Origin of the sequence: Sphingomonas olei, assembly GCF_045369765.1 — a bacterium.
In the GTDB taxonomy this organism is placed as follows: domain Bacteria; phylum Pseudomonadota; class Alphaproteobacteria; order Sphingomonadales; family Sphingomonadaceae; genus Sphingomonas; species Sphingomonas panaciterrae.
The window spans coordinates 1-115,343 of record NZ_JBIQEU010000007.1 but is presented as its reverse complement, the minus strand read 5'-3'; the positions used below and the strand labels follow the sequence as shown (position 1 = coordinate 115,343).

Below are 115,343 nucleotides of genomic sequence, written 5' to 3'. Positions count from 1 at the left end.
CTTTGCCCCCGACGTCTATGTATCGGTGATGGCGGTGCGCGGCCGGGTGGAAAGCGGGTTCTGGACGTGGATCAACCGGATCGCGCGCACACTGGGGTTGTCGAGCAAGCCGGACGAGGCGCAGGCTCCCACCGCGCTCGTTGATCTCGCCAAGCCGGCCTATCGCATGGGCATGGCCAGGGTGAAGGTCGGCTGGGAAGCGCACGAACTGCGCATCGCGGTGAAGGCGGACCGGGACCGTTATGCCCCGCGTGATACCGCGCAAGTGGCGGTTGAGGTCCGCCGCCCCGACGGGAAGCCGGCACGGTCGGCCGACCTTGCCTTTGTCGCCGTCGATCAGGCGCTGTTGCAACTGGCGCCGAACGAAAGCTGGAACCTGCTCCCCGCCATGATGGGGGAACGGCCGCTGTCGGTGCTGACCTCCACCGCGCAGATGCAGGTGGTGGGCAAGCGCCATTACGGGCGCAAGGCGGTGGAGGCTGGCGGTGGCGGCGGTGATGCCTCCGCGCTCAACCGTGAGAATTTCGAGCCCGTGCTGCTGTGGCGCGATCGGGTGGCGCTCGACGAACAGGGCCGCGCCCGCATCGCCGTGCCGTTGTCGGATGCGCTGTCGTCGTTCAAGCTGGTGGGGATCGCCACCGACGGCGCGCAATTGTTCGGCACCGGCAGCACCGATATTCGCACGGCGCAGGATCTGTCGATCTTCGCCGGGCTGCCGCCGCTGGTGCGCACAGGCGACTATTTTTCGGCCGCCTTCACGCTGCGCAATGGCTCTGCCCGACCGATGACGGTGACCGCCAATGTCGACGTCTTCCCGCGTATTGCCGCTGGGCGCCCGCTGACGGTGACGATCCCGGCGGGCGGCGCCAAGGCGGTGGCGTGGAACCTGACCGCACCCCAGGGACATGACAGGCTGCGCTGGCAGGTCAGCGCACGTGCCACCGATGGCCGCGCAAGCGACAGGATCACCGTCACGCAGGATGTGATTCCCGCGGTCCCGGTCAAGGTTTGGGCGGCGACGCTCGCCCGCGTCGGCGCCGACACGCAGATCCCGATCGCACCGCCGGCCGGCGCGCTTCCCGGCCGCGGCACGCTCGACATCCGGCTCGACGACAGCCTCGCGCCGCCGCTGCAGGGCGTGCGCGCCTATATGGCCGCCTATCCCTATCAGTGTTTCGAGCAAAGATTGTCGCGCATCGTGGTGCTGGGCGATGGTGCGGGGTGGAGCCAACTCGCCGGTGAACTGCCCACCTATCAGGCGCCTGACGGCCTGTTGCGTTACTTCCCGGGCGATCAGCTCAACGGATCGGAAGTGCTGACCGCTTATGTCCTGTCCATGGCGGGGGAGGCGGGGCTCGCCCTTCCGGAGACTGTCGAGGCCAGGATGATCGAGGCGCTGAAGGCCGTGCTCGACGGCCGCTTGCGGCGCGACGACTTTGGCGACGTCAGGCTGCAGCGGGTCGCGGCGCTGGCGGCGCTGGCACGCGCGGGGGCGGCGACGCCGGCGATGCTGGGCCAGATCGGCATGCCGATGGGCGACATGCCGACCGGCACGCTCGCCGATTATCTCGCCGCGATCGAGCGGATCCCGGGGCTGGCCAATGCCCCGGCGCTCCGCGCAGAGGGGGAGCGCGTGCTGCGCACCCGGCTGGTCTATGAAGGAACGCGGCTCGACCTCACCGATCAGGCAGCCGCGCCGTGGTGGCTGATGTCCTCGGGTGACGAGACCGCGATAAAGGCGACGCTCGTCACGTTGGGGCGGCCCGGGTGGCAGGACGATGCGCCGCGGATGATGGTCGGCACCGCGCTGCGACAGAATCGCGGGCATTGGGACACAACCACCGCTAATGCCTGGGGCGTAGTTGCCGCGCGCAAGTTCGCGTCGCTTTATCCTCCCGAGGCGATCGGCGGCACGACGATGCTGCGCTATGCCGGGCGGCAGATCGCGAAGGGTTGGCCGCTCGCAGCGTCAGCACGCGACGCGGCGTTCCCGCTCGCCGCTGCGCCCGCCCCATTGCGGCTCGCGCAAACGGGCGGGGGGGGGCCATGGGCCAGTGTCTCCGTCTCGGCTGCGGTGCCGCTGACCAAGCCGCTCGCCGCCGGCTATCGCATGACGCGCGAGGTCAGCGTGGTGCAGGCGCGCAACGCCGGGCGGCTGACCCGCGGCGATGTGGTGAAGGTGACGATCACCGTCGACGCCTCGGCCGAGCGCAATTGGGTGGTGGTGAGCGATCCCGTCCCCGCTGGCGCGACGATCGTCGGCGACCTCGGCGGGCAATCGGCGATGCTGCAGGCTGGGAATGACGGCGAAGGCGTCTCGCCTGCCTATGTCGAGCGCGGGCGGGAGGCGTGGCGCGCCTATTTCGCCTGGGTGCCGCGCGGCCGGTTCCAGGTGTCGTACAGCCTCAGGCTGAACGGCGCCGGCCGGTTCAACCTGCCGCCCAGCTGGGTGGAGGCGCTGTATTCGCCCGCGATCCGCGCTGCCGTCCCCAATGCGCCCGTCGTCGTTGCCGCCCAATAACGTGCCGGGGCACGAGTGTCGCGACGGCGCGGGTGAGACGCGGCCGCGGGTCGGCGCGCGGGGTGTCGCGGTCGTCACGATTGCGGTCGCGGCGCTTGGCCTTGGTGTCGCGGATTATGCGACCTATCCCGCACCCCTGCCGGACTATGCCGCCGCCCGCGCCGCCTATCGCCCCTCCGAAGCGTGGTTGTACGACCGCAACGGCGTGCTGGTGGACAGTTCGCGAGTCAATTTCGCTGCCCGTCGACTGGCATGGACGCCGCTGGACCAGATTGCTCCGGCAGTGCCGCAGACGATCGTCGCAGCCGAGGATCGCCGCTTCGCGCAGCATGGCGGTGTCGACTGGCTGGCGCTCGCGGGATCGGCGTGGGGGCGGGTGAAGGGGCAGCGCGCGCGCGGCGCGAGTACGCTGTCGATGCAAGTCGCGGCGTTCCTGTCGCCCGACCTCGCAGCGCCGGGCGCGCGCGGGTGGCGCGACAAATGGCGCCAGGCGCGCACCGCGTGGGCGCTGGAGGCGCGCTGGACCAAGCCGCAGATCCTCGAGGCGTATCTGAACCTCGCCCCCTTCCGCGGCGAGGCGCAGGGCATCGGGGCGGCGGCGCTGGGGCTGTTCGGCAAGACGCCGGCGGCCTTGTCGCGCGAGGATGCGGTGCTGCTCGCCGCGCTGCTGCCCGATCCGCAGGGCAGCGCCGAACGGCTGGCGGCGCGCGCGTGCCGGCTGGCGCGGGCGCGCGACTGCACCGGCTATCAGGCGGCGGCGGCATCGATGCTGGGCCCGGCACGTAGCCTCGCGCTCGATCCCGGACTGGCGCCGCACCTGTCCGACCGGCTGCTAACCAGCGCCGGCGCGCGCGTTCACACGACGCTCGACATCCGAATCCAGCGCGTGGCGGCGGCGGCGCTGCGCCGGCAATTGCAGGGGCTCGGCGGCAGCCGCGCGCGCGACGGCGCGGTGCTGGTGGTCGACAATGAAAGCGGCGACGTGCTGGCCTATGTTGGTGGGATTGGCGGCGCATCGACGGCGCCGGCGGTGGACGGCGCGAGCAGCTATCGCCAGGCGGGATCGACGCTGAAGCCGTTCCTGTACGCGCAGGCGATCGAGCGCGGCTATCTGACCGCGGCGTCGATCCTCGACGACTCACCGGTTCAGCTGGACACTGCGTCGGGCCTCTACGTGCCGCAGAATTACGATCGAGGGTTCAAAGGGCCGGTATCGGCGCGCGCCGCCTTGGCAGGCTCGCTCAACGTGCCCGCGGTGCGCACCCTGCTGCTGGTCGGGGTGGATCCATTCCGCGACCGGCTATGGGACATGGGGTATCGCGGGCTGACCGAGGCCGGGCAATATTACGGCTTCTCGCTGGCGCTGGGATCGGCGGAGGTGACGCTGCTGGAACAGGCGGCGGCCTATCGCAGCCTGGCGCTCGGCGGCGCATGGTCGCCGCTGCGAGTGATCAAGGGCCAGCCGCGCACGGCGCCGCGACAGGTGACCACCGGCCCGGCCGCGTGGATCGTCGGCGACATGATGGCCGATCCCAATGCCCGGGCGGCGACCTTCGGCCTCGATTCCGCGCTTCGTCTGCCGTTCTGGGCCGCAGTGAAGACCGGCACGTCAAAGGCGATGCGCGACAATTGGTGCATCGGCTATTCGGATCGCTTCACCGTCGCTGTTTGGGTCGGCAATGTGGAGGGCGATCCGATGCGCGCGGTGTCCGGCACCAGCGGCGCGGCGCCGGTGTGGCGCGACGTGATGATGGCGCTGCATGCGCGCGTGCCGGGGCGAGCGCCGGTGCGGCCCGCGGGCGTCGAGGCGCGGCAGATCGTGTTCGAGCGGCAGATCGAGCAACCACGGCGGGAATATTTCCTGGCCGGGACCGGGCAGACGCACATCGACGCCGCGCCGCGCGAGGCCCGGCGGCCGCGCATCGTCAGCCCGGTGGCGGGCACCGTCTATGCGATTGATCCCGATATTCCGCCCGATCGCCAGCGGTTTGCGGTGGCGGTGGCCGGCGACGTGATGGCGCAGCGGCTGATGCTCGACGGACGCGACCTGGGGCCGGCGAGCGCGCAGCCGATGATCGCCGCCGCAACGGGCCAGCACCGTCTGGGGCTGGTCGATGCGGGCGGCGCGATCGTCGACGAGGTGCGCTTTACCGTTCGGTGAGCGGACGGCGGCAGGCTGCGATCAGAGCAGGTCGCCGCCGCAGGCCGAGGCGGTGGTGCCGGTACGCTCATACGCCTTGATGACGTTGCGGCCGACCGTCCAGCGGTGGACCTCGTCCGGGCCGTCGACCAGCCGCTGCGAACGGATGTGGGTGTACCAGGCGGCGAGCGGGGTATCGAGGCTGAAGCCAAGCGCGCCGTGCAGCTGGATCGCGGTGTCGACCACCTGATGGACCATGTTGGCGAGGAAGATCTTGGCGATCGAATTTTCCTGCCGGATGTCGTCACCGCGCTCCGCCTTGTAGGCGATGTGGAGCAGCATCAGCCGCGCCTTGTAGATTTCCGCCGCGCAATCGGCGAGCATCCACTGAACGCCCTGCCGCTCCTTCAAAAGCTTGCCGAACGTCTCGCGCTGGATGACGTGCGCGGTGGCGAGGTCGAGCGCGCGCTGCGCCATCGACACATTGTGCATGCCATGGCGCAGGCGGCCGTAGGCGAGGCGATGCTGGCCCATGTTGAAGCCATTGCCCTCGCCGCCGAGCAGATCCTCCGCCGGCACGACGAGATCCTTGATCTCGACCTCCGAATGGCCGCCGCCGAGGGTTTCGGTCAGCGGGCCGTGCACTGCCATGGTCTCGATATCGCGGACGATCTTATAGCCGGGGTTGGGCAGTTCGACGATGAAGGTCGAATAGCGCTGATGGCGCGGCGCGTCGGGATCGGTCATCGCCATGACGAGCGCGATGTCGGCGACGCTGGCGGCGGAGGAGAACCACTTCTCGCCGTTCAGCACGTAATTCTCGTTGCCGTCCTTCACCGCGCGGGTCTGCATGCCGGTGGCGTCGGCGCCCGCCGCTTTCTCGGTCATCGAATAGCAGATGCGCTTCTCGCCGTTGAGCAGCGGCTTGAGATACTTCTCCTTCTGATGCTCGGTGCCGTGCGCCAGCAGCGTCATCATCGTCGCGTCATCGGGGCCTTGCGTGTTCATCGACAGCGCGCCGAGATGGCTTTCGCCAAGCTCCATCTGGACGAGAGCGTTGGCGAGCGGCCCAAGCCCCATGCCGCCATATTCCTTGGGGATGAACGGACACCACAGGCCCTGCGCACGCGCCTTGGCGCGCAGTTCATTGAGGACCGTCTTGTAATCCTCGCCCGCGACCAGCCGCTTTTCAGCGGGCTTGCATTCGTCATGCACCCATTGGCGCACCCGCTCGCGGATCGCCTTGGCCTCGGCCGGGATTTCGAAATCGATCGACATGTGATCACTCTCCTGATGAGGTGCCCGGGCTTGTCGCCGGTGCTTATTCCTTCATCGCCGCAGCGGCCTTGTTGAGGTCGGGCGCGTTGGGCGATCGCATCGCCACCCCGCCCTGCTGCCCCGCCTTGAGCGCGGCGGCGGCGCCTTCGTGCGACATGATCTTGGACAGGACGGCCTGACCGGCGCGCTCGAAGGCGTCGCGGTGGTCGACGACATATTGGCGCGAGGTGCGATAGCCTTCGAGCAGGCCGTGAATCTCGGGGATGACGTAGCGTGCGACGAGATCCCAGCTTTTCGCGGTATTCTCGCGGTTCGCCCAGTCGTGGACGAAGCCGAGCACGGTGCCGAAGCCTCCGGCTGAGGCGTGAAGCTTGCGGATCGCGGCGACGAGATCGTCGGGCGTGCCGATCACCGCGGCAGCGCCGTCGACGAAGGCCGTCAGGTCCACCGCCTCGTCGGGCGAGGCGAAGGGCTTGGCGCCCGGGCGCATCAGCGTGCCGACGGTATATTCATTGTGCCATTTCATCAGGCCGGCGCCGGCCTGGGCGCGGGCCTCCTCGCGCGTTTCGGCGATGTGCCAGCTCATCAGCACGCGCCAGTCGTCGCGGCTGACCGTCTTGCCGGACTTGGCGGCGGCCTGTTCGGCAAAGCCCCATTGCGTCGGCAGCGCGGCGAGCCCCGCGTCGGAATTGGAGCCGATCGAGAGCGCGCCGATGCCGTACTTCCCCGCCAGCGTCATGCCCGACGGGCTGATCGAAGAAGCGACGACGAAGGGCATGTCCTCCTGCAGCGGGAACAGCTGAAGCCGCGCGTCCTTGAGCGTGAACCAGTCGCTTTCATGGGTGACGCGCTCGCCCGCGAACAGCCGGCGGATGACGCCGATCGCCTCGTCCTGCCGATCGCGCTGAGTCATCGGATCGATGCCGAGCATGTATGCGTCGGACGGGAGCGCGCCGGGGCCGGTGCCGAAGATCACGCGCCCGCGCGTCATGTGATCGAGCTGGACGATGCGCTGCGCGACGTTGAACGGGTGGTGATAGGGCAGCGAGACGACGCCCGTGCCGAGGCGAATGCGCTGGGTATGTTCGCCGACCGCGGCCAGGAACAGCTCGGGCGAGGCGATCACTTCCCAGCCGGTCGAGTGATGCTCGCCGACCCAGAATTCATCATAGCCGAGTTCATCGAGATGCTTGGCGAGGCGAATGTCCTCGCGCATCTGCAGCATCGGATGCTCGCCGATAGAATGATGAGGTGCGAGAAATGCGCCGAACTTCAACCGAGCCATGACCAGCCTTTCGAACCGAACGGCGACCCGACGGTCCGGCATGGGCACTAAAATCCCAGGCGAACGATCCTGCCACCCTCTCCCGGACGCGCCGCATCGGCCCGCCCGCCAATTAAGTCTTATCGCTTAATTGCGGACGTGATCCGTGTTGCGCGGCCCCGTGTCAAGAACGGGGGCGTCGTTTTCGGGGAATGGGTGAGGCCAGCTTTGCGCGTCAGGCGCGCGGCGCGCACCGGTCTCCAGCAGGTGCGCCAGCACGCAGCAGCGCCTCCGCCGCCTCCGCCGGCACCGCCTCGCTGTACAAATAGCCTTGCGCATAATTGCAGCCGCGCCGGGCGAGATATTCCGCCTGCTCGTCCTGCTCGACGCCCTCAGCAACGACCGCCATGTCGAGCCGCTTGGCGAGCGTGATGATCGCATCCACGATCGCGGCATCGTGCGACTCCGCGCGCAGGTTCGACACGAACGTCTTGTCGATCTTGATCACGTCGACCGGGAAGGTCTTGAGATGGGTCAGCGACGCATAGCCGGTACCGAAATCGTCGAGCGCGATGCGAAAGCCATGATCGTGGAAGGTGGCGAGCGTTGCCGCGAGCCGGTCGGTGTCGCGGCCCAGCAGCACGGTCTCGGTAATCTCAAGCTCGATCCGCTCGAACGGCACACCGCGCTGGCGGAAGGGGCGGGTGATGCGATCGACCAGCCCGTCGTGGCGGAACTCGGCGGGTGACAGATTGACGGCGACGGGCACAGGCGGCACCCCGCGGTCGATCCAGCGGCGCATGTCGTCCGCGATGCATCCCAGCATCCGGTCGCTCATCGCGATCGCCAGCCCCAGATCCTCGAATGCGGCGGCGATGGTGTCGGGCCCCTGCACGCCCAGCAGGTCGTCGCGCCAGCGCAGCAGCGCCTCCAGACCCACGATCCGACCGGTCGAGAGGCAGATCTTGGGCTGGTAATAAGGGACGACCAGCGCATCGCGCACCGCGACGCGCGCCACGTTCAGCATTGAGGTGCGGCGCTGTGCATCGGCGCGCATGGCCGGCTCGAACAAGGATATCTCACCACGGCGCTGCGCCTTGCCGACGTAGAGCGCGATATCGGCCGCTTTCAGCAATTCGTCGGCGGTGGTGCCGTGCGCGGGGAACAGCGCAGCGCCCGCGGTCGCCTGCGTGTCGCAGGTGTAGCCGTCGAACTCGAACGGCTGGCGCAGCCTCAGCAATGCGCGCGAGACATGCGCCTGGACGCGCTCGCCCGGCACGCCGCTCAGCAGCACGGCAAATTCATCGCCACCCAGCCGGCCGATCGCCGCGCGCGGCCCGAACGCCTGCTGCAGCCGCCGCGCGAAGGTCCGCAGCAGCATGTCGCCCGCGTCATGGCCGATCGTGTCGTTCATCTCCTTCAGATGATCGAGGTCGAGCAGGACCAGCGCCAATTGGCTGCCGGGCGGCGTTCCCGCCAGTGCCGCCTCAAGTTCTCCGGTGAAATGGCTGCGGTTGGGAATACCGGTCAGTGCGTCGTGCGTGGCGGTCCAGCGGATCCGTTCCTTGGCGGTACGCTCCTCGGTCACGTCGCGGATGGTGACGAGGATACGCTCCAGCCGCCCGGTCGACGCGCGGATGCGCCAGCCGCTGGTCTGCATCCACCGTTCCTCGAGGTCGCTGGGGCGGCGGATGCGCAAGGTCACGTCGAACTGCGCGCTGCTGTCCCCCGACCAGGCCGCCGTCGCCAGCGCCTGCAACAGATGACGGTCCTCGGGCACCACCACCGACATGGCGGTATCGAGCGAGGGCACGGTATGCGGCGACAGGCCCAGCATCTCCTTGAACTCGGCGGACCATTCGCGGCGCTGGTTCACCGCGTCATAATCCCAGATACCCAGCCCGGCCGCTTGCGCGGCGAGGCGGAACCGCTCCTCGCTGTCACGCAGGGCCTGTTCGGTGATCCGCTGTTCGTGAATGTCCTCCAGCGTACCGTACCAGCGCATCACCTCCCCGGCGGCATCGGTGCGCGGCGCGGCGCGGGCCCGGAACCAGCGCGGCGATCCCTGGCACAACAGGCGATAGGTCAGGTCGATCGGCTCGCCTGTGTCGACCGCCCGCCGCCACGCGCGCTGCGTGCGCTCGACATCATCGGGATGGATCGCGTCGAGCCAGGAATCGCGTGTTGCATCATAGGGATCGACGCCGGTGATCTCCGACCAGCGCGGGCTGATCTCGACCACCGCTCCGTGGGCATCGGCCGACCAGGCGATCTGCGGGGCGAGTTCCACCGTGTGGCGATAATGTTCCTCGCTCTCGCGCAGGCCCTGCTGCGCCTCGTAACGGGCGCCGATGTCGGATGCGACGGTGATGGTCGATTGCGGGCGACCCGCGGCATCCAGCACGAACGACACGTGGACGGCACACCAGGTCGCCGACCCGTCGGGGCGGATGTAGCGCTTCTCAATCTCGAACGGCTCTGCCCTGGCGAGCTGCTCCAAATACAGACGGCTCGACCTTTCCCGGTCGTCGGGGTGGGTGAACGCCTCGAACGGAAGCCCGGCCAGCTCGTCCCAAGAGCGGCCCACGATCGCGCAGAAGGCATCATTGACCAGCAGCACGCGCCGTTCGAGATCGCGATGGAGGATGCCGACGCGCGCCCGGCTGAGAACGATTTCCAGCCCGGCGCGGCTCGCCCCCGGCACGCTGCCCGGCCGGGCGCTCTCCGTAGCGGTCTCGGCAGGCGGATGCGCGCCCGGCCCGGTCAGCGGCGCTGAACCAGCACGCATCACCTGAGCCGACACATGTTGCACCCTCGAATGCTCCCCCCGATCGATTCGCCCAGCAACGGAATCGACGACCCTGATCTGCGACAAAGGAATCAAGCTACGGTAAAACCGCCAAATAACCTATGATGTGTTGAACAAACGGTCAGCAACCTTATCGATCATTCAACTGCTGCGTTTGTCCGTCCCTGCCGGAATAGCCGGTCGCGGCAAATGTTCATGTGCACGCGTTCTTTTCGCTATCGGACGTGCGGTGGCGGTCACGCAGCGATAAAGCACGGCGACAAAGGAGAGACGCGATGGAATATGTAAGGCTTGGCACGACGGGTCTTGAAATATCCCGGCTGTGCCTGGGATGCATGACCTATGGCGATCCGGCGCGCGGCAACCATGAATGGACGCTCGACGAGCATCGCAGCCGGCCTTTGCTGCGCCAGGCATTCGAGGCGGGGATTACCTTCTTTGACACCGCCAACGTCTATTCCGAGGGCAGTTCGGAGGAGATCGTTGGCCGCGCCGTGCGCGAGTTCAGCCGGCGCGAGGATGTGGTGATCGCTACCAAGGTCCACGGTCGGATGCGGCCAGGCCCAAACGGCGCCGGCCTCAGCCGCAAGGCGATCATGCATGAAATCGACGCCAGCCTGACGCGGCTCGGTACCGATTATGTCGACCTCTACCAGATTCACCGGTTCGACCATGACACGCCGATTGAGGAAACGCTGGAGGCGCTGCACGACGTGGTGAAGGCCGGAAAGGCGCGCTACATCGGTGCCTCGTCCATGTATGCGTGGCAGTTCGCGACGATGCTCCACGTCGCCGAGGCGAATGGCTGGACGCGTTTCGTCAGCATGCAGAATTACTTGAACCTGCTCTATCGCGAGGAAGAGCGCGAGATGCTGCCGCTGTGCGCGGCGGAAGGCATCGGCGTCATCCCGTGGAGCCCGCTGGCGCGCGGGCGGCTGACGCGCGACTGGGATGAAAGCACGCCGCGGTCGGAGACCGACAAGTTCGGACAGACATTGTACCGCCGCACCGCCGAGGCTGATCGCAAAGTGGTGGAGGCGGTGGCCAGGGTCGCCGCCGGGCGCGGCGTGCCGCGCGCGCAGATCGCGCTGGCCTGGGTGCTAGCGAAGCCCGAGGTGTCGGCGCCGATCGTCGGCGCGTCAAAGGCGGCACATCTGGAGGATGCGATCGCCGCGCTCGATATCGTGCTGAGCGATGCGGAAATCGCCGAGCTCGAGGCGGCCTATGTGCCGCATGCTGTGGTCGGTTTCGCCTGAGGGACCGTTGCGGGCAAGGGCGGTGAACGCACCCCCGCCCGCGACACGTTCAGACGGCGGCGGTGCGCGGCCGCGTCGCGCTGTGCCCGCCGGCGCGGGAAAGGATGTCGGCGACGGTTGCCGGATCGATCCGAGCCGCGTTGGTGTCGACCGAGACGAACACGCCGCCCTGGTGGATGCGGTCGCCATAATAAGCGGCGTCCTCGCGGCTGACGCCATGGTCGGTCATCACCTTTTCCAGGCCGCCCGCCGCACCGCCCAGCGCCGCGCCGGTGATCGCTGCACCGGGCACGGCCGATGCCGCGATCGCCCCGGCGCCGACCAGCGGGCCAACGCCCGGGATGGCGAGCGCCGCAATACCCAGCAGCGTGCCGATGCCGGCGCCAGCGGCCACCTTGCCGACGAATTCCTGCGTGCTGCCATCGGGGCCGGTCTCGTGGCCGTCCTCGTCATGCCGCGCGAGGAGCGAGATCGCGTCGTCGCTGACACCGCTGTGGCGCAGGTCGGACACGGCGCGCTCCGCCTCGTGGCGGCTGTCGAAGATCGCGGATACAATGGTCGTGCTCATCATCCCTCCATGTGCGTCAGCTGATGCAATGATGGGAAAGCCCGCCGGATCGCTGATCGTTCCGCGCGAATGAGGGTAAACAGGGACTTAACCAGATCTCACGGTCCATCCATGAAGCGAAGGATCGCCGACTGGCTGCCGCTGGCGATCATCGTTCCGTCCTGGGCGAACATGTGGATCGCGCCATGGCCGAAGCCGCGCGCCGCCGCGCTGATCCGCACGTCGCAAAGCACCCAGTCGGTCGGGACCAGCGTGGCCACGCGCATCGTGTTGTCGAGGCTGTTGCCACCGCCGCGGCGGCCGAAGGCGACGGCGAGGCCGGAGGGGACGAAATCGGCAAAGATGGCGAGCAGGCTGGCGTCGATCGGTGATCCGTCGCGCGGGCGCATCCACAGCACCATGCGCCCGTCGGGTGAGGGCGTGCCATCGCGCGGCACCGCGCCATAGCGGCCGGGCGCGACGCGCACGTCGAGCCGGCTCATCAACGCCGCGTCCTGCGCCGGCCACATCTGTTGCGGCGAACATTCGTCGGGCGGGGGCATATCGGGGGCCGCGGTCCATTGATGCGCGGGCATGTTCTCGCGATCGCCCAGCGCCGCATTGACGCTGATGATCGGCTTCCCCGCATCGGTGCCGGTGACGCGCACCTGGCTGATGTTGCGCCCGGCGGACAGCATCTCGACCCGCAGATCCAGCGTGTCGCCGATCCGCGCGTAGGAGATGAATTGCGCGCTGGACCAGATCACCCGCCGGCCGGTCGCACGCTCCGCCGCGACCGTTGCGGCGCCCAGCCCGACGCCGCCGAACATGAAGACGTTGCCGGGCGGCCCGACGCAGATCTGGTCGGTGATCGCGAGGCGGTAGCTGAGCGGATCGGGGGTATTTTCCACCTGAAGAAAGGAGGCTGGCGTGGCGCTGGCCGGGTGCGCGCTGGCGGCGTCCCCTTGATGACCTTCGGAATGCAACGTCACGATCCTCCCCCGCACAGATGATGGTGCGACACCCGTAACTTCTGTTATGGGAGGCGCAAACAGAATCAGGAGAGAGACGCGATGAACTTCGACAGTGACTATCGCATGCTGATCGGCGGCGAGCTGGTGACCGGCTCCGCAACGCTCGACGTGGTCAATCCCGCCAATGAGGAAGTGATCGCCAGCGTGCCCGACGCCACGCGCGAGGATCTCGACAAGGCGATCGACGCGGCGCGCAAGGCATACCCCGGCTGGGCCGCGACGCCGATCGCCGAGCGCAAGGCGAAGCTCGCGGCGCTGGGCCAGGCGATCATGGCCAATGCCGATCCGCTGATGCGCCTCCTCACCAAGGAGCAGGGCAAGCCGCACGCGGAATCGCAGGGCGAGGTGATGGGCGCAGGATACTGGCTGATGGCCGCCTCGCAACTCGACCTGCCCGTCACCGTCAACGAGGATTCGGACGAACGCTACAGCGAGACGCGCCATGTGCCGCTGGGCGTGGTGGGCGCGATCGCGCCGTGGAATTTCCCGATGATCCTGGCGATGTTCAAGGTCGGCCCGGCGCTGCTGGCGGGCAATACGATGGTGCTGAAGCCATCGCCCTTCACCCCGCTGTCGACGCTGAAATTCGGTGAGCTGGCGGCGCAGCTGCTGCCGCCGGGCGTGCTCAACATCGTGACCGGCGGCGACGATCTGGGGCCGTGGATGACGAGCCATCCCGGCTTCGACAAGATCAGCTTCACCGGATCGACCGCGACCGGCAAGCGGGTGATGCAGTCCGCCGCGCCGACGCTGAAGCGCGTGACGCTGGAACTGGGCGGCAATGACGCGGCGATCGTGATGCCGGATGTGGACGTGGAAAAGGTCGCCGAGGAGCTGTTCTGGGCCGCGTTCCGCAACAACGGCCAGATCTGCATCGCGACCAAGCGGATGTACGTCCACAAGGACATCTACGATCAGCTGCGCGACGCACTGGTCGCTTATGCCAGGACGGTGAAGGTCGGCGATGGGTCCGAACAGGGGACGCAGATCGGGCCGATCAACAACAAGCAGCAATATGCCCGCGTGTTGGAGCTGATCCAGGACGCCAAGGACAAGGGCTACACTTTCCTGGTCGGCGGCGAGAAGGCCGATGTGCCGGGTTATTTCGTGCCGGTGACGATCCTCGACAATCCGCCGGAGGACGCGCGGATCGTGCAGGAGGAGCAGTTCGGCCCGGTGCTGCCGCTGCTGAAGTTCGACGATGTGGACGATGTCGTCGCGCGCGCTAATGCGACCGATTATGGCCTCGGCGGCTCCGTCTGGGGCAATGACGAGGACAAGGCGTTCGAGATCGCACAGCGAATCGCCAGCGGCACGGTGTGGGTCAACGAGACGCAGCATCTGTCGCCGATGGCGGCGTTCGGCGGCATGAAGCAGTCGGGCGTTGGCGTCGAAGGCGGCGTCGAGGGCCTGCTGGAATATACCAACACGCAGACGATCGTGCGCAAGAAGCGCAAGGAAGCCGTCGCGGCCTGACGCTGTCGCTATCGCGCGGGCGGCGGCCGATCACTGGCGGCTGCCCGCGCCTGCTCTCGAATGCACAAGGACCTCATGATCGATCTTCTCGGCACCTGGACGTTGCTGTCCTGCGTCAGCCAGCGCGGCAGCGAGGAGCGCCGGACGTTCGGCGATCCGCCGGCTGGCCAATTGCAATACACCGCCGACGGCCGCATGTCGGCATTCCTGATGGACCCCGCCTGGGCAGCGGCGGGCGACCCGAAGGCCGACAGCTTCACCCAGTTCTTCTCCTATGCCGGCACCTGGCGGCGCGATGGCGACCGGGTCACGCACGACATATTGTTCGCCTCTCAGCCGACGCGGGTTGGTACCAGCTTCGTGCGGCTGATCGTGCCGCTGGGCGAGGACCGGATCGAGCTGGTGACCGAGCCGGAAGTCTCGAAATCCGGCCAGACCTATGTCACCCGGCTGACCTGGCAGCGGGTGGGGGCGGCAGGCTGATCAGGCGGCGGCGAGCGCGTTCAGCGTGTCGGTGACTCGCTGGCGCAATTCGGCGTCGCGGGTGATTTCCAGGATCGTGCCAAGGCTCGCGCGCGCCTTGGCGATGTCGCCGTCGACCAGCTCCAGCCGCGCGCGCTGCCACCAGGCATGGGCATATTCGGGCGCGACCAACGTCATCCGTTCATAGAGGGTCAGCGCGCGGCGGCCCTGGCCGGCCTGTTCGGCGCGGCTCGCCTGATTTTGCAGCAGGCGGATCAGGATCGCGCGATTGGGCATGGCGCTGACATGAGTCACCGGGCCATTGTCGCTGGCGAAGGCGGTGGCCAATGCCGCCAGCCGCTCGGCATCGACGCGCGCCCCGCCGATGAACGGATCGATGATGACCGGCGCCACATCGGCCCCGACCAGCACCAGTACGTGGCCCGGAAAATCGAGGATCTCCGCACGCCAGCCCAGTCGGCGCGCTGCCGCGACATAGAGGATAGACAGGCTGATCGGCAGGCCGCGGCGGCGATCGATCACCCGGATCAGATCGGCATTGGCCGGATCGTCATAGGTCTGGTCGTCTCCGATGAAGCCAAACTCGTCGCCCAGCACCGTTTGCAACGCCGCGGCCTGTTCGGCGGCGTCCTCGCGATCCTCGCCGATCCGCTCCAGCCCCGCGGTGATGGCGTCGAGGACGCGGTCATAGGCGTCGAGATCAACCTCCGGCTGGTCCAGTCGGGCGAGCGCGAGCGCGGCTTCGTCCAGCACGATGTCCTCATCATCGATCAGGCCCAGGCGGTTCACGTCGTCGTCCATGATGGCAACATGGGGATGCAAGGCCCCCGCTGCAAAGCCGACGGGGCGGCGGCGGGTGAACGCTCGGCCGCGCGCACAACGATGTGCGGGTCCACGCGCACGGCTTGTCCCATCTTCATGCATCGTATCGCAGGATTGGGCGATCGGCGGATTCCCGTGCGGAGCAATTTAGGTTAGGTCGCGTTAAATCTTTCGAACGCCGACCGTATTTATCCCCGGCATGCAGGATCTTGCTCTGACGATGTTGGATTTTTCGCCGCAGGGTCTCCGCCACGGCAATGGACATGCCAGGGTTGTGGAGAGGTCGTGCGCCGATCTGGTTGCCGCAAATGACTGGTCGCAAACCCCGCTCGGCCCACTCGACGGCTGGCCGCACAGCCTGCGCAGCGCCACCGCCCTCCTGCTGCGCTCCCCCGTGCCGATCGTGATGCTGTGGGGCGAAGAGGGCGTCATGCTCTACAATGACGCTTATTCGGTGTTCGCCGGTGGCAGGCACCCCGACCTGCTCGGCTCCAACGTGCGCGAGGGCTGGCCCGAGGTCGCCGATTTCAACGACAATGTCATGCGGGTGTGCTTGGCCGGGCGCACCCTCCATTATCGCGACCAGGAACTGACGCTCAATCGCAATGGCCGGCCCGAAAAGGTCTGGATGGACCTCGATTACTCGCCGGTGCCCGATGAAAGCGGCCGGCCTGCCGGGGTGATCTGCATCCTCGCCGAGACGACCGAGCGGGTGGCGGCGGAGCGGCGCAGCCAGTTCCTCCTGTCCGTGTCGGACGAATTGCGCACGCTTCGCACGCCGGCGGAGATCACCCGCGCAGCCTCGGTGCGACTGGGTGAATGGCTGGGGGCGAGCCGCGTATTCTATGCCGAGATCGACCACGGCATGATGACCGTGACCGATGATTATCATCATGGCGTAGCGACGATCGTCGGGCGTCATTCGCTCGTGTCGTTTGGCGACGACCTCCTCAACGCCTATCAGATCGGCACCCCCGTGGTGGTGCGTGACGTGCCCGACGACGATCGGCTCAGCGATGGCGCTCGTGCCGGGCTGACCGATCGGCAGGTGGGTGCCTTCATCGACGTGGTGCTGTTCGAGGGCGAGCAATGGGTCGGCCTGCTGGCGGTACAGAGCGCGACGCCGCGCGCCTGGACCCCGGCGGAGGAAAGCCTGGTGCAGGAGGTGGGCGAGCGCGTCAAAAGCGCCATTGAGCGGGCCCGCGCCGAACTCGCCCTGCGCGAGCTGAACGAGACGCTCGAGGCGCAGGTTGCGCTGCGCTCCGCCGAGAGTAACCGGCTGTGGAACCTGTCGCAGGACATGCTGGCTCGGGCTGACTATCAGGGGATGATGTCCGCGGTCAGCCCTGCCTGGACTCAGGTGCTGGGCTGGAGCGAGGATGAGCTGCTGTCGCGCGGCTATGCGACCTTCATGCATGACGAGGATACCGGCCCGACCCTCGCGGCGATCGCCCACATGGCCAAGACGCGCAGTGCGGCGCGGTTCCAGAACCGCATCGCTACGCGCGACGGCGGCTGGAGGCATATCGAGTGGACCGTCGCGCCTGAACCCGACGGGGTCAATTTCATCGCCGTCGGCCGCGACCTCAGCGAGACCAAGGCCCGCGAGGCGGAGCTGGAGATTGCGCAGGAGGCATTGCGCCAGAGCCAGAAGATGGAGGCAATGGGCAGCCTGACCGGCGGTGTCGCGCATGATTTCAACAACCTGCTCACCCCGATCATCGGCTCGCTCGACATGCTCGTCCGCCATGGCGTCGGCAGCGATCGCGAGCGGCGGCTGATCAACGGCGCGCTGCAATCGGCCGAGCGCGCCAAGACCCTGGTGCAGCGCCTGCTCGCGTTCGCCCGGCGCCAGCCCTTGAAGGTGACCGCGGTCGATGTCGGCCGGGTGGTCGAGGGAATGATGGGGCTGATGCGCTCCACCTTGGGGCCCACGGTGGAGCTGCGCACCGATCTCGCGGCCGAGCTTCCCCCCGCGATGGCGGACGCAAACCAGCTCGAGATGGCGCTCCTCAACCTGGCGGTGAATGCCCGCGACGCCATGCCGGACGGCGGCCAGCTGACGATCGCGGCGCATCCCGACAAGGTTCGCGCTGATCGCCCCGGCGGACTGCCGACGGGGCGCTATGTTCGGCTGAGCGTGATCGACACCGGCACCGGCATGGATGCGGAGACGGTGAAGCGCGCGATCGAGCCCTTCTTCTCGACGAAGGGGGTGGGCAAGGGGACCGGGCTGGGCCTCTCGATGGTGCACGGCCTTGCCGCGCAGCTGGGCGGCGAACTGACGATCGACAGCACGCCGGGCCAGGGCACTACGATCACCCTGTGGTTGCCCATGAGCGCCAGCGAGGCGGATCTCAGCGCCCCAACGCTTCACCTACCGACCCAAGGCACCGCGCTCGGCACCGTGCTGGTCGTGGACGATGAGGATCTGGTGCGGATGAGCACCGCCGACATGCTGGTCGACCTTGGCTACAAGGTGGTGGAGGCGCGCTCCGCCGAAGGGGCGCTGACCTTGGTCAACGGCGGGCTCGAACCCGATGTGGTCGTCACCGATCACTTGATGCCGGGGATGAGCGGCGCGCAGCTGGCCCATGCCTTGACGACGCTTCGTCCCGGGCTGCCGGTGCTGATCGTGTCGGGCTATGCCGAGGAGGAGGGGATCGACGCCAGCCTGCCGCGCCTGACCAAGCCGTTCCGCGCGGCGGAGCTTGCCGCCAGCCTGATGGCGCTGTCGCCGACCGGGCTGAGCCACGCGGTGCATTGAGCGCCGCGCAACCGGCCGCGCCTCTGCCGTTCAATCGCGGCGCGCTACCCGGGTGCGCGTCGCCAGCGCCATCAGCCGCAGCAGCGCGGGCGCGCGTGACACCGCCGCCACCATCGGCGTCGCCAGCGCAGGGCGCTCTGCCACGCCCCTGATGATCGCGGCGAGGCCGATCGGCCGGCGCAACGCCGTGCGGAAGCTCGCCTGCCAGTTCGGCGCCGCCGCCGCACCCCCGCGCACATAGGCCCGTGCGGCGTCGCTGCCGCTGGTGATCGCGATGGCCAGCCCTTCGCCGGCAAGTGACGGGATCACGCCGGCCTGATCGCCCAGTCGGAACAGCCCCGCCGGCCCCGCTGGCGTCCGCCAGCCATAAGGAACGTTGGCCACCGCATCGATGATGGGGCTGTCGAGGTGCCCCAGCCGGTCGCCGAGCGCAGGAAGCTCGTCGCCGATCGCGCGAAGCAGCGCGGCCGGATCGCCCGCCATGCGCAGCCGCGACCGCCGGACTGCGAGGCACAGGTTCACGCTGCCGTCCTCCTGCCGCACCGCGCCGGCATAGCCGCGATCGAAGAGGTGCAGCTCGACCGCGTCGCCGACCAGCCGGTCGAGCGCGGGTGAGGCGACAAGGCGCAGGCGCAGCCCCAGCGCGGGATCGTCGCCGCGTGCAGCCGCCGGGCGCGGCAGGCCGCGAACGTCATGCTTGCCGCTGGCCAGGAACAGCGCGTCATGCCCGATCGTCGCGCCATCGTCGGTGCGGACGCCGCCTGCGATGCTGCGTACCGCCACGCCGCGCTCCACCGCTGCGCCCAGCGCGCGCGCGCGGTCCAGCATCACCGTGTCGAGCCGATAACGCGAGACGCCAAGGGCGGGACGCGGCAGGCGCGCCTCCGCCACGCGGGTCGCGGTCAGCACCCGCACGCGGGTCACTCGCGCCGGGCCCAGCGCCGCCTCATCCACACCCAGTCGTTGCAGCTCGGCCAGCGTTCGCCAGCTGAGAAACCCGCCGCACAAGGCGTCGCCCGTCTCGCGGCTGCGCTCCACCAGGAGGTGCGGCGCACCGGCCCGCGCCAGCACGATCGCGGCGGCGGCGCCTGCGGGCCCACCGCCGACGATCAGCGCTGGCGTTCGACGCACAGCCGGAACGGGAAATGGCGCGCGACCCGCGCCTGGGTGACGCCCGCCTCGGCCAGGATCGGCGCCCATTCCCCCGGACGATAGCTGCGCGCGATCGACAGGCGGCCGTCGTGCCGGACGATCGGATGCCAGCCGAACGCACGCGCCAGCAATGGATAGCCGAGGTGCGACAGCCGGTGGCGATGCAGGTCGTTGACGATCCAGCCGACGCGCGCCTCGCTTTCCATGAAGCCAAGGAAGGCGACGAGCTGATCGTGTGTCATGTGATGCGCGACGAGGCTGGAAATGACGAAATCCCACTTTTGCCCCGCCAGATCGGCATAGTCGCCCGTGATCCAGGTGATCGGCAGCTCGGCCGGCGTATGGGCCCGCGCCGCCGCCTCGCTGCGCGGGTTGAGATCGACGCCGGTGAGATCAAGGGCAATGCCGCGTCGTGCGCCCCAGCGGGCGATGTACCGCAGCATGTCGCCATCGCCGAACCCCACGTCGAGAACGCGATAGCGTCGTCCCGGCCGGGCCGTGCGCGCGAGGAAGCGCAGCGTCGGCCGCGCGGCGAGCGTCACGACGTTCACCCTCGCCAGGTCGCGCACCACGGCGGCGTAGATGGCGGGATCGAGATCCTCGGCATCCATCAGCTCCTCCGCCTCGGCGCGCTGCGCCAGCGATCCGCCAAGCCAGGCACGACCCGGCGCGGGCGGGCTCCCCAGGAGCGTGCGAGCGTCGGTCATGCCGCGCTTCGGAAGTGGAAGCCCTCGGCGGCAAGGCCAGGCCCGAACGCCATGGCGACGCCGTGATCGACCGGCTCGCCCTGCAACAGCCGCGCGAGCACGAACATCAGTGTCGCCGATGACATGTTGCCCGCCTCCGCAAGCACGCTGCGTGATGGCGCCAGCGCGTCCTCGGCCAGCCCCAGCGAATGTTCCACCGCGTCGAGGATCGAGCGGCCGCCGGCGTGAACCGCCCAGCGATCGACCGGCCGCGCGCCAGTGATCGTCGCGCGCAGCGCCGGCTCCGCCAATGCCGTGGCAATGCGGCCGGGCACCTCGCCCGACAGATGCATGGCAAAGCCCTGGTCGGTGATGTTCCAGCGGATCAGCTCCGCCGCGCCGGGCAGCGTGGTGGCGAAGGGTGCCTCGATCGTGAACCCGCCGGGCTCGGCCGAGACGAGCGCCGCGGCAGCGCCGTCGCCGAACTGGAGCATCGCCAGCAGCGGCTCCAGCGCCTGCGACGCCTGGAGGTGGAGAGTCGACAATTCCACCGTCACGACCAGCACGCGCGCGTCAGGATCGGATCGCACGATGTGCCGCGCGGACCGCAGCGCCACCACCGCGGCATAACAACCCATGAAGCCGACCAGCAGCCGCTCGACCGATGGCGACAGACCCAGCCGCGCGGCGATGATCTGGTCGATCCCCGGCGCGACGAAGCCGGTGCAGCTGGCGACCACCAGATGAGTGATTCCGTCCCGCGGCTGCTGCTGCGCGAGCTGCTCGATCGCCCGCAAGGCCAGCGCAGGCGCCGCCTCGGCATATAGCGTCATGCGCGCGGCCGTGCCGGGGTGCGGCTCGGCCGCGTAGAAACCGCCTTCGGCCACCGGGGAGCCGGGGGCGAGCGGCAGCACCGACCAGCGATGCGCAATGCCGGAGCGCGACGACATGCGATCGAACAGTCGCGCCTCCCGCTCGGGCAGCCGCTGGCGCGCCCAGTCGACAAAGGCGGCGTGAATATCCTGATCGGGCACGGCGGTCCCGATCGCCTGGATGGTCGCATGCACGAAAACCCGGTCCTCTTCGCGCCGTCAACGCGCGGCATGGACAATCGGCACCAACACTGATCGCCCGTCAATCGATGGCTGGCCAACGGGTTGTTCGCTCCGCCAGCGCCATTACCTTGTGCGCAACCGGTCGCGCGGCGCGGGCGCTCTCTGCTCGCGTCGCCTGGCCGTCACGATCACCTTTCAAGGAGACCTTTGTGCCTGTCGAAACGCTGCTTCAACCAATGACTCTGACGCGCGGACCGGCGTGGAAGAACCGCTTCATGCTCGCACCGCTGACCAACCAGCAGAGCCACGCGGACGGCCGGCTGTCCGAGGAGGAAGCGCGCTGGCTGACGATGCGTGCCACCGGCGGCTTCGCGCTGACCATGACCGCCGCCGCGCATGTGGCAAAGGGCGGGCAGGGCTTCGAAGGGCAGCTCGGCGTCTTCAGCGACGATCATTTGGAGGGGCTGACCCGGTTGGCCGACGCGATCCGGGCCGAAGGATCGGTATCGTCGGTCCAGCTTCACCATGCCGGCAATCGCTCGCCCAAGGAACTGGTCGGTACGCCGGTCTGCCCGTCGGACGATCCCGAGACCGGCGCGCGCGGGCTGACCACCGCCGAGACCGAGCAGGTGCGCGATGACTTCATCGCCGCCGCGAAGCGTGCCGAGCGGGCGGGCTTCGACGGGGTCGAGGTGCATGGCGCGCACGGTTATATCCTCGCGCAATATCTCTCGCCGGAGATCAACCGCCGCGACGATCGCTACGGCGGCAGCCTGGAAAACCGGGCGCGGCTGATCTTCGAGATCATCGACGGCATCCGCGCGGCCTGCCGGCCGGACTTCCAGCTGGGCCTGCGCCTGTCGCCGGAGCGATTCGGCCTGAAGATGGCCGAGGTGCGCGACGTCGCTGCCGAGGTGCTGAAGCGTGGCGACGTGGATTATCTCGACATGTCGCTGTGGGACGTGAGCAAGGAGCCGGTCGAGGCCGAGCATCAGGGCCGGTCGCTCCTGAGCTATTTCACCGATCTGCCGCGCGGCGACGTGCGGCTCGGTGCGGCGGGCAAGGTGATGACCGCGCGCGACGCCGCCGGGGTGATCGATGCCGGTTGCGATTTCGCGGTGATTGGCCGCGGCGCGATCCTGCGGCACGATTTCCCCAATCGCGTGGCGCAGGACGCCGATTATCGCTCGCCGCCGATCCCGGTCAGCACCCAGCATCTGCTGGACGAGGGGCTGAGCCCGCAGTTCGTCAGCTACATGCGCAACTGGCCCGGCTTCGTGGAGACCGAAGCCGCGGAATGACGTGACGGGGAGGCGACGCCGACTCGCCTCCCCGTCCCTTTCTCAGCGGTGGAAAGGCGTATGGGCGCCTTAAGTGCCCCGACTCCGCCAATCGGAAGCCCTCCGTCTCGTTTGCCGTACCGCGCGCCGCGATGTTCGCAGTGCGACCATCTGAACGTAGAAGAGGCTCGATGCCGTGGCATCCGTGGTCGCGGCTATCGCAAATGGCGGGGCAGCAGCACTGGATCTGTCCCGATCTACTGGTCTACGAAGAGTGCTGACCGGCTGTTCGGCGGGGCTGGCAAAAGTGCACGGCCATCATCTAAGGCCATGTAAACAATAGAGTTGGCGCATCTTACTATGCTGCACTGGGCAGCGTTTCCTTCGGCCCGCCGCGGCAAGCCGCTCCGCACAACAAGTTGCAGCTGAAACCACCCCGACGTGACAGCCGCACGCCGGATCATCCATGCCAGCAAAGTATAACCTGTAGTTCTGCTAGGTAAACTTTAGTTCGCTATGCGAATAAAAGTTGACAAGCCGAATGGCTATGGCAATCCCGTGTTGCGACGCAGCGGGAGTGCGTCGCGGCATTTTGGGGGGTTGGACATGCGAGGGAAATTCGCGGTCGGCGCTGCGATGGCAGCGCTGGCAACGGCACCGTGTGCGCTTCAGGCAGAGGATTTTCGCGTCGAGCTTTCCGCGCCGGCCGCCAAGGAGGCGCCCTATGAGGGCCGCGTCATCCTGGTGCTCGCCGCCGACGACAAGAGCGAGCCGCGCTTCCAGGTCGACGCCAGCCATGACGCCGCGCAGGTGTTCGGCATCGCGGTCGAGGGGTTCCGCAACGGCCAGGCCCGCGTCGTCGGCAAGGACGTGCTCGGCTATCCGGGTCGCAGCCTCGCCGATGTGCCGGCCGGCACCTACACGGTGCAGGCGGTCCTCCATAAATACGACACGTTCAAGCTGGGCAACGGCAAGGTGGTGAAGCTGCCAGCCGCACGCGGTGCGGGGCAGAACTGGCGCAAGGAGCCGGGCAACATCATCAGCAAGCCGATGAAGGTGAACTTCGATCCCAAGCGCCCCGGTGAGATCAAGGTCGCGCTGACCGAGGTGATCGGCCCGGTAGAAGAGCCCAAGGACACCGAATTCGTCCGGCACTTCAAATTCAAGTCCGAGCGCCTGTCAAAATTCTGGGGTCGCGACGTCTATATGCGCGGCCACGTGCTGGTCCCGAAGGATTTCGACAAGCACCCCGAGGCGAAATATCCGCTCGCGATCTTCCACGGGCATTTCCCCGAGGATTTCGGCGGTTTCCGCACCACGCCGCCTGATGCGGACATCAAGTGCGAGCCCAGCAAGCGCTTCAAGAACGAAACCTGCTACGCCCGGACGGAGCAGCAGGAAGCGTATGACTTCTACCAGAAGTGGATCTCGCCCGATTTCCCGCGGATGCTGATCGTCGAGATTGACCATTCGAACCCCTATTACGATGACAGCTATGCGGTGAACTCCGCCAACATCGGCCCCTATGGCGATGCCATCACCTATGACTTCATCCCCGCGCTGGAGAAGAAGTTCCGCGGGATCGGCCAGGGCTGGGCGCGCTTCCTGTACGGCGGATCGACCGGCGGCTGGGAAGCGCTGGCGGCGCAGGTCTTCTATCCGGACGAATATAACGGCGCCTTTGCCGCCTGCCCGGATCCGATCGATTTCCGTCAGACGATGGTGACGGACATCTACAAGGACAAGAACGCCTATTTCTGGACCGGCCCGTTCGGGAAGGTCGCGAAGCCGGGCAAGCGCGATTACCTCGGCCATCTGTCGCACACGATCGAGGACGAGAACCGGCTGGAGCTGGTGCTGGGCGACAAGACGCGTTCGGGCGGTCAGTGGGACGTGTGGGAAGCGGTCTATTCGCCGATGGGCGAGGACGGCTATCCCAAGCGGATCTGGAACAAGGCCACCGGCGAGATCGACCCCAGCGTCGCCGCATACTGGCGCGAAAATTACGACATGCGCCACATCCTGGAGCGTGACTGGCAGAAGCTGGCGCCAAAGCTGCAGGGCAAGATCCACATCTATGTCGGCGACATGGACAATTTCTACCTGAACAACGCCGTTTATCTGATGGAGGATTTCCTGAAGAAAGCGCAGCCCGCTTATGGTGGCGAGATCCTTTATGGTGATCGCGACGAGCATTGCTGGAACGGCGATCCGACGCAGCCCAATTCCATCGGACGGCTGCGCTATAACTGGATGTACGTGCCCAAGATCCTGAAGCGGATCGAGGCGGCGGCACCCAAGGGCGCTGACCTGACGAGCTGGCGCTACAAGTAAGGCACTGGCCGCGTCGCTGGCGGGGGCGGGCGACGCGCGCCCATCTTCAACGAAAATCGATAAAAATCAGGGAGTCAGATGATGACGAATAGGTCACACTTGCGTCAATTTCTGCTGTGCTCGGCGGTCATGCTGGGCGGCGTCGCCACGCCCGCGATGGCGCAGGACAGCATTGCCGAGGCCGCCGGCCCGATGGACGATGGCGAAATCGTCATCACCGGCTCGCGCATCCGCTCGCCCAATCTGGAAAGCGTCAGCCCGGTGACCACTGTGTCGTCGGAGGAATTCGCGGTGCGCGGTACGGTGCGTACCGAGGATCTCGTCAACCAGCTGCCGCAGGTGTTCGCGGCGCAGGGCGCGGCCAATTCAAACGAGGCGACCGGCACCGCGCAGGTCGACCTTCGCGGCCTCAGCCCGTCGCGCACGTTGGTGCTGATCAACGGCCGCCGCCTGCCTTATGGTTCGCCCAAGAACATCCCGTCCGACTTGAACCAGGTGCCCACCCCGCTGATCCAGTCGGTCGAGGTGCTGACCGGCGGCGCATCGGCAGTCTATGGCTCGGACGCGATCGCCGGCGTCGTCAATTTCAAGCTGCTCGAGAATTTCAGCGGCATCCGCTTCTCCGGCAGCATCGCGGGTTTCCAGCACAACAATAATGACGAGGGGCTGCGCGACCTGCTCGACCGCAATAACCAGGCGGTGCCGGGCGCGTATCTGAAGCCGGACAAGAGCGTCTGGAACGGCTTCACCACCGAATTGTCGGCCGTCGTCGGCGGCAACATCGATGATGATCGCGGCAACGTCACCGCCTATGCGACCTACCGCAAGGTCAATCCGATCCTGCAGAAGGATTATGATTACAGCGCCTGCGCCCTGGGCGCGACGGGCCCGGGCGGCAATGCCTTCTCGTGCAGCGGCTCGGCGACCAACGATCCGGCGAACTTCACCAACGCCGGCCGTATCCCCGGCCTGCCGACCTCGTTCCGCGCCACCCGCGATGGTCAGTTCGTGCCGGGCACGCAGACCTACAATTTCGCGCCGTACAATTACTACCAGCGCCCGGACGAGCGTTACTCCTTCGGCGCCAACGCGCATTATGAAGTGAACGACAATTTCGTCCCCTATCTCGAACTGTCGTTCATGGAGGATCGCTCGGTCGCGCAGATCGCGCCGGGCACCAACAGTGCGGGCATCACCGTGGGCGCGGGCAGCATCAGCGGCATCAACTGCGACAACCCGTTCCTCAGCGCGCAGCAGGCGAACTTCCTGTGCACCAGCCGCGGCCTGTCGACCGGCAGCATCTATGACGCGGCGGGCAATTATGTCGGGCCGCAGTCGGTGGCGAACGGCGTGCTGGTCGCGCGCCGCAACGTCGAGGGCGGCAACCGCCAGGACGACATCACGCACCAGAGCTACCGCATCGTGCTGGGCGCGCGCGGCGACATCGCCGGGCCGTTCAAATATGATGTCTACGGCATCTATTCGAAGGTGAATTACCGCAGCCGCTTCTCGGGCGACGCTAACCGCCAGCGGACCGCCAATGCGTTCAACGCGGTGCGCAATTCGGCCGGGCAGATCGTCTGCGCGATCAACGCCGATGCCAACCCGAACAACAATGACGCGCGCTGCTCGCCGCTCAACTATTTCAGTGGTGCGGCCAGCCAGGATGCGGTGGATTATGTCGCCGAGGTGAAGTCGATCACCGGCGACACCAACCTCGTCAACATCGTCGCAGCGGTGGACGGCGACCTTGGCGAATGGGGCTTCACCTCGCCCTTCGCCAACAGTGGCGTCGCGGTCGCGTTCGGCTATGAATATCGCAAGAACTCGGTCGATTACCAGCCGGACGAAATCTACCAGGCGGCCGCCAGCCCCGAACTGCCGATCAACGGCTCGGTCGCGGTGAAGGAATTCTTCGGCGAATTGATCGTGCCGCTGGTCGAACAGAAGCCGTTCTTCCACAGCCTGTCGTTCGAAGGCGCCTATCGCTATTCGGATTATGACAGCGGCTTCAAGACCGACACGTACAAGCTGGGGCTGAACTGGTCGCCGGTGCGCGATTTCCGCTTCCGCGGGTCGTACCAGCGCGCGGTGCGTGCGCCCAACGTGATCGAGCTGTTCTCCAGCCAGCAATTGTTCGAGGTCGAACTGACCGAGAATGCCAATGGCTCGTTCGATCCGTGCTCGGGCGCGGTGCCGATTGCGACCTTCGCGCAATGCGCCCGTACCGGCGTGACGGCGGGCCAATATGGCAACATCGTCGACAATCCGGCCGGCCAGTTCAACTCGCTGATCGGTGGCAATCCGGCGCTCGATCCGGAAACCGCCAAGACGCTGTCGCTGGGCGCGGTGTTCGAACCGCGCTTCGTGCCCGGTCTCGTCATCTCGGTCGATTATTTCGACATCAAGGTCGAGAACCTCGTCGGCAGCGTCAATCCGAACCTGTCGATCGCCAACTGCCTGGCGAATGGCGACCCGTATTTCTGCAGCCTGATCCAGCGCAGCCCCGACAGCGGATCGCTGTGGCAGGGCGAGAACGGCTATTTCCGCCGCTTCAACGTCAACACCGGATCGCTGCAGACGAAGGGCGTCGACGTGGTCGTCGATTACCGCCTGAACCTGAACGATCTGGGCATCAACGCCGGTCGCCTCAGCTTCAACCTGGTCGGCACCTATCTCGACTCCTACAAGACGGTGCCGCTGCCCAATTCGCCGCAGGCCGACGTGTATGAATGCGCCGGTCTCTATGCCGGCCTGTGCGGTCGTCCGCGGCCGGAATGGCGCCACAAGTTCATGACCACCTGGGCACCGGCCGACCGGTTCAGCCTGACGGGGACGTGGCGTTATGTGTCGTCGGTGAAGATCGCGCAGACCAGCAGCCAGCCGGCGCTGACCGGCAGCTTCTCCGAAGTGAACCGCGAACTGGGTTCGCGCAGCTACTTCGATCTCGCCGCCGCATTCCAGGTGCGCAAGGACCTGACCTTCCGCGCCGGTGTGAACAATCTGTTCGACAAGGATCCGCCGCTCACCACCACCGCGGCGATCGAGGACGGCGGCAACGGCAATACCTACCCGCAGTTCTACGATGCGACCGGGCGTTATTTCTTCCTCAGCGCGTCGGTTGGCTTCTAAGGAACATTGCCAATGGCCGGAGGCGCGCTGTAGCGCCTCCGGCATCTTTCGTGGGTGGGGAATTGTTATGAAATTGCGTTGGTGTGCCGGTGCCGCGATGGCGCTTGTCCTCTCGTCTGCCGCCGTGACGGCGTCGGCCGCGCCCGTGACGGACGCCGACCGGGCGATGGCACGCCAGATGCTGGAGGAGGCGATCGCCATCCCGACCGCCAAGGGTCGCGGGCAGGTGCCGACGCTGATCGAGAATTATTCCAGGCGGCTGCGTGAGGCCGGCTTCACCGCCGACGAGATCATGACCGTGCCGGTCGAGATCGACGGCGAAAAGACCGCCGGGCTGGTCGTCCGCTACGCCGGGCGCAACGCCAAGGCGAAGCCGATCGCGTTCCTCGGCCATATGGACGTGGTCGACGCGCTGAAGGAAAACTGGTCGACCGACCCCTATGTGCCGACCGAGAAGGACGGATATATCTACGGACGCGGATCGACCGACAACAAGGCCGGCGTGACCGCGCTGGTCGCCAGCTTCATCCGCCTGAAGAAGTCCGGCTTCGTGCCGGAGCGTGACTTGCTGCTCGCCTTCTCGGGCGACGAGGAAAGCGGCATGATGACGACGCGCGCGCTGACCAAGCACCCGCTCGTCTCGCGTGCCGAGTTCGCGCTCAATTCCGACGCCGGTTCGGGCGCGATGGGGGAGGACGGCAAGTACCGCTTCAACATCCAGGCGGCGGAAAAGACCTACGCCAATTTCGCGATCGCGGCGAAGAATCCGGGCGGGCACAGTTCCGCGCCGCGCGCCGACAATGCGATCTATGATCTCGCGCGCGCGCTGACCAAGCTGGAGGCGCTTCGCTTCCCGGTCGAATTCAACGAGATCACCCGCATCATGGTCGCCGACATGGCGAAGGAGAAGGGCGGCGAGCTCGGCACCGCGCTGACCACGCTGATGGCGAACCCGAACGATGCCGCGGCGCGCGCCGTGGCGGAGAAATATCCGCACCAGTCGAACCTGCTGTGGACGACCTGCGTCTCCACCATGTTGCAGGCAGGCAATGCGCCCAATGCGCTGCCGCAGAATGCCACCGCCACGGTGAACTGCCGTATCTTCCCGGGCACGTCGGTGGAGGATGTGCAGAAGACGATTGCGCAGGCGGTCGGCAATGACAAGCTGACCGTCTCGCTGGTCGGCGAAGGCGTCGCGAGCCCGGTGTCGCCGGTCAATCCGGCGCTGTTCGCGCGGCTGCAAAAGGCGATGGACGCGACCTATCCGGGCGTGGCGCTGAAGCCGAGCATGTCGTCGGGCGGCACTGACGGGCGCGAGTTCCGCAGCGCCGGGATTCCTACCTATGGCGCCGGCGCGCTGGCGCTGGGCGCGGACGACAGCCGCGCGCACGGCACGGACGAACGCGTGCCGATCGCGGCCTATCTGAAGCAGCTTGATTATTGGGACTTCCTCTTGCGCGACCTCGGGGGGCGCAAGTGATCGGCCGGCTCGCGCGCCGCGACGTGCTGCGCGGGGCGGCGGCGGGCGGTGCGCTCGCCGCGCTGCCCGGCGCGGTGCTCGCCGGGCAGGGCGCTGCCCCCACGCCATCCTTCCCGCCGATCGCACCGATCAGCCGTGCCGAGCGTGAGGCCAGGCTTGCCCGGATGCAGGCCGAATTGCGCCGCCGGAATATCGGCGCGCTGCTGGTCGAGGCCGGATCGAGCCTGGTGTATTTCACCGGAATCGACTGGTGGCGCAGCGAGCGTACCACCGCGGCGGTAATCCCGGCCGACGGCCCGGTGCTGATCGTGACTCCCTTCTTCGAGGAACCCTCGATCCGCGAAATGCTCGACGTGCCGGGCGACGTGCGCGTGTGGCAGGAGGATGAAAGCCCCTTTGCGCTGATCGCCGGCTGGCTGAAGGAAAAGAAGCTCGGCGCCGGCACGCTCGCGGTAGAGGAGACGGTGCGCTTCTTCATCGTCGATGGGGTGCGCCGCCTGCTGCCGGGGCTGAAAACCGTGTCGGGCGCCGGTGTCGTCAACGCGCTGCGCATGATCAAGAGCCCGACCGAAATCGCGCTGCTACAGCGCGCCAACGACATCATGATCGCCGCCTATCGCGCCACGCACGGCCAGGTGCAGGCAGGCATGACCGGCAATGACATCAACGCCATCATGGAGCGCGAACTGAAGCGTTTCGGCGGCCAGCGCGCGTCGAGCAGCGCGCAGGTCGGCCCGGGCAGCGCGCTGCCGCACGGGTCGAAGGAGCGGCTGAAGCTGACCGAGGGCACCGTGGTGCTGATGGACTGCACCTGCAGCACGCACGGCTATGTCTCTGACATCTCGCGCACCTTCGTCTTCGGTGAGCCGACGGCGGAGCAGCGCCGCGTGTTCGGCCATATGCGTCAGGGCATGAATGTCGCGATGGACGCCGCCAAGGTCGGCGCGCCGGCCGGCAGCGTCGATGATGCGGTGCGGGCCTATTATGAAAAGCTGGGCTACGGCCCGCGCTACGCGCTGCCGGGCCTGTCGCATCGTACCGGGCACGGCATCGGGCTTGATGTGCACGAGCCGGTGAACCTGGTGCATGGCGAAACGACGCCGCTGGCGCCGGGCATGTGCTTCTCGAACGAGCCGGGCCTCTATCTGCCGGGCAAGTTCGGCATCCGCATCGAGGATTGCTTCTTCATGACCGAGCAGGGGCCGCGTTTCTTCACGCAGCCGCCCTCGTCGCTCGACAAGCCGTTCGGATAATAAGGGAGGGGGCTGAAATGCCACGTTTGAAGAGCCTGTTGGGCGGCGCTGCGGCGTTCGCCATGGTGGCGCTCGCGCCCGCGGCGATGGCGCAGGAAGAACAGTCGATGTCGCCGGCGCTGCCGAAGATCATGAGCCTGCGCGATCAGGCGCAGCTGCGTGACGCGTGGCTGGAGCGTCGCTTCGAAACCGTGCTGCCGCAGCTGATGCGTGAAAACGGCATCGACATGTGGGTGCTGATCGCGCGCGAATATCTCGAAGACCCGGTGGTCTCGACGATGCTGAACGCGACGAACCTGCGCGCGCGCCGGCGGACGATCATCATTTTCTTCGATCCGGGCGCGGGCAAGCCGATCGAGCGGCTGGTCGTCAGCAAGCACGGCATGGGCGATCTTTACACGCCCGTCTGGGACATGGAGAAGCAGCCCGACCAGTTCGCCCGCGTGCGCGAGCTGATCGCCGAACGTAACCCGAAGAAGATCGCGCTCAACATCTCCTCGCTGACCGCATTCGGCGATGGCCTGACCCACAGCCAGTATACCGATCTGATGAAGGCGCTGACGCCCGAGCAGCAGGGCCGCATCGTCTCGGGCTATCCGCTGGCGATCGGCTGGCTGGAAACGCGCACGCCGGAGGAGATGAAGGTCTATCCCGAGATCGTGCGCGTCGCCCATGCGATCATCGGTGAGGGCTTCTCGCCGGCGGTGGTGAAGCCGGGGGTGACGACAAACGAGGATCTCGTTTGGTGGTATCGCCAGCGCGTCGCGGACCTTGGCCTTGCATCCTGGTTCCACCCCTCGGTGGAGGTCACCCGCAAGGGCGTGCCGGGCGTGCTGCGCGAAAAGGCGAGCGTCATCCAGAAGGGCGACATGCTGCGCGTCGACTTCGGCATCCATTACCTCAATTTCAGCACCGATACGCAGCACGTCGCCTATGTGCTGCGCGACGGCGAGACGGATGCGCCCGCCGGGCTGAAGGCGGGGCTGCGCGACAACAATCTGGTGCAGGACGCGGTGACCAGTGAGTTCCGCGTCGGGGCGACCGGCAACGAGGTGCTCAACCGCGCGCGCGCCAAGGCGATCGCGGCGGGGCTGAAGCCGACGATCTATTCGCACCCGATAGGCTATCACGGCCATGGCGCGGGCAGCTCGATCGGCCTGTCGGAAGAGCAGAAGTTCGTGCCGACCGGCGAATACAAGCTGCGGCCGAACATCGCCTGGTCGATCGAATTGATGGCGACCAAGGCGGTGCCCGAATGGGGCGGCCAGATGGTCGATTTCAAGAGCGAGGAAGACGCCTTCTTCGACGGCAAGACCGTTCGCTACATCGACGGCCGGCAGACCAAGTTTCACCTGATCGGGGCACGCTAGATTCCCTTTGCGGCCGGCGCTTGTCGCGCCGGCCGGTCTGCGTTGTCCCATGACTGGGCTCATCCCGATTTTACGGGATGAGCCCGATTTTCTACTGGCGCGGGATCAGCAGGAATTCCTCCTGCCCGCCATCGAGGAAGCGGAAGGTACCATCCGCGGCGAGGAAGCCGTTCTCCTCGTGCATGAAACGCACCTTCTGCCCGCCCCATTCGGGCACATTGGCCTGTGCGTTCAGTTCGATCGACCAGGCGGTGTTCGGGTCGATGCGATAATCGCCGCGGCCGGGCGCCGGCTTCTGGCTTTCCCACGCGCCGATCCACGTCCCTGCGCCATGGCCGTGATGGCCGATCGGGTGTGAGTAGATCGTGCCGTCGATCTTCTCCGCCTCCACCTGCCGGCGCGCCGCGGCGAGCACTTCGTTGCCGGTGCGGCCCGGCTTCAGCGCCGCGATCGTTGCGGCGCGCACGCGGTTCATCGCCGCCATGCCGTCGCGCAGCCCCTTGGGCTCCTGCGTCTCGCCGGGCTTCAGCACATAGGCGAGCCGCTGGATGTCGGTATTAAGGCCAAGGTAGGTGATGCCGAAATCGACGTGCAGCATGTCGCCCGGCATGATGATCGTGTCACCGCGATGGCCCATCTCCTGCACGCTGAACTTGCCGCCATCGGCGCGCTGGATGGCGACGCTTGGCTGGAACCACGTGTCGAGGCCAAGCGCGTTGATGCGGTTGCGGAAGAACCAGACGACGTCATCGGAGGTGGTGACCCCCGGCGTGATGACGCGATCGGAAAAGCCCTCCTCGATGATCGCATGCGAGATGCGCGAGATCGTCGGATAGGCGGCCATTTCCTCCGGGATGCGCGTCTCGAGCCAGCCTAGCGCGAGCCGTTCGTGCGAAACGAGGCGCTTCGACATGTCCGGCCCCAGCGCACGGACGATCGCCTCATAATGGGTGGAGCTGAGCCCATCGGCGAGCGGGAAGCCCTCCGAACGATTGAGCGCGATCGTCGCGGGATTGCGCTGGCCGATGATCTTCGCGAGTTCGGCCCATTGGTCGGGCTGTTCGTCGGGGTTCCAGGAGGGCTGGAAATCGCCGACCGGATAGCGCGCGAGCGCGAGCTTCTCGATCGGCTTGCCGTCGCCGGGATCGAAGAAGACGAGGATCGTACGACGGCGGGCATGAAGCCAGGTGGCGGGCAGCATCGTCGCCATCACCGGATCTTCGTTATATTCGCCCGCGACCAGCACCCACATCTGCACCTTGTCGCGGCGCATCAGCGTCGGCAGCAGCGTGTCGAGCCGCTGCTTCAACCAGCGATCCTCCGTTTCCGCACGCCGCTCCAGCGGCAGGATCGCGGGCATCGCCCGGTCCGCGGGGCTTTGCGCGATGGCAGGTGACGTGGCGCCGATCGCCAGCGCCATGGCCAAGGTAATCATGATACTCCCCCTTTTGTTGTTCACATAGCGAACGGTTGTTTGGGAGAGTGGCTAGCGTGCCGGTTGACGGTTGGAAAGGGGCAGTCACTACCCGGAAAAACGCGCCAGGATTTTGACCGGGGCACGTTGCCGCCACCGGGGCGACGCGGCATAAGCCCGCTGACCTCTGCCACTTGCCGGAAACCCGATGCTTCAACCCTTTCGCACGCCGCAGCTGGCATGGACGCGGCGTCGCATCTTTGGGGTGGCCCTGCTGCTGATCATCACCGCGATCGCGGTCGTGATGATGAGCCTCAGAAGCTCGTCCGCGGTGGTCGTGCAGGCGACGCAGGAGATCAAGCCGGCGGTGCCCGATCTCCTCTCGACCAAGGGCGTGACCGAACCGGGCCGTGTCGATTATCGCCGGCTGGATTCGCGCATCGCGCTGTTGATGCAGGAAAAGGATTTTGTCGGCCTCGCCGTCGCTGCGGTCGAACGCGGCAAGGTGCGCTTCCTGCGCGGCTATGGTGAGACACTCGCCGGTTCGGGCGACCCGGTGACCCCCGATACGGTATTCCGCTGGGCCTCGGTATCGAAGGGCGTGGCCTCCGCCCTGGTGACCAAGCTCGCCAAGGAAGGCCGCGTCTCGCTGGAGGCACCGGTCGAGGGGCTGAACACCAGCCTGAAGCTATCGCCCGCGGGCCGCAACGTGACCGTCGCCGACGTGCTTTCGCACCGCGTCGGCATTGTGCGCAACGCATGGGACGACCGGCTCGAACAGGGCGCCGATCCCCGCGCGCTGCGCGCACAATTGGGCACGCTGCCGCTGCTCTGCCCGCCGGCCAGCTGCTACGCCTATCAGAACATCGCCTATGATACTGCGGCGGAGATCGTCGAACATGCCGCCGGCCAGCCTTATGGTGATGTCGCCCACGCCCGGCTCTTCGCGCCGCTCGGCATGACCAGCGCCAGCGTCGGGCGGCTCGGCCTGCAATCCGCACCCAGCTGGGCCCGGCCGCATCGCGGACGCACGCCGGTAACGGTCAAGGACGCCTATTACCGCGTGCCCGCCGCGGGCGGCGTCAATTCCTCCGTCAGTGATCTTGCCCGCTGGATGCTGGCGCAGATGGGGAAGGCGCCAGACGTCCTCTCGGCCGAGATGCTGCAGACGATGCACATGCCACGGGTTTCCACCCCGCCGGCCGGACGCCGGTCGGGCATGGAGCGCGCCCTGACCCAGGCCTCCTACGGCCTTGGCTGGCGCAGCTTCAATTATGCCGGCCATGCGCTGGTCGGCCATCGCGGCGCAGTGGAGGGTTATGGCGCGCTGGTGCTGTTCGATCCGGCGGAGCAGAGCGGGATCGTGATGCTGTGGAACAGCGGCTCGTACAACGCCGCGCGGCTGCAGCTGGAATTCTTCGACATGCTGTACGGCCTGCCGCCCACCGACTGGCTGGATCTGCCCGCGTCGAGGGGTCAGCAGAGGACGGCGCGCGCGGGGGCCGGCCGGGCCGGCTGAGCCCGGCAGCGGCAAAAGATCGATGATCCGCCCGCGGGACGGATCATGCGGGCGGCTTCTGCATTCCACCAGGGATGCGTTTCGCCGCCGACTCCCCCTTCAGCCTTCCATTGTTTCGCGCGGTATGGATCGCCAGCCTGTCGTCAAACTTCGGCGGGCTGATCCAGGCGGTCGGCGCCTCGTGGATGATGACCAGCCTGGGCGCCTCGGCGCAGATGATCGCGCTGGTCCAGGCCTCGACGACGCTGCCGATCATGCTGCTGTCGCTATGGGCCGGCGCAGTGGCCGACAATCTCGACCGGCGCCGTATCCTGCTCACCGCGCAAAGCTTCATGCTGATCGTGTCGGCGCTGCTCGCGATCGGCACGTGGCTGGGCTGGATCACGCCCTGGCTGCTCCTGATCTTCACCTTCCTGATCGGCTGCGGCACCGCGATCAACGGGCCCGCCTGGCAGGCGTCGGTTGGCGACATGGTACCGCGTCCGATGCTGTCGAGCGCGGTCGCGTACAATAGCATGGGGTTCAACATCGCGCGCAGCGCCGGCCCCGCGATCGGTGGCGCGATCATCGCGGCGGCGGGCACCGCGACCGCCTTTCTCATCAACGCCCTGAGCTACGTTGGGTTGATCGTCGTCATTGCACGCTGGCGCCCGAACCTGCCGCCGCGCAAGCTGCCGCGCGAGCGGCTCGGCCTCGCGATGGCGGCGGGGTTGCGCTACGTGCGCATGTCACCGTCGATCCGCATGGTGCTGGGCCGCGCGGCGCTGTTCGGCGTCGCGGCCAGCGCGATCCCCGCGCTGATGCCGATCGTCGCGCGCGACCTGATCGGCGGTGGGCCGCTGGTCTATGGCCTGTTGTACGGCGCGTTCGGCGTCGGCGCGGTCGGCGGCGCCTTGGCGTCGCGGCGCTTGCGGATGCGCATGGCGACCGAGGGGATCGTGCAGATCGCCGCGCTGGCGCTCGCCGTCGGTGCCGCAGTGACCGCTGCGGGCATCTTCCTGCTCGCCTTGCCCGCCCTCGCGCTGGCGGGCGCTGGCTGGGTGCTGGCGCTGTCGACCTTCAACGTCAGCGTCCAGCTCGCCTCGCCGCGCTGGGTCGTCGCCCGCGCGGTCGCCTTGTACCAGATGGCGGCGTTCGGCGGCATGGCGGCGGGCAGCTGGCTGTTCGGATCAGTGGCCGGCACGCACGGCGTCGCCATCGCGCTGCTGAGTGCGGCGGGGATCCAGTTGCTCAGCGTCCTCGCCGGCGCGATCCGCCGCCTGCCGGAGATCAGCCAGCTCAACCTGGATCCGGCGAACACCTGGCGCGAACCCGACACCGCCGTACCGGTGGAACCGCGCACCGGGCCCGTCGTCATCACGGTGGAACATCGCATCGCAGAGGCAGACATCCCCGCCTTCCTCAGCGTGATGAGTGAACGTCGCCGCATCCGGCGGCGCGACGGCGCGCGCGACTGGACGTTGATGCGCGACCTTGCCGATCCGCAATTGTGGATGGAGCGATTCCACTTTCCGACCTGGCTCGAATATGTGCGGCACAATGAACGGCGTACCCGCGCCGATATCGCCAACAGCGATGCGCTGCACGATCTGTGGCTGGATGCGCAGCCATCGGTCATCCACCGCTGGATCGAACGGCAGACGGGATCGATGCCGGGCGCCGGTGCGGACGACGCCCGCGCGTTCGACGCCGTGACCGATCCGTCGCGGTCAAGCTGACGGGCGGCGGCGTTCCTTGTCGATGCGCTTGCGGCGCCGCACCAGCATCGGCAGCGCGAACAGATAGACCCCCGTCGCGCCCATGAAGATCAGCGCGATCCCCGATCCGAACGACAGCACATACTTCGCCCAGTCACCCATGAAGCTGAAATCGTGGATCGTCTCCAACAGGTCGGAGGTGCGATAGCCGGTGTCGACCGCCGCCCCGCTCGTCAGGTCGACCTGCACTTCATGCCGCGACTTCAGGATCACTTTTGCGATGCCATCCTTGGGACGCACATCGATGCGGTCGATGTCCTTCCACGTCACCCCGGCATGCGCGGGCAGCGCGTTCACCGATGTGACAAGCGACGCCAGCGATCGGTGAGGCAGCCCCGGCGCAATGCCGTCCCGCGTTGGCGGCTGCAGGAAATCCACATCCTTCTTCAGCGCCAGCAGCGACCCGGTGATTGCGATCACGAACAGGCTGATCCACAGGGCCGGCGACAGCCAGTAATGGATCTTGCGCAAGAGACGCTGGGCGGACATCGGGCTCTCATACCGGCTGCGTCGACGCGGCCAAGTATGTTGAACGCTGGCAATGTAACTTTTCGTGTCTCGCGGCGCATAAGCACCAAAAGACAAACAAGTCTTGGTTCGACTTAACCAAAACCTATGGATGACGCATTGAATTTTGGCGAGACAGGCTCAACGCTTCTCGCCTAGCTTGCCGGCTTCGGAAGCGGGGGCGGATGAAGCAGGGGGGATTGCCAAGTTGCGCCAGCGCGCGCGCGGTGTCGCGCGACGCTGGCCCGTGTCCCAGGCGCACTCGCCATGCCCCCGTTCATCGATTACGACACCTTCACCGGGCGCCGAAGCACCGTTTTCAGCACGAAACTGGAATTGATTCGCGACAGCATCGGGATGCGCGACAGCGTGCCGAGCATCGCCTGATAATGTTCGAGGTCGTCCACGACGACACGTACCAGATAATCATAATCCCCCGTCATCTGATAGCAGTCGGTGACTTCCTCCACGTCCTGGATGTTGCGTTCGAATATGGTCAACGCCTCGTCCGACTGACGATCAAGCGTGATCGAGATCATCGCTTCGATCGCACCACTCAGCCGCCGCTCGTTCAGGCGGGTGGTATAGCCAAGCACATAGCCTTCGCTTTCGAGGCGGCGCACGCGGCGCAAGGTGGGTGTCAGCGAAAGCCCGATTTCGTCCGCCAGATCGCGCCAGGAAATCCGCCCGTTATTGGTCAGTATCTGCAGGATGCGCGTGTCGAATGCATCCAGCTTTGCCTTTGTTGCCATTCTGCTGTCCCCGTTGGCCCGCTTTTTCACGGATCTTCGTCAGGGACGCTTACACACACAGGCTCATACCGCAATTCGATCGCGTGCCTTTGTCGCGGCGATCTTGTTCTTTTTCTTTCGGAGGATCGCTCATGAAAAGACGCCTGATTTTCGCCTTGTTGCTTGCCGGCACGCCGTTGACGATACTGCCGCAGGTTGCGGTCGCGCAGGAGGCGAAGGCCGCCGCGCAGACGCCGTTCGCCGGGATGCAATATCGCCTGATCGGCCCGTTCCGCGGCGGGCGCGTCAGTGCGGTCGCCGGCGTGATTCAGGAACCCGATACCTTCTACCAGGGCGCGTCGGGCGGCGGCGTGTGGCGTACCGAGGACGGGGGCAACAGCTGGCAGCCCTTGTGGGACAAGTTGCACGAGGCATCGCCCTCGATCGGTGCGATCGTGGTCGCGCCGTCGGACCAGAACGTCATCTACGTCGGGACTGGCGAAGCGAACATCCGCGGCAATGTCATCACCGGCAACGGCGTCTACAAGTCCACGGATCGCGGCAAGACGTGGCAGTTCGCCGGCCTGCGCGACAGCCAGGCGATCGGCCGCATGGTCGTCCACCCGACCGATCCCAACACGGTGTTCGTCGCGGCGCTCGGCCATCCGTTCGGCGATAATCCGGAACGCGGCGTCTATCGTACCCGTGACGGCGGAAAGACGTGGCAGCGCGTGCTGTTCGTCGACCAGAAGACTGGCGCGATCGACGTGCAGATGGATCCCAACGATCCCAACACGCTCTGGGCCGGGATGTGGCAGGTCCACCGCAAGCCGTGGACGATGGAAAGCGGCGGGCCCGGCAGCGGCCTCTATCGCTCACGCGACGGCGGCACGACGTGGGAGAAAGTGACCGGCAACGGCCTTCCCGCGGGCATTCTCGGCCGCATCGGTGTCGCGCCATCGGCGGATCCGAAGCGCGTCTATGCGCTGATCGAGGCGGCGGAGGGCGGGCTGTTCCGCACCGACGATGGCGGCGCAAGCTGGCAGCGGATCAGCGATCGCGGCGATTTCCGCCAGCGCGCCTGGTATTACACCCATGTCATCGCCGACCCGAAGAACAAGGACAAGGTCTATGTCCTGAACGTCAACGCCTACAAGTCGGAGGACGCGGGGAAGACGTTCAAGACCATGCCGACCTTCCACGGCGACAATCACTCGCTGTGGATCAACCCCAACGACACCGATCGCATGGTGGAGGGGAATGACGGCGGCGCAAACGTGTCGGTCAACGGCGGCGCCAGCTGGACCACCGGCATGAACCAGGCGACCGCGCAATTCTATCACATCTCGGTCGACAAGCAGGTGCCCTACCGCATCTATGGCGCGCAGCAGGACAACAGCACCGTGTCGATCGCCAGCGGCAATGTGCGCGGGCCGATCGGGCAGGAAAGCTTCTACGCGGTCGGCGGGGGCGAAAGCGGCTATGTCATCGCCGATCCCAAGAACCCCGACGTCACCATCGCCAACAGCTATGGCAATTACGTCACCCGCTACGACCACAAGACCGGGCAGCTGACGCCAATCGGCCCCTTCCCGCGCGAGGCGATGGGCTGGGCCGCGAAGGACCTCGAGCATCGCCCGCAATGGACCGAGCCGCTTCTCTATTCGCCGCACAACCCCAACGTCCTCTACAATGCGACGGAGGTGCTGTGGCGCACCGACAATGAGGGGAAGAGCTGGACCAAGATCTCGCCCGACCTCACGCGCAACGACAAGTCGAAGCAGCAATCCTCGGGCGGCCCGCTGACCAAGGACAATACCGGCGTCGAATATTACAACACGATTTTCAGCGTGAATGAATCGCCGGTGCAGAAGGGGCTGATCTGGGTCGGCACCGACGACGGGTTGATCCACGTCACCCGCGACGAAGGCGGCAGCTGGGAGAATGTGACGCCCAAGGCGATGCCCGAATGGGCGACGGTCAACATGGTGGAGCCCGATCCGCGCCGCCCGGGCACGATGTACGTGTCGGCGGACCGCCACCGCCTCGACGATTTCAAGCCCTATGCCTTCCGCACCGACGACTATGGCAAGACGTGGACGTCGATCACCAACGGCCTGCCGGCGGACGCCTATATGCACGTCATCCGCGCCGATCCGGCGCGGCCGGAGCTGCTGTATGCCGGCACGGAGAACGGCGTGTTCATCTCCTTCAACGGCGGCAAGCAATGGCAGCCGTTCCAGATGGGCCTGCCGCGCAGCCCGGTGCATGACCTTGCCATTGCCGGCGCCGGAGATCTCGCGGTGGCGACGCACGGCCGCTCCTTCTGGGTGCTCGATGATCTCAGCGCGGTGCGGCAATGGTCGCCCGACATTGCGAAGAAGGACGTCCACCTCTTCCAGCCGCGCGACACGATGCGCATCCTCTACACCGGCTATGGCAATGGCACGGGCGGCCCGACCGGCACCAATCCGCCGCAGGGGGTGATCATCTATTACCACCTGAAGGAAGGGCAGGCAGAGCCCAAGGGCGCCGGCAAGGCCGACGCCAGCTATGCGCCGAAAACCACCGATGCGCCGTCGACGGCGGGTGCGACGGCGACCGGTGCGGTCAAGCCGCCGGTCGACAATGGCATCAAGCTCGAGATCCTCGATGCGACCGATCGCGTGATCCGCACCTATCCCGCCGTCGAGGCGCCGGGCGCTGATGACGGCGAGGAAGAGGAAGGTCGCGGCCGCAAGCCGGCGAAGCTCACCCGCAATGCCGGGATCAACCGCTTCGTCTGGGATTTCCGCGAAGAAGGGCCGGTCAAGGTGCCCAAGGCATCCTTGTGGCGCAACGCGCGCGGCGGGCCAGTGGTGCTGCCCGGGCAGTATAAGATCCGCCTCACCGTCGACGGCAAGAGCCAGGTCCAGCCGGTGACGATCACGCCCAACCCGAACCTGACGGTGACGCAGGCCGAGCTGAAGCAGCAATATGATCTGGTCTCCGCGATCAACCGCGACTTCAATCGCGTGCAGACCGCGGTACTCGAACTGCGCGCGCTGCATCAGCAGCTGGGTGACGTGCGCAAGGCGGCGGCCGGCAAGCCGGCGCTGGTCAGCGCCGCCGATGCGGTGGAGGCAAAGGCGACCGCGGTCGAGGATGTGCTTATCCAGGTGAAGAACGTCGCCCCGCAGGATCCGCTCAACTATCCGATCCGCCTCAACAACATGCTGATCTCGCTCGCCAGCACCGTGTCGCAGGGTGACACCGCGCCGGCGCAGCAGCACCATGAGGAATATGCCAAGCTGAAGGCAGTCGCTGATCAGCAGCTTGCCGCATGGGAACAGATCAAGGCAGGCGACCTCGCCCAGCTCAACGGCCAGCTGTCACAGCAGGGCGTCGCGCCGGTGAAGCTGGTCGCGAGCGTCCAGCTGGAACGCGACCGGGCGGAGGCCCTCGCCAGCTGGATGCCCGAGGACGAGCAGGTCGGGATGGAGCACTAGGCGCGCAACAAGGCGGCCGGGGTGTGGTGCTGCCCCGGCCGTTCGCCGTTGAGATTGGGGACGGAGATAATGTCGGTGAGCGTAAGAATGGGGGGCGGCGCGTTGCTGGCGATGATGCTGGCAACGACCGCCATGGCGCAGGACGGGCCCGATCCGACCGGCGACATCGTCGTTTCCCTGCCGCAGGGGCGGGCTCCGCAGCCGCTCGAAACCCGCCATGTCCTTGATGCGCGCGACATCGCGCTGGTCGACGCGGTGGCGGCAGACGAGATCCTGCGTCGCCTGCCGTCGGTCTATGTGCCGGTGAACTCGCGCGGCGAGGCAGTGGCCTTTGTCCGCAATGCCGCCGAACGGCAGGTGGCGCTATTCTACGATGGCGCGGCGATCAACGTGCCGTGGGACAACCGGCTGGACCTCAGCCTGTTTCCCGCCGCGCTCGCCGGCCGGGCGCAGGTGGCCGCCGCGCCGCTCGCGCCGCTTTACGGCGTCAGCGCCTTGGGGGCAGTCAGCTTCACCCCGCCGCGTCCTGCCTATGGCCATGTCCGCGGCATGATCGGCAGCGGCGGCTTGCGTGAGGTGGAGGCGGTCGCGCCCTTCACCCGCGGCAGCACCGATGTGATGATCGGCGGCAGCTACGCCACCCGCGACGGGGATACGATCGCCGATAATGCCGATCTGCCCTTCTCGCAGCGCGGGGCCCTGCGCACCAACACCGATCGCGAGATCGCCAGCGTGTTCGGCCGCGTCGGCACATCGACCGGCGATCATCTGCTGTCGGTCACCGCCTTTCACGTCAATGCGAACAAGGGGATCGCGCCCGAGAGCGATCGGCCCGACGGTGCGCGCTTCTGGCGCTACCCGACGCTCCAGCACTCGTTCGTGTCGGCCAACGCCGGGCTGGTGCTCGGGCCGACCACCGCGCTCGACCTCGTCGGCTGGTACCAGCGGTTCCGCCAGACGATCGACAGCTACACCGACGACACCTACACCGTGCGCAATTCGCAGGAGGCCAATCGCGACGATACCGTCGGCGCGCGCCTGCTGCTGACACAGCAGCTCGGCCGCACGCGGATCATCGCCTCGGCCAATGTGCTGGATTCGCAGCATGACCAGCGTGACACGACATTCACGCGCGGCCAGCCGCCCGCGCTGCTCCCCGCCTTTCTCCGCTATCGCCAGCGCAACTGGAGCTTCGGCCTCGATGCCACCACCGCGCTGACCGATGCGATCACTGGCGAGATCGGCCTCGGCTACGACCGGGTCTATTATCTGGAAACCGGGGACAAGCCCGACACGCCCGATGCCAAGGGATGGACCGGCCGGGTGGGGCTTTCCTGGGCCCCGGCCGAGGAATGGCGCATCCGCGCGGCGGTCGGCCGGAAGATCCGCCCCGCCACCATGCGCGAATTGTTCGGCCAGGCGCTCAACCGCTTCCTGCTCAATCCCGATCTGCAGCCCGAACGCATCGTCAGCGCCGATCTTGGCGCGGAATGGCGCAGCGACGCGGCCGGCGCATCCGTCGCGGGCTTCGTGCAGGATCTCGACGGGACGATCGACCAGCGCAACGTCGGCCGCCTGCGCCAGCGGATCAACCTCATTGGCTCGCAGGTGATCGGCGTGGAGGCGACCGCCTATTGGCATCCCGCCCCTGAATGGACGCTCGGCGGCAATGGCACCTTCGCCCGCTCGCGGCGCAAGGGGACGACCGGCGACCAGACCGATCGGCTCGCCGAAAAGCCGGACGTGATCGGCCGGATCTATGGCGATTACGACGGCCAATCAGGGTTCGGCGCGCTGGCGGAGGTGCTCTACACCGGCCGCGCCTATTCGGCCGATGCGGACGGCGTGCTGGTGGCGCTGCCGCGATCAGCGTCGGTGAACGTCAGGATGAGCCAGCGCGTGCGCTTCGCCGGGGTCGCCGCCGATGTGTTCGCGCGTGGAGACAATCTGTTCGATGATCGGATCGTCCCGCAGATCGGGTTGCCCGCGCCGGGCAGAACGCTCCGAATCGGCCTTACCATCTCAGGTGGATGAAGAAGTTCCAGGAACTTAGACGTTTCGCGCTAACAACAACTCGTATCCTAGGACACTAAACCTCAAAAAAATGTTCGGCGCTGCAACATTTAGGATTGCGTTCGGCGCTTCGCGACAGTTTTATGTCTTTTAAAGAAAGGGGCGGCGCGGCTGGCAGGTGAACGGCTTGGCGGACTGGCGCACGCTTTCGATCGGAACAGGGACGCAGATCAAACCAAACCATTCGGGTTCTAGGGGGGCTCAAAGATGACGACGGGTTCAACGCGGTGTTTCCGCGGACGATGGCTGCTGCTTGGCGTTTCGCTGCTGGCCGCCTCCACCTCCGCACTCGCGCAGCAGGCCGACGTGCCCGCCGTACCGACGGCTGAGCCGGAGGCGGCGGACACCAGCAGCCCCGGCGACATCGTCGTCACCGCGCTGAAGCGGGCGACCAGCCTTCAGCAGACGCCGCTCGCCATCTCCGCCGTCACCTCGGAATCGCTGGTGGCGCAGGGCATCACGGATTCGCAGGAGCTGACCCGCACCACGCCGAACCTCATCATCAATGAAAATGCGAACGGCGGCAGCCGTGTCATCATCCGCAATCTCTATGCGCCGGGCGAGCCACTCGTCGGGCTTTACTATGACGAAACGCCGATCACCGGCACCAGCGGCGTCAGCAACGACGCCGGCGGCACGCAGCCGGGCATCCGCCTGTTCGACGTCGAGCGCGCCGAGGTGCTGCGCGGCCCACAGGGGACGCTCTACGGCGCCAGTTCGATGGGCGGCACGATCCGCCTGATCTTCAACAAGCCCGATCTCGACGATTTCGAGGGCGCGGTGAATGCGCAGGTCAGCACCGTCAGCCACGGCAGCGGAGCGGGGGCCAATATCGACGGCGTCGTCAACGTGCCGATCGTCGAGGATGTGCTTGCGGTTCGCGCGGTGGGCTATTGGGATCGCACCGCCGGCTTCCTCGACAACAGCGTGCTGGGGCTGAAGGATTACAACAAGAACCGCAGCTACGGCGGCCGCCTGCTGCTGCGCTTCCGCCCGATGGAGAATCTCACCATCGACGGCATGGCGGTCTATCAGGATCGCGACGGCTTCAACCCGAACTGGAACCTCACGCGTGAGCAGCTGTTCGGCCGCCGCTTCGACCAGGACCTGCGCACGCAGACCCCGCAATCGGACAAGTTCCAATTGTACAGCGGCACGCTCAACTGGGATTTCAGCTTCGCCACGCTGACCGCGATCGCCTCCTATTCGAAGCGCGATCTGGCGGTGAATTTTGATTACGCGCCGTTCTTCAGCCGCTATTTCACCGGCAACATCGCGGCCAATCGCGTGCCCGGCTATGGCAATTTCGCCAATGACTGCAATCGCGGCCTGATCGGCGGCGCCAACGGCTGCTCGCCGGAGGAATATCAGCGCTTCGTCACCAGCTGGGGCAGCCTGACCGCCTATCAGCCGCAATCGACCAAGACGTCGACGCAGGAAATCCGACTTGCCGACGCGCAACATGCGATCAAGTGGACGGTGGGTTTCTTCCACAGCAATCGCGACAATTTCACGCGCAGCCTGCTCAATACGGTCGATCCCGCGACTGGGCGGCAGCTGTATCCCAGCGGCTATTCGAACGCGCCCTACGGCTTCGGCTCGACGACGCAGCTCGATCGCACCATCGCCGACACGCTGAAGCAGATCGCCGTGTTCGGCGAGGCGACGTGGCAGGTGAACGACAAGCTGGAGCTGACCGCCGGCGCGCGCTGGTTCGAATATGAAAAGAGCACCGGGGCCGAGGTCATCATTCCCAATTATGTTGCGGGCAACGTGCGGCTGCCGTTCTCGGAGCTGTCGGGCAAGGAGAACGGCACGCTGCTGAAATTCAACGCCAGCTACAAGTTCAGCCGCGACGTGATGCTCTACGGCCTCGCCTCGCAGGGCTATCGCCCCGGCGGCGTCAACCAGACGCTGGGCCTGCCGAGCTACGCCACCACCTATGATTCCGATCAGCTGTGGAATTACGAGGTCGGCCTCAAGACGTCGCTGTTCAACCGCAAGGTGACGCTGAACGTCGACGTGTTCCAGATGGACTGGAGCAACGTGCAGATCTCCGCATCCTACCAGGGCGCGTTCGGCTTCATCACCAACACGCCCAGCGGCACGCGCATCCGCGGTGCAGAAATGGATGCGGCCTATTACCCGATCGACGGCCTCGCGCTGCGCGCCTCGGGCAGCTACACCTCGGCGAAATTGCAGGACAACATTTCGCTGCCGTCGGGGATCAACCTGTGCACCGGCGCGCCGCCGTACCTCGGCTGCGCGGTGCTGGCGGGGATCGGGCGCAAGGGCAATACCGTGCCTTATTCGCCCGAATGGACCGCGCAGGGGTCGGCCGATTACACCCAGCCGATCGGCAACGACATGGAGATCTTCTACCACGGCAACATCAGCTACCGCAGCTCCTCGTGGACGGTGTACGATCGCACCGCGCCGAACATCACCGCGGCGGGAATGGAATTGCCCGGTTTTGCCACCGTCGGCCTTCGTTTCGGCGTGCAGAAGGGGGACCGCTGGGGCCTCTATGTCTTCGCCAACAATGTGTTCGACGTGATCGGCGCGGTGAACAAGACGACCAGCGCGACCAGTTCGGTGCTCGCCCCGGTGGTCAGCAACGGCGTGACCTATCCCAGCGTCTATGTCACCTCCAGCCCGCCGCGCGTGATCGGCCTCAGCCTGCGTACCCGCTTCTGACGGGTAACGCTTGAGGGATCGGGCCTGACGGATCGGCTGCCGGCGCCACAGGGCGCCGGCAGCCTTTCTTCCTAATTGTCGCTTTCGGTTTCATCCTCAGTGGTGTCGGCGATGTTGAGGATCGCGCCGTCTCCGCCGCTGCGGTAGGCGGCCAGTTCGGTCTTGGTCACCGGCCCCAGCAGCGCATCAAGCTCGGCCGTGATCGCGTCGATCGCACCGCGCAATTCGGTGTAGCGCGCGGCGGCATCGGGCGGCACCTTCTGGTCGCTGCCGTTCAGCTGATTGTAGAGATATACGACATGCGTCTGCAGCCCCGGCTGACTGTAGCGGATCCTGGGCGTGATCAGCCGCTGCGCGATGCTGCCCAGCGCCTCTTCGCGCCTGGCATCGGGTTGCTTCGCCAGCGCGGCCTGCGCCTGGGTGACGCGCGACACCGCCAGGTTGGTGTCGTGCACCAGCTTCAGCGTGCGCTGGTTGTGCTGATATTGCGCCACCAGATCGGCGTTGGTGATCCCGCTCGCCAGGATGCGGGGATCCTCGACGATCTCCAGCGGCTGGCGCGTGGTGACGCCGCCCGCGACCATCTCCACGGTATAGCTGCCCGGCGGCACCATCGGCCCGGTCGGCGCGCGGCGGCCGCCGCTGGCCGGCGCACCATCGGGCGTGCCGGCGGTGCGCAGATCCCAGATGAATCGGCGCATCCCCGGCGTCGCATCGAGGCGCGTCGGATAGGTCGGGCGATAGCGGCCCAGCCCATCGTCATCCGCGCCGCCGCCTCCCGGTGTCGCGGCCTCCCCGGTATCGCTGGTGAAGCGGCGAACCACCGCGCCCGCCGCGTCGCGGATGGTGAGCACCATCGGCGTGGCGGTCGTGCCCGGAGCGATGAAGTAATCGATCTGCGCCCCCGGCAGGATATGCTCCGGCCCGACATTCGGGTCCGATCCCTTGTCGCCCGATGCGTTGATCCGCACCGCGCGCACCGGCTTGTAGAGGCGCGTCGTATCCAGCGTGCCGTCGGTCGGCAGCTGCCGCAGCACGCTGAGGTTATCGAGGATGTAGAAACCGCGGCCCTGCGTCGACAGCACCAGATCGCCATGCGCCAGCCGCAGGTCGGTGACCGGCGTCGCCGGCAGGTTCAGCTGGAAGTTCTGCCAGCGTGCGCCATTATCGAACGACACGTACAGGCCATACTCCGTGCCGGCGTAGAGCAGGCCGGGGCGTTCCGGATCCTCGCGCACCACCCGCGTCGGCTCGTCCGGGGCGATGCCGTTGCGCCCGTCGGTCAGCCGCGTCCACGTCTTTCCATAGTCGCGCGTCGCATAGATGTAGGGCGCGAAATCGCCCATCAGATAGCGGTAGATCGCGGCATAAGCGGTGCCCGGTTCGCGCACGCCCGGCTCGATATTCTGCACCCGGCCACCCTGCGGCAGCCCCTTGGGCGTGACGTTCTGCCACGATTTTCCGCCATCCTGCGTGACATGGATCAGCCCGTCGTTCGATCCGGCCCAGATCACGCCCGGCCGCACCTTGCTCTCGCGAATGGCGTAAAGCGTCGAATAGACTTCCTCGCCCGTCGCATCGATGGTGATCGGGCTGCCCGAGGCGAATTGCTTGTCCGCCGGGCGCCAGGTGAGGTCAGGGCTGATCGTCTCCCACGTCATGCCGCCGTCGCGCGAACGGTGGACGTATTGCGACCCGTAATAGACGGTGTTCGGCTCGACCGGCGATACCTCCATCGGCGCGGTCCGCTGGAAACGATAGCGCAGGCGATCGGGATCGTTGCCGTACAAGGATTCACTGCCGATCCAGAACCGCTCCTCGTTGAAGTTGGTGCGCATGTCCATGCGGCTGAACTGCCCCTTGCACGCGCCCCAGACGATGTTGGGATCGTCGGGCTTGGGCATGATGGGGCCCGTCTCGCACCCCGGGCCGACGCGATAATCCTGCCCGTCGCCCAGCGCGAGCGAGGGGACGATCACGGTCGTATTGTCCTGCTGCGCGCCATAGAGGCGATAGGGAAACTGGTTGTCGACCGCGACCTGGTAGAGCTCGGCCGTCGGCTGGTTGCTCTGCACGCTCCATGTCGCGCCGCCGTCCAGCGAAACATTGGCGCCGCCGTCATTGGCCTGCACCATCACCTTGGGATCGGCGGGGTTGATCCACACGTCATGGTTGTCGCCATGCGGGGTGGGGCGGGTGGCAAAGGTCTTGCCGCCGTCGAGCGATTCAAACCATCCCTCGTTGCCGACGAACACGCGCTCGGCATTGCTCGGATCGACGCCCACCGTGGTGTAATAGAACGGCCGGGTGACGAGTTTCCCGTCCCCGTTCACCAGCGTCCATGTCGCGCCCGCATCGTTCGACCGGTACAGGCCCTGGCCCGGCTTCGCCTCGATCAAGGCGTAGAGCGTGTCGGGCGCCGCGGCGCTGACGCCGACATTGGCGCGCCCGAACAGGCCGGTGGGTAGGCCGCCGCCCAGCTTCGTCCAGCTGTCACCGCCATCGACCGATTTGTAGATGCCGCCTTCCTTGCCGCCGGAGATGATCGACCACGGCTGGCGAAGCCCGTGCCACATCGTGGCGTAGAGCACCGCCGGGTTGCTCGGGTGATATTCGACATCCGCCGCGCCCAGCCGTTCGTTGAGGAAGAACACCTTCTTCCACGTGCGCCCGCCGTCGCGCGTGCGATAGACGCCCCGATCCTTGCTGTACGCGAACGGATTGCCGCTCGCCGCGACGAACACTTCATCGGGGTTGATGGGATTGACGCGGATCGTCGCGATCTGGCCGACATCGGGCAGGCCCATGAAGGTCCAGGTCTTGGCGCCGTCGACCGATTTGTAGATGCCGCGCCCGATCGACACGTTGCTGCGGATCTTGGACGATCCGGTGCCGGCATAGACGATGTCGGGGTTGCTGTCGGCCACCGCAACCGCACCGATCGGGCCGACCCTGATCTGGCCGTCGGTGGTGTTGACCCATTTGTGGCCAGCATCGGTGGTCTTCCACACGCCGCCGCCGACCGTGCCCATGTAGAAAGTGCGCGGCTGCGTCGGCACGCCCGTCACGGTGGTCACGCGCCCCCCGCGCCACGGCCCGACATGGCGATAGCGCAGGCCCGACCATTGTTTGGCGTCATAGGTCTGCGCGCTGGCGGCGGCCTGCGTCCGGGCCTTCCCCTGCGCGCTGGCCACCTCCGCGATGCCGCCCAGCATGGTGCCCGCAGCGAGCAGCGCCAACGTATATTTCATCTTGTTACCCCCGAGATTCAGAAAACAGTCATGACGGTGCACGGCGACCCTGTCCAAACATGATGCCGCGCCGCTTGGCCTATCCCGGCCAGCAGCATCGCGCCGCCGGCCGGGGATCGGCGCTCAGCGGCTCATTTCAGGTCGAACCGGATGCCCAGCCGGAACGTGCGACCGAGATAGTCGAAGAACGTCTGGTTGATGCCAAGGTCGACGTTGGATGTGTCGGACGGCCCCTTGCCGACGGGTGCCGGATCGCGATTGAACAGGTTCGCGACCCGCAGATACAGCTGGCTCTTCGCGCCGCCGATCGGCAGGTCGTAGGCGAAATAGGTGTCGACGTAGAAGGCGCCGTCCACCCGGTTGTTCAGGATCGTCCGGTTGATCGTGTTGCTCGCCGGGCAGTTGATCGCGCACTCCACCCAGTCATTGTTGTACACGCCCGCGCTGATCCCGCGCCCGATCACCTGCATCGAGAAATTGTCCAGCGCGTAGCCAAGCGTCGCCCGGTATGTCCAGTTCGGTGGGCCGCCCCCGGCGGTCTGCCCGACGGTGTCGGTCGGCGCATTGACCCCGTTCGATTCCGACGCCTCCAGATAATGGGTGGCGATGCCGCGGAAGCTGACCGTGCCCGGCAGCGTGGCGGACACGTCGGCCAGATCGAACTGATAGCTCAGCTCGAAATCGATGCCGCGTGCGCGGTTGGACAGGAAGTTATACGGGCTGTTGGCGATCAGATATTCGCTGACGGCCGGCCCCGGTCCGGCGGTGTTGGTGAAACCGTTGCTGCCGAACGGGATGACCTGGTTGCCGATCACCGCCTGCAACCGGCGGCACAATTCGATGTTGCCGGTGAAGCAGCGATCGACGATCTCCTGCGGTCCCAGCGTCCCGATCGCGCCGTTGATCTTGATGTCATAATAATCGACCGACAGGCCAAGGCCGGGAATGAACGACGGGCGGAACACCGCGCCAAAGCCCCAGGTGTCGGCCTTTTCAGGTTCCAGCGCGAGGTTGCCGGTCACCGTCTGCGTGTAGCGGATCGACAGGTTGTTCTGCCACGGATCGCCGATCGAATTGGTGTTGCGCGCACCGCCCTGGAACAGCTCCGACAGATTGGGCGCACGGATATCGCGGGAGCGCGAGGCACGCAGGCGAAGGTCGCTGATCGGCTCCCAGCTCAGCCCCGCCTTCCATGTCACCACATCGCCGGATTCGCTGTAGCTGGTGTAGCGCGCCGCACCGTTGAACTCGATGTTCAGCGGTAGCGAGACGAGCGATTCCAGATACGCCTCGGTCACCGTGTACGATCCGATCGTCGGCGTGAAATTGCCCGAATACCAGCCGGCGGCATATTCGGCCGGCACATAGCCATCGATCTGTTCCTTGCGGCTTTCCACGCCGAACGCGAGGCCGATCGGCTTCAGCCACGGATTGGTGACATTGGTGCTGAAATTGAGCGAGGCGACGTCCTGCTGGATGCGCCGATCGGCATAGGGCGCACCCATGATGTAATCGACCGCCGCTGCCGAATTGACGCCGATCCCCATGCGGTTGAACGGCACGCACCCGGCCGCCAGCGGATCGGTGCTGCCATCGCGCGTCACGCGGCACACGATCGCGCCGGTCGCATCGCGCACCGCATCCTGCGCAAAGCCCAGCTTCACGCGATTGGCGGAGATCAGCGCTTCCTTCGCATTGGTGATGCCGCGCTGGTAATAACCGTCCCATTTCCATTCGAGCGCCAGGAGATCGAACGATCCCTCGAACCCCGCCAGGTAACGCTGGACGTTGCGGTCATAATGGCTTTCGCGGGTCGGAATGTCCTGGTTCCACGTGCCCAATGTGAAGCCGGCGCCGTTCAGCTGCGACCGGACGGCGGCGGGGATGAAGGCATTGTCGCCGCGGATCGACACATTCGCCTTGTCGGTGTGATAGCCGCCCCAGCTGTCCTGCTTGCTGCGGTTGTACGACAGCTCGGTGAACAGCTGGAAGTTGTCGAGCACGTCGAAGCTGAAGCGGCCGAACACGCTGGTCAGGTCCTCGCCCGGCTGGATCGACGTGCCGTAATAATGCTGGCTGATCTGCCAGTCGCCGCCGATCGTCCAGGGCAGGTTGTTCAGCCGGTTGTTGCCATAATCATAGCGGTTCACCGTGCCGGCCTGGCCGAAATAGGTGCCGCGCAACGGGCCGGAGGTGATGATGCCGCCACCGGTGGTGGTGTTCAGCCCCGATTGGCCGGCAACCATATATTCCGGCTGGCCGTTGCCGGCGACATAGCGCGGGTTCTGGATCAGGTGGACGCCGCGGTTCTGCCACGCGCGCGGCCCGGCGCCGCGCACGCCATCGCGGCGCACGATATTGCCGCTCAGCAACGCGCGGCCGCGCCCGTCGGCGAACTCGACCCCGCCGGTCAGCGTCGCGCGCCAGTTCTGGTCGTCGCCGTAGGTGGTCTCGCCATAGCTGACCTCGCCCTTCAGCCCCTTGTATTCGCGGTCGAGGATGAAGTTGACGACGCCTGCCACCGCGTCCGACCCATAGACCGACGATGCACCGCCGGTGACGACCTCGACGCTCTTCACCAGCCCTTGCGGGATGGTGTTCACGTCCACCGTCCCCTGCGCAATCGACCCCACCGATCGATGCCCGTCGAGCAGCACCAGCGTGCGCGTGGTGCCCAGCGACCGCAGGTTGATCGTGTTGATCCCGCCCGTGCCGCCGCTCAGCACGCGCTGCGTGTTGGACGGGGTGACGCTGCCTGCGACGGAAGGGATTTGGTTGACGAAATCGGCGACGTTCGCCGGGGCGGAGGCCTGGATGTCGGCAAGGCCGATCACCGTCACCGGCGTCGGCGCGTCATAGCCGTTGCGCACGATGCGCGATCCCGTGACCGTGATCGTCCCGCCATCACCCTCGGCGGCGGCTGCCTCGCCAAGCTGGTCGGCGGCGTCGGGCACCAGTTCGGGCGTCAGATTGGGCGAGGGGGAGGGGGCGGCCGGCACCGGCTGCGCATCCTGTGCATAGGCCGCCTGCGCCCCGGTCAGCAGCATGGCGCTCAGCAAGGCGCGGCGCATCGCCCGCTTCGGCGCGGTATCGGATGGAAGGGTGGGCGCCGACAGCCAGTTCTTTACGAGAAGTTGCGACGGCGGGGAATGTTGTTCGGCGCCAGCATGTTGATAACAGGCAGACTTGCCGTCGTCGGGAACACGCCCCGACTTCAAGACAGAACGCACGAACACACGCATATGGCCCCCTATGGCTAAGGTTATGTGTTTCCCCTGCGTGGATGGAACATGCGCCTTTTGGCAGCGCTTATGATTGACGATCAGACAGGCGCATTTGATCGCCTGTCGTCGCTGTTCCTAGTTCAGTGAGGCTAACAGTCGACTTTGCACCGTCAAGCAGAGTCTAATTTGTGGGCCATGCATGTTTGGACGGCAGCCATGCGACATTGCTATGGGCTGGCGCGCTGCCAAACCATTGCCGACCATCAATGTTGCAACGTGTTGCTGGGCCGCCGCGCCCGGCCAATACTGCCGCTATCGCGCGGCAATCATGTGTGAAATCGGTAAGCGATGACCGTGATGTTGGCAAGGCTGCCAGCCGCAGCTGCCCGTGCTTCCACCTTGTAACCCGACAGGTGAAGCGCGGCAGTGCACCGCCGCCGGGATCAGGCGCTGCCCACCCCGGTGCGCGCGATGCCGATGCTCTCCCACACGTCGCCCGCATCCTCCAGGTTCAGCGCGCGGCCGATCCGGCGCAGCAGCGCGTCGGGCGCGACGATCGTGACCACTTTCCCCTTCGACAGCACGCCATCCTGGCGCAGCGCCGACAGCTCGCGCGATACCGTCTCGCGGGTGGTGGAGGCGCGTGCTGCCAGCTCGCCATGCGTGGGAAGCGCAAAGGCCCGCCCGCGCGCCAGCCGTGCGGCGCGGAGCAATTCCACATAGACGCGATACGTGGCCGGAAGGCAGGCGAGGCAGGTCAGTTGCCGCATGCTGGAAAACAGCATCGCCTCGCGTGCCCGGGTCGCACGCTCGCGCACCCAGCCGGCGCGGTGATCGTCATCCAGCCAGGCGATCTGCGTCGGCTGCTCGGCGCGATAGGAAAGCGAGAAGGCGGGGGCGGACAATGTATCCAGCGCCGGCACCACATCGCCGGCCGAAAAACGCACCAGCGGCAGCGTCGCGCCATTGGTCATCGTCAGCTCGGCAATCAGCGCACCGCTTTCCACCATCGCCGCGGCACCCCGGTCGAAACAGTCGAAGCTGTCGCCCGCCCGCACCCGGCTCGAGCGCCGCACGGCGGCCTGACTCGTGATCGCCGTCCCCTCGGGCGGCGCGGCTGGCCACGGCTCTGCGACTGGCCACGGCTCTGCGATCGGTTCGATCTGCTGGCGTGCTGCTGCCTGGGTGTTCATCGCCATTGCCCCCGCTGCGGCGACCCTCCCCCGAAGGTCGCGCTGTGCAAGTGTTGGGGAACGCTAGGGAAAGTGGTCGTGCGCGGGCCAGTCTCATTGCGTCGCAAAGTGTCGCAACATGGCGGATCGTCCCTCGATGCGTTCCTGTGCGAGCGGGGGAAGCAGCGTGGTCACCTGCGGATCATCGCGCCATCGCCGGGCGATGCGGCGGGTGAAGCCGGCGGCACCCCATTGTTCGCCATTGGCGCGCGCCCGCGCCAGCGTCGCGAGCAGCTGTGTGCGATCGCCAAAGACGCTGGCGACGAACGCCGCCCAGGAATGATCGGGATCGGCGCTCGCCTCCGCCTGGGACAGGGCGCGGGTCAGCATCACGTCGTACAGCGCGGCCGGGTTGCGCGGCGCCATCTGCTCCACGACCCGCGCATAGCTCGCGAGTTCGGGCGAGCGCCGGATCTCGGCGCGTAGTCGCAGGTGCCGGGCATAGCCTGTGCGATCCCCGCGGGAGAGGGCGATGACGCTCAGGCAGTCGTGAACGCTGGCGAGCGCGGGATAGGCACGTGCCAGTTCGCGCAGCAGCGTCTCCGCCTGTTCGTCATGTCCCGCGTTCCACAAGGCCCAGGCATAATCGGCCAGCAGATAGGGCGCGCCGGGATTCAGCGCGCGCGCGACGTCGAACTCGCGCAGCGCCGCTGCGTCCTCGCCATTGTCGGACAGGATGTTGGCATACCATTGACGCGCCAGTGCATCCTGCGGCGCAGCGGCGATCGCGCGGCGGAACAGCGCGCCGGCCCGCGCCGGATCACGGTCCCGCCAATAGGCGACGACGCCCAGCACGCGCAGCGCGGGCGCGGATTGCGGCGTCGTCGCCAGCAGCGCCTCCGCTTCGCTTTCGGCCCGTTCCAGCGCCAGCGCGTCGGGCAGCGCGCCGAATTCGCGCGCCAGCAGATATCCTTCGGCCAGCGCCGCGCGGATGGCGGGGTGGTCTGGCGCATGGTTGCTCAGGCGGGTCAGCGTCTGGATCGCGCGCTGCAGCCGCTCGGCCGACCGCGAGGCAATGTCATCGCGCGCCTCCAGCACCTGGCGGTGCATCGCCGGGGGCAGCGGCAGCGCGGCTGGGGAAGGGGCGCCGGGTGTCGGCAGAATGCCCGGCGCAAACCTGCCGAGCGCCAGCGCACCCAGGATCAGGACGAGGAAGGCCGCCACGGCGACGCTGATCCGACGCCGCCTCGACTGTTCGTGCCGGGACGTCGCTGCCCGCGGCGCCATCGCCGGTGCGGGCTCGGGCGGCCATCCGGCATCCGCGACGCGGTCAGCCGGTGGCAGGCCGGGCTCCGGCGCGCCGGCGGGGTCTGGTGGCGGCTCGGCTGGCGGCGGCTCGGCTGGGTGCGGGGCATCGCCGTCGCCCCGCACCCATGCGTCGAGCTCGCTGCGCAGCGCATAAACGGTGCGGCTCTTGCCGCCGGGCAGCGAATGGACCGGAAGCTGGCGTTCGTTCGCCCAGCGGATCACGGTGGAACGATCGCGGCCGATATAGCGCGCAATCGCCTTCCAGCCGTCCAGCCGCTCCTCGCCCCTGTCCATCCTCGCCCTGCGTCGCCCGTTCGCCTGCGGTCACCGGCAAAGCCGATGAACGGCGGCCTGCCGGCGTGTTCACCCGTTTCTAGCGGCACGCAGCGCCAGGGGAAAACAAGATAAACCATCAGGTGCAGGAGGACGAAGCATCTGTCCCCTGGTGGCACGAAAAGAAACGGGGACGGTGTTATCCGTCCCCGCAGTTCCCGCTGCCTTGGGGGTCAGAGGCGGCAGGCATCATGCCTGCCACGTCATGCAGCGGTCGATTCCGCCAGTGAATCGTCGACGACCTAGGGACTCGCGTCGATCAAAGCGCCGGGCCGCACGTCACACGAGGCGGCGGCGACGACACCATGTTCTTCGCGCCTTTGGCCCCCGCGTGCAGTGACGCCGCGCACGCTGCGCTGTGATCTTCGTCACACCATCCCTTTCCCGCCAGGCTTATGGCCCGACATCGGCGCCGCCGCGCCGGACCCGCAGCGAGGAATGACCGTCGAGTTTCAGCGCCTCGGCAACCCGGTCGTTCCAGCCATAGGGGTCGTTGCGGATCACCGGCGCACCGGCCTCGTCGAACAGCACCGTCTGGTACAGCATGCGCACCGGGATCTGCGCCGGCAGCTTGACGAAGGTTTCCTTGCCGGTCGCCCGCGCCTTGTTCCATTCGTCCAGCACGCCGCCGTCGCGGGCCAGCATCTCGGCAAAGCCAAGCGCATCGTCCACCCGCACGCAGCCGTGGCTGCGCTGCCGCTGGATCATGCCGAACATGGGCTTGGCCGGCGTGTCGTGCAGATAGATGGCATGGTCGTTCTGCATGTCGAATTTGACCAGCCCCAGCGAGTTCTTCGGCCCCGGCTGCTGGACGATCCACCCGTCCTTCCACGCCATGTTGTTGGCCTTGAGATAGCCGGCGCCCTTCTTGGCGATCTCCTTTTCCTGGATCGACCGCGGCACCGTCCAGGTCGGGTTGGCGACCAGGCGGAAGATCGGGGAGCCAAGCTGCGGCGTCTCGGTATCGGGCTCGCCCACCACCACCTTGCGGCTGTCGACCAGTTTGCCGTCGCGCCAGTAGCTGAGCCGTGCGGCGGCGACGTTGACGTCGATCCGCGTCGCCGGGGGCGTGCGCTCCAGCCAGCGCAGCCGTTCCATGTTGACCGCAATCGCGCGCGCCCGGTCGGCATCTGACATGTTGAGGATCGACAGCGCGTCGTCGCCGATGATGCCATCGGGCTCCATCCCGTAATCGGCCTGCATCGCCTTCACCGCGGCCACCATCGCCGGGGAATAGGCATTGCCGTTCGCCGCCCCCTGATCGAGATAGTCGAGCACCACCAGTTGGCGCGCGATGATCGGGATGCGTGGATCGCTGGCGCCCGGCTTGATCAGCTTGCCCGTTTCCGGAACCGCCGGGCTGGCGGTCGCATCCGGGCGGCGCAGCTCCAAATAGGATTGCGACAGGCGGCGATAATTGGCGTCCTGCGGCGCCAGGCTGTCGAGCCATTTGCCGACATCACCCGCCGCCAGCGCCCCGCGGAGACCCTGTTCCAGGTCCACCTTGGGCCGCGGTACGGTATAGACCTCATACAGTTTCGAAGGATCGGTCGCGCCGCTCGCCAGCGCCTTGGCATAGGTCAGCGCCGCCTTGGTCAGCGCGGCGTCATCCTCGCCCTCCACGGCGAACGGCATCTGGTCCAGGCCGTGTGCGGCGCGATTGTCGATCGCCTTGCGCAACTGGTCCTTTGTCTTGCTGGTCCATTTGGCCTCCTGCTGGGCCTCTGCCCCTGCGGCGCCATTTTGAGCCGGTTGATCCTGAACGCTGCACCCCGCCATCAGCGCCGCCATCGACGCTGCGATCACCCAGTTTTTCTGCACCGGCTACTCCTTTGAACCACAAAGGAAACGCACCAATGCGCCGCACGCTCCGCGCCCCTGTGGGATCTCGCAGATTGTGCGCGGTCAGATCCCGGCAAACCATTGGTAGCCGCGATCCTCCCAATAGCCGCCCTTGCCCAGCCCAAGGTGGTCGAACCGCTCGATCGCCTCGATCCGCATGACATATTTGGCCATCTTGTACCCCAGCTGCCGCTCGACCCGCAGGCGGACCGGCGCGCCATGCGCCACCGGCAGCGGCGCATCGTTCATCTCGTAGGCAAGGATGGTCTGCGGGTGATAAGCGTCAAGCAGCGAGATCGTCTCATAATAATCACCCGTGCCGTCCAGCGTCAGCTCCAGCGTGTCGGCGCAGTAAAAGGCGAGATATTTCGCCGTTGGCTTCAGCCCCGCGCGGTCGAGCAGCGGCCCCAGCCGCGCCCCCTTCCACCCGGCGATGCACGACCATCCCTCGACGCAATCGTGCCGCGTGATCTGCCGGCGAGCGGGGGCGGCGCGCAGATCGGCGAGCGACAGCGACAGCGGCCGTTCAACCAGCCCGCCGATCTCCAGCCGCCAGTCGGCAAAGCCGTTCGCCGCCAGCGCCTGATATTCCCCGCTGTCGGGCTGCGTGCTGCCATTGGCGCGGAAATCGCGCGAGATCGCGCTGGCGGGATATTCGCGCGCCAGCGTGCGATCGCCGGCCAGGTCGTACAGCGCCTGGTTCAGCCCGTCGGCGCTCGACAGCAACCGGTTGACCCCTTGCGACTGCGTCAGCCGGTCGCACCCGGCGGTCGCCAGCCCGAGCAGTGAGGCGCCGCCGCCGCGCAGCCAGGCCCGGCGGCTGATCGCTCGATCGCTCATGCCGCGCGCTCCTCCACGCTCGCCGCCGGCTCCGGCCGGATCGCAAACCATCCGGTGACCATCGACCGCAGTTCGTTGAGCGGGCCGGCCAGCACCACCATCGCGACATGCACCACCACGAACAGCACCAGCCCGCCCGCCGCCAGGAAATGCAGGAAGCGCGCGCTCTGCCGCCCGCCCAGCATCACCGTCAGCCACGGGAACAGCGCATTGACCGCCGGCGACATCGCCAGCCCGGTCAGGATCATCAGCGGCAACAGGCCGAAGACGACCGGCAGATAGGACAGTTTCTGCAGCACATTGTAGCGCCGCGCCTCCTCGCCATGCGGCAGGCGCAACCGCGCGTGATCGGCGATCGCCCGGCCGAGATGCGCCAGATCGGCGCGACCGGGGATCAAGGTGCGGCGCACCCGACCGCTCGCCAGCCCTTGCGCCAGATAAAGCATCCCGTTCAGCACGAAGATCCAGGCGAAGAAGAAATGCCAGCGTCGCCCCGCGCCGAGGTCAAGCTCCGCCGGCAACGTCGCCCAGGCCGGCACCGCGCGCGGCACCATCTGCCCGTCGGCGGTGCGCGACGCGCCCAGGACGCCGGTCGTATCAAACGTCCGGCCGAACATCCTGAGCGCGCCGCGCGCCTCGCCACTGTCATTGGTGGTGGTGACGATCGCCGCCGCCGGATCGGCGAAGTGCGACGTGTCGCCCCAGTAGAAGGCCGGGTGGGCACACAGGATCTGCAGGCCGCTCAGCAGCAGCACCAGGATGCACGCTGCATTGATCCAGTGCGTCAGCCGCACGATCGGACCATGGCGATAGATCAGGATCCGGCCCCGTCCGGCCGGTCTGTCCGCCTTCATCGCTTCGCCCTCCCGGCCGAACCTGGTTCCTCAGCCGATCACATCGGCGGCGCGGAGCCGTTGGCGCCGACCGCAACCGAATTGGTCGCCAGCCCGCCCGGCGTCATCGCCGCCGGGATGAACACCCGCGCGCCTACCTTGACCAGGGATCGCGGGCCCGGCCCGATCTGAACGATCGGTGTCCTGGGCGGCACGACGATGCGGCGGTTGCCGGTCGGATAGCTGACGGTAAAGGATCGGCCCTGCGGGCTGGCGACGACCTTGCCGACCGTGCCGTTGGTCATCATCGAGCCTTTCTTGAGGCCCCAGCCATAATGGCCCTCGCCGACCTTCACGCCCGGCGGAAACACATGCACTTCCAGCGACCGGCCAGTGCCGTCGGCCTGCGGCATTTCCGCGGTACCGATGAAACTGCCACTCTTGATCTGCTCCACCGACACCGGCTTCGTCACCTGGACGTTCCAGTCGGGCGCCAGCTTCACCGTCTCGGTCTTGCCGGCGGCGGTCTTGACGCGAAGCGCGGCGGGCGAGACGCCCGTCACGGTACCGCGCAGGAACTGCATCTGTGGTGTGGCGGCCGGATCAGCCGCAACGGGCGTCGCGGCAAACAGCACCGCACAGGCGGCGCTCATGGTCGAATAGCGCATTCGAACCTCTCCCAATGGGTGACGCCCGTGGCGCCACGATGCGGCGACGCTTTTCTCACGTCGACTCGCTTATAGTAGCGCGCGGCTAGATTGCGCACAATACAATAAGCGATGCTCCGTGCTGCGTGCTACCACGACCTTGTTGTAACAGGCCGTATCCGCTGGATAGCCGGTTCAAGCGCAGCCGGAGTCACGGATGATGGGCGAGAGGCAGATGGATCAGGACATGCATTCTGGCGGCGCGGCAGCGCTGCCGGCCGATTTCGCGTCGGAGGCGCTGAAGCTCGAATGGCAATTGTGCTTCCCGCTCTACGCCGCCTCGAACCTGCTGACCCGGCTGTACCGCCCGGCGCTCGACGAACTGGGGCTCACCTACCCGCAATATCTCGTGATGCTGGTCCTGTGGGAAAATGACCGGCAGAGCGTCAGCCAGATCGGCCGCCGCCTGTATCTCGACAGTGGCACGCTGACTCCGCTGCTGAAGCGGATGGAGGCGAACGGCCTCATCGCGCGCCGCCGCGACGTGGAGGATGAGCGCCGCGTGCTCATTTCACTGACGGCAAAGGGCGACAAGCTGCGCGACGTGGCGCGGCATGTCCCTGAAAAGATGGTGACCAACCCCGCGCTCACCCCGGAGGAGGGCGAAACCCTGCGCCGCATCGCGCGCAAGCTGGTGGAAAACCTCGCCGCCCGGCCGGAACTGTCGGGGCGCGGCGGCGCCGGCTGAGCCGCGCCGCGCCTCTACAGGTCGGGATACCGTTCCAGCAGCGCGCTGGTCACGCCATTGGTCCAGCCAAAACCGTCCTGCGTCGGATATTCGCCGCCGCCGCCGGGCTTGCGCTCCTCGACGTCATATTTCTCCAGCATCTTGCCGGTGTCGGCATAAGCGGCCGTGACCGTCCCCAGCCAGCGCCGCGCGATCTCCTTCGCCAGCGCGCGTTCGCCATTCTTCTCCAATCCGGCGATCGCGATCCATTGCAGCGGCGCCCAGCCGTTGGGCGCATCCCATTGCTGCCCGGTGCGCAGCGGCGTGGTGCGCAGGCCGCCGGGTGCCAGCAACGTGCGGCGCACCGTGGCAGCAACAGCGCGCGCCTGCTCGGGCGAGGCAGCGCCCGCGAACAGCGGATACAGCATCGCCGCGGTCACCGCCGATGTCGGCGCCTGCGTCACCCGGTCCCAATCGCCGTAGCGCCCTTGATCGGCGACCCAGAAATACCGGGTCAGCGCTGCGCGCCGCTGCTGCGCCAGTCTGGTGAACCGCGCCTGAGTCGCCCGATCCCCGGCCGCCCCGGCACGTCCCGCAATCGCCTCCTCCATGATCAGCATCAGGCTGTTGAGGTCAACCGGCACGATATCGGTGGTGCGGATCGAGGCGAGCCGCTTCGGGTCGGCCAGCCAGCGGCTGCTGTAATCCCACCCGCTTTCCGCTCCCGCGCGCAGGTGGCGATAGATCACCTCTGCGCTGCGTGACCGGTCCTCGGCGGCGGTCGCGACATCCTCGGCATAGGATTCATCGCGCGGCAGCGGGCGATCGTCCCAATATCGGTTCAGCAATGTGCCATCGGGCATCCGCACCACCCGCGCGCACGCCCCGCTCGCGTCGAGGCAGGCGGCGCCCTTCATCCAATAGGCATGTTCCCGCTTCAGCGCCGCCAGCCGCCGCGCGGCGAGCGCCGGGTCCTGGTCCTTCGACAGGTTTAGCATCAGCGCAAAGAAGGGCGGCTGCGATCGTCCCAGATAGTAACTGCGCATCCCGTTGGGGATATGGCCATAGCGTTCGATCGTGTCGGTGAAATCCGCCAGCATCGTCTCGACCAGCGGCTGCTGATCGTCGACCGCCAGGCCCAGCATCGTGAAATAGCTGTCCCAATAATACATTTCGCGAAAGCGCCCGCCCGGCACCACATAGGGCTGCGGCATCGGCAGCGCGGAGGAACCCGCGACCACCGGATCGGCGGGCCGCACCAGCATCGGCCACAGGCTGCGGATATGCTGCCTCAGATCGCCGGGCTGGCGATCGTTGACCCCCGGCACGGTGAAATTGGCCAGCACGAACGCACGCAGCGCCGCCGCATCGCGCGGTCGCTGCCGGCGGTAATCCGCCATGATCGCCGCCGGGTCACGCTTTGCCGTGGCATCGACGAAGGTCTTGCCGTCCGGGAAGATCCGCAGCGTCTGCACCGCGCGGAACAGGTCGCCATATAATGCGGCGGGGGAGGCGGGGGTGACCGAGCGCGCCGCGGCCGGCATCGCGCTCTGTCGGGCAAGGACAGGGGAGGCGGGTTGGGCGAGGAGAGCGCCAAGGATCAGTATCGTTCCAGCCGTCGCCCGCCATTGTCGCATGCCTCGCCTCGCTCCTGTCCACCGGGCCATACCGCCCCGCTCTGTAGCGGCAACGCAGCAGCACGCACCCGGTTCGCCCCACGCGTCCCGCTTCGTCCACCCGCCGCTTTGCGTTTGACATAAGTGAAACACGTTATAGGTTCTTCGCCAAAAGCGAGAGGATGCCATGGTCGTCGACTGGGCGGAAAAGCGTGCCGCGTACCAGCGGGACGGGGTGGTCCACATCCCGGGCCTGCTCGATCCCGCGCAACTCGCCGCCACGCTCCGGGCGTGGGAATGGAGTCTCGCCAACCCCACGCCGCGCAACGCCCCCGCGCTGAAGCGTCACGGCACCCCGCTGTTCTACAACGATTCCTTCCACCCCGATGTGCTCGATGGCTATGCTGAGATGCTGGAAAGCTCGCCGATCCCGGCCGCCTGCGCGCAATTATGGGGCCGCGATTCCGTCTGGTTCATCTACGAACAGGTGTTCCTGAAGGAAGGCGGCGATACCCGCCGCACCCCCTGGCATCAGGACGGCTCCTACATCCCGATGGATGGCGAGGATAATGCCGTCGCCTGGATCACCTTCGAACCGCTCGCGCGCGAGGACAGCCTGGAATTCATCCCCGGCTCGCATCGGGGCCCGATGTACAACACCTCGGCCTTCGACCCCAATGACGACACCCGCCCGATCGACGATCGCCTGTCGCTCCCCCGCCTGCCCGATGTCGAGGCGGAGCGTGACCGGCACGACATCGTCTCCTGGGCGGTCGAGCCGGGCGACGTCATCTTCTTCCACTTCCGCACCCTGCACGGCGGCGCGCCCACGCGCCCCGGCCAGCGCCGCCGCACACTGACGCTGCGCTTCTTCGGGGAGCGCACGCATTATGATCCCAAGGCGGCGAAGTCCCTGCCCAACTTCCCCGACATGGCGACCAAGCTGAAGCCGGGCGACCCGATGCGCGCGCCCGGTTTCCTGCGCCTCCACCCAAAGACGGCCGCAACCGCGTGAGCCAGCGCCGCGCCACCACGACAAGGAGAGCATCGCGATGAAGGATTTCGGCGGGAAGCTGGCGGTGGTCACCGGCGGTGGCACCGGCATGGGCCGCGAACTGGTGCGCCAGCTCGTTGCCGAGGGCGCCAGCGTCGCGATGTGCGACCTGTTCGCCGACAGCATGGCCGAAACCGTCGCGCTGTGCGAGGCGGACGGCGTGCCGCAGGGCGTGCGCATCACCAGCCACATCGCCGACGTCGGCGAGGAGGATCAGGTCACACGCTTCGCCGCCGAGGTCGCACGCGATCACCAGAGCGATCACATCCACCTTCTCTTCAACAATGCCGGCATCGGCGGCGGCGGCAGCTTCGTGCTCGACGACCGCGCCGAATGGGACCGCGTGTTCCAGATCTGCTGGTTCGGCGTCTATTATTCCTGCCGCGCCTTCTTCCCGATGCTGGAGCGGGCGAGCGAAGGGCATATCGTCAACACCTCCAGCGCCAACGGCTTCTGGGCGGCGCTGATGCCCGGGGTCTCGCAAACCGCCTACAGCGCGGCGAAATTCGCGGTGAAGGGCTTCACCGAGGCGCTGGTGACGGACCTGCGCAACTATGCCCCGCACATCAGGGCGTCGATCGTCATGCCCGGCGGCATCGGCACGCCGATCGGCCTCAATTCGCGCCGCGTGCTGGCCGGCGGGATGACTGATGTCGCGCGCCGCAAGCTGCGCCAGCATCTGAAGATGATCGGCATGGAAGGCGCCGACGCGATGGACGATGCCGCGCTGGAGGCGGCGCAGGCGATGCTCGCCAAGCGGTTCGAGGAACTCGCGCCGACCAGCGCCGCGCGCGCCGCGACGATCATCCTCGATGGCGTGAAGGCCGAACGCTGGCGCATCCTGGTGGGCGAGGATGCCGAGCGGCTCGACCGCCGCGTCCGCGCCGAGCCGGAGCGCGCCTATGACCCCGATTTCCTCGCCTACGCCGCAGAATAGCGCCGGGGCGACCTACTCAAAAAAGAACGGAGAGGCACGATGAGCAACAGCGAGACCCAGGAGGCGGTGCTCGAGGCTGATTTCGACATCGAGGCGCTGCGCGCGCGCTACAAGGCGGAGCGTGACAAGCGCCTGCGCACCGATGCCGACCGTCAGTACAAGGAACTGTCCGGCGATTACGCCCGCTACGCCGAGGAAGACCCCTATGTCGAACCCGGCTTCACCCGCGAGCCGCTGACCGATTTCGTCGAGGTGGCGGTGATCGGCGGCGGGTTCAGCGGGATGCTCGCCGCCGCGCGGCTGAAGGAAAAGGGCGTTACTGACCTGCGCATCATCGAGGCGGGCGGCGACTTCGGCGGCACCTGGTATTGGAACCGCTACCCCGGCGCGCAATGCGACATCGAAAGCTATTGCTATTTGCCGCTGCTCGAGGAGCTGAATTACCTCCCCAAGGAGAAATATTCCTACGTCACCGAAATCTACGAACACTGCCAGCGCATCGGGAAACACTACGATCTCTACCCGATCACGCTGTTCCAGACGCGCGTCTCAGAACTCGCCTGGGATGATACGGAAAAGGTCTGGGTGATCCGCACCAATCACGGCGATGCGATCCGCGCGCGCTTCGTCGTCTCGGCGCTCGGCACCGCCAGCCGCGCCAAGCTGCCCGGCATTCCCGGCATCGAAAGCTTCGAAGGGCACAGCTTCCACACCAGCCGCTGGGACTATGGCTATACCGGCGGCGACACGACCGGAAACCTGTGGAAGCTGGAGGACAAGACCGTCGCGATCATCGGCACTGGCGCCACTGCGATCCAGTGCATCCCCGCGCTCGGCCGCCATGCCAAGCAGCTCTACGTGTTCCAGCGCACGCCCTCCTCGGTCGACACGCGCGGCAACAAGCCGACCGATCCCGAATGGGCGCAGTCGCTGCAACCCGGGTGGCAGCGCGCACGGCGGCACAATTTCGCCGACATTATCGAAGGCCGCCCGTTCGAACATGATCTCGTCAACGATAACTGGACCTCGATCTTCCGCGAGGTGCAGTCCTTCGTCATCCGCAACGCGAAGACGATGGGGCCGGAGGCGGCGATCCGCCACGCCGAGGTCGCCGACTTCCGCAAGATGAACCGCATCCGCCAGCGCGTCGACGAGGTAGTGAAGGATCCCGACACTGCCGAAAAGCTGAAGCCCTGGTATCGTCAGTTCTGCAAGCGGCCGACCTTCAACGACGAATTCCTCCCCACCTTCAATCGCCCCAACGTGACCCTGGTCGACGTCAGCGAAAGCAAGGGGGTGGAGCGGATCACGCCCAAGGGCCTCGTCGCCAACGGCCGCGAGTATGCGGTGGATTGCATCATCTACGCCTCGGGGTTTGAGATCACGACCTCGTTCAAGCGCCGCGTCGGCTTCGACATCAAGGGGCGCGACGGCGTGCTGCTGCACGACCACTGGGCCAATGGGTACAAGACACTCCACGGCTTCGCGACCACCGGCTTTCCCAACTGGTTCTACATCGGCGTGTCGCAGAACGGCCTGTCGGTGAACATGACCGCGATGTTCGACGACCAGGCGCAGCACATCGCCTATATCATCGCCGAGGCGAAGAAGCGCGGCGCGACCGAGGTGGAGCCAACGCCTGAGGCGCAGGACGCCTGGGTCACGACGATCAAGAAGCTGTCGGTGGTCAACCGCGCCTATCTCGAAAGCTGCACGCCCGGCTATTACAACAATGAGGGCGATCTGGAGGGCGGCCAGGCGGGGCAGACCTATGCGCCCGGCATCAATGCCTTCAACGCCTTGCTCGCCGACTGGCGCAACAATGGCGAGCTGCAGGGGCTGGCGCTGCGCGCCTAGGGTCAGCCCAGCAGGGGCGCCGGCGCCTCGGCGCCCTCGCGCGCCATGATCCGGGGCGCCGGCGAACAGCCGCACCGCACCGGATCATGCGCGATCATGTCGCCGCTCGCGATGACGCTGAACGTGCGCTCGTCGACATAGCGGACCGGCTCGCCGTTCAGCATCGCCAGCCGGGCAGCGCCATAGCGATGGTGCTGCCCGTTGGCATCGTGCAACGTGAACACCGCGCGCTGCTCCACCACGAACAGCGGCAGGCCGGCGGCATCGGTGCAGCGGTGGCGGGCGAGTTCCTCGATCACCCGCTTATGATCCGCTGATCGGCGTGACGCTGACGATGCGCAGCAGTCGCTCGCGCCCGTCGCGATCGGGCCAGCTGATCGACCGGCCGGCGCGCATCCCGATCAGCCCGGCGCCGATCGGGGTCAGGATCGACACGCGCCCCTGCGCGATATCGGCGTCGCCGGGATAGACCAGCTCCACCATGCGCCGTGCGCCGCTCTTCTCGTCGACGAATTCGATGCGCGAATTCATCACCACGGTCTGGTCGGGCAGGTCGGCCGCATCGCACACGGTCGCGCGGTCCAGCTCGGCCAGCAGCATCGCCGCGGAGTGCGGGTGGCGGCGCTCGGCGCTCAGCGCCAGATCAAACAGCGCGTCGCATTCGGCCGCGACGAGATAGATCGGCGGCGATTCCACCGCGAGCGAGGGTTGATGGTTCATGACAGTTACAGCTTCTTCCGCTTTATCGACGGCAGGAATCCGGAACATTGCCGGGGCCTGCCCAAAGGTCTGATCGACAAAGGCCCGAACTCAGGCGGCGCGCGGCCGTCCGGAGCCCGGGCTACGGGCGCGCGGCGAGTTGCCCGGCGTGGTGGCGAAAGCGCCTGAATGTCGCGGAAGCGTACATCTTCCGAATTTGATGATCGCGGGCCGCCGAGTCAACCTTGCCCGCCGCAACGGCGCGATGGCGCGTTGGCGGCGGGGGGCGTCAGCGCGCCGCGATCAGCGCCGCCGCGACATGGTCATACATCCACGCCGTGCGCGTCGTGCCGCGGTTGGACAGGACGATCATCATTGCGTCGTCGTCGGGAAAGCGCTGGAAATCGGTGATATAGCCGTTGGTGCCGCCGGTGTGGCCGATCATGGTCGTGCCGCGCGGCACCTGGATCGCGACGCCCAGCCCGAACGCCGCGCCCGCCTTGCCGTCGGGCGGCGCAACGGGGTTGCGGATCATCTCCGCCTGCATCGCCGGCCCAATGATCTTGCCCTGGCGAAGCGCCGCATCCAGCGCGATGAAATCCGCCGCGCTCGCCCGCACCGCGCCCGCGCCCAGCTGAACGAACGCCCAGTTCACCGCCTCGCTCAGCGCCCCCCGCTCGCCATTATAGCCCTTGGCCAGCCCCGGCTCGCTGACGGGGACGAGGTGCCCGGCCTCGATCGATGGCGGTTCGATGCTGGCGCTGCGCATCCCCGCGGGACGGAACACCATCTGCTCGACCAGGCTGGCGAAGGGCGTGCCGGTCGCCCGCGCCGTCGCGTCGGCGAGCAGCTCGAACCCGAAATTGTTGTAGCGCCGCGCGATGCCGGGCGCGCTCTTCAGTGCTCGTTCGCCCGGCGTCAGCGCGGCGAAGAGGTCGCGCATCGCGGCTGGATGATCGCTGCGATAGTGATACAGCAGCGGAAGCGTCAGGTCGTCGATTCCGGATGTATGGTTCAGCAGCATGCGCAGCGTGACGCCCGACCATTCCGCCGGCGCATCGGCGATATAGGTGGTGATCGGCTGGTCCAGCGACAGGGCGCCATTCTCGACCAGCGCCATGACGGTGAGCGCGGTGATATACTTGCTGACCGAATAGATCTTGAACCGCGTGTCGCGCGTCACCGCCACCTGATTGACGATATCCGCCATCCCGCAACTGCGCTGCAACGCCTCGCGGCCCCGGATGCGGATGATCACCACGCCGGAGAACCGCCCCTCGGCGCATTCCGCATCGATCCGCGCGCCGATCGCCGCCAGCGCCTCGGGCGGGGCGGGAAGCGGCTTAGCGGCAACAGTCAGCATGGCGGTACAGGCGAGGGCGATCTTGCGGAACACGGGCACATCCTCATTGACTACATCTGTAGTCGTAACGCCCCCGCTCCCCACCTGCAAGGTGCCGCTTCGGAACAGATGTGTGCCGCCCCGGTTATCCTGATGCTGTCCGCCAAGGGAGAAGATAGATGAAGACCATGGTTCTCGCACTTGCCGCCGCCACCTTGGTCGCCGGTTGCGGCAATAACGGCCGCGATGCCGCCGCCGAGCGGATGGAGGACGCCGCCGAGGCCAATGCCGCCGCCGCTGGCCCGACGCCGGTCGCGCTGGGGCTGAGCGAGGCGCAGCTGCTCGACGCCGACCTCATCGGCCCGAACAATGTCGAGATCGGCGAGGTGCAGAGCCTGGTGCGCAACGCCTCGGGCGCCGTGGAGGGCCTGATCGTCGAGGTGGAGGACACCAATCCCGACCGCTACGTCCAGATTCCGCTGACCGGCCTCAACGTCGTGCAGCGCGGCGACGATCGCGACCTGTCGACCACCATGACGCGTGACCAGCTCGCCGCGCTGCCGGACGTGCCGCTCCCGGCGCGCTGACCCCCAGCGGCGGGCGCTGGGCCGGCGGGCTGAACCGGCGGGTCGACACCCGACCCGCCACCCCCCCCCGACCCGCCACCCGTCGCCACATCCTTCACAATCCAGGGATTTACGCTGCGTGGGCGCTCCCGGCGCGGTGATTGGCGGCAAATCTGTCCGTCCGTGGGGGTGGCACTCGCGCGTTTTTCGCGATAGTCCCCCAGAACCGTTGGCTTTGCCGAAATCATCGCATCCATTGGAGGTCGTGGGATACCGACGTCTGGCACAGGCCTGTTGTGGCTGATCCTTCTGCTCCCGTTCGCGGGGAGCCTCGCCGCCGCGCTGTTGCGGCCGGGCGCGCGTACCGCCGCCGCATCGATCGCCGGGGTAACGGCGCTCGCGGGCACCATCCTGGTGGGGCTGCTGTATCCTGCGCTGGCGGGCGGCGGCCTGCTCGAAAGCCGTGTCGAATGGCTGCCCTCGCTCGGCCTGAACCTCGTGCTTCGGCTCGACGGCCTGTCCTGGGTGTTCGCGATGATGGTGCTGGCGATCGGCTTCCTCGTCGTCCTCTACGCCCGCTATTACATGTCGCCGGAAGACCCGGTCCCGCGCTTCTTCTCCTTCCTGCTTGCCTTCATGGGCGCGATGCTCGGCCTCGTCCTGTCGGGCAACCTCGTCCAGCTGGCCTTCTTCTGGGAAATGACCAGCCTCGTCTCGTTCCTGCTGATCGGCTATTGGCACCAGAATGAAAGCGCGCGCACCGCGGCGCGCATGGCGTTGCTCGTCACCGCGACGGGCGGGCTGTGCCTGCTGATCGGCGTGGTGCTGATCGGCAAGATCGTCGGCAGCTACGATCTGCAGGTGGTCCTTTCGGCCGGCGAGACGATCAAGGCGCATCCGCTGTACAAGCCGGTGCTGATCCTCATCCTGATCGGCGCCTTCAGCAAGAGCGCGCAATTCCCGTTCCACTTCTGGCTGCCGCACGCCATGGCCGCACCGACGCCGGTGTCCGCCTATCTCCACTCGGCGACGATGGTGAAGGCCGGCATCTTCGTCATGATGCGGCTGTGGCCGGTGCTGGCCGGCACCGACACCTGGTATTTCGTCGTCACGCTCACCGGCATCACGACGCTGATGATCGGCGCCTGGGCGGCGATCTTCCAGCAGGATCTGAAGGGGCTGCTCGCCTATTCGACGATCAGCCACCTCGGCATCATCACGCTGCTGCTGGGGATCGGCAGCCCGCTCGCGCTGGTCGCCGCGATCTTCCACACGCTGAACCATGCGACCTTCAAGGCATCGCTGTTCATGGCCGCCGGCATCATCGATCATGAGGCGGATACGCGTGACCTGAGGAAGCTGAGCGGCCTCTACCGCTTCATGCCGATCACCGCGACGCTTGCGATGGTCGCGGCCGCGGCGATGGCCGGCGTGCCGCTGCTCAACGGGTTCCTGTCGAAGGAAATGCTGCTCGCCGAGGCGCTGGAGGATTACAACGACACCTGGCTCGATCAGGCGTTGCCCTATCTCGTCACGGTCGCGCTGATCTTCAGCGTGCTCTATTCGGTGCGCTTCATCCACAAGACGTTCTTCGGCCCGCCGCCGCAGCTCGATCGTGTCCCGCACGAGGCGCCGCGCTGGATGCGCGTGCCGATCGAGGTGCTGGTGCTCGCCTGCCTCCTCATCGGGATCGTCCCGGCGATCACCATCGGCCCGGTGCTCTCGCTCGCCGCCGCTTCGGTGCTCAATGAACGCATGCCGGTGTACAGCCTGGCGATCTGGCACGGGTTCAATTTCCCGCTGTTCCTCAGCGTGGTGGCGATGGTGCTCGGCACCTTTGCCTATGTGATCTTCGCCCGCCGCCTGAACGCGATGAGCGCGCCGCCGCTCGTCGGCCTGCTCAAGGGCCGCCGCATGTTCGATGCCGCGCTCTACTGGCTCGTCACCGGCGCCCGCTGGGTCCTGCCGCGCGCGGGCACCAGCCGGCTGCAGCCGCAATTGCGCATCCTCGTCTCGGTCGCCTGCCTCGCCGGCGTGCTGCCCTTCCTCAGCCACGGCTATTCGCTGGGTACGCGGCTCGGCACCGTGCTGGATCCGGGCTTTGGCATGTTGTGGGTGATCGGCGCGGTGCTCGCCATCGCCGGCGCCTGGCAGGCGAAATACCATCGCCTCGCTGCGGTGGTGCTGGTGTCGGGCGTCGGCATGATCAGCTGCATCAGCTTCGTCTGGCTTTCCGCCCCCGACCTCGCGCTCACGCAGCTGCTGGTCGAGACGGTGACGACGGTGCTGCTGCTGCTCGGCCTGCGCTGGCTGCCGCAGCGCCTGCCCGACGTCTGGCCCGAACATCATACGCCGTCCCGCGTGCGCTTCCGCCGCGGGCGCGATCTCCTGCTCGCGGTGCTGGCCGGCGCCGGCATGGCGCTCATCTCCTATGCCGTGATGACCCGCCCGCTGCCGGCGACCATCTCGCGCTACTTTGTGGAGCAATCCTATGTCGCGGCGGGTGGCCGCAATGTCGTGAACGTCATCCTCGTCGATTTCCGCGCCTTTGATACCTTTGGCGAGATCACCGTGCTGGCGATCGTCGCGCTGACCGTCTTCTCGCTGCTGCGCCGCTTCCGCCCGGCTGGCGAAAGCGTCGGCCTGCCCAAGCAGCAATTGCGGCAGGACGCCTATGACGACGCGGGCGAGGGCCGGGAACGCGGTGACACGCTCTCCGACTATCTGCTCGCGCCGCGCGTGATCATCGAATGGCTGTTCCCGGTCATCATCGTGTTCGCGCTTTACCTCCTGATCCGCGGGCATGACCTGCCGGGCGGCGGCTTTGCCGCCGGCGTCACCATGTCGATCGCGCTGGTGCTGCAATATATCGCCTCGGGCACCCGCCATGTGGAGGCGCGGCTCCGGGTCCGGCCGATCAACTGGATGGCGATCGGCCTGCTCGGCGCGGCCGGGACGGGGGCGGGCGCGATGCTGTTCGACCGGCCGTTCCTCACCTCCTGGTTCCGCTATCTGGACCTGCCGGTGATCGGCAAGGTGCCGGCGGCGACCGCGCTGCTGTTCGACCTTGGCGTCTATCTGCTGGTGGTCGGCGCCACCGGCGTCATCCTGATCGCGATCGCACACCAGTCGATCCGCACCCCCGTGCGGCGCAAGAGCCCGCCGGTCGATCCCGCGCCGGAGCACGTCTGATGGAGCTTGTTCTCGCCCTTGGCATCGGTGTCCTCACCTCGTCGGGTGTGTGGCTGATTCTTCGCCCGCGCACCTTCCAGGTGATCCTTGGCCTGTCGCTCCTGTCCTATGCGGTGAACCTGTTCATCTACGCGATGGGCCGGCTGAAGGTGGATGCCCCGCCGATCGTCGGCGCCATCGCCGGGGATGCCAGTGGCTATGATGATCCGCTGCCCCAGGCGCTGGTGCTGACCGCGATCGTCATCTCCTTCGCGATGACGGCGCTGCTGCTCGTCGTCCTGCTCGCCTCGCGCGGCATCACCGGGACCGACCATGTCGACGGGGACGACGGCGAATGACGGTGGACTGGGCACGTCATCTTATCATCGCTCCCGTGCTGCTGCCGATGGTGGCGGCGGCGATCATCCTGCTGCTGAAGGAGCAGCGCGTGGTGGCAAAGCGCGTGATCGCGCTCGGCACCGCCGCTGCCTTGCTGGGCGTCTCGATCGCGCTCCTCATGCAGGTCGCCTCCGCCGGCTTCGCCGGGCAGCGTGCGACCGTCGCCTATCTGGTCGGCAACTGGCCCGCGCCGGTCGGCATCGTGCTGGTGCTCGACTGGTTGTCCGCGCTGATGCTGGTGCTTACCAGCACCCTCGGCCTCACGTCGCTGATCTATGCCACCGCGCGCTGGGACCGCGCCGGGCCGCGCTTCCACGCCTTGTTCCTGTTCCAGCTGATGGGGCTGAACGGCGCCTTCCTGACCGGCGACCTGTTCAACCTGTTCGTGTTCTTCGAGGTCCTGCTGGCGGCGTCCTTCGGCCTGCTGCTGCACGGATCGGGCAAGGCGCGCATCAAGGCCGCGCTGCATTATGTCGCGATCAACGTGGCGACCTCGCTGCTGTTCCTGATCGGCGCGGCAATGGTCTATGGCGTCACCGGCACGCTCAACATGGCCGATCTGACGCTGCGCATCCGCGCCGTCGGCCCGGAAAACCTCGCGCTGCTGCAAAGCGGCATGGCGATCCTTGGCATCGCTTTCCTGGTGAAGGCGGGCATGTACCCGCTCGGCTTCTGGCTGCCGCGCACCTATGCCGCCGCCGCGCCGCCGGTCGCGGCGCTGTTCGCGATCCTCAGCAAGGTCGGCATCTACGCGCTGCTGCGCGTCTATCTCCTGCTGTTCGGCATCCAGGGCGGCAACTTCGGTGAGGAATGGCTGCTGTTCGGCGGCATGGCGACGATCGCCTTCGGCATGATCGGCGTGCTGGCGGTCCGCACGCTGACGCGCATCGCCGGCTATTCGCTGATCGTCTCGGCCGGCACGCTGCTCGCCGCGGTCGGCGCCGGGGAGGGCGACGTCCTTGCCGGCGCGCTGTTCTATCTGGTCAGCTCGACGCTCGGCATCAGCGCCTTCTACCTGCTGATCGAATTGATCGACCGGCGTGACATGGGGCCGCTCGCCGCGGGAGAGCCGGTGTTCGACGATGAATATGCCGGCCCGCCCGACGAACGCGAGACGGAGGTCGGCGTCGTGATCCCGGCGACGCTGGCGATCATCGGCGGCGGCTTCGCCTTCTGTGCGCTGCTGATCGCCGGGCTTCCGCCGCTGTCGGGCTTCATCGCCAAGTTCGCGATGATCGACGGCCTGCTGAACCTGGGTGAAAAGGTCGCGCCTGCCACCTGGGTGCTGATCGCGCTGATGATCGGCTCGGGCTTGGCCACGCTGATCTCCACCAGCCGTGCGGGCATCGACCTCATCTGGGGCCCGTCGGACATGCCGCAGCCTGCGCTGCGCGTCAGCGAGGCGGTGCCGGTCGGCCTGCTGCTCGTCGTCTGCCTCGGCCTCATGGTCTTCGCGGGGCCGGTGATGCGCTACATGGAGCGCGCGGGCCAGTCGCTCGGCGATCGACAGGGCTATGTCCAGGCCGTGCTCGGTGCCTCGCGCATCGCCGCGCAGGAGGGGCGACCATGATTCGCCGCCTGCTCCCGCATCCGCTCCTCGCGCTGGCGCTGCTGGGCATTTGGCTGATGCTCACCCAGTCGGTGTCGCCCGGGCAGATCCTGCTCGGCGCGGCCGCCGCGCTGCTCGCCACCCATGCCTTTGCCGCGCTCTACGCCGGCCCGCCGATCCGGGTGAACCTTCGCCCGCTGCCGCGGCTCTTCGGCCATGTCGCGATCGACATCCTGCGCTCCAACCTGGCGGTGGCGGCGATCATCGTCTCGCGCCGCCGCGACCGGGTGGCCGATTTCATCACCATCCCCATCTCGCTCACCAACCGGCAGGCGATCGCCTGTCTGGCGCTGATCGTCACCGCCACGCCGGGTACCCTGTGGGTCGACTTCGATCGCCGCCGCGGCACCTTGCTGCTCCACGTGCTCGACCTGGTGGACGAGGAAAGCTGGATCCAGCTGATCAAGGGCCGGTATGAATCGCTGCTGATGGAGATCTTTGAACGGTGACGATGATCGTCCTCGCCCTCGCCATCACGGCTGCGCAGGTCATGCTCGGCGCGGCGATGATGTGTGCAGCCTATCGCATGGCCATGGGGCCGCGCGCGCAGGATCGCGTGCTGGGGCTCGACACCTTTTTCACCAATGCGATGCTGCTGCTGCTCACCTTCGGCATCCAGACGGGGCGCACCTTGTACTTCGAATCCGCCATCACGATCGCGCTCCTCGGCTTCGTCGGCACCGTTGCCTTGTCCAAATTCCTGATGCGCGGCGAGGTGATCGAATGATCCAGGCACCGGACCTTCCCGGCTGGGCAGCGCTGCTCGTCGGCCTGCTCGTGCTCGCCGGCGCGGGCGTCACGCTGATCGGGTCGATCGGCCTGCTGCGGCTCAATTCCTTCTTTGACCGCGTCCACGCGCCGACGCTCGGCGCCAGCCTCGGGATGCTGCTGATCGTCAGCGCCTCGATCGTCTGCTTCTCGGTCCTGCGCACCCGCCCGTCGATTCACGAGCTGCTCGTCGTCTTGTTCCTGACCTGCACCGCGCCGGCTGCCTTCATGCTCCTCGCCCGCTCTGCGCTCTATCGCACGCGCGCGGAAAAACAGGGGAGCGCGGTCGATCTGGCGCACGATCGCGACGCCCCCGACCGGCGCGATTAAGCGCTGGCCGGGGCTTGTCTGGTCCCGCGCCATCCGAGGCCGATCATCGCCGCAGACAGGCCGCCGCCGCGCGTTACGGGGCCGTTCGCGACCCCAGCACATGGCGCACCTTCCGCGCCAGCGCCTCGCGCGTATAGGGCTTCGACAACAGCTCCACGCCCGGGTCCAGCCGTCCGTGATGGACGATCGCATTCTCGGTATAGCCGGACGTGAACAGTACCGCGATTTCCGGCAACCGCTCCTTCGCCTTGCGCGCCAGCTCCGGGCTGCGCAGCGGCCCCGGCATCACCACGTCGGTGAACAGCAGGTCGATCGGGATGCCGCTGTCGACGACGCTGAGCGCGCTCAGCGCGTCGCGTGACTTCAGCACGCGATAGCCAAGCTCGGTCAGCAGCGCGACGGTGGTCTCGCGCACCTCGTCGTCGTCCTCCACCACCAGCACGGTTTCCGACCCGCCGCGTGCCGGCCCCGCGCTGATTTCGGTGACGATATCCTCGTCCTCGGCCGATCGCGGCAGGTACAGGCGGATCGTCGTTCCTTCGTCCACCTCGCTGTAGATCTTCACGTGGCCGCCGCTCTGCTTGACGAGGCCATGGACCATCGACAGCCCCAGCCCGGTGCCCTTGCCCTCCGGCTTGGTGCTGAAGAATGGCTCGAACACCTGGTCGATCAGCTCGCGGGGGATGCCGCTACCGGTATCGGTCACCGCGATCATCACATATTGGCCGGGATTTACGTCCTCATGCTGGCGGCAATATTCCTCATCGAGGAAGGCGTTGCTCGCCTCGATCGTCAGCCGGCCGCCGTTCGCCATCGCATCGCGTGCGTTGATCGCGAGGTTCAGGATCGCATTCTCGATCTGGCTCGGGTCGATCAGCGTGTTCCACAGCCCCCCGGCGACGATCGTCTCGATTTCAACGTCCTCGCCGATCGACCGCCGCAGCAGATCGTCCATGCTGCGCACCAGTCGCCCGAGGTTGATGACCTTGGGCTCCAGTGGCTGCCGCCGGCCGAAGGCGAGCAATTGCGAAGCAAGCTTGGCGCCGCGGGTGACCCCCGCCATGGCATTCTCGACGCGCTTTTCCGCGCGCGGGTTCCCCACAACATCGCGGGTGAGCAATTGCAGATTGCCGCTGATCACCTGCAGCAGGTTGTTGAAATCGTGCGCCACCCCGCCGGTCAGCTTGCCCAGCGCCTCCAGCTTCTGCGCCTGTTGCAGCGCGCGTTCCATCGTCGCGCGTTCGGCCGCCTCATGGTGCAGCTTCTCCAGCGCGGCGCGCAGTTCCTCGGTGCGCTCGGCGACGCGATGCTCCAGCGTCTCGTTCAGCTGGTGCAGCTGGTCCTCGGCGCGCTTCTGGTGAGTCACGTCATAGCCGTCGACGAAGATGCCGGTGACGCGTCCATCCTCGCCGCGGATCGGCTGGTAGACGACGTGGACGAACCGCTCCTCGGGCGCAGCCCCCGGCTGCCGTTCGACGATCACCGGCACGTTGCGGCCGATATAGGGCTCACCGGTGGAATAGACGTGGTCGAGCCGCTCGAAATAGCCTTGGCCGGCGATCTCCGGCAGCGCCTCGCGCGCCGACAGGCCGATCAGGTCACGATGGCCGACCAGCTGCAGATAGGCGTTGTTCACCAGCTCGAACCGGTGATCGGGCCCGGTCACGATGCACATGAAGCTGGGCGCCTGACGGAACAGGTCGCGCACCCGGTCGCGCTCGCGCGTGCGCGCCTCGAGCGCGTCGGCGCTCGCCAGGCCGGAGGCGATCTGCCCGCCGAGCAGATCAAGGAAGCTCAGATATTGGTCGCTCGCCGGGCGATAGGGGTTGAGCCCGACCACCAGCGCGCCGCGCGGCCGGTGGCCGACCTGCGCACCCAGCGGAACGATCGCGATGCGCGACGGGGAACGGTCCCAATTGCCGGTCGGCAGGTCGCCGGGCGGCGCATCCTCGACCAGGATCGCGTTGTTGTCGGATAAGCGCTCAAGCGACCAGCACTCTGCCGACGTCAGCGGATGATCGGCCGCGATCCCGGCATGTGCCGCCATCTGCGGCGCACCGTCTTCGCCAAACAGATAGACGATGCTGAACGGCAGGTCCGAACGGTTATGCGCAAGGCCGGTCTGCACCGCCTCCACCACTTGCGTGCGGCCCTGCGCCGCGGCGAGCCCGGAGGCGAGCTCACGCAGCGATTCGAGCCGGCGCTCGCTGATGACGCGATCGGTCTCCTCCGATACCGCGCAGAACACGCCCTCCACCGCACCGGTGTCGCCGATCAGCGGGCTGTAGGAGAAGGTGTGGTAGGTCTCCTCGCGATAGCCGTTGCGTTCCAGCACCAGCAGCAGCGCGCGGTCCCAGGTCGACTGGCCCTGCTCGTAGACGGTCGCCAGACGATCCTTGATGTCGTCCCAGATCTCCGCCCACAGGATCCGCGTCGGGGTGCCCAGCGACTGCGGATGCTTGTTGCCCAGCGTCGGGCGATAGGCGTCGTTGTAGAAGAAATGGATGTCGGAGCCCCAGCCGAGCCACATCTCGAACCGCGACGTCAGCAGCAGGCGAAGCGCCACCTTCAGCGCGTTTGGCCAACAGTCGGGATCGCCAAGCGTCGTGGCGGACCAGTCATGGGCGCGCATCAGCCGCGCCATTTCACTGTCGCCTACGAAGATGTCACTGTAGAGCTCATGCTCGATACTGCGGATCGTCAATGTCATGGGCCCCGGTTGCGGATCGCGTGCGAGTAACGCCAACGATCCGCGCAGGCTATAGTCCAATCCGTTAAATGGTTACCGGTTGTCAGGCGCTTGGCCACGATTTCAACCGGCGTTCCAGCACCGTCAGTGGCATCGCCCCGCCTTGCAGCACGAAGTCATGGAAGGCGCGAAGGTCAAAGCCCGGCCGCTTGCTGGCCTCGTCGCGCAGCCGGGTGAAGGTCGTATGACCGATCATGTAGCTGCAGGCCTGCGCTGGCATCACGATATACCGGTCCACTTCCTTGGCGGCGCCATCGCGCGTCATCGAGCTATGCTCGGTCAGATAGTCGATCGCCCGCTCGCGATCCCACCCGCGACTGTGGATGCCGGTATCGACGACCAGCCGCGCAGCGCGGAACAGATGGCTTTGCAGATAGCCGATCTTCCCGGCGGGATCATCGTCATACATGCCCAGTTCGTCCGCGACCTGCTCCGCATACAGGCCCCAGCCTTCACGAAAGCCGTTGAAGAACCAGGTGCGGCGATACAGCGGCAGCTCGCCAGCCTCGAGCTGAAGCGCGATGTCGAACAAATGCCCAGGCGCCGCTTCATGAAAGGCGAGCGTCGGCAGCGTATAGCGCGGCCAGTCGCTGATCGATTGCAGGTTGATGAAGAAGACGCCCGGCCGGCTGCCATCGGCGGCGCCGGGGTAGGCGACACCGAACGGATTGCCGTCTTCCATCTCCCGCGCCATCCGGCGGATTTCATACCCGTTCTTGGGTAGCTGCCCGAATGCCTCGGGCAGCTTCTTCTTCACGCGGTCCAGCCGGTCATTCAGGTACGCGATGATCGCCGCGCGCCCCTCCTCCGTATCCGGAAATGCCTGGTCGGATGTGACGGCCAGCGCGCTGGTGCGTTGCTTGATGCTGCCACTCGCCATTCCCTGGCTTTTCAGCAGAGCGTCAATCTGCGTCGAGAGCGTGGCGACCTGCGCCACGCCGAATGCGTGGATCGCGTCGGCCGTCATGTCCGTCGTCGTATGCATGCGCAGGCAGGCTTCGTAATAGGCAGCGCCGTTGGGCAATCGGCCTACGCCCACGCCCGCCTTGGCGCCGTCCGCTCCCCGCGGCAGCACGGCCTGCAACGCCGCGATCTGGCGCGTCAGCGCGGGCCGTATGCCATCCGCCACGATTGTCTGTGCTCGCGCGCCATAGCCGGCCAGCTTTAGTGCGGAGGCCTTGGTCTCGATCGCGGTGACCAGCCCGTCCTTGGCAGGATCAGCGTCCCGAGCCGCCGTCAGGATGGCAATCAACTGCGCCACGATCACGCGCGGCGCGATCGCGCCGGCCGCCGCATTGCGCGTGATCTGCGCGCTCTCGCCGTCGATCAGCCCCGGTATCAGCGCCAGCCGGGTAAGATAGGCCTCTGCATCGTCACGGCTGGTGACCGGATGGAAGTCGCGGAGCAACAGCGTGCTGTTCTGATAGGCGGATTCCAGCGGCGTCGGCCCATAGGGGCCGCTGCCGGCGTGATAGGCAAAGCTGTTCAGCGCGTGCTGCGCCTCCAAGTCGAAAAGCGATACCTCGCGTTCCAGCCGGTGCTCATCGGAAAGATCAGTGTCCGGCATGGCCTGAAGCTCGCGAAGATGTTTCGCCGTTGTCCGCCTCGCCCGGTCAAGTCCACTCAACGAACTTTCACTGAACCGGCTGCGCAATGATGCCCGTTCTCCAGTATCAATCCCGAAGAAGGTCGCCATTTCGGGATTTAGCGTCAGCCGTTCTTCAAACTGGCGGGTCAGCAGGTTTGGAATGGCCGTGCTGGTCGTCCTGGTGCGCGCGGCGGCAGGAAATGCGATGAGCATCGTTCCCGCCGCGGCGGATGTGATAAGCGACCGGCGTGTATATCCCTGCGTCAATGCATTCCCCCGTTACCATCTTTTGCTTGCCTACATCCTTGTCAGCAATGGGGCCGGGGGTCCAGCAACACAAAGCGCGATTGTCGTAGGCGGGGGCGCTGTTACGCTGCTTTGTCACTGATCTGGATCATCCCGGTTGTGCGGGGGGATTGAAAGCGGCGGCGCGTGGCTGCACGCGACAAGTCTCTTTCACCCGCCGCCCGATGATGACATCGCTGGCGGCATGCAGTTCGTCATGTCCGATCTCGCGCCGCGCGACCGCTACAAGATCCTGGTGTCCACCATCACGCCCCGCCCAATCGCCTGGGTTACCACGCGCGGGCGCAACGGCGTGGTCAATGCCGCGCCCTACAGCTTCTTCAACGCAATGGGCAATGATCCGCCGCTCGTCGTGCTGGGGCTGCTGAAGGACGCGTCGGGCGCGAACAAGGACACCGCGACCAACATCTTCGACACCGGTGAGTTCGTCATCAATCTGGTGAGCGAGGCGGATGCCGAGGCGATGAACCTCTCCTGCGTCGATGCGCCGCGCAATGTCAGCGAGATCGATTATGCCGGCATCGCGACGCGTCCCGCCAGCCGGGTGACACCGCCGCTGATCGCCAGCGCGCCGGTCAGCTTCGAATGCGTCCGGCGCGAGATGCTGGAGATTGGCCCGCGCCAGGTGATCGCCGTGGGCGAGGTGGTGGTCGCGCATGTTCAGGACGCCTTCGTCACTGATCGCGAACGCCTCCATCTCGATACGGCCGCGATGGGGCTGATCGGCCGCGTCCATGGCACCGGCACCTATCTGCGCAACAGCGACACCTTCACCATGAAGCGGCCCGCCTTTGACCCGGATCGCGCGGCAGCCGCCGCGGCGCGACGGGGCGAATGACCCGGCCGATCAGTCGGATCGACCTCAACCTCCTCGGCGTGTTCGAGGCGATCTATTCGCGCGGGGGCGTGACCGCGGCGGCGCGGCACCTGCACCTGACGCAATCGGCGATCAGCCACTCGCTGGCCAAGCTGCGGGTCGCCTTTGATGACGAGCTTTTCGTGCGCTTCGGCAATGCCATGGTGCCGACCGCGCTCGCGCGCGCAATCATCGGTCCGGTGCGCGACGCGCTGGGCATGGTGGAACAGGCGCTGGTCGCCGCCGCGCGTTTCGATCCCGCCACCACGCAGCGCAGCTTCCGCATCGGGCTGCGCCAGGCGAACGAAGCGCGCTTCTTTGCCGATCTCGTTTCGCGCGCACTGGCACAGGCGCCCGGCGCGACGCTGGTCAGCGTCAATTTCCGGCGCAGCGAGATCGCCGCCGCGCTGGCGCATGGCGAGCTGGACATGGCGATCGACGTGCCAAGCGCCGCGAGCGAGGGGCTTCTTGCCGAACCGCTGCGCACCGATACGATGGTCGTCGCGGCACGGCGCGGTCACCCGTCGGTCGACTGCGCGATCGATCTTGCGACCTATCTTGCCTGCGACCACGTCCACGCGTCGCCCCGCTCGACCGGGCTGGGGCTCGAGGATCAGGCGCTGGCCACCAAAGGCCTGTCGCGCACCGTGCGCGTCCGCTGCCAGAACATCTGGTCGGCATGGCAGACGGTGGCGCGCAGCGACATGATCCTGACCCTGCTCGATGCCCATGCCCGTGCGCTGAGGCCGGTCGCTGACCACCAGGTACTGCCGCTGCCGTTCCCGATCGCGGCATGGCCGCTCCAGTTGCTCTGGCACGAAAGTGCCGCGCGGGACCCGGGCAATGCCTGGCTGCGGGCGCTGGTGCAGGAAACCTTTGTCGGCTCCAAACCATGAATGGTGCTCATGTGCGTGATCGACAAACGTCATTTCGCGCATGATCCGCTCTGCGCTAGCCTTGGCGCCAATCATCAAGAGAGGCTTGCGTCCCCCGTGTCCAACATCTTCACCATTCCCGAGCTTGACGATCTGCGCATGTCCGAGGGCGCCCGGCCGCTCTTCGAGGCGGTCAAGCGCCACATCCGCGAGAACGTCGATCCGATCATGGAGGAATATGTCCGCCTTGGCGAAGGGCGCGAGGACCGCTGGAGCTTCGCCCCCGGCCAGCTCGAATTGCTCGAAGGCGCCAAGGAGAAGGCGAAGGCCGCGGGCCTGTGGAACTTCTTCCTCCCCAACGCCGAAACCGGCGAGGGGCTGTCGAACCTCGACTATGCCTATATCGCCGCCGAACTCGGGAAGTCGCCGCTCGCCTCGGAATCGCTCAACTGCTCGGCGCCCGACACCGGCAACATGGAAGTGCTTGAGCGTGTCGGCACGCCCGAACAGAAGAAGCAGTGGCTGGAGCCGCTGCTCGCCGGTGAGATCCGCTCCGCCTATGCGATGACCGAACCCGATGTCGCCTCGTCCGACGCCAAGAACGTCCGCTGCCAGGCGGTGCTCGAAAATGGCGAATGGGTCATCAACGGCGAGAAATATTACATCTCGGGCGCCGGCGATCCGCGCTGCAAGGTGATGATCACCATGGTCCGCACCAGCGAGGATGGGCCAAGCTCGCAGCAGCAGTCGCAGATCCTCGTGCCGATCGACACGCCCGGCGTCGAAATCCTCGGGCCGATGCACGTCTTCGGCGCGGATCACGCGCCGCGCGGCCACATGCACATCCGCTTCAACAACGTGCGTGTGCCGGAGGAGAACATCCTGCTCGGCGTCGGCCGCGGGTTCGAGATCTCGCAGGTCCGCCTCGGGCCGGGCCGCATCCATCACTGCATGCGTACCATCGGCAAGGCGGAAATCGCGCTCGACCTGATGGTGAAGCGTGGCAATTCGCGCGAGGCATTCGGTCGCTCGCTCATCATGCTGGGCAAGAACCTCGAACTCGTCAGCCGCGCGCGGATCGAGATTGAGGCGATGCGCCTGATGGTGCTGAAGGCGGCCAAGGCAATGGACGTGCTTGGCAACCGCGAGGCGCGCGTCTGGGTCAGCATGGTGAAGGCGATGGTGCCGGAAAAGACCTGCCAGATCATCGACCAGGCGATCCAGATCCACGGGGCGACCGGCGTGTCGAAATGGACCCCGCTCGCCGAGCTGTACGCCGACGTGCGCCACCTGCGCTTTGCCGACGGCCCGGACGAGGTTCACCACATGGTCGTCGGTCGCAACGAACTGGCGCTGCACTGATCCGATCAGGAAATCGGGCAGGGGCGCTGGCGGTCAGAACCGCCGGCGCAACTGCACGGTCACTTCGCGCGGGGCGATCGGATAGCCGATCGTCCCCACGCTGCCGCTATTGTAGCGGCGATCGGTCAGGTTCGTCGCGGCAATCATCACGCCCCAGTCCCCCCAGTCGATCCCGGCCTGCACATTGACCGTCTCGGCTTTGGTCACGCGGTGCTGCGGCTCGTTGCACAAGGCGATGTTATAGTCGGACGCGCCGCTCACATCGCCGCCCACACGCCATTGCGCGTCGCCGATCGGTCGGGTCAGCGCGGCGCGCAGCTGATAGCGGAACGACGGGGTGAACCGCAGGTCGAGCTGGCGCTCATCGGCAACGAACGCGCCGCACCCTGGGCTTGAGGCCAGCCGCGTGAAGCGGTCCGCCAGCGTCGCGATCCACCCGCCGATCTCCAGCCCCGGCAACGGGTTCGCCGCCCATTCGACCTCCAGCCCCTGAATCCGCGCATCGCCGACATTCTGGCGAAAGATCTCCGGCGGCCCCGCCGTCACGCGCGACGCGGAAAAGGCGATGTCGGTATAATCGTTGATGAAATAGCCGGCGTTCACCCGCAGCCGCCGGTTGAACCAGTCGGATTTCACCCCGGCTTCATAGGTCCACACCGTCTCCGGCGCGATCGCGCCCTGCCGGTCCAGCGCGAAGCTGATGTTGCGCGCCCGCCCATCGAAACTGCCGCTGCGGAACCCCTTCGCCACGGAGGCATAGAGCAGCGCGCTGTCGCCTCCCTCGCTCCCCAGCCGATAATCGACCGCAATGCGCGGCGACACGTCGGTCCATCGCTGCGCAATCCGCCGCTGCGCCGCGCGCCCATCGGGCAGCACCAGCACGGTGTCGGGTGCGGTCAGGAAGCGCACCGCGTAGCGCTTGCGCTCATCGGTATAGCGCAAGCCAGCGGTCACATGCGCGCGCGGATCGAGCGCGACCGTCATTGATCCGAACGCCGAATAGCTGTCAGTATCGAGCCGCGGCTCATAGGGCGACCAATTGCCGCTCGTCCCCGCCCCGCGCGATGGCGCGTTGAAGAAATCACCGTTGCGGAACCGCGCATCCGACCCCGCGGGCGTCGCCAGGCTGACGGCGGTCAGCTGGTCATTATGCTCGTGGAAATAATAGGCGCCGGCGACCCATTCAGCACGCTCACCGAGCGCCGATCCGGTCAGCTGCACTTCCTGGCTGACGCTGTGCTGCCGCTGATCCTGCAACAGGATCACATTGCTGCCGACCCCCGGCGGATTGGCGGTTTGGTCGAACCCGATGCGCGATCGCAGCGCGCGATAGCCGGTGATCGACGACAGCTTCATCCCGCCGCCCAACTGATAATCAGCACGCAGCGACAGCCCGCCGCTGTCGGTGCTGTTCAGCGGATCGGTGTCGGCGGACAGGAAATTGTCGATATCTCCATTCGGCGCAACGAAGCGGTTGGTGATGCGGCCGGGGGCGGCGGGATCGGGTTGGAACCGCTGCGGAAAACGCGGCCCCGATCGATCGCGGGTGAGGTCACCCGTCGCCAGGATCGTCAGCGCGGCATCCGGCTCCCACAGCAAGGATACCCGGCCCCCCAGCAGGTCCTGCCCGTTGACCCGCGCGCCATTGATCAGGTTGCGCCCCCAACCGCGCTGGTTGCGCGACAGGCCGGAGACACGAACCGCGACATCGCTGGCCAGCGGCACGTTGATCGCACCGCGCGCGTCCAGCCGGTGGTAACTCCCCAGCGTCACGTCCATCGCGCCGCTCACCGCGTCCAGCGTCGGCCGCTTCATCACCAATTTGATCGCGCCGCCGCTCGTATTGCGGCCGTAGAGCGTCCCCTGCGGGCCGCGCAGCACCTCGATCCGCTCGACATCGATCAGGTCGAGCAGCGATCCCGTCGACCGCGGCAGGATCACGTCGTCGACATAGATGCCGACCGGCGGATCGTTGGTGAAGATCGAATCGCCTTCGCCCACGCCGCGCAGGAACACGAGCGCGCCCGAACTCGTCCCGAAGTTTCGCGCGAGGTACAGGTTGGGCACCGCCGCCCCGATGCGGTCGAGGTTGGCCGCGCCCTCTGCCTCCAGCCGCGCGCCGCTCAGCGCGGTGATCGCGATCGGCACACGCTGCGCCGATTGCTCGCGATGCTGCGCGGTGACGACGATGTCGCCCAGCGGCTCGCCCAGCACCTCGCCACGCGCAACATCCCGCGGGCTTGCTGGTGCAACGGAGTCCGGTGCCACCTGCGCACTGGCCGGCACGGCGGCGAGACCAGCCGCTATCATCATGACGTTGCGCACATATTCCCCCGACAGCCGGCGCAGCGCGCCAAGCCGGCGCCCGCTATGGAGCGGACGCCACTTGGTCAAGGGGCGGGGGCGATGCGCGTCACCCCCGCGTTGCGATCAGCCTTGAACGTCGGCCTGCGGCTTCTTCATCATCGTCACCAGCAGGTAGATGCCGATGCCAAGGCCGTTCCACAGCACGAAATACAATTGGGTCTGCGCCGGCAGGCTCAGGAACAGATAGGCGCAGCCGGCAATCGCGATTCCGCCGACCAGCCACGGCAGCGGCGTGGCAAAGGCGCGCGGCTGATCGGGCGCACGGCGGCGCATCAGGATCATGCACAGCGCGACCGCGGCAAAGGCTGCCAGCGTCCCCGCATTGGCGAGTGCGGCGATCTCGTCGAGCGGGAAGACGCCCGCGATCACCCCGACGATCACCGCCGTGAAGATGGTGATACGCACCGGGCTGCCCCGGCTCGACAGCCGGGCGAGCGATGCTGGCAGCAGCCCGTCGCGCGCCATCGCGAAGAAGATCCGCGACTGACCGTACAGGAACGCCAGGATCACCGTCGGCAGCGCGATCACCGCGGATCCGGCGAGGAAGGTCGCTGCGCCCGGCTGGTTCAACTCGCGCAGGATCAGCGCCAGCGGCTCAGGGCTGCTGGCAAAGCTGGTGTAGGGCAGGGCGCCGACGGCAGCGGCGGCCACGGCGACATAGATGACCACGCATGCCACCATCGATCCGATGATCGCGATCGGCAGGTCGCGCTGCGGCTTGCGGGTTTCCTCCGCTGCGGTCGCGATCGCGTCAAAGCCGTAGAAGGCGAAGAAGATGATCGCTGCGGCGGCCATCACCCCGCGCTCGACGCCGTCCGGCCGGGTCGACTTCGCAAAGCCGTTCGGCGCGAACGGGTGGAAATTGTCGGCGTTGAAGTAGGGCAGCGCGACCACGACGAAGACGATCAGCGCGACGATCTTCACCAGCACGAGGAGCGCGTTCAGCGTCGCGCTCTCACGCGTGCCGAGCAGCAGCAGCGTCGCGACCACGCCGATGATGAAGATCGCCGGCAAATTGACCAGCCCGCCAAGCTCCGGGCCCTGCATCAACGACATGGGTATCCCCAACGTCCCCTGCAGCAACGGCGCGGCATAGCCTGACCAGCCGACAGCTACCGCGCTGACCACCAGGCTGTATTCGAGGATCAGGCTCCACCCGATCACCCAGGCGGCCAGCTCGCCGATCACGGCATAGGTATAGGTATAGGCGCTGCCCGATCCGGGATACATGGTCGCCATTTCGGCATAGGCGAGCGCGGCGCAGGCACAGATCAGGCCGGCGATGACGAAGGACAGGATGACGGCCGGCCCGGCCTTGCCCGCGCCGACGCCGATCAGGGTCAGGATGCCGGTGCCGACGATCGCGCCGACACCCATCGCCAGCAGATGCGGCCACGACAGCGTGGCTTTCAGCTGCTGTTCCCCTCCGGCCTCCCGTGGCGCGATGATCTTGCGTTTATTCCAGCGTGCCACGCTCAATTCCCCTTCTTCATGCCGTCTTAGCAGATCCTTGTTGCGCAGCAGGTTCGCCAGGATAGTCTGTCGTTCCTGCTCCCTCCCGAAGGTCTGCCATGCTTGATGTGATCGATCGGAATATTCTTCGGGTTCTCCAACGCAATGGCCGCATCACCAATCAGGAGCTTGCGGCCCAGGCCGGAATTTCCCCATTAGCGTGTTTCGATCGTCTGCGCAAGCTTCGTGAACAGGGATATGTCAGCGACATCGTCGCTTTGCTCGACCCCCAAAAGCTTGATCGGGCGCTCTTGGTGTTCATCGAAGTGATGCTGGATCGGACCACCAGCAACGTGCTGGGCGATTTTGCGGCGGCGGTGCAGGACATGCCCGAGATCCTGGAATGCCACATGGTCGCCGGTGGCTTCGATTATCTGCTGAAGGCGCGGGTCGAGGACATGGCCGCCTATCGCGCATTCCTCGGCAATTCGCTGTTCCACATGACCGGCATCCGCGAAACGCGCACCTTCGCCGTGCTGGAAGAGGTGAAGTACACGACCGCCCTCCCGATCTGAGCCGATCGGCCGGGCGCCCCGGTCAGCAGGGGCGCCCGACGGTATCAGGACGCCGGCGTCGCGGTAGCGAAGGGCGGCTCCTGCGGAATGACCGGCGGCGACACCGGCGTCGGCACCACCTGCTTCTCGCGCTCGACCATCGCGGCGACATCGGCGAGCAGGCGCGGCGCGTCATAGACGATGCCGTCCTTGATCGTGTAGCGCACGCCGCCGATCCGCTCCTGCTTGTTCGTCTCGGGGTTCAGCCGGACATAGCCGGTGCCGTACAGCGTCTTCAGATTGGCGAGCGGGTTCTCCGGCACGATGACGAGGTCGGCCAGCATCCCGCGCCGCACGGCGCCGAACTCCGGCTCCTGACCCTTGGGCTCCATCAGCGTCTTGGCGCCATTGACGGTCGCCGCGCGGAAGATCTCCAGCGGGGTCAGCCCCGCCTCCTGGTACAATTCCAGTTCCTCGACATAGGCGAAGCCATAGACCTTGTAGATGAAGCCGGAATCGGTCCCCACCGTTACCCGGCCGCCGATCTGGTTGTAATCATGGATCAGCTGGAAGAAGTTCTTGTAGAAACCCTTCCAGTTGGTCTCGATCTGGCTGGTCCAGTCGAAGAAATAGGATCCGTGATTGTCGCGGGTCGACTGGAAATAATTCCACAGTTGCGGCGTGGTATATTTCCCCTGCCAGTCCGCATTGCGGGCGCGCATCAGGTCGCGCGAGGCGGCATAGATATTGAACGTCGGGTCGAACGTGACGCCGTTCGCCTTCTGCTCCTTCAGATAATCCCACCATTGCTCGGACCCGACGTCATAGATCTCGTCCTTGATGTCGGCGACCTGTGCGAAACGATGCAGCTCGTTGTAGAAATTATAGTCGGGCGTGAACTTCTGGATCGTGTGGTTCTTCAGCAGCGATTCCATATGCCCGTAGAAGTGGGTGATCGTGTCCAGCCCCGCGCGGCCGGCGATCGCACCGTTGAAATCGGACACGCCGGTCTGGCTGAGATGGGCAACGGTGCCCATCTTGTTCTTGTGCGCCTCGTCGATCGCCGCGCTCATCACCGCGGGGGTCTCGTCCTCGCGCCCGAAGAACTTGATCCCGTCAATATCGTTCTTGGCCGCCCAGCGCACCCATTCGCGCGCCTTCTCGGGGCTGGAGATCCGCCCGCCGGACCATCCGGCGCCCAGCGTCTGATAGTTGAAGATGCGCGGCGCCGCGATCTCGTTGCGCGCCGACCGCGCCTTTTCATTGCTGGTGAAGGACGGGGAGGCCAGCGACACGCCGCGCACCGTCGTCACGCCATGCGCCAGCCACAGCTTGTAGGCGTAGGATGCGTCGGGCGCCTTGTCCTTGGCCGGCAGGTGCGTGTGCAGGTCGACGAAGCCGGGCAGCACGTACATGCCGGTTGCGTCGATCTCCTGGTCGAAATCCTGCGGCGCGCGGTTCTGCGCCAGCGCCATGCCCGGCCAGCCGGCCTGGCGGATGTCGGCGATGCGATTGCCCTCGACGACGATGTCGACCGGGCCGCGCGGCACCGATCCGGTACCGTCGATCAGCGTCGCGCCGCGGATGACGAGGCGGCGGAACGGGCCCGCGCCTTCGCCGGCCGCGCGGGCCGGGGCGGCGCCCGGCTGGTTGCCGGCGGGCGCGGCTGCCGCGGCGGCGGCGCGCGGCGCCTTTTCCTCATGCGCCAGCGCGGGGCCGGCCAATGCCATGCCGGCGGCCGAGGACAGCATCAGCAGGCGAGTGTTCAACAGGCGAAACAGGGCCATGGTCGATCCTTGAATAGATGGGCAGGGGCGTGACGCGGCGGATCAGAAGCGCCGCATCAGGTTCAGCCCATAAGTGCGCGGTGCGATGCTGACGGCGTTGGTGATCCCGCCCGTGTTGGCGTTCGCGCTCATCTGGTTGATGGCAGTGTCGTTCAGCAGGTTGTTGGCGAACAGATATACCCCCCAGTCACTGTCCACGCCCTCGATGCCGAAGCGCAGGTTGACCAGTTCATAAGCGGGGATCTTGCGGCGGTATATGTCTGTCGGGCTGAGCGTGCTGTAGAAGGAGCCGACATGGCTCGCATCGACCCGCGCGGTGGCGGTCAGCGTGTCCGACACCGGGCGCTTGTAATCGAGCGAGGCGGAGGCGCTGATGCGCGGCACGTTGGGGATGCGGTCGCCGCGGCGGCCGGTGGCCACCACGAAATCGCTGACCTGATCTTCCGACAGCTTGGCATCGGTGTAGCCGACCGCGCCATTGAACGAGAGGCCCGGCAGCAGATTGGCCGACAACTCGGCTTCCGCGCCCCATACCCGCGCAGCACCCGCGTTGGAGATCAGCCCGAACACCGAACCGGTCCCCGCGGTCCGCGCCGATACCTGCAGATTGTCCCAGTCGATCCGATAACCCGCCAGGTTCAGGTACACGCCGCGCGCCAGCGTGGTCTTGGCGCCGATCTCGTAATTCCACAGGCTGTCGGAGGTATAGGCCGCGCGTTCGGCGGGCAGGCCGATCACCTGATTCACGCCGCCGGGGCGGAAGCCCTGCGCGGCCTGCGCATAGAACAGCAGCCGGGTGGTCGGCTGCCACGACACGTTGAACTTGTAGATCAGGCCGTCTTCTTCGTAATTCGCCTCGGTATAGGGCGTCACGCGCGAGCTGTAGTGGATCTGGCCGACGTCGATCCGCCCGCCCACCTTGCGCTCGAAGTTGAAGTATCGCGCGCCGGCGGTCAGCGTCAGCTGGTCGGCCAGCTTGTAGCTCAACTCCGCATAGGCCGCCTTCTGCCGTAGCTCGTCGTTGATCGTCCGATCATAGGCGATCGCGCCTGGCGTCGACGGGCTGTACACCGCGCCCGTCTCCGGGCTCGCCACCAGCAGCAGCGATCGCACCTCGGTATCGCGGCTTTCCAGGAAGCCACCGACGGTCCACTGGAACGGGCTGTCGCTGGTCGAGCTCAGGCGAAGCTCGTGCACCCAATTGTTCAGCTTCTGCGGCTGGTACAGCGCCGACGATTGCAGCGGCACCGTCGCGTTGAAATAGCCGGTCAGCTGGTCCGCGGTGCATTGCGTGGTGTTGGCGGCCGACGTGATGCCCAGCTGATACCGGCGGCACCCCTCGCGCGTGCCGGCGGAGTTCAGCGTGTTGACAAAGCGGCCTTCGGCATTCTGCACCGTGCCGACGCGGCCGTTGAACGTGTCGCTGACGTCATAGGTGCGGGTGAAGTCGCGATCGAAATAGCTGGTCGTGCCGATCACGCTGAACGCGTCGAAATCGTAGCGGATCGTGCCGCTGAAGATGCGGTTGTTATCCTCGTTGATATTGTCCGCATGCATGTTGCTGGCAAAATTGAGGCCGTTGGCGCGCGAGAAATCGGGCCGCCAAAGCGGGATCGGCGCGTCGACATGCTCATAGGTCGCCGACAGGTCGATCGTCAGGTCTTCGGTCGGCGTGATGCGCAGCAGCGCCCGCCCGCCATAGCTTTCGCCGTCGTTGATGTTCTTGACGTTGCGCAGGTAGCGCGGATCAGGGCTGGTATCGGCCACGTTGCCGGCGTTGGGATCGTCGGTCAGGATGATATTGTCGACGTAGCCGGCGAACTTGTTGTAATTGCCCACGATCCGAAGCGCGATCTTGTCCTCGACGATCGGCAGGTTGATCATCCCGTCGAGCGAGAAGCCGGGCCCGCCGCCTTCGACGGCGGTCATGTTGCCGCTGAACGCCGCTTCCAGCCGGTCGGCCTTGGGCTTTTCGAAGATGATGCGCAGCGTGCCGCCCATCGATCCCGATCCGAACAGCGTCCCCTGCGGGCCGCGCAGCACCTCGGCGCGCTCCACGTCGAACAGGCGGAAGTCCGGCGTGCTGCCGCCTGAGTCAGAGGTGGTGCCGACCGATCCCGACACCGGCGTCTCGTCATAATAGACGCCGACCGTCGGCTCGCCCGCGGAGGTGATGCCGCGGATCAGCACGCGCCGGCTGCCCGGCCCGCTGTCGACGATGCGCAGCGACGGCGCGGTGCGGGTCAGTTCGGTGAAGCTGGTGGTGCCCGATGCGGCAAGCGTCTCGCCCGAGGTTGCCGAGATCGCGATCGGCGTGTCCTGGATGCGGGTATTTCGACGAAGCGCGGTGACGACGATCTCGCCGTCGGCGCCGGAGGAGGGGGCGTTCGCCTCCGTGCTGGGGGACTCCGCCGGTGGCGGCGGCGCGTCCTGCGCTGCGGCGAGGCTTGGCGTCATCGCCATAACACTGCCGAGGAGAAGCGCACGCAAACCAGCCTGACGCCGGGCGGCGCCATTACGTCCCATCATCGATATTTCCCCCATCTTGCTGCGGTGGCTGCGCCTGCTGGCGCTTCACCCCGTAACCTTCATGCGAAGATTAGCTTTGCGGCGACCGAAAGTGTTCCGTTTCTGGGGCGCGATGACAAAATTGTTGCATCTTTAATAATCGATAAAACGCAGATCCTTCGGCAATGGAGGGGGTGAGGGGATATTGTTTCGTCAGTCCGGCCCACAGGAAGACAATGTCGCGCTGCCTTGTCGCTCGCGCCGAAGCTCAGGCGATTGGCGCACAGTTTCCCGACTTGACGCGATCGAGCGCGATCAGGCTGCGGAACGTCGCCACCGCCGGATTGTGCGCGAACAGCCGCCGGGTCGTCTCCTCATAGGCGACCATGTCACTGCTCAGGATGACGAGGACGAAGCTGATCCCGCCGGTGACGTAATAGCATTGCTGGACGTCGGCATCGGCGCGGAACAGCGCCTTGGCCGCGTCGACGGTCGCTGCGCGCTCATCGACCAGATGCACCTCGACGATGGCCGTAATCGCCAGCCCCAGCGCGGCAGTATCCACGACGGCGGTATTGGCGGTGATGATCCCCGCCGCTTCCATCGCCGCGATCCGCCGCTGCACCGCCGCCGCAGACAAGTTGACCGCCTCGGCAATCGCGCGCTGCGGCGTCTTGTTGTCGCGCTGGATCACGCGAAGGATCGCGCGGTCGAACGGGTCGAGCTTCGCCCGGCGCTGGCCGGGGCGGTGAGAGGGGGATCGCGCCATTCGCGAGTGATTGTTGCTTTTACCCGCCATATCAAGCGAACACCACTCGCGCCGCGCGCATTATCGTTGCACCGGTCAGCAGGGGACTCGTGTGTCAGCATCGATCATCGGCGCGCGTCATGGCAGTGCGATCGCGCGCGGCACCGCTTGCGGTGCCGCGGCGGGCGCCTTGTGGGGACTGGTGTTCCTTGCCCCCGCGCTGGTGCGTGATTTCACCCCGCTCCAGCTCACCGTCGGCCGCTATCTCGCTTATGGCGCGATCGCCGCTGCGCTGATCGGCCCGCAGTGGCGGCGGCTGTCCCGATTGCTGACGCGACGAGATTGGCTGACGCTGGCGTGGCTCGCGCTCACCGGCAACACACTTTACTATGTGCTGCTGTCCACCGGGGTGCAGACGGCGGGTATCCCGCTCACATCGCTGGTGATCGGCTTCTTGCCGGTTGCGGTGACGATCGTCGGCAGTCGGGATCGCGATGCCGTCCCGCTGCGCCAGCTTGCGCCGTCGCTGCTACTCGGCGCGGGCGCGGCCTTGTGCATCGGCTGGCAGGCGCTCGATCCCTCCGCAGCAACCCCGGGCACGCGCAGCATCGTCGGGCTGGCGTGCGCCATCGGGGCGCTCATCTGCTGGACGGTCTATGCCGTCGGCAATGCCCGTGCGCTGGCCAGCCGGCCGGGCGTCTCGGTGCATGACTGGAACCTGCTGATCGGCCTCGCCACCGGCGCACAGGCGATCGTGCTTCTGCCGTTCGCCTTGTCCGGTGCGGCGGCTGCGCACGGCATGACCGCCTGGGGGCAATTCGCCGCCGTGTCGGTTGGCGTCGCGGTGGCCGCGTCGATCATCGGCAACGCCTTGTGGAACAAGATGAGCCGCCTGCTCCCGCTGACGATGGTGGGGCAGATGATCCTGTTCGAAACGCTCTTTGCGCTGCTCTACGGCTTTCTCTGGGAACAACGCTGGCCCACCCCGGCGGAGATCGCCGCCGCGACGCTGGTCATCGCCAGCGTGCTGTCCTGCATCCACGCGCACCGCCCCCGGCATCGGCCCCGCCCGCTGGCGAGCGATGCCGGGGAGCCGGCACGTTAGAAGTCGACGTTGGCCGAAATCAGCAGGCGGCGTCCTTCCTGGTTGATTGAATAGGCCGGTGTGAACGCCGTCACCGGCGCGGCCGCGGTGCCGCTCAGATAGGGCTCGTACACCGCGTAATCGGTGTCGAGGATGTTCCACAGCGTTGCCGACAGGCGGAGCGCCGGCGTCACCTGATACGATCCGCCCAGGTGGAACAGCTCATAGCCGCGGAAGTCGCCCACCGCACGCTGCTGGTCATTGTTGCCGCGGTACCGGCTCGACCGGATCTCGGCGCGCGTCCACACCGTCGCCTTCTCGGTCAGTCGCCACCGCAAATTGGCGTTCACCATATGCTTGGGAATGCCGATCAGCGGCAGGCCAGCCTCGGGACCGCTCAGCTGTTCGCTTTCGGTGTAGGTGTAATTGGCGGCCAGCGAGAGAGTGGGGGTGAATTCCACCCGTCCGGCCGCCTCGATCCCGCGCGTGCGCGCCTTGTCGATGTTGATTGACTGGCTGAACAGGTCGACGGCGGGGAAATTGCCGACATCGAGGCAGCCCGGTCGGTTCGGATTGCCGGCGAAGCGGCAGTTGGGAATACCCGGGCCGGTCGCGATCTTGTCGTCGAAATCATTGTTGAACAGCGTCACATTGCCGCTGAACAGGCCGCCATTGTCGTAATAGACGCCCGCCTCATAGGTCGTCGTCGTCTCCGGCGTCAGGCTGGGCGTGCCGAGCAGCGGGATACGACCCTGTCCGCCAAAGCCGATGATGCCTTCCGCGATCTGCTCGACCCGCGGCGTCTTGAAACCACGGCTCACCCCGCCCTTCAGCGTCAGCGCGTCGGAGACGTTCCAGACCGCATAGGCGCGCGGCGACCATTTGTCGCCAAAGGTGGAATGATTGTCATAGCGCACGCCGCCCGTCAGCTTCACGTCCTCCACGACGGTCAGCGTCGCTTCCGCAAAGCCTGCCCATTGGGTGAAGGTGAAGGGTTCGGGCGCCACACCCTCGACCATCCGGGCGTGCCAATATTGACCGCCCACGGTGAAGGCGACCGGGCCCTGCTTGCCGGCCAGGCGTGAATCGATGATGTCGTTGCGCGCCTGCAGCTCGCGCGGGCTGCCGGGCACCTGCCCGGGCGTGCCGTTGGGGATCAGGCGACCGATCGTCTCGGTCTCGTTGCGCGTCAGCGTCGTGTCCAGCGTGCCGATCGGGCTGCGCCAGCTGTGCGCCAGCACATAGTTCGACCGGTTGAACCGCTGCTCGGGCGCATAGCCGCCGGAACCCAGCGTGCCGAGCCGCCCTTCGCTATTGTCATAGCGCTGCTCGTTGCGGTCATATTCCAGCCACAGGTCATGGTCCGCATGCGGCGTCAGCGTCAGCCGCCCGCCATAGGTATAGACGTCCGACCGGACGGGATTGCGCCCCAGCGTCAGCGCCGGGTCACCGGGGATGGGGATGTCCGAACCCTCGCGATGGAACACGCTGCCGCGCAGCGTCAGGCCCAGCAGGTCGCGCACCACCGGGCCCTGTGCAAAGGCGTTGACCGACTGGATGTTGCCGAACCGCTCGTCGAACTGAACGGTGCTTTCCGCCGTCGCCGATCCGACCCAGCGATCGCCCACCTTGCGGGTGATGATGTTCACCACCCCGCCCATCGCGTCCGACCCGTACAGCGTCGACATCGGCCCGCGCACCACCTCGATCCGTTCGATCGCCGAATAGGGCGGGATGAAGCTGGTGGAGGTTTCGCCGAACCCGTTCGGGGTGACTCCGCCCGGCGGATTCTGCCGCCGCCCGTCGATCAGCACCAAAGTATAATCGCTCGGCATGCCGCGGATCGAGATGTTGAGGCCGCCGGTCTTGCCCGCCTCGCCGCCAACATCGATCCCCTGCACGTCGACCAGCGCTTCGGCGAGGCTGCCGAACCTCTTGTCCTGCAGGTCGGCGCGGTCGATGACGCTGATGCTCGCGGGGGCGTCGACGATGCGCTGGGCGTAGCCCGCGGCGGTCACCACGATGTCGCCGGTCGGCGCGTCCTGGCGCGTCCCGCTCCTGGCGGGTTCCTTGGCGTTCGCCACCGTGACCGACGGGGCGCTTGACCCTGCCTCTGTCTGCGACTGGGCGCCAGTTTGCGCCTGAACCTCATTTTGCGCCTGGGCGGGTGACAGCGCTGCGAGAGACAGCGTGCAAAAAGCCGCTGAGCACAGCATGGACGTCCGGAACATGAAACCCCTTTGTGAGACTGACTCGCAATTGCATCGTGCCCTGCGGCACGGGGCTATATAGGTCAATGCAAATCATTCGCAGCAACATTTTGACACGTTCGTCCGGATAAACCGCCGGGCCATCCAACGCGGTTGAACCCGTCCCGCCTTCGGCTAAGCTCGCGTCCTGCCTGCGACAGACAGGAGAGGATGAATGCTGCTCAGCGAGGTTCCGGTGCATGCGGCGCACCGGGCGCCCGATCGTGTCGCGGTGCGCCTGGACGAGCGCGCGATCACGTACAGCCAGATGCGCGACGATTGCTGGCGGCTCGGGCAGGCGCTGCTCGGCATCGCGCAGCCGGGCGACCGGGTGGCGATCCTCGCCGAAAACTGCCTCGAATATGCGCTCTGCTATTATGCCGTGCCCGGCGCCGGCATGACGCTAACCTTCCTCAACTACCGCCTCGCCCCGGCCGAGCTCGCCTGGATCATCAACGATGCCGCGCCCAGCGTGCTGATCGTCCAGGACAAATATCTCGGCGCAATCCGCGCCATCCGCGATCAGATTCCTTCGGTCCGGCACCTGCTGGTGATCGGTGCCGCGGCGGAGGGGGCGGCCAGCTTCGATGCGTTGCTGGCCAGCGGCACGCCGCAACCGCTGCCCCCGCCATCAGAGGATTCGATCGCCTGGCTGCTTTACACCTCGGGCACCACCGGCTTGCCCAAGGGCGCGATGCTCACCCATCGCAACGTCATGGCGGCCGTGTTCAACAGCCTGGCGAGCTGGGACAAGGAGCCCGATTCCCACTATCTGCTCACCTTCCCGATGTATCACGTCGCCGGCTACGGCATGGTGGTGAACCATCTGCGCGGCGCGGAGCTGACCATCCTGCCAAACTTCGTGCCCGAAACGCTGTTCGCCCTCATCGAACGCCACCGCATCACCTCCACCGCCGCCGCCCCGACGATGATCGCGCTGCTGCTCGATCACCCCGCCATGCCCGGTTACGACCTCTCCTCGTTGCGCAACGTCGGCTATGGCGCCTCCGCGATGCCCGCCGCCGTGCTGCTGCGTGCGCGGGAAAAATGGCCGCAGGTGCGCTTCGGCACTGGCTTCGGCATGACCGAGCTTGCCGGCAACGTCATGGTCCTGACCGCCGACGAGCATGATCGCGCGATCGATGAGGGCCTGCCGATCCTGAACTCGGTCGGCCGCCAGATGCTGCTCGCCCGAGTCCGCGTCGTCGATGAGGCGATGGCCGACGTTGCGCCCGGCGTAGAGGGGGAGATCGTAGTGAAGGGCGATCAGGTCCTCACCGGCTATTGGCGCAATCCTGAGGCGACCGCCAAGGCCTTCACCGACGGCTGGTTCCACACCGGCGACGTCGGCCGCTGGGATGCTGACGGCTATCTCACCATCGTCGATCGCAAGAAGGACATGATCGTCACTGGCGGGGAGAACGTCTACCCGCGCGAGGTGGAGGAAGTGCTCTACCGCCACCCCGCCGTGCTGGAGGCAGCGGTGGTCGGCATGGCGGATCCCGTGTGGGGTGAAAGCGTCGTCGCGATCATCGCCACCCGCGACGGCGAAGCCACCGACGCCGCCGCGCTGATCCGGCACTGCCGCGACCATATCGCCAGCTACAAGAAGCCAAAGGCCGTCGCCTTCATCGCCGAACTGCCCAAGAACGCCTCCGGCAAGGTCCTGAAACGCACCTTGCGCGACATGCTCGCCGACGGCGGCCTGATGCTGGAGCGCTAGCGCCCGGGAGGCGTCAGCGGGGATGGGATATAAGAGAAAGAAGAGTGGCGGAGCGGGAGGGATTCGAACCCTCGATACGGTTTTGCCGTATACTCACTTTCCAGGCGAGCGCCTTCGACCACTCGGCCACCGCTCCGCATGTCCTGGAAGTAGCGCGCCCTAGGCCGGTCTTTCGCCGCGCGCAAGCGTTTGCCGCACACGCATCAATCGTCCTCGTCCTCGAAGCCGACCAGCGCCAGCGCGCGCGCCTTGATCTGGCGCATCGCGCACCAGTGGATCAGCGCCTCCTCGCGCCCGTGCGTCACCCACACTTCGCGCGGCGCGATCTCCTCGATCGTGTCGGTCAGTTCGTCCCAATCCGCATGATCGGACATGATCAGCGGCAGCTCGACCAGCTTCTGGCGCGCACGCTGGCGCACCCGCATCCACCCGCTCGCCATCGCGGTGATCGGATCGGGCAGGCGGCGCGACCAGCGATCGTTGAGCGCGCCGGGCGGGCAGATCACGACATGCCCCGCCATCGCCGCCTTGGGCACCCCCGCGACCGGGATCAACTCGCCCAGCCGAACGCCATGATCGGCATAAAGGTCGCACAATCGCTGCAGTGCGCCATGGATATAGATCGGCGCCTCATGCCCGCGCTCGCGCAGCTCGGCGATCACCCGCTGCGCCTTGCCCAGCGCATAGGCGCCGACCAGCACGCAGCGATCCGGGTTGGCGTGCAGCCGCGCGACCAGCTTGTCGATCTCGTCCCCGGTATCGGGGTGGCGGAACACGGGGAGGCCGAACGTCGCCTCGGTGATGAACACATCGCACGCCACCGGCTCGAACGGCGCGCAGGTCGGGTCCGGCCGGCGCTTGTAGTCGCCCGACACGACGATCCGCTCGCCGCGATATTCCAGCAGGATCTGCGCCGAGCCCAGCACATGGCCGGCGGGAACGAAGGTCGCCTGCACCTCGCCCAGCCGCACGCTATCGCCATAGCCTACCGGGTGTCCCGCCTGCTCGCCATAGCGCGTGTCCATGATCGCCAGCGTCTCGGGCGTCGCCCACACCGCGCCATGCCCGCCGCGCGCGTGGTCGGCATGGCCATGAGTCACCAGCGCGCGTGGCTGGGGCAGGGAGGGATCGACCCAGGCATCAGCCGGGCGAACGAAGATGCCATGGGGGTGAGGTTCGAGCCAGTCGCCAAGCTTGGGCATGGGGGCAGTACGCACGAGCGGATCAAATCGCCCCGGCGCCTCGTTGTGGGAACAACAGAAAAAGGAGAGTGCGGCATGGAACATCAGGCTTTGGGCGACAGCCTTTGGGTTTTCGTCGTCATCGGCGGCTTCATCATCCTGGGCCTCGCGATCGCCTTTGCGAAGTTCCGCAACAAGGTGACCCCGGAACAGGAACGCCGCACCGAAGAGGCGACTCACCGGCTGTACGAGGAACAATCGCGCGAGGACGCCGCGCGCGGCTGATTGTCGCGCCGCGCCGTCACTTGGCCGGCGCGGTCGGCGGCGGCCGATCCCGCGGTGACAGCGCCTCCCTGCGAGCCGGGCGCTGGGACAGCCGCGTGATCTGATCGCCAGGACGCTATGCCGCCGCTCCCTCAGGGGAGAGTGTGCTCCGAGTGTGCTGCGTCAGGGGCTGCCGCCGCAAAGCGCCACCTGCCGCGGCCGGGCGACGATGCAGGCGCGGCGTTCTGAAACGGTATGGCGACCCTATATGTCGACGCGATGACTGTTTCACTTCCGACCCCGCTGGCCGACTGGTTCGCGTCGCGGGGCTGGTCTCCGCGCCGCCACCAGCTCGACATGCTCGCCGAGGGCCGCGCCGGTCGGCACGCGCTGCTCGTTGCCGCGACCGGCGCGGGCAAGACGCTCGCCGGCTTCCTCCCCACGCTTGCGGAATTGATCGAGCAGCCGACCGAGGGGCTCCACACCCTCTATGTCTCGCCGTTGAAGGCGCTGGCGGTCGACATTCAGCGCAACCTCGTCACGCCCCTCGATGAAATGGGCCTCGACGAAATGGGCATCGACATCCGCGTCGAAACCCGCACCGGCGACACCCCGTCGGATCGCAAGGCCCGCCAGCGGGTGAAGCCGCCGCAGATCCTCCTCACCACGCCCGAATCGCTGTCGCTGCTGCTCAGCTACCCCGACAGCTTCACCATGTTCGCCGGCCTGCGCACGATCGTGATCGATGAGGTGCACGCCTTCGCCACCGGCAAGCGCGGCGACCTGCTGTCGCTATGCATGGCGCGGCTTCAGGCGATCGCGCCCGGCCTGCGCCGCGTCGCCTTGTCCGCCACGGTCGCCGATTCCGACGGCTATCGCGCCTGGCTCGCCCCCGACGGCGATATCGACAGCGTCAGCCTGGTGCAGGGCGAAACCGGCGTCGATCCCAATATCGCCATCCTGCTGCCCGAGGATCGCGTGCCCTGGGCGGGCCATTCCGGCCGCTATGCCGCGGCGCAGGTGATGGCGGAGATCGAGACTCACAAGACCACCATCGTCTTCTGCAACACCCGCAGCCTGGCCGAGCTGATCTTCCAGGATCTGTGGAAGGCGAACGAGATGCAGCTGCCGATCGGCATCCATCACGGCAGCCTGGAAAAAGAGGCGCGGCGCAAGGTGGAGGCGGCGATGGCCGGCGGCCGCCTGCGCGCGCTGGTCGCCACCGCCAGCCTCGACCTGGGAGTCGACTGGGGCGATGTCGATTGCGTGATCCAGATGGGGGCGCCCAAGGGTTCGTCGCGCCTGCTGCAGCGCATCGGCCGCAGCAACCACCGCCTTGATGAGCCGTCGGAGGCGATCGTCGTCCCCGGCAACCGCTTCGAATATCTCGAGGCGCGCGCCGCGCTGGACGCGGTGGAGGCGGGCGAGCTCGATACCGATGTGTTCCGCATGGGCGCGCTCGACGTGCTGGCGCAGCATGTCATGGCCTGCGCCTGCGCCGCTCCGTTCGATCAGGCCGCATTGCTTGACGAGATCCGCTCGTCCTTGCCCTATTCGGCGCTCACTGATGAACTGTTCAACAAGGTGCTCGGCTTCATTCGCGACGGTGGCTACAGCTTGCGCGCTTATGATCGGTTCAAGCGGCTGACGCAGGATGCCGATGGCCTGTGGCGCGTCAGCCATCCGAAATTCGTTGCGCAGCATCGCCTCAACGCCGGAATCATCGTGGAGGCGACGATGCTCAAGGTCCGCTTCCGCAACGGCCGCGCGCTGGGCAAGGTGGAGGAGGCGTTCGCCTCCACGCTCAGCCATGGCGACACCTTCTTCTTCGCCGGGATGAGCCTTGAGGTGGAGAAGATCGATACCGAGGATCTGATCGTCCGCGCCACCGCGCGGCCCGCGCGAATCCCCACTTATGGCGGCAGCCGGATGCCGCTCTCCACCAATCTCGCCGATCGCGTCCGCGGCTTCCTCGATACGCCCGCCGAATGGGCGCGCTTCCCCGATGACGTGCGCGAATGGCTGGAGATCCAGGCCCGCCGCTCCGCGCTGCCGCACCCCGACCAGCTGCTCGTCGAAACCTTCCCGCGCGAAGGGCGCAACTACATGGTCGCCTATTCCTTTGAGGGGTGGAACGCGCACCAGTCGCTCGGCATGCTCATCACGCGGCGGATGGAAACCGCGGGGCTGAAGCCGCTTGGCTTCGTCGCCAACGATTATGCCATCGCCACCTATTCGATCGATCCGGTCACCGATCCCGCGGCGCTCTTCTCACCCGACATTCTCGAACATGAGTTCGTCGACTGGGTGCAGCAGTCGCACCTCCTGAAACGCGCCTTCCGCGAGGTCGCGGTGATCGGCGGGCTGGTCGAGCGGCAGCATCCCGGCAAGCGCAAGACCGGCAAGCAGGTCACCTTCTCCACCGACCTCATCTACGACGTGCTGCGCAAGTACGAACCGGGCCATATCCTGCTGGAGGCTGCCTGGGCCGACGCCCGCGCGCGCATGACCGACGTCGGCCGCCTCGCCGACCTGCTCGATCGCGCGGCGGGGACGATGCTCCACGTCGATCTCCCGCGTGTGTCCCCGCTTGCGGTGCCGGTGCTGGTGCTGATCGGCCGCGAACGAGTCGCCACCGGCAGCGCGGACGATGCGCTGCTGATCGAGGCGGAGGCACTCGCCGGGGAGGCGATGCGCCTCGACTGAGGCCGCAGGCTTCCGCCGCCGGGGATAACGATTGACAAGGGTCCGGATCGGGCGCTTCATCGCTGTATGCGCCGCTGGCTTGCCTTGCCGCTCCTGTCGCTGCTCGCCAATGCGGACGATCAGCAGCCCGTGATGCCGCCCGCGCCGATCACCGATTACGCCGCGCACATCGGGCTCGGCCACGCCGAGGATCCGGCGGTGCCGACCGGCGAGCATCTTGATTTCGGCGTCGACGGCCCGCGCATGACGGTGCCGGTCCAGATCGCGGGGGCGGGGCCCTATCAGTTCGTCATCGATACCGGCGCCCAGCGAACGGTGATCAGCCGTGAACTGGCCGCACGGCTCCGCCTGCCCGGCGGCCGCAACGTCCGCCTGACCGGGATGACCGGGACACAGGATGTCGGCACGGTGGTGATCCCGTCGATTTCCGTCAGCACGCTCGGCGGGGAGCGGATCGAGGCGCCGGCGCTATCGGCGGCGAACCTCGGCGCGCCCGGCATGCTCGGCATCGACGCGCTTCAGGGCCATGCGCTGGCGATCGATTTCGATCAGCAGCGGATGACGGTGACGCCGGCGCGCAAGCGCGGCGAGCGGGTCCGCCGCGCGCCCGACGAAATCGTCATCCAGGCGAAAAGCCTGTTCGGCCAGCTCGTCGTCACCGACGCGCGGGTCGGCGGGGAACGGGTCCGCGTCATCCTCGATACCGGCAGCGTGGTGTCGATGGGCAACCTCGCGCTGCGCAAGCGGCTCGCCAAGCGCGGCAAGGTCACCCCGATCACGCTGATCAGCGTGACGGGCGGCGAACTCGTCGCCGATTATGGGTCGGTCAAGTCGATCAAGATCGGCGATGCGGAGATCCGCGACATGCCGGTGGCCTTTGCCGACGTGCCGCCATTCCGCGTGTTCGGGCTGGAAAAGAAACCGGCGATCATGCTCGGCATGGACGTGCTGAAACTGTTCACCCGCGTTCAGATCGATTTCGCCAACCGCGAATTGCGCCTGCTGCTGCCGCGCGGCGCCGCGCGCCGCGGCTAGGGCCGGATTACTCCATAAAGGGCCGAATGCGCCCAAAGGCGGCCAGAAGCGGCCGAACGACTCCGGTCGACGCCTCGTCGTGGCCGATGGCCCATAAAAAAGGGCCCGGCACTTTCGTACCGGGCCTAGTGCGTCCGCAGGAGGAACATCGTCTGGGAACCGGCCGCAGCCGGCTCCCAATCTCGTCAATAATTGTAGGCGCGCTCGCCATGCTCGCTGAGGTCGAGCCCTTCGCGCTCCACCTCTTCGCTGACCCGCAGCCCGACGGTCGCCTTGGCGATCGAGAAGGCGATGGCGGATCCGACGCCGGCCCAGGCCACCGAGATGAGCACCGCGACCACCTGGGTCACGAGCTGCGGCCCCAGGGCATAGTCTGCAGCGCCAGGCCCGCCGAGGCCCGGCAGCATGGTGAATGCCGTGCCGATCGACCCCACGATGCCACCGATGCCGTGGATTCCGAACGCATCCAGCGAGTCGTCAAGGCTGAGCTTGGGCTTCACCGCGACCACGAAATAGGCGCAGATGATGGCCGCGATCGCACCCAGCAGGATGGCGCCGAACGGCCCCGAATTGCCCGCCGCCGGGGTCACCGCGACCAGGCCGGCGATCGCGCCGGAGCAGGCGCCGAGCATCGATCCCTTGTGGCCCAGCATCCGTTCCGTCAGCATCCAGAACAATACACCCGCCGCCGTGGCGACGAAGGTGTTGATCATCGCCATCGCCGCCGAGCCATTGGCCTCCAGCGCCGATCCGGCGTTGAACCCGAACCAGCCGACCCACAGGAGGCCGGTGCCGATCAGCGTCATGACCAGCGAGTGCGGGGCCATGATCTCTTTCTTGTAGCCCAGCCGCGGGCCGATGATGATCGCCCCGACCAGCGCCGAGATGCCGGCGTTGATGTGAACCACCGTGCCGCCGGCGAAGTCGAGCGCGGCGGGCTGCCAATTAAAGAGAAGGCCGTTGCCCGCCCACACCATGTGCGCGATCGGGAAATAGACGATGGTGAGCCAGATCAGCGCAAAGACCATCAGGCCGGCAAACTTCATCCGCTCGACCAGGCCACCGACCACCAGGCTGACGGTGATCGCCGCAAAGGTCATCTGGAAGGCGATGAAGACATATTCCGGGATGACGACACCGTCGGTGAAGGTCGCCGCCGTCGAGTCGGCGTTGACCCCGGCAAGAAACAGCTTGTTGAACCCGGCGATAAAGGCGTTGCCGCCGTCACCGAACGCCATGGTGTAGCCGTAGGTCACCCAGATGATCATCGCGAAGCTCGCGACGGCCAGGATCTGGGTCAGCACCGACAGCATGTTCTTGGTCCGTACGAGGCCGCCATAGAACAGCGCCAGCCCGGGTACGATCATCGTCATGACCAGCACGGTCGCGGTCATCATCCAGGCGGTGTCGCCCTTGTTGGGCACCGGCGCGGCTGCCTGGGCCCAGGCGGGTGCCGCCGCCGCGGCTGTTGCCGCCACGCCCAATGCCAGGGCAGTCCTGATTATCTGCTTCATCACCACCCCCCTCAGAGTGCCGTATCGTCGGTTTCGCCGGTGCGGATGCGCACCGCCTGCCCGACATCGAGGACGAAGATCTTGCCGTCACCGATCGCGCCGGTGTTCGCGGCCGCCTGCACCGCCTCGACCACGCGATCCGCGAGGTCGACCGGGCAAACCACTTCGATTTTGATCTTGGGCACCATGTTGGTGCTGTATTCGGCGCCGCGGTAGATTTCGGTCTGCCCCTTCTGGCGCCCGAAACCCTTCACCTCGGTGACTGTCATCCCCGCCACCCCGATCCCGGTGAGTGCTTCCCTCACTTCGTCGAGCTTGAACGGCTTGATGATGGCTATGACCAGTTTCATCGCGCCCCCTTCCGTTACCCGGAAAGGTACTTCGCAACAGATGTGCCAAACCGTCGCTGCCTAGTGCATGATCACGGCAACCACATTTGACACGTTACTTTTTGTGCAGATGCGAAAACATGCTCAAGAATTAGGCACCGTCGACTACCATCCTGGCACGATCAAGATCATCCTCTTCGACCATCAGGCGCACGGGGATCAGCAACCAGCTGCCGTCGGCGATCGACGCCCCGGCATCGAAGGTGAGCGCGACTATTCCTTCGCTCTCCAGTCGCGCGGCGAGGATGCTGGCAAGATTGCGGTCATAGCGACCCAGTTCGACCAGCATCAGCGCGGCAGCGCGTCTGGCGTGCGTACTGGAAAGTCATCGATGCTTTTCGCGTTGCTGCCCTGCCAATAGGCCAGCCGCTCTTCATCGCTGTACTTGGCGTTGTATTTGTTCAGCGTCTCACGCGGATGATCCAGCGTCATCTGCGGCACGCCCCAGCCGCAGGACGTCTGCGCCTGGTCGATCGCCACGACGAAGATCTGCCGCGTGCCGGGCAGTGGCGGAAACTCGCTATACAGCGCGCGCCATTCCGGATCCTGGGGAAGGACTGGGCGGCCCCGACCGTAGATGCGAAAGATCAGTGCGGGCTGATCGAAGGCGCAGAACATGATGGTGATGCGCCCGTCGGCGAGCAGGTGCGCGTTGGTCTCATTGCCCGATCCTGCAACGTCGAGATAGGCGACGGTGGTCGGGTCCAGAACGCGGAACGTGTCCATGCCCTTGGGGCTGAGGTTGATCCGCGCGCCGGGCGCGCTCGTTGCCACGAAGAAGACCGGCTGCCGGGCGATGAAGGCACGATGCGCGTCGTTCAGCGCCGGAAAGAATTCCGCCATGCAGGCGTGCTCCCCTGTTCAGGCGAGAAGGATGGCTCGCGGCGCCTGCCTACCATTTACGATGCGTCCGATCCACCGCACCGCCGGTAGTCACCAGCGGTGCGAGGTGTCAGGAATGCACCCGGCGATCTCAGTCGAACAGCGAGGAGACGCTGGTCTCGTCGGCGATACGGCGGATCGCCTCCGCAAGGAGCGGTGCAATCGTCAGGTGCCGGATACGCTTGGCGTGGCTGATGGCTTCCTGGTTGCCGATCGAATCGGTGATCACCAGCTCGCGCAGCGCCGACCCTTCGACCCGGGCGACGGCACCGCCGGAGAGGACGCCATGGGTGACATAGGCAACGACGTCCTCGGCGCCCGCCTCACGCAGCGCTGCGGCCGCGTTGCACAGCGTGCCGGCGGAATCGACGATATCGTCGATCAGGATGCAGAAGCGCCCTTCCACGTCGCCGATGATGTTCATCACCTCCGACTCGCCGGCGCGCTCGCGGCGCTTGTCGACGATCGCCAGCGGTGCGTTGTCGAGCCGCTTGGCGAGCGCGCGCGCGCGCACCACGCCGCCCACGTCGGGGGAGACGACCATCAGGTTCTTCGACCCGAAGCGCGCCAGGATGTCCGCGGACATGACCGGCGCGCCAAACAGATTGTCGGTCGGGATGTCGAAGAAGCCCTGGATCTGACCGGCATGGAGGTCGACGGAGAGCACGCGGTCGGCGCCGGCCGTGGTGATCAGGTTGGCGACCAGCTTGGCCGAGATCGGCGTGCGCGGGCCGGGCTTCCGGTCCTGCCGCGCATAGCCGAAATAGGGAAGGACCGCCGTGATCCGCTTGGCCGACGCGCGCTTCAGCGCATCGATGCAGATCAGCAACTCCATGAGGTTGTCGTTGACCGGATAGCTGGTCGACTGGATCAGGAAAACGTCTTCACCGCGGACGTTCTCCATAATCTCGACGAAGATCTCCTCGTCGGCGAATCGCCGCACCAGAGCCTCGGTCAACGGGAGCTCCAGATAGGAGGCGATGTCCCGTGCCAGCGGCAGGTTGGAGTTGCCGGTCATCAGTTTCATGTCAGCACGCCCTTTCGTGACGCCCCCTTAGCGGGCCGGGCATATGTTTCAATCGTGCGACGCACTCAGAGGACGTTTGCCGTCGCGCGTCGCAGGGCGTACCGGCGCCGACATGACCATCGTTACCCGCTTTGCCCCGTCACCGACCGGGCGGCTGCACGTCGGCAACATCCGCACGGCGCTGCACAACTGGATGTTCGCGCGTGCTCATGGCGGCCGCTTCATGCTGCGGATCGACGATACCGATCAGGAGCGTAGTGAAGAACGGTTCGTCGAGGCGCTGCGCGAGGATCTGGCGTGGCTGGACCTTGAGGCTGATGGCGAGGCGCGGCAATCGGCGCGTTTCGATCTGTATCAGGCGCGCTTCGATGCGCTGGTCGCGGCCGGACGTATTTACCCCGCCTATGAGACCAGCCAGGAACTGGACCTCAAGCGAAAGATCCAGCTGGGCCGCGGACTGCCGCCCATCTACGATCGCGGGGCACTGGCGCTGAGCGATGCGGATCGCTCGCGGCTGGAGGCGGAGGGCATCAAGCCGCATTGGCGCTTCCGGCTCGATCATGGCGCGCCGATCGAATGGGACGACATGATCCGCGGTCACCAGCGGTTCGATCCCGCTACGATGAGCGACCCGATCGTGCGCCGCGCCGATGGTTCATGGCTGTATATGCTGCCGTCCGCGATTGACGACGTCGACATGGGGATCACGCATGTGGTGCGCGGCGAGGACCATGTCGCCAACACCGCCTTGCAGATCCAGATGTTTGCCGCGCTTGGCAGCACCCCGCCGACCTTTGCCCATGCCGCGCTGCTCACCGGCGCCGAGGGCAAATTGTCCAAGCGGCTGGGTAGCCTTGGCGTCGACCAGCTTCGCGAGGCGGGGGTGGAGCCGCAGGCGATCCGGGCGCTGCTGGCGCGGCTCGGCACCAGCGATCCGGTTGAGCCCGCGGTTGACATGGAGCCGCTGCTTGCCGCTTTCGATTTTGCCCGCTTTGGCCGAGCGCCGGCGCGGTTCGACGAGGCGGAATTGATGCAGCTGAATGCGCGGATCGTCCATCAGCTCCCATTCGAAGCGGTGCGCGACCGCTTGCCGCCTGCCATGACGCCCGTTGCCTGGGAAGCAGTGCGGCCGAACCTCTCGACCGTGGCGGAAGCGGCCGACTGGTGGGGCGTGGTCGAAGGGCCGGTCACAGCGGCGGCGCTATCGGCTGACGATGGCGCCTATCTGGCCATTGCTGCCGAGGAAGCTGCGGCGATCGATTGGGATGGCGACCCCTGGCACGGTCTGACCGAGCGGCTGAAGGAGCGCACAGGACGCAAGGGCAAGGCGCTGTTCCTGCCGTTGCGGCGCGCGCTCACCGGTCGCGATCACGGGCCGGACATGGCGGCGCTGCTGCCGTTGATCGGCCGCGACCGGGCGCTCGCGCGACTTCGCGCCGCTTCCGGCGGCTAATTGGACCAGGGTCTGGCCGTCGCGGCCGCGCGCGCCTATGTTGCGCGGATGCAGTTCTTTGCCCGGCTAAGCCCGTTCCGCGCGGTGCGCGACCTACGCCTGTTTCTGCATCAGCGGCAGAAGCACGAACTGTTCTTCCTGTTTCTCTCCGTCTTTATGACCGGCTTGCTGCTGATCGGCTTCGCCAAGGATTCGAAGGTCGAGAAGGTCTACAAGCCGGACATCATCTATGTTCAGCAATGGCGCCTCGATCGCAGCGAGGCGGAGATTCGCGCGCAGCAGGCGATCGATGCCCCGATCAAGCAGAAGCAGATCGAGGAGCGCGAGAAGGCGCTGGCCGAGCGGCAGGCATCCTTCAAGCGTCTTGAGGACAAGATGAAGAAGTGGGGGCTCTGACCGCCGGCGTGTCGTCCGCGGACCAGCGCTGGATGGGGGCTGCGCTGGCGCTCGCCAGCCGCGGGCAGGGGCGCACCCATCCCAATCCTTCCGTCGGATGCATTCTGGTGCGCGATGGCATTGTTGTCGGGCGCGGCTGGACCCAGCCCGGCGGCCGGCCGCATGCGGAGGCGATGGCTCTCGCTGAGGCGGGAAGCGCGGCAAAGGGCGCGACCGCTTATGTGACACTGGAGCCCTGCGCCCATGTCTCATCGCGCGGCCCCGCCTGCGCCGACCTTCTGGTCGCCAGCGGTGTAGACCGCGTGGTCGCGGCGGTGACCGATCCTGACCCGCGCACCAACGGCAAGGGGCTGGGGCGGCTCGCCGCGGCGGGTGTGCAGATTGTATCTGGTGTGCGCGAGCGAGAGGCCCGCGCGACGCTGGCCGGATTTCTCACGCGAATCGTCCTGGGCCGGCCGCAGGTGACGCTGAAGCTCGCGACCTCGCTTGATGGATGCATCGCTCGTGCTGACGGCGAAAGCCGCTGGATCACGGGTCCGCAAGCGCGCGCGCACGCGCATCTCGAACGAAGCCGGCATGAGGCCATTCTGGTAGGGCGAGGCACCTGGGAGATCGACCGCCCGGCGCTCGACGTGCGGTTGCCGGGACTGGAGAATCGCGCTCCGCAACGCGTGATCCTGTCGACCCACGACATGGGTGATGACGTGCTTCAGCTCTCGGCCCCGGAGGAAATCGCCTGGCTTCCCGCCGATCGTCTGCTCGTGGAGGGGGGCGCTGGGGTCGCCTCCGCTTTCCTCGCGGCGGATCTGGTCGATCGCCTGCTGCTGTATCGCGCCCCGATCCTGATCGGCGACGGCAGGCATGCGTTGGGCGACATCGGGTTGGGCGCCTTGGCCGATGCGCACGATCGATGGGCAATGATCGATTCACGCCAGCTTGGCAGCGATCGGCTCGAGGTCTACGAGCGGGTGCGATGTTCACCGGGATCATAACCGACGTCGGAGAGATTACGCGCGTTGAGACGCGCGGGGATACGCGCGTCGTTGTCGCCACCAGCTATGAAACGCTTGAGATTGACCTGGGGGCTTCGGTCGCCTGTTCGGGCGTTTGCCTCACCGTCGTCGACAAGGGGCCTGACTGGCTGGCCTTCGACGTCTCGGGCGAGACGCTGACGCGGACCGCTCAGGGGCAATGGTCCGAAGGGCGTCGGTTGAATCTCGAACGCGCGATGAAGCTGGGCGATGAGCTTGGTGGTCATATCGTCACCGGCCACGTCGACGGAATCGCCGAGGTCACCAGCGTACGGCCCGATGGCGATTCGAAGCGCGTCGATTTCCGGGTCTCAAGCGATCTTGCGCCCTTCCTCGCTACCAAGGGGTCGGTCACGGTCGACGGCGTATCGCTGACCGTCAACGACGTGACGGACGATCCCGATGGCGCGACCATCTTCGCGGTCAACATCATTCCGCATACCCAGGCGGTGACGACGCTTTCAGATCTGGCGCCGGGCAGCGCCGTCAACATCGAGATCGATGTGCTCGCCCGCTACCTCCAACGGATGGAACATTATCGTGCAAAAGCCCGCTGAACTCGCGCGCCTGCGCCACGCCTTTCTCTCGACCCCGGAAGAGATCATCGACGAGGCCAAGAATGGCCGGATGTTCATTCTGGTCGATGATGAGGATCGCGAAAACGAGGGTGATCTGGTCATCCCCGCGCAGATGGCGACGCCCGAAAAGATCAACTTCATGGCCCGCTATGGCCGCGGGCTGATCTGCCTTGCGATGACCAAGTCGCGTGTCGATGCGCTCGGCCTCGACCTGATGAGCCGGCACAACGGCACCCGTCACGAGACCGCCTTCACCGTCTCGATCGAGGCGCGCGATGGGGTGACAACGGGCATTTCCGCGGCCGATCGCGCGCGGACGATCGCGGTGGCAATCGATTCGTCGAAGAGCCGCGAAGAAATCGTCACCCCGGGTCACGTCTTCCCGCTGGTGGCGCGTGATGGCGGCGTGCTGGTGCGCGCGGGCCATACCGAAGCGGCGGTCGACGTGTCGCGCTTGGCCGGCCTCAATCCCTCGGGCGTGATCTGCGAGATCATGAACGAGGACGGCACGATGGCGCGGATGGACGATCTCGTCTCCTTCGCGCAGCTGCACAACCTCAAGATCGGCACGATCCGCGACCTGATCGCCTATCGTCGGCGCCATGACCATCTGGTCGAGAAGAAGGCCGAGATGACCTTTGACTCGCGCTGGGGCGGCCAGTGGAAGGCCGTGACCTTCCACAACAAGGCCACCGGCGACGAGACGATCGCGCTGGTGAAGGGCAAGATCGACCCCGACAAGCCGACGCTGGTGCGCATGCACACGGCGAGCTTCTTCGTTGATATGTTTGGCGAAAATTCCGAACGCTCGGGGCTGCTTTCCAAGTCGATGGAGCTGATCGCGGAGGAAGGCGCCGGCGTGATCGTGGTGATCAACCGCCCGATGAAGGGCGTGGTGACGCGCTTCATGGAGCTGCGTGCCGCGGGCAAGGGCGCCGGCGAGCCGGAAGTCGAGGAATTGCGCGACTATGGCGTGGGTGCGCAGATCCTGGCGGAGCTGGGCGTCGAGGAAATGGTCCTGCTGACCAACACCCATCACACGCTCGTCGGGCTGGAGGGCTATGGCCTTTCCATCGTGGGCGAGCGGCCGATCCCGGGTACCGGCGGCGAATAACGGCCTGTTTACGGAGATATTCGGCCAGCAGCTTGCGCAGCGGCCGGCAACGCCAGTCGGGAGGGGGCACCGGCTGGTGGCGTGGACAAGGAATGCCCCCTTTTTTGCCGCCCCGGCGGCGCTCCCCTGAGCCGGGGAGGAGAAAGGCGAGATCATGGCAAGCGTCCTCATCGTGGAAGCGCGTTTCTACGATCATCTGAACGACATGCTGATCGCGGGCGCGCGCGCGGCGATCGAGGCGGCGGGGCATAGCGCCGAGGTGGTGACCGTGCCGGGCGCGCTGGAAGTGCCGGGCGCGATCGCGATGGCGGCGGAGAGCGGGCGCTATGACGCGTTCGTCGCGCTGGGCGTCGTGATCCGCGGCGAGACCTACCACTTCGAGATCGTATCCAACGAGAGCGCGCGAGGCATCATGGCGCTGACCATGGACGGCATCCCGATCGGCAACGGCATCCTCACCACCGAGAATGAGGAGCAGGCGATCCGCCGCGCGGATCCGGCGCAGCTCGACAAGGGCGGCGGCGCGGCGCAGGCGGCGATCGCGATGCTGCAGCTGCAGCAGCGCTTTGCCTGATTCCGCTCACCTAAGTCAGCGCGGGCGGGCGCCCGCCTGCGGAAAAGGTTCGTCACGGACCTGAAGCAGCGATCGCGCGTATGGGATCATCCGATCCACAAGCGAGCCGCTGCTTCCCTTATGATAGTTTCTTCCACTCCACGCTTCGGCAATATCGTTGGCGAAGTGTGGCGACCCCTCGCGGCCTTGTTCGTGTGGGACTGCATCGTCACGGCAGTCTATTTCTATTATCCGTTCACCGCGCCATCGCTGCCGCTGACCATCTTCGGTTCGGCGCTGGCGCTGTTCCTCGGCTTTCGGACGAACTCCGCCTACCAGCGCTGGTGGGAAGGGCGCGGCCTGTGGGGGCTGATGATCAACGCATCGCGCAGCTTGGCCCGCACGGCGCGCAACCTGCTGCCCGAAGAGGCGCTGGACTTGAAGCGCACGATCGTGCTGCGCCACGTCGCTTATGTGAATGCGCTGCGGTGCCAGTTGCGCCGTCAGTCGGCCGACGCCGAGGTGCTGCGCTTCCTGTCGCGCGGTGAGGCGGAGCCTGCCTTGCAGCGCGCGAACGTCGCCAACGGCATCCTCGACGGATCCTCACGACGGCTGGACGATGCGCGGCAGAGGGGCTGGATCGACACCATCCAGCAGGCGCATTTCGAGCGATTGTTCGTCGACATCTCCAACGCGCAGGGCGGCATGGAGCGGATCAAGAACACGCCCTTGCCCAACCAATATCGCTTCTTCCCCACGTTCTTCACGCGATTGTTCTGCGTCCTGCTGCCGATCGGGCTGGTGGAGACGCTGGGCATCGCGACGCCGGTCGGGTCGACCGTCGCCGGGCTGATGTTCCTCGCCGCGCTGCAGATCGGCGATGACCTGGTCGACCCGTTCGCCAACACGATCCACGACGTCCCGCTGACGGGTATGTGCCGGACGATCGAGATCGACCTGCTGCAATCGATCGGCGACGAAGCGCCAACGCCGTTGCAGCCGGTGGACGGCGTGTTGTGGTGACAGAATGGCCGGCAAAAGGCAGTATTTTCAACGTGCTGCGGGATCGGTCGCGCGCAACGCCATGGGGTCTGGCGTCCCGATAATATCTTACTTATACTCGTGTAAGTAAGATCGGGAGAGAGATTGCCACCATGGCCTATGCGCACACGCTCGCCGCCAATCCGCACTGGCTGCCGGCCAATCCTCCATCGGCGCTGAAGGACATTCCCGGAAGCCGCGGGCTGCCGTTCGTCGGCAATACCTTCAGGGTGCTGAAGGACCCGCTGGGCTTCACCAACAGGATGGTGGCCAAGTACGGCCCGGTCTATCGCAACCGAACGTTTGGGGGCGACGGCGTGGTCTTGCTGGGGCCGGAAGCGAACGAGCTGGTGCTGTTCGACAAGGAGAAGAATTTCTCCTCCGAACAGGGCTGGGGCCCGATCCTGAACCTCGTCTTCCCGCGCGGCCTGATGCTGATGGATTTCGAGAAGCATCGCGCCGACCGCAAGGCATTGTCAGTAGCGTTCAAGCCGGAGCCGATGCGCCATTATGCCGCCGAGCTGAATGCCGGGATCGCGGCGCAGGTGAGCAGCTGGGGCAATCGCCCGACGCCATTCTATCGCGCGATCAAGGCGCTGAGCCTCGACCTGGCGGCAACCAGTTTCCTTGGCGTGCCGCTGGGCCCCGAGGCATCGCGGATCAACCAGGCCTTCGTCGACGAGGTGCAGGCGTCGGTATCGCCGATCCGCAAGCCGCTGCCCGGCACCTCGATGCGCAAGGGCGTGAAGGCGCGCGAATATATCTAATGTGGAGCTCCACATTACACATATTCTTTGCAGTCGCAGTTTATGTCGAGCGTGGCGGCGAGAGACGCAGGTTTCCTTCGGTTTTCCATGATTTCACTCCAGATAATTACGGTTCCCTCGACCTGAACAAGTCGAAGGAACCAACATGCGATCAAGATCATTATTGTCGTTTCGAGCGGCCCGGCTCCGGGTCGAAGACCCGCCCAGTCACGACGCTCTACTCACCGCATTCCTCTCCTCTCTGTCGCTCGACGAGAGGTCAGGCAGTGCGATTCTGTTTGGCGCTGCGGCCCGTCATTTCCTGCATTGGATGGAACTGCATGGGATCGCGATCCGCACGATCGACGATCGGACCGTTCGGCGGTTCGAGAAGCATCGGTGCCGTTGCCACCGGTATTCGGCGCAGCAGCCAGTCTATAAGGCGGACATTGCAGCGCGAGTCAGGCGCTTCGTCCGCTTCCTGGAGGATCAAGGCTACGTCGGTGTCGACGACGGGATCGACGATCTGCCACGGCACCTCGCCGACTATTTCGATGGGATCGATCGCTTGCAACTCGCGCAAGGACCGGCCCAGTCCTATCGATCCGAGGCCGAGCATTTCGCGGCCTGGCTTCGCATTGCGCGACGACAATGGGCCGATATCGATGACACGATCATCGACCAGTACGGCGCGCATGATTGTCGATGTCCGGTCTGGCGCAAGCGAGGCAAGCTTGTTGCCTCGGGCGCGAAGCGGCGGCGGCGAGGCGCTCGGCACTTCGTCGAGTTCTTGCGCGACCGCGGTGTCATCCCTTCAGTCGAACTGGTGTCGGATGACGACCCGCACATGGCGGCATATCTGGCATGGCTCAAGCAACACCGCGGCGCGACCGATGAGACGATCCGGCGCTACCGGGCCGATATCAGGCGGCTCGCGCCTATGCTCGGCGAGCCTTCACAATGGGATGCAGCCGTCCTCAGACGGGCGTTTCAACAACGAAGCAAGGAGACGCCGGGTTCGGCATCACTGCTCGTCACGATAATACGGAGCTATATTCGGTTCCTGGTCGTGCAGGGTATTTGCCGTCCAGCTTTGTTGCACGCGATCCCATCAGTGCAACGCTACCGTCTTTCGACGCTGCCCCGGCACGTTAACCCGGCAACGATCGAGCAGATCATCGGCGCATGTCCGACTGATCGCCCGGTGGAAGTTCGGGACAAGGCCATCATTCTCCTGCTCGCCCGGCTTGGCCTGCGTGCCGGTGATATTCGGGATATGCACCTCGACGATATCGACTGGCGCTCGGGCCACCTGACGGTCAAGGGCAAGACGCGTCGGCCTGATCGCCTGCCATTGCCTCAGGACGTCGGTGACGCGATCCTGGACTACATTGCCACGGCGCGTCCCAAGACCGCCGATCCGCATCTGTTCGTGCGCGCGCAAGCCCCGTTCCGTTCGTTCCGCTCATCGGCGGAGATCGCCGGCATCGTTGCACGCACGCATGAGCGCGGCGGGATCGAAGGCGTGCCGACCGGATCGCACATTTTCCGGCATTCGCTTGCCACCAACTTGCTGCGCGCGGGCGCAGGGCTGGAGTCCGTTGGAACGATCCTGCGCCACAGCTCGCCCGAGACCACCGCCATCTACGCCAAGGTCGACCTGCCGATGCTCATGAAAATCGCGCAGCCATGGCCGGGAGAACCGTCATGCTGAGCACGCAGATTGCCAGATACGTCTCGCTGTATCGCAGCTTGGGGCGGAAGTTCTCGGAACAGGAACGACTGCTGCGCCAATACGCCGCTTTCGCTGAACGCTTCGGTGACCGGCACACCCGAGTGCAGCGCATCTACGACTGGTGCCACACGGCAAGCTCGCAAAACGTGGCTCGCCATAGGTACGACGCTGCTCGTAACTTCAGCCTTTTCGCTCATGCCGAGGACCCAGACAACGAAGTCCCGCCTGTCGGCGTTTTCGGCCGGGGGAAGCGGCCACGTCCCACTCCGACCATAATCGAAGCGGACCAGGTGCGGGCGATCATGGCGGCGGCATTGAACGTTCCGCCCCATGGCACGATTAGCCCATACACGTACCATTACCTGTTCGGCCTGCTCGCGGCGACAGGTCTCCGGATTTCCGAGGCTCTCGCGCTACAGTGCAACGATCTGGTCGAGGATGGGCTGGTCGTCCGCAACGGCAAGTTCGGCAAGCAGCGACTGATCGCCTTGCAGCCATCGACGCGCCAAGCACTCGAAGCCTACATTGCGATCCGCGCGAAGCACCCGGCCAAGTGTAATGACCTGTTCGTCACTATCCGGGGGCGGGCGCCGCACAAGGTGCGCGCCCACGTCGTGTTCGTCAGGTTGGCCCGGCTTCT

84 protein-coding genes, 1 tRNA gene and 1 pseudogene (1 of these 86 running past the window's edge) are annotated in these 115,343 nt (G+C 66.5%); 47 read left to right on the top strand and 39 right to left on the bottom strand.

Going from position 1 to position 115,343, the window contains the following annotated elements:
* Window positions 1-2,521 carry the 3' portion of an alpha-2-macroglobulin family protein gene (locus ACH0BU_RS10115; protein ID WP_500264011.1) on the top strand. The gene continues 3,215 nt to the left of window position 1, outside the view, so 2,521 of the gene's 5,736 nt are visible here — the last part of the coding sequence; its start codon lies off the left edge, out of view; its stop codon occupies window positions 2,519-2,521.
* Window positions 2,493-4,682, top strand: coding sequence for a penicillin-binding protein 1C (pbpC, locus tag ACH0BU_RS10110; RefSeq protein WP_296217849.1), 2,190 nt, complete (start codon window positions 2,493-2,495; stop codon window positions 4,680-4,682). Before ACH0BU_RS10115 ends, pbpC begins: the two co-directional genes overlap by 29 nt.
* A 21-nt stretch (window positions 4,683-4,703) precedes the next feature.
* Here pbpC and ACH0BU_RS10105 read toward each other — a convergent pair whose 3' ends face one another.
* From ACH0BU_RS10105 to ACH0BU_RS10095, 3 genes are all read right to left on the bottom strand, one after another.
* Complete coding sequence (locus ACH0BU_RS10105; RefSeq protein ID WP_296217847.1) at window positions 4,704-5,939, bottom strand: acyl-CoA dehydrogenase family protein; 1,236 nt, start codon at window positions 5,937-5,939, stop codon at window positions 4,704-4,706.
* A gap of 43 nt (window positions 5,940-5,982) precedes the next feature.
* Window positions 5,983-7,224, bottom strand: a complete 1,242-nt coding sequence (locus ACH0BU_RS10100; RefSeq protein ID WP_500264010.1) for an LLM class flavin-dependent oxidoreductase — start codon at window positions 7,222-7,224, stop codon at window positions 5,983-5,985.
* A 214-nt stretch (window positions 7,225-7,438) separates the two neighbouring features.
* Window positions 7,439-9,991: a sensor domain-containing protein gene (locus tag ACH0BU_RS10095; RefSeq protein ID WP_296217844.1), complete on the bottom strand. Its 2,553-nt coding sequence runs from the start codon at window positions 9,989-9,991 to the stop codon at window positions 7,439-7,441.
* A gap of 296 nt (window positions 9,992-10,287) precedes the next feature.
* Between ACH0BU_RS10095 and ACH0BU_RS10090 the strand changes: the two genes are divergently transcribed.
* Window positions 10,288-11,268 carry an aldo/keto reductase gene (locus ACH0BU_RS10090; protein WP_296217841.1) on the top strand — a complete coding sequence of 327 codons (981 nt, stop codon included), beginning with the start codon at window positions 10,288-10,290 and terminating at the stop codon, window positions 11,266-11,268.
* 49 nt (window positions 11,269-11,317) lie between these two features.
* Here the strand turns inward: ACH0BU_RS10090 and ACH0BU_RS10085 are convergent, their stop codons facing one another.
* Both ACH0BU_RS10085 and ACH0BU_RS10080 read right to left on the bottom strand, forming a co-directional pair.
* On the bottom strand, window positions 11,318-11,836 hold the full coding sequence (locus ACH0BU_RS10085) for a hypothetical protein (RefSeq protein ID WP_296217839.1): 519 nt from the start codon (window positions 11,834-11,836) through the stop codon (window positions 11,318-11,320).
* Window positions 11,837-11,934: 98 nt separating this feature from the next.
* Complete coding sequence (locus tag ACH0BU_RS10080; RefSeq protein WP_314472376.1) at window positions 11,935-12,807, bottom strand: acyl-CoA thioesterase; 873 nt, start codon at window positions 12,805-12,807, stop codon at window positions 11,935-11,937.
* A gap of 81 nt (window positions 12,808-12,888) precedes the next feature.
* Between ACH0BU_RS10080 and ACH0BU_RS10075 the strand changes: the two genes are divergently transcribed.
* Complete coding sequence (locus ACH0BU_RS10075; protein ID WP_314472375.1) at window positions 12,889-14,325, top strand: aldehyde dehydrogenase family protein; 1,437 nt, start codon at window positions 12,889-12,891, stop codon at window positions 14,323-14,325.
* 75 nt (window positions 14,326-14,400) lie between these two features.
* On the top strand, window positions 14,401-14,808 hold the full coding sequence (locus ACH0BU_RS10070; protein ID WP_186314032.1) for a lipocalin-like domain-containing protein: 408 nt from the start codon (window positions 14,401-14,403) through the stop codon (window positions 14,806-14,808).
* On the opposite strand, the gene ACH0BU_RS10065 is transcribed toward ACH0BU_RS10070, so the two are convergent.
* Window positions 14,809-15,609, bottom strand: a complete 801-nt coding sequence (locus ACH0BU_RS10065; RefSeq protein WP_136450375.1) for a SirB1 family protein — start codon at window positions 15,607-15,609, stop codon at window positions 14,809-14,811.
* A gap of 220 nt (window positions 15,610-15,829) precedes the next feature.
* Here ACH0BU_RS10065 and ACH0BU_RS10060 point away from each other — a divergent pair, with 220 nt between their 5' ends.
* Window positions 15,830-18,397: a PAS domain S-box protein gene (locus tag ACH0BU_RS10060; protein ID WP_296217830.1), complete on the top strand. Its 2,568-nt coding sequence runs from the start codon at window positions 15,830-15,832 to the stop codon at window positions 18,395-18,397.
* A gap of 30 nt (window positions 18,398-18,427) precedes the next feature.
* Here the strand turns inward: ACH0BU_RS10060 and ACH0BU_RS10055 are convergent, their stop codons facing one another.
* The 3 genes from ACH0BU_RS10055 to ACH0BU_RS10045 form a co-directional block, all read right to left on the bottom strand.
* The gene (locus tag ACH0BU_RS10055) at window positions 18,428-19,528 is read right to left on the bottom strand and encodes an NAD(P)/FAD-dependent oxidoreductase (protein ID WP_296217828.1); all 1,101 of its coding nucleotides are present in this window, start codon (window positions 19,526-19,528) and stop codon (window positions 18,428-18,430) included.
* Window positions 19,507-20,160, bottom strand: coding sequence for a methyltransferase domain-containing protein (locus tag ACH0BU_RS10050; protein WP_296217915.1), 654 nt, complete (start codon window positions 20,158-20,160; stop codon window positions 19,507-19,509). The genes ACH0BU_RS10055 and ACH0BU_RS10050 overlap by 22 nt, the downstream gene beginning before the upstream one ends.
* A 92-nt stretch (window positions 20,161-20,252) precedes the next feature.
* On the bottom strand, window positions 20,253-21,302 hold the full coding sequence (locus tag ACH0BU_RS10045) for a type III polyketide synthase (protein ID WP_500264009.1): 1,050 nt from the start codon (window positions 21,300-21,302) through the stop codon (window positions 20,253-20,255).
* A gap of 224 nt (window positions 21,303-21,526) precedes the next feature.
* Here ACH0BU_RS10045 and ACH0BU_RS10040 point away from each other — a divergent pair, with 224 nt between their 5' ends.
* The 6 genes from ACH0BU_RS10040 to ACH0BU_RS10015 all read left to right on the top strand — a co-directional run bounded on the left by ACH0BU_RS10040 (window position 21,527) and on the right by ACH0BU_RS10015 (window position 32,139).
* Window positions 21,527-22,591, top strand: coding sequence for an oxidoreductase (locus ACH0BU_RS10040; protein WP_314472371.1), 1,065 nt, complete (start codon window positions 21,527-21,529; stop codon window positions 22,589-22,591).
* A gap of 585 nt (window positions 22,592-23,176) precedes the next feature.
* Complete coding sequence (locus tag ACH0BU_RS10035; RefSeq protein WP_296217820.1) at window positions 23,177-24,904, top strand: alpha/beta hydrolase; 1,728 nt, start codon at window positions 23,177-23,179, stop codon at window positions 24,902-24,904.
* Between the two features lie 99 nt (window positions 24,905-25,003).
* Window positions 25,004-28,036 (top strand): TonB-dependent receptor domain-containing protein, encoded by a 3,033-nt coding sequence (locus ACH0BU_RS10030; protein WP_052742466.1) that lies wholly within the window; start codon window positions 25,004-25,006, stop codon window positions 28,034-28,036.
* 67 nt (window positions 28,037-28,103) lie between these two features.
* Window positions 28,104-29,516 carry a M20/M25/M40 family metallo-hydrolase gene (locus ACH0BU_RS10025; protein WP_296217816.1) on the top strand — a complete coding sequence of 471 codons (1,413 nt, stop codon included), beginning with the start codon at window positions 28,104-28,106 and terminating at the stop codon, window positions 29,514-29,516.
* A complete protein-coding gene (locus tag ACH0BU_RS10020) occupies window positions 29,513-30,769 on the top strand; it encodes a M24 family metallopeptidase (protein WP_296217814.1) in 1,257 nt (418 codons plus the stop codon). The genes ACH0BU_RS10025 and ACH0BU_RS10020 overlap by 4 nt, the downstream gene beginning before the upstream one ends.
* A 17-nt stretch (window positions 30,770-30,786) precedes the next feature.
* Window positions 30,787-32,139, top strand: a complete 1,353-nt coding sequence (locus tag ACH0BU_RS10015; RefSeq protein WP_296217812.1) for a M24 family metallopeptidase — start codon at window positions 30,787-30,789, stop codon at window positions 32,137-32,139.
* A gap of 91 nt (window positions 32,140-32,230) precedes the next feature.
* Here the strand turns inward: ACH0BU_RS10015 and ACH0BU_RS10010 are convergent, their stop codons facing one another.
* The gene (locus tag ACH0BU_RS10010) at window positions 32,231-33,574 is read right to left on the bottom strand and encodes a M24 family metallopeptidase (protein WP_314471778.1); all 1,344 of its coding nucleotides are present in this window, start codon (window positions 33,572-33,574) and stop codon (window positions 32,231-32,233) included.
* Between the two features lie 187 nt (window positions 33,575-33,761).
* Here ACH0BU_RS10010 and ACH0BU_RS10005 point away from each other — a divergent pair, with 187 nt between their 5' ends.
* Window positions 33,762-35,072, top strand: coding sequence for a serine hydrolase domain-containing protein (locus ACH0BU_RS10005; RefSeq protein WP_296217808.1), 1,311 nt, complete (start codon window positions 33,762-33,764; stop codon window positions 35,070-35,072).
* A 74-nt stretch (window positions 35,073-35,146) separates the two neighbouring features.
* A complete protein-coding gene (locus tag ACH0BU_RS10000) occupies window positions 35,147-36,790 on the top strand; it encodes an MFS transporter (protein ID WP_046408256.1) in 1,644 nt (547 codons plus the stop codon).
* Here the strand turns inward: ACH0BU_RS10000 and ACH0BU_RS09995 are convergent.
* The gene (locus ACH0BU_RS09995; RefSeq protein WP_500264008.1) at window positions 36,782-37,318 is read right to left on the bottom strand and encodes a PepSY domain-containing protein; all 537 of its coding nucleotides are present in this window, start codon (window positions 37,316-37,318) and stop codon (window positions 36,782-36,784) included. The two genes, ACH0BU_RS10000 and ACH0BU_RS09995, sit on opposite strands and share 9 nt — an antisense overlap.
* Window positions 37,319-37,620: 302 nt before the next feature.
* Window positions 37,621-38,088 carry an Lrp/AsnC family transcriptional regulator gene (locus tag ACH0BU_RS09990; RefSeq protein WP_125945606.1) on the bottom strand — a complete coding sequence of 156 codons (468 nt, stop codon included), beginning with the start codon at window positions 38,086-38,088 and terminating at the stop codon, window positions 37,621-37,623.
* Between the two features lie 131 nt (window positions 38,089-38,219).
* On the opposite strand from ACH0BU_RS09990, the gene ACH0BU_RS09985 reads away from it, so the two are divergent.
* From ACH0BU_RS09985 to ACH0BU_RS09975, 3 genes are all read left to right on the top strand, one after another.
* On the top strand, window positions 38,220-41,555 hold the full coding sequence (locus ACH0BU_RS09985) for a VPS10 domain-containing protein (RefSeq protein WP_296217794.1): 3,336 nt from the start codon (window positions 38,220-38,222) through the stop codon (window positions 41,553-41,555).
* A gap of 87 nt (window positions 41,556-41,642) precedes the next feature.
* Window positions 41,643-43,589 (top strand): TonB-dependent receptor, encoded by a 1,947-nt coding sequence (locus ACH0BU_RS09980; RefSeq protein WP_500264007.1) that lies wholly within the window; start codon window positions 41,643-41,645, stop codon window positions 43,587-43,589.
* 246 nt (window positions 43,590-43,835) lie between these two features.
* Window positions 43,836-46,325, top strand: coding sequence for a TonB-dependent receptor (locus ACH0BU_RS09975; RefSeq protein WP_296217791.1), 2,490 nt, complete (start codon window positions 43,836-43,838; stop codon window positions 46,323-46,325).
* 71 nt (window positions 46,326-46,396) lie between these two features.
* Here the strand turns inward: ACH0BU_RS09975 and ACH0BU_RS09970 are convergent, their stop codons facing one another.
* The 8 genes from ACH0BU_RS09970 to ACH0BU_RS09935 form a co-directional block, all read right to left on the bottom strand.
* Window positions 46,397-49,576, bottom strand: coding sequence for a WD40/YVTN/BNR-like repeat-containing protein (locus tag ACH0BU_RS09970; protein WP_314471788.1), 3,180 nt, complete (start codon window positions 49,574-49,576; stop codon window positions 46,397-46,399).
* A gap of 131 nt (window positions 49,577-49,707) precedes the next feature.
* The gene (locus tag ACH0BU_RS09965; RefSeq protein WP_500264006.1) at window positions 49,708-52,647 is read right to left on the bottom strand and encodes a TonB-dependent receptor domain-containing protein; all 2,940 of its coding nucleotides are present in this window, start codon (window positions 52,645-52,647) and stop codon (window positions 49,708-49,710) included.
* Window positions 52,648-53,243: 596 nt separating this feature from the next.
* Complete coding sequence (locus ACH0BU_RS09960; RefSeq protein ID WP_136450385.1) at window positions 53,244-53,999, bottom strand: Crp/Fnr family transcriptional regulator; 756 nt, start codon at window positions 53,997-53,999, stop codon at window positions 53,244-53,246.
* 87 nt (window positions 54,000-54,086) lie between these two features.
* A complete protein-coding gene (locus ACH0BU_RS09955; protein WP_296220363.1) occupies window positions 54,087-55,574 on the bottom strand; it encodes a tetratricopeptide repeat protein in 1,488 nt (495 codons plus the stop codon).
* A 432-nt stretch (window positions 55,575-56,006) separates the two neighbouring features.
* Window positions 56,007-57,434, bottom strand: coding sequence for a L,D-transpeptidase family protein (locus ACH0BU_RS09950; protein WP_500264005.1), 1,428 nt, complete (start codon window positions 57,432-57,434; stop codon window positions 56,007-56,009).
* An 84-nt stretch (window positions 57,435-57,518) separates the two neighbouring features.
* Window positions 57,519-58,295 (bottom strand): molybdopterin-dependent oxidoreductase, encoded by a 777-nt coding sequence (locus tag ACH0BU_RS09945; RefSeq protein WP_314471798.1) that lies wholly within the window; start codon window positions 58,293-58,295, stop codon window positions 57,519-57,521.
* The gene (locus tag ACH0BU_RS09940) at window positions 58,292-59,149 is read right to left on the bottom strand and encodes a cytochrome b/b6 domain-containing protein (RefSeq protein ID WP_296220359.1); all 858 of its coding nucleotides are present in this window, start codon (window positions 59,147-59,149) and stop codon (window positions 58,292-58,294) included. The genes ACH0BU_RS09945 and ACH0BU_RS09940 overlap by 4 nt, the downstream gene beginning before the upstream one ends.
* Window positions 59,150-59,187: 38 nt before the next feature.
* Window positions 59,188-59,796, bottom strand: a complete 609-nt coding sequence (locus ACH0BU_RS09935; RefSeq protein ID WP_046406855.1) for a hypothetical protein — start codon at window positions 59,794-59,796, stop codon at window positions 59,188-59,190.
* Between the two features lie 226 nt (window positions 59,797-60,022).
* Here ACH0BU_RS09935 and ACH0BU_RS09930 point away from each other — a divergent pair, with 226 nt between their 5' ends.
* Window positions 60,023-60,523 carry a MarR family winged helix-turn-helix transcriptional regulator gene (locus tag ACH0BU_RS09930; protein ID WP_046406861.1) on the top strand — a complete coding sequence of 167 codons (501 nt, stop codon included), beginning with the start codon at window positions 60,023-60,025 and terminating at the stop codon, window positions 60,521-60,523.
* Window positions 60,524-60,537: 14 nt separating this feature from the next.
* Here ACH0BU_RS09930 and treF read toward each other — a convergent pair whose 3' ends face one another.
* Entirely contained in the window at window positions 60,538-62,139 is a 1,602-nt protein-coding gene (gene treF, locus ACH0BU_RS09925; protein ID WP_367269724.1) for an alpha,alpha-trehalase TreF, read from the bottom strand.
* A gap of 166 nt (window positions 62,140-62,305) precedes the next feature.
* Here treF and ACH0BU_RS09920 point away from each other — a divergent pair, with 166 nt between their 5' ends.
* Genes ACH0BU_RS09920 through ACH0BU_RS09910 form a run of 3 tightly spaced genes read left to right on the top strand, consistent with a single transcriptional unit; the run spans window position 62,306 to window position 65,966 of the window.
* Entirely contained in the window at window positions 62,306-63,133 is an 828-nt protein-coding gene (locus tag ACH0BU_RS09920) for a phytanoyl-CoA dioxygenase family protein (RefSeq protein WP_145120694.1), read from the top strand.
* Window positions 63,134-63,170: 37 nt separating this feature from the next.
* The gene (locus ACH0BU_RS09915) at window positions 63,171-64,109 is read left to right on the top strand and encodes an SDR family NAD(P)-dependent oxidoreductase (protein WP_296220353.1); all 939 of its coding nucleotides are present in this window, start codon (window positions 63,171-63,173) and stop codon (window positions 64,107-64,109) included.
* Window positions 64,110-64,148: 39 nt separating this feature from the next.
* Entirely contained in the window at window positions 64,149-65,966 is a 1,818-nt protein-coding gene (locus tag ACH0BU_RS09910; RefSeq protein WP_296220351.1) for a flavin-containing monooxygenase, read from the top strand.
* A 2-nt stretch (window positions 65,967-65,968) separates the two neighbouring features.
* Here ACH0BU_RS09910 and ACH0BU_RS09905 read toward each other — a convergent pair whose 3' ends face one another.
* The 3 genes from ACH0BU_RS09905 to ACH0BU_RS09895 all read right to left on the bottom strand — a co-directional run bounded on the left by ACH0BU_RS09905 (window position 65,969) and on the right by ACH0BU_RS09895 (window position 68,061).
* A complete protein-coding gene (locus tag ACH0BU_RS09905; RefSeq protein WP_296220350.1) occupies window positions 65,969-66,265 on the bottom strand; it encodes a hypothetical protein in 297 nt (98 codons plus the stop codon).
* 4 nt (window positions 66,266-66,269) lie between these two features.
* Window positions 66,270-66,686: a nucleoside diphosphate kinase regulator gene (gene rnk / locus ACH0BU_RS09900; protein WP_314471806.1), complete on the bottom strand. Its 417-nt coding sequence runs from the start codon at window positions 66,684-66,686 to the stop codon at window positions 66,270-66,272.
* Window positions 66,687-66,954: 268 nt separating this feature from the next.
* Window positions 66,955-68,061, bottom strand: a complete 1,107-nt coding sequence (locus tag ACH0BU_RS09895) for a serine hydrolase domain-containing protein (protein WP_500264004.1) — start codon at window positions 68,059-68,061, stop codon at window positions 66,955-66,957.
* 125 nt (window positions 68,062-68,186) lie between these two features.
* Here ACH0BU_RS09895 and ACH0BU_RS09890 point away from each other — a divergent pair, with 125 nt between their 5' ends.
* The 7 genes from ACH0BU_RS09890 to mnhG all read left to right on the top strand — a co-directional run bounded on the left by ACH0BU_RS09890 (window position 68,187) and on the right by mnhG (window position 74,850).
* Window positions 68,187-68,594 (top strand): hypothetical protein, encoded by a 408-nt coding sequence (locus ACH0BU_RS09890; RefSeq protein WP_052742367.1) that lies wholly within the window; start codon window positions 68,187-68,189, stop codon window positions 68,592-68,594.
* Between the two features lie 273 nt (window positions 68,595-68,867).
* Window positions 68,868-71,765, top strand: a complete 2,898-nt coding sequence (locus tag ACH0BU_RS09885) for a monovalent cation/H+ antiporter subunit A (RefSeq protein WP_500264003.1) — start codon at window positions 68,868-68,870, stop codon at window positions 71,763-71,765.
* Window positions 71,765-72,103 (top strand): Na+/H+ antiporter subunit C, encoded by a 339-nt coding sequence (locus ACH0BU_RS09880; RefSeq protein WP_046406828.1) that lies wholly within the window; start codon window positions 71,765-71,767, stop codon window positions 72,101-72,103. The genes ACH0BU_RS09885 and ACH0BU_RS09880 overlap by 1 nt, the downstream gene beginning before the upstream one ends.
* Window positions 72,100-73,713 (top strand): monovalent cation/H+ antiporter subunit D, encoded by a 1,614-nt coding sequence (locus ACH0BU_RS09875; RefSeq protein ID WP_136450396.1) that lies wholly within the window; start codon window positions 72,100-72,102, stop codon window positions 73,711-73,713. Before ACH0BU_RS09880 ends, ACH0BU_RS09875 begins: the two co-directional genes overlap by 4 nt.
* Window positions 73,710-74,201, top strand: a complete 492-nt coding sequence (locus ACH0BU_RS09870; RefSeq protein ID WP_296218842.1) for a Na+/H+ antiporter subunit E — start codon at window positions 73,710-73,712, stop codon at window positions 74,199-74,201. Before ACH0BU_RS09875 ends, ACH0BU_RS09870 begins: the two co-directional genes overlap by 4 nt.
* A gap of 2 nt (window positions 74,202-74,203) precedes the next feature.
* On the top strand, window positions 74,204-74,479 hold the full coding sequence (locus ACH0BU_RS09865) for a K+/H+ antiporter subunit F (protein WP_206430588.1): 276 nt from the start codon (window positions 74,204-74,206) through the stop codon (window positions 74,477-74,479).
* Entirely contained in the window at window positions 74,476-74,850 is a 375-nt protein-coding gene (mnhG, locus tag ACH0BU_RS09860) for a monovalent cation/H(+) antiporter subunit G (RefSeq protein WP_197075289.1), read from the top strand. The genes ACH0BU_RS09865 and mnhG overlap by 4 nt, the downstream gene beginning before the upstream one ends.
* 73 nt (window positions 74,851-74,923) lie before the next feature.
* On the opposite strand, the gene ACH0BU_RS09855 is transcribed toward mnhG, so the two are convergent.
* Entirely contained in the window at window positions 74,924-77,560 is a 2,637-nt protein-coding gene (locus tag ACH0BU_RS09855) for an ATP-binding protein (RefSeq protein WP_314471814.1), read from the bottom strand.
* A gap of 82 nt (window positions 77,561-77,642) precedes the next feature.
* A complete protein-coding gene (locus ACH0BU_RS09850) occupies window positions 77,643-79,295 on the bottom strand; it encodes a DUF885 domain-containing protein (RefSeq protein WP_500264016.1) in 1,653 nt (550 codons plus the stop codon).
* Between the two features lie 394 nt (window positions 79,296-79,689).
* Here ACH0BU_RS09850 and ACH0BU_RS09845 point away from each other — a divergent pair, with 394 nt between their 5' ends.
* From ACH0BU_RS09845 to ACH0BU_RS09835, 3 genes are all read left to right on the top strand, one after another.
* A complete protein-coding gene (locus tag ACH0BU_RS09845) occupies window positions 79,690-80,331 on the top strand; it encodes a flavin reductase family protein (protein WP_296218844.1) in 642 nt (213 codons plus the stop codon).
* Window positions 80,328-81,245 (top strand): LysR family transcriptional regulator, encoded by a 918-nt coding sequence (locus tag ACH0BU_RS09840; protein WP_296218845.1) that lies wholly within the window; start codon window positions 80,328-80,330, stop codon window positions 81,243-81,245. The genes ACH0BU_RS09845 and ACH0BU_RS09840 overlap by 4 nt, the downstream gene beginning before the upstream one ends.
* Window positions 81,246-81,341: 96 nt before the next feature.
* The gene (locus ACH0BU_RS09835; protein WP_046406833.1) at window positions 81,342-82,586 is read left to right on the top strand and encodes an acyl-CoA dehydrogenase family protein; all 1,245 of its coding nucleotides are present in this window, start codon (window positions 81,342-81,344) and stop codon (window positions 82,584-82,586) included.
* Window positions 82,587-82,619: 33 nt separating this feature from the next.
* Here the strand turns inward: ACH0BU_RS09835 and ACH0BU_RS09830 are convergent, their stop codons facing one another.
* Together ACH0BU_RS09830 and ACH0BU_RS09825 are read right to left on the bottom strand one after the other, a co-directional pair.
* Entirely contained in the window at window positions 82,620-84,980 is a 2,361-nt protein-coding gene (locus tag ACH0BU_RS09830; RefSeq protein WP_296218846.1) for a TonB-dependent receptor, read from the bottom strand.
* Window positions 84,981-85,016: 36 nt separating this feature from the next.
* Window positions 85,017-86,432: an amino acid permease gene (locus ACH0BU_RS09825; protein ID WP_500264002.1), complete on the bottom strand. Its 1,416-nt coding sequence runs from the start codon at window positions 86,430-86,432 to the stop codon at window positions 85,017-85,019.
* A 92-nt stretch (window positions 86,433-86,524) separates the two neighbouring features.
* Between ACH0BU_RS09825 and ACH0BU_RS09820 the strand changes: the two genes are divergently transcribed.
* The gene (locus tag ACH0BU_RS09820) at window positions 86,525-86,980 is read left to right on the top strand and encodes an Lrp/AsnC ligand binding domain-containing protein (RefSeq protein ID WP_500264001.1); all 456 of its coding nucleotides are present in this window, start codon (window positions 86,525-86,527) and stop codon (window positions 86,978-86,980) included.
* 44 nt (window positions 86,981-87,024) lie between these two features.
* Here the strand turns inward: ACH0BU_RS09820 and ACH0BU_RS09815 are convergent, their stop codons facing one another.
* From ACH0BU_RS09815 to ACH0BU_RS09805, 3 genes are all read right to left on the bottom strand, one after another.
* Complete coding sequence (locus ACH0BU_RS09815) at window positions 87,025-88,746, bottom strand: amidohydrolase family protein (RefSeq protein ID WP_245995190.1); 1,722 nt, start codon at window positions 88,744-88,746, stop codon at window positions 87,025-87,027.
* Between the two features lie 42 nt (window positions 88,747-88,788).
* A complete protein-coding gene (locus tag ACH0BU_RS09810) occupies window positions 88,789-91,209 on the bottom strand; it encodes a TonB-dependent receptor (RefSeq protein WP_296218848.1) in 2,421 nt (806 codons plus the stop codon).
* Between the two features lie 313 nt (window positions 91,210-91,522).
* A complete protein-coding gene (locus ACH0BU_RS09805; RefSeq protein ID WP_296218849.1) occupies window positions 91,523-92,023 on the bottom strand; it encodes an Lrp/AsnC family transcriptional regulator in 501 nt (166 codons plus the stop codon).
* Window positions 92,024-92,126: 103 nt separating this feature from the next.
* Here ACH0BU_RS09805 and ACH0BU_RS09800 point away from each other — a divergent pair, with 103 nt between their 5' ends.
* Entirely contained in the window at window positions 92,127-93,107 is a 981-nt protein-coding gene (locus ACH0BU_RS09800; protein ID WP_496001924.1) for an EamA family transporter, read from the top strand.
* On the opposite strand, the gene ACH0BU_RS09795 is transcribed toward ACH0BU_RS09800, so the two are convergent.
* Window positions 93,104-95,170 (bottom strand): TonB-dependent receptor domain-containing protein, encoded by a 2,067-nt coding sequence (locus tag ACH0BU_RS09795; RefSeq protein ID WP_145120836.1) that lies wholly within the window; start codon window positions 95,168-95,170, stop codon window positions 93,104-93,106. The genes ACH0BU_RS09800 and ACH0BU_RS09795 overlap by 4 nt on opposite strands.
* A 340-nt stretch (window positions 95,171-95,510) precedes the next feature.
* On the opposite strand from ACH0BU_RS09795, the gene ACH0BU_RS09790 reads away from it, so the two are divergent.
* Window positions 95,511-97,058, top strand: a complete 1,548-nt coding sequence (locus tag ACH0BU_RS09790) for an acyl-CoA synthetase (RefSeq protein ID WP_296218851.1) — start codon at window positions 95,511-95,513, stop codon at window positions 97,056-97,058.
* Between the two features lie 45 nt (window positions 97,059-97,103).
* On the opposite strand, the gene ACH0BU_RS09785 is transcribed toward ACH0BU_RS09790, so the two are convergent.
* Window positions 97,104-97,194, bottom strand: a tRNA-Ser gene (locus tag ACH0BU_RS09785).
* A gap of 67 nt (window positions 97,195-97,261) precedes the next feature.
* Window positions 97,262-98,260 carry a ligase-associated DNA damage response exonuclease gene (locus tag ACH0BU_RS09780; protein WP_296221558.1) on the bottom strand — a complete coding sequence of 333 codons (999 nt, stop codon included), beginning with the start codon at window positions 98,258-98,260 and terminating at the stop codon, window positions 97,262-97,264.
* Between the two features lie 75 nt (window positions 98,261-98,335).
* On the opposite strand from ACH0BU_RS09780, the gene ACH0BU_RS09775 reads away from it, so the two are divergent.
* The 3 genes from ACH0BU_RS09775 to ACH0BU_RS09765 all read left to right on the top strand — a co-directional run bounded on the left by ACH0BU_RS09775 (window position 98,336) and on the right by ACH0BU_RS09765 (window position 102,244).
* Window positions 98,336-98,524: a hypothetical protein gene (locus ACH0BU_RS09775; RefSeq protein ID WP_046408997.1), complete on the top strand. Its 189-nt coding sequence runs from the start codon at window positions 98,336-98,338 to the stop codon at window positions 98,522-98,524.
* Between the two features lie 258 nt (window positions 98,525-98,782).
* Window positions 98,783-101,209 (top strand): ligase-associated DNA damage response DEXH box helicase, encoded by a 2,427-nt coding sequence (locus ACH0BU_RS09770; protein ID WP_314471881.1) that lies wholly within the window; start codon window positions 98,783-98,785, stop codon window positions 101,207-101,209.
* A 66-nt stretch (window positions 101,210-101,275) separates the two neighbouring features.
* A complete protein-coding gene (locus ACH0BU_RS09765) occupies window positions 101,276-102,244 on the top strand; it encodes an aspartyl protease family protein (protein WP_314471883.1) in 969 nt (322 codons plus the stop codon).
* A gap of 185 nt (window positions 102,245-102,429) precedes the next feature.
* Here the strand turns inward: ACH0BU_RS09765 and ACH0BU_RS09760 are convergent, their stop codons facing one another.
* From ACH0BU_RS09760 to ACH0BU_RS09740, 5 genes are all read right to left on the bottom strand, one after another.
* Entirely contained in the window at window positions 102,430-103,758 is a 1,329-nt protein-coding gene (locus ACH0BU_RS09760) for an ammonium transporter (protein ID WP_314471885.1), read from the bottom strand.
* An 11-nt stretch (window positions 103,759-103,769) separates the two neighbouring features.
* Window positions 103,770-104,108: a P-II family nitrogen regulator gene (locus tag ACH0BU_RS09755; protein WP_046409000.1), complete on the bottom strand. Its 339-nt coding sequence runs from the start codon at window positions 104,106-104,108 to the stop codon at window positions 103,770-103,772.
* A 130-nt stretch (window positions 104,109-104,238) separates the two neighbouring features.
* Window positions 104,239-104,436 carry a putative signal transducing protein gene (locus ACH0BU_RS09750; protein WP_417158962.1) on the bottom strand — a complete coding sequence of 66 codons (198 nt, stop codon included), beginning with the start codon at window positions 104,434-104,436 and terminating at the stop codon, window positions 104,239-104,241.
* Window positions 104,436-104,990: a pyridoxamine 5'-phosphate oxidase family protein gene (locus tag ACH0BU_RS09745; RefSeq protein WP_500264000.1), complete on the bottom strand. Its 555-nt coding sequence runs from the start codon at window positions 104,988-104,990 to the stop codon at window positions 104,436-104,438. Before ACH0BU_RS09745 ends, ACH0BU_RS09750 begins: the two co-directional genes overlap by 1 nt.
* A gap of 130 nt (window positions 104,991-105,120) precedes the next feature.
* Window positions 105,121-106,056: a ribose-phosphate pyrophosphokinase gene (locus tag ACH0BU_RS09740; RefSeq protein WP_046409003.1), complete on the bottom strand. Its 936-nt coding sequence runs from the start codon at window positions 106,054-106,056 to the stop codon at window positions 105,121-105,123.
* A gap of 112 nt (window positions 106,057-106,168) precedes the next feature.
* Between ACH0BU_RS09740 and gltX the strand changes: the two genes are divergently transcribed.
* The 10 genes and pseudogenes from gltX to ACH0BU_RS09690 form a co-directional block, all read left to right on the top strand.
* Window positions 106,169-107,509: a glutamate--tRNA ligase gene (gltX, locus tag ACH0BU_RS09735; protein ID WP_046409004.1), complete on the top strand. Its 1,341-nt coding sequence runs from the start codon at window positions 106,169-106,171 to the stop codon at window positions 107,507-107,509.
* On the top strand, window positions 107,510-107,905 hold the full coding sequence (locus ACH0BU_RS09730; RefSeq protein WP_231621914.1) for a hypothetical protein: 396 nt from the start codon (window positions 107,510-107,512) through the stop codon (window positions 107,903-107,905). It begins immediately after the preceding gene.
* A 32-nt stretch (window positions 107,906-107,937) separates the two neighbouring features.
* A complete protein-coding gene (gene ribD / locus ACH0BU_RS09725) occupies window positions 107,938-108,897 on the top strand; it encodes a bifunctional diaminohydroxyphosphoribosylaminopyrimidine deaminase/5-amino-6-(5-phosphoribosylamino)uracil reductase RibD (RefSeq protein ID WP_417158970.1) in 960 nt (319 codons plus the stop codon).
* Window positions 108,879-109,493 (top strand): riboflavin synthase, encoded by a 615-nt coding sequence (locus ACH0BU_RS09720; protein WP_125946164.1) that lies wholly within the window; start codon window positions 108,879-108,881, stop codon window positions 109,491-109,493. Before ribD ends, ACH0BU_RS09720 begins: the two co-directional genes overlap by 19 nt.
* Window positions 109,438-110,628 carry a 3,4-dihydroxy-2-butanone-4-phosphate synthase gene (gene ribB / locus ACH0BU_RS09715; RefSeq protein ID WP_314471891.1) on the top strand — a complete coding sequence of 397 codons (1,191 nt, stop codon included), beginning with the start codon at window positions 109,438-109,440 and terminating at the stop codon, window positions 110,626-110,628. The genes ACH0BU_RS09720 and ribB overlap by 56 nt, the downstream gene beginning before the upstream one ends.
* 154 nt (window positions 110,629-110,782) lie before the next feature.
* Entirely contained in the window at window positions 110,783-111,202 is a 420-nt protein-coding gene (gene ribH / locus ACH0BU_RS09710; protein ID WP_296218823.1) for a 6,7-dimethyl-8-ribityllumazine synthase, read from the top strand.
* 120 nt (window positions 111,203-111,322) lie between these two features.
* Entirely contained in the window at window positions 111,323-112,204 is an 882-nt protein-coding gene (locus tag ACH0BU_RS09705) for a bestrophin family protein (RefSeq protein ID WP_046409009.1), read from the top strand.
* Window positions 112,205-112,335: 131 nt separating this feature from the next.
* Window positions 112,336-112,986, top strand: a pseudogene (locus tag ACH0BU_RS09700) (cytochrome P450); the annotation flags it as partial.
* 166 nt (window positions 112,987-113,152) lie between these two features.
* On the top strand, window positions 113,153-114,682 hold the full coding sequence (locus ACH0BU_RS09695) for a site-specific integrase (protein WP_500263999.1): 1,530 nt from the start codon (window positions 113,153-113,155) through the stop codon (window positions 114,680-114,682).
* Window positions 114,676-115,343 (top strand): tyrosine-type recombinase/integrase (locus ACH0BU_RS09690; RefSeq protein WP_500263998.1); only part of this gene is annotated, 668 nt, incomplete at its 3' end. The genes ACH0BU_RS09695 and ACH0BU_RS09690, both read left to right, overlap by 7 nt.

Excerpts from the sequence above, each read along its gene's own strand:
- pbpC (WP_296217849.1), top strand. The coding sequence starts at position 2,493 with ATGCGCCCGTCGTCGTTGCCGCCCAATAACGTGCCGGGGCACGAGTGT.
- ACH0BU_RS10105 (WP_296217847.1), bottom strand. The coding sequence starts at position 5,939 with ATGTCGATCGATTTCGAAATCCCGGCCGAGGCCAAGGCGATCCGCGAG.
- ACH0BU_RS10100 (WP_500264010.1), bottom strand. The coding sequence starts at position 7,224 with ATGGCTCGGTTGAAGTTCGGCGCATTTCTCGCACCTCATCATTCTATC.
- ACH0BU_RS10095 (WP_296217844.1), bottom strand. The coding sequence starts at position 9,991 with ATGCGTGCTGGTTCAGCGCCGCTGACCGGGCCGGGCGCGCATCCGCCT.
- ACH0BU_RS10090 (WP_296217841.1), top strand. The coding sequence starts at position 10,288 with ATGGAATATGTAAGGCTTGGCACGACGGGTCTTGAAATATCCCGGCTG.
- ACH0BU_RS10085 (WP_296217839.1), bottom strand. The coding sequence starts at position 11,836 with ATGAGCACGACCATTGTATCCGCGATCTTCGACAGCCGCCACGAGGCG.
- ACH0BU_RS10075 (WP_314472375.1), top strand. The coding sequence starts at position 12,889 with ATGAACTTCGACAGTGACTATCGCATGCTGATCGGCGGCGAGCTGGTG.
- ACH0BU_RS10070 (WP_186314032.1), top strand. The coding sequence starts at position 14,401 with ATGATCGATCTTCTCGGCACCTGGACGTTGCTGTCCTGCGTCAGCCAG.
- ACH0BU_RS10065 (WP_136450375.1), bottom strand. The coding sequence starts at position 15,609 with ATGGACGACGACGTGAACCGCCTGGGCCTGATCGATGATGAGGACATC.
- ACH0BU_RS10060 (WP_296217830.1), top strand. The coding sequence starts at position 15,830 with ATGCAGGATCTTGCTCTGACGATGTTGGATTTTTCGCCGCAGGGTCTC.
- ACH0BU_RS10050 (WP_296217915.1), bottom strand. The coding sequence starts at position 20,160 with ATGGATGCCGAGGATCTCGATCCCGCCATCTACGCCGCCGTGGTGCGC.
- ACH0BU_RS10040 (WP_314472371.1), top strand. The coding sequence starts at position 21,527 with ATGACTCTGACGCGCGGACCGGCGTGGAAGAACCGCTTCATGCTCGCA.
- ACH0BU_RS10035 (WP_296217820.1), top strand. The coding sequence starts at position 23,177 with ATGCGAGGGAAATTCGCGGTCGGCGCTGCGATGGCAGCGCTGGCAACG.
- ACH0BU_RS10025 (WP_296217816.1), top strand. The coding sequence starts at position 28,104 with ATGAAATTGCGTTGGTGTGCCGGTGCCGCGATGGCGCTTGTCCTCTCG.
- ACH0BU_RS10015 (WP_296217812.1), top strand. The coding sequence starts at position 30,787 with ATGCCACGTTTGAAGAGCCTGTTGGGCGGCGCTGCGGCGTTCGCCATG.
- ACH0BU_RS10010 (WP_314471778.1), bottom strand. The coding sequence starts at position 33,574 with ATGATTACCTTGGCCATGGCGCTGGCGATCGGCGCCACGTCACCTGCC.
- ACH0BU_RS10005 (WP_296217808.1), top strand. The coding sequence starts at position 33,762 with ATGCTTCAACCCTTTCGCACGCCGCAGCTGGCATGGACGCGGCGTCGC.
- ACH0BU_RS10000 (WP_046408256.1), top strand. The coding sequence starts at position 35,147 with ATGCGTTTCGCCGCCGACTCCCCCTTCAGCCTTCCATTGTTTCGCGCG.
- ACH0BU_RS09995 (WP_500264008.1), bottom strand. The coding sequence starts at position 37,318 with ATGTCCGCCCAGCGTCTCTTGCGCAAGATCCATTACTGGCTGTCGCCG.
- ACH0BU_RS09990 (WP_125945606.1), bottom strand. The coding sequence starts at position 38,088 with ATGGCAACAAAGGCAAAGCTGGATGCATTCGACACGCGCATCCTGCAG.
- ACH0BU_RS09985 (WP_296217794.1), top strand. The coding sequence starts at position 38,220 with ATGAAAAGACGCCTGATTTTCGCCTTGTTGCTTGCCGGCACGCCGTTG.
- ACH0BU_RS09980 (WP_500264007.1), top strand. The coding sequence starts at position 41,643 with ATGGGGGGCGGCGCGTTGCTGGCGATGATGCTGGCAACGACCGCCATG.
- ACH0BU_RS09975 (WP_296217791.1), top strand. The coding sequence starts at position 43,836 with ATGACGACGGGTTCAACGCGGTGTTTCCGCGGACGATGGCTGCTGCTT.
- ACH0BU_RS09970 (WP_314471788.1), bottom strand. The coding sequence starts at position 49,576 with ATGAAATATACGTTGGCGCTGCTCGCTGCGGGCACCATGCTGGGCGGC.
- ACH0BU_RS09965 (WP_500264006.1), bottom strand. The coding sequence starts at position 52,647 with ATGCGCCGCGCCTTGCTGAGCGCCATGCTGCTGACCGGGGCGCAGGCG.
- ACH0BU_RS09960 (WP_136450385.1), bottom strand. The coding sequence starts at position 53,999 with ATGGCGATGAACACCCAGGCAGCAGCACGCCAGCAGATCGAACCGATC.
- ACH0BU_RS09955 (WP_296220363.1), bottom strand. The coding sequence starts at position 55,574 with ATGGACAGGGGCGAGGAGCGGCTGGACGGCTGGAAGGCGATTGCGCGC.
- ACH0BU_RS09945 (WP_314471798.1), bottom strand. The coding sequence starts at position 58,295 with ATGAGCGATCGAGCGATCAGCCGCCGGGCCTGGCTGCGCGGCGGCGGC.
- ACH0BU_RS09940 (WP_296220359.1), bottom strand. The coding sequence starts at position 59,149 with ATGAAGGCGGACAGACCGGCCGGACGGGGCCGGATCCTGATCTATCGC.
- ACH0BU_RS09935 (WP_046406855.1), bottom strand. The coding sequence starts at position 59,796 with ATGCGCTATTCGACCATGAGCGCCGCCTGTGCGGTGCTGTTTGCCGCG.
- ACH0BU_RS09930 (WP_046406861.1), top strand. The coding sequence starts at position 60,023 with ATGCATTCTGGCGGCGCGGCAGCGCTGCCGGCCGATTTCGCGTCGGAG.
- treF (WP_367269724.1), bottom strand. The coding sequence starts at position 62,139 with ATGCGACAATGGCGGGCGACGGCTGGAACGATACTGATCCTTGGCGCT.
- ACH0BU_RS09920 (WP_145120694.1), top strand. The coding sequence starts at position 62,306 with ATGGTCGTCGACTGGGCGGAAAAGCGTGCCGCGTACCAGCGGGACGGG.
- ACH0BU_RS09915 (WP_296220353.1), top strand. The coding sequence starts at position 63,171 with ATGAAGGATTTCGGCGGGAAGCTGGCGGTGGTCACCGGCGGTGGCACC.
- ACH0BU_RS09910 (WP_296220351.1), top strand. The coding sequence starts at position 64,149 with ATGAGCAACAGCGAGACCCAGGAGGCGGTGCTCGAGGCTGATTTCGAC.
- rnk (WP_314471806.1), bottom strand. The coding sequence starts at position 66,686 with ATGAACCATCAACCCTCGCTCGCGGTGGAATCGCCGCCGATCTATCTC.
- ACH0BU_RS09890 (WP_052742367.1), top strand. The coding sequence starts at position 68,187 with ATGAAGACCATGGTTCTCGCACTTGCCGCCGCCACCTTGGTCGCCGGT.
- ACH0BU_RS09880 (WP_046406828.1), top strand. The coding sequence starts at position 71,765 with ATGGAGCTTGTTCTCGCCCTTGGCATCGGTGTCCTCACCTCGTCGGGT.
- ACH0BU_RS09875 (WP_136450396.1), top strand. The coding sequence starts at position 72,100 with ATGACGGTGGACTGGGCACGTCATCTTATCATCGCTCCCGTGCTGCTG.
- ACH0BU_RS09870 (WP_296218842.1), top strand. The coding sequence starts at position 73,710 with ATGATTCGCCGCCTGCTCCCGCATCCGCTCCTCGCGCTGGCGCTGCTG.
- ACH0BU_RS09865 (WP_206430588.1), top strand. The coding sequence starts at position 74,204 with ATGATCGTCCTCGCCCTCGCCATCACGGCTGCGCAGGTCATGCTCGGC.
- mnhG (WP_197075289.1), top strand. The coding sequence starts at position 74,476 with ATGATCCAGGCACCGGACCTTCCCGGCTGGGCAGCGCTGCTCGTCGGC.
- ACH0BU_RS09855 (WP_314471814.1), bottom strand. The coding sequence starts at position 77,560 with ATGACATTGACGATCCGCAGTATCGAGCATGAGCTCTACAGTGACATC.
- ACH0BU_RS09850 (WP_500264016.1), bottom strand. The coding sequence starts at position 79,295 with ATGGCGACCTTCTTCGGGATTGATACTGGAGAACGGGCATCATTGCGC.
- ACH0BU_RS09845 (WP_296218844.1), top strand. The coding sequence starts at position 79,690 with ATGTCCGATCTCGCGCCGCGCGACCGCTACAAGATCCTGGTGTCCACC.
- ACH0BU_RS09840 (WP_296218845.1), top strand. The coding sequence starts at position 80,328 with ATGACCCGGCCGATCAGTCGGATCGACCTCAACCTCCTCGGCGTGTTC.
- ACH0BU_RS09820 (WP_500264001.1), top strand. The coding sequence starts at position 86,525 with ATGCTTGATGTGATCGATCGGAATATTCTTCGGGTTCTCCAACGCAAT.
- ACH0BU_RS09815 (WP_245995190.1), bottom strand. The coding sequence starts at position 88,746 with ATGGCCCTGTTTCGCCTGTTGAACACTCGCCTGCTGATGCTGTCCTCG.
- ACH0BU_RS09810 (WP_296218848.1), bottom strand. The coding sequence starts at position 91,209 with ATGGCGATGACGCCAAGCCTCGCCGCAGCGCAGGACGCGCCGCCGCCA.
- ACH0BU_RS09805 (WP_296218849.1), bottom strand. The coding sequence starts at position 92,023 with ATGGCGCGATCCCCCTCTCACCGCCCCGGCCAGCGCCGGGCGAAGCTC.
- ACH0BU_RS09790 (WP_296218851.1), top strand. The coding sequence starts at position 95,511 with ATGCTGCTCAGCGAGGTTCCGGTGCATGCGGCGCACCGGGCGCCCGAT.
- ACH0BU_RS09780 (WP_296221558.1), bottom strand. The coding sequence starts at position 98,260 with ATGCCCAAGCTTGGCGACTGGCTCGAACCTCACCCCCATGGCATCTTC.
- ACH0BU_RS09775 (WP_046408997.1), top strand. The coding sequence starts at position 98,336 with ATGGAACATCAGGCTTTGGGCGACAGCCTTTGGGTTTTCGTCGTCATC.
- ACH0BU_RS09770 (WP_314471881.1), top strand. The coding sequence starts at position 98,783 with ATGACTGTTTCACTTCCGACCCCGCTGGCCGACTGGTTCGCGTCGCGG.
- ACH0BU_RS09765 (WP_314471883.1), top strand. The coding sequence starts at position 101,276 with ATGCGCCGCTGGCTTGCCTTGCCGCTCCTGTCGCTGCTCGCCAATGCG.
- ACH0BU_RS09760 (WP_314471885.1), bottom strand. The coding sequence starts at position 103,758 with ATGAAGCAGATAATCAGGACTGCCCTGGCATTGGGCGTGGCGGCAACA.
- ACH0BU_RS09755 (WP_046409000.1), bottom strand. The coding sequence starts at position 104,108 with ATGAAACTGGTCATAGCCATCATCAAGCCGTTCAAGCTCGACGAAGTG.
- ACH0BU_RS09750 (WP_417158962.1), bottom strand. The coding sequence starts at position 104,436 with ATGCTGGTCGAACTGGGTCGCTATGACCGCAATCTTGCCAGCATCCTC.
- ACH0BU_RS09745 (WP_500264000.1), bottom strand. The coding sequence starts at position 104,990 with ATGGCGGAATTCTTTCCGGCGCTGAACGACGCGCATCGTGCCTTCATC.
- ACH0BU_RS09740 (WP_046409003.1), bottom strand. The coding sequence starts at position 106,056 with ATGAAACTGATGACCGGCAACTCCAACCTGCCGCTGGCACGGGACATC.
- gltX (WP_046409004.1), top strand. The coding sequence starts at position 106,169 with ATGACCATCGTTACCCGCTTTGCCCCGTCACCGACCGGGCGGCTGCAC.
- ribD (WP_417158970.1), top strand. The coding sequence starts at position 107,938 with ATGGGGGCTGCGCTGGCGCTCGCCAGCCGCGGGCAGGGGCGCACCCAT.
- ACH0BU_RS09720 (WP_125946164.1), top strand. The coding sequence starts at position 108,879 with ATGTTCACCGGGATCATAACCGACGTCGGAGAGATTACGCGCGTTGAG.
- ribB (WP_314471891.1), top strand. The coding sequence starts at position 109,438 with ATGTGCTCGCCCGCTACCTCCAACGGATGGAACATTATCGTGCAAAAG.
- ribH (WP_296218823.1), top strand. The coding sequence starts at position 110,783 with ATGGCAAGCGTCCTCATCGTGGAAGCGCGTTTCTACGATCATCTGAAC.
- ACH0BU_RS09705 (WP_046409009.1), top strand. The coding sequence starts at position 111,323 with ATGATAGTTTCTTCCACTCCACGCTTCGGCAATATCGTTGGCGAAGTG.